Source organism: Xanthomonas sp. NCPPB 1067 (assembly GCF_020783795.1).
Taxonomy (GTDB): domain Bacteria; phylum Pseudomonadota; class Gammaproteobacteria; order Xanthomonadales; family Xanthomonadaceae; genus Xanthomonas; species Xanthomonas melonis.
Map to the genome: position 1 here is coordinate 1 of NZ_JAJGQG010000019.1, position 89640 is coordinate 89640.

Annotated in this window: 69 protein-coding genes, 2 pseudogenes and 1 riboswitch; of the genes and pseudogenes, 44 read left to right on the plus strand and 27 right to left on the minus strand. The window is 65.8% G+C overall.

The annotated features are described in order from the left end of the window. Positions 1-305: 305 nt before the first annotated feature. Positions 306-2438, minus strand: coding sequence for a glycogen debranching protein GlgX (gene glgX / locus LL962_RS14290; protein WP_228317391.1), 2133 nt, complete (start codon positions 2436-2438; stop codon positions 306-308). Between the two features lie 481 nt (positions 2439-2919). Here glgX and rimK point away from each other — a divergent pair, with 481 nt between their 5' ends. The 4 genes from rimK to LL962_RS14310 all read left to right on the plus strand — a co-directional run bounded on the left by rimK (position 2920) and on the right by LL962_RS14310 (position 6503). Next, positions 2920-3795, plus strand: a complete 876-nt coding sequence (gene rimK, locus LL962_RS14295; RefSeq protein ID WP_104586662.1) for a 30S ribosomal protein S6--L-glutamate ligase — start codon at positions 2920-2922, stop codon at positions 3793-3795. A 220-nt stretch (positions 3796-4015) separates the two neighbouring features. Further along, on the plus strand, positions 4016-4480 hold the full coding sequence (locus LL962_RS14300) for a hypothetical protein (RefSeq protein WP_228317392.1): 465 nt from the start codon (positions 4016-4018) through the stop codon (positions 4478-4480). A gap of 18 nt (positions 4481-4498) precedes the next feature. Then, the gene (locus LL962_RS14305) at positions 4499-5176 is read left to right on the plus strand and encodes a response regulator transcription factor (protein WP_003490678.1); all 678 of its coding nucleotides are present in this window, start codon (positions 4499-4501) and stop codon (positions 5174-5176) included. Next, positions 5169-6503 (plus strand): sensor histidine kinase, encoded by a 1335-nt coding sequence (locus tag LL962_RS14310; protein WP_228317393.1) that lies wholly within the window; start codon positions 5169-5171, stop codon positions 6501-6503. The genes LL962_RS14305 and LL962_RS14310 overlap by 8 nt, the downstream gene beginning before the upstream one ends. 69 nt (positions 6504-6572) lie before the next feature. On the opposite strand, the gene coaE is transcribed toward LL962_RS14310, so the two are convergent. From coaE to LL962_RS14325, 3 genes are read right to left on the minus strand one after another with little or no spacing between them, the layout of a single operon-like run. Continuing rightward, positions 6573-7178 (minus strand): dephospho-CoA kinase, encoded by a 606-nt coding sequence (gene coaE, locus LL962_RS14315; protein WP_104586661.1) that lies wholly within the window; start codon positions 7176-7178, stop codon positions 6573-6575. 13 nt (positions 7179-7191) lie between these two features. After that, positions 7192-8055, minus strand: a complete 864-nt coding sequence (locus tag LL962_RS14320; RefSeq protein WP_104586660.1) for a prepilin peptidase — start codon at positions 8053-8055, stop codon at positions 7192-7194. A gap of 6 nt (positions 8056-8061) precedes the next feature. Beyond that, positions 8062-9321, minus strand: a complete 1260-nt coding sequence (locus LL962_RS14325; protein ID WP_228317394.1) for a type II secretion system F family protein — start codon at positions 9319-9321, stop codon at positions 8062-8064. 352 nt (positions 9322-9673) lie between these two features. On the opposite strand from LL962_RS14325, the gene LL962_RS14330 reads away from it, so the two are divergent. The 7 genes from LL962_RS14330 to LL962_RS14360 all read left to right on the plus strand — a co-directional run bounded on the left by LL962_RS14330 (position 9674) and on the right by LL962_RS14360 (position 17244). Then, positions 9674-10081 carry a pilin gene (locus LL962_RS14330; protein WP_228317395.1) on the plus strand — a complete coding sequence of 136 codons (408 nt, stop codon included), beginning with the start codon at positions 9674-9676 and terminating at the stop codon, positions 10079-10081. An 83-nt stretch (positions 10082-10164) separates the two neighbouring features. Continuing rightward, entirely contained in the window at positions 10165-12066 is a 1902-nt protein-coding gene (locus LL962_RS14335; protein WP_228317396.1) for a hypothetical protein, read from the plus strand. Between the two features lie 2 nt (positions 12067-12068). Then, positions 12069-12539 carry a GtrA family protein gene (locus LL962_RS14340; protein ID WP_228317397.1) on the plus strand — a complete coding sequence of 157 codons (471 nt, stop codon included), beginning with the start codon at positions 12069-12071 and terminating at the stop codon, positions 12537-12539. Beyond that, positions 12532-14076, plus strand: a complete 1545-nt coding sequence (locus LL962_RS14345) for an NAD(P)/FAD-dependent oxidoreductase (RefSeq protein ID WP_228317398.1) — start codon at positions 12532-12534, stop codon at positions 14074-14076. The genes LL962_RS14340 and LL962_RS14345 overlap by 8 nt, the downstream gene beginning before the upstream one ends. A gap of 88 nt (positions 14077-14164) precedes the next feature. Then, a complete protein-coding gene (galE, locus tag LL962_RS14350) occupies positions 14165-15142 on the plus strand; it encodes a UDP-glucose 4-epimerase GalE (RefSeq protein WP_228317399.1) in 978 nt (325 codons plus the stop codon). Between the two features lie 116 nt (positions 15143-15258). Continuing rightward, positions 15259-16995 (plus strand): type IV-A pilus assembly ATPase PilB, encoded by a 1737-nt coding sequence (gene pilB, locus LL962_RS14355; RefSeq protein WP_228317434.1) that lies wholly within the window; start codon positions 15259-15261, stop codon positions 16993-16995. Positions 16996-17124: 129 nt separating this feature from the next. After that, positions 17125-17244 carry a hypothetical protein gene (locus LL962_RS14360; protein WP_029220459.1) on the plus strand — a complete coding sequence of 40 codons (120 nt, stop codon included), beginning with the start codon at positions 17125-17127 and terminating at the stop codon, positions 17242-17244. Positions 17245-17465: 221 nt separating this feature from the next. Here LL962_RS14360 and LL962_RS14365 read toward each other — a convergent pair whose 3' ends face one another. After that, positions 17466-18860 carry a sigma-54-dependent transcriptional regulator gene (locus tag LL962_RS14365; protein WP_228317400.1) on the minus strand — a complete coding sequence of 465 codons (1395 nt, stop codon included), beginning with the start codon at positions 18858-18860 and terminating at the stop codon, positions 17466-17468. 186 nt (positions 18861-19046) lie between these two features. Then, complete coding sequence (locus LL962_RS14370) at positions 19047-20660, minus strand: sensor histidine kinase (protein WP_104586654.1); 1614 nt, start codon at positions 20658-20660, stop codon at positions 19047-19049. Between the two features lie 230 nt (positions 20661-20890). Here LL962_RS14370 and sucC point away from each other — a divergent pair, with 230 nt between their 5' ends. Both sucC and sucD read left to right on the plus strand, forming a co-directional pair. Continuing rightward, positions 20891-22060, plus strand: coding sequence for an ADP-forming succinate--CoA ligase subunit beta (gene sucC, locus LL962_RS14375; RefSeq protein ID WP_029220456.1), 1170 nt, complete (start codon positions 20891-20893; stop codon positions 22058-22060). A 24-nt stretch (positions 22061-22084) separates the two neighbouring features. Further along, entirely contained in the window at positions 22085-22960 is an 876-nt protein-coding gene (gene sucD / locus LL962_RS14380) for a succinate--CoA ligase subunit alpha (protein ID WP_104586653.1), read from the plus strand. A gap of 61 nt (positions 22961-23021) precedes the next feature. Here the strand turns inward: sucD and LL962_RS21045 are convergent, their stop codons facing one another. Continuing rightward, entirely contained in the window at positions 23022-23210 is a 189-nt protein-coding gene (locus tag LL962_RS21045; protein ID WP_441004872.1) for a hypothetical protein, read from the minus strand. Between the two features lie 263 nt (positions 23211-23473). On the opposite strand from LL962_RS21045, the gene LL962_RS14390 reads away from it, so the two are divergent. Together LL962_RS14390 and LL962_RS14395 are read left to right on the plus strand one after the other, a co-directional pair. Further along, positions 23474-23866 carry an endonuclease domain-containing protein gene (locus tag LL962_RS14390; RefSeq protein WP_228317401.1) on the plus strand — a complete coding sequence of 131 codons (393 nt, stop codon included), beginning with the start codon at positions 23474-23476 and terminating at the stop codon, positions 23864-23866. Position 23867: 1 nt separating this feature from the next. Further along, positions 23868-25508: an NAD+ synthase gene (locus LL962_RS14395; protein ID WP_228317402.1), complete on the plus strand. Its 1641-nt coding sequence runs from the start codon at positions 23868-23870 to the stop codon at positions 25506-25508. 383 nt (positions 25509-25891) lie between these two features. On the opposite strand, the gene LL962_RS14400 is transcribed toward LL962_RS14395, so the two are convergent. Next, complete coding sequence (locus LL962_RS14400) at positions 25892-26773, minus strand: outer membrane protein assembly factor BamD (RefSeq protein WP_104586649.1); 882 nt, start codon at positions 26771-26773, stop codon at positions 25892-25894. 120 nt (positions 26774-26893) lie between these two features. Between LL962_RS14400 and rluD the strand changes: the two genes are divergently transcribed. Genes rluD through LL962_RS14420 form a run of 4 tightly spaced genes read left to right on the plus strand, consistent with a single transcriptional unit; the run spans position 26894 to position 29645 of the window. Next, positions 26894-27889, plus strand: a complete 996-nt coding sequence (rluD, locus tag LL962_RS14405; RefSeq protein WP_104586648.1) for a 23S rRNA pseudouridine(1911/1915/1917) synthase RluD — start codon at positions 26894-26896, stop codon at positions 27887-27889. 1 nt (position 27890) lies between these two features. Next, a complete protein-coding gene (gene pgeF, locus LL962_RS14410) occupies positions 27891-28697 on the plus strand; it encodes a peptidoglycan editing factor PgeF (RefSeq protein ID WP_104586647.1) in 807 nt (268 codons plus the stop codon). Further along, positions 28694-29224, plus strand: a complete 531-nt coding sequence (locus LL962_RS14415) for a DUF4166 domain-containing protein (RefSeq protein WP_228317435.1) — start codon at positions 28694-28696, stop codon at positions 29222-29224. The genes pgeF and LL962_RS14415 overlap by 4 nt, the downstream gene beginning before the upstream one ends. Then, complete coding sequence (locus tag LL962_RS14420) at positions 29211-29645, plus strand: thiol-disulfide oxidoreductase DCC family protein (RefSeq protein WP_228317403.1); 435 nt, start codon at positions 29211-29213, stop codon at positions 29643-29645. Before LL962_RS14415 ends, LL962_RS14420 begins: the two co-directional genes overlap by 14 nt. A gap of 153 nt (positions 29646-29798) precedes the next feature. Here the strand turns inward: LL962_RS14420 and LL962_RS14425 are convergent, their stop codons facing one another. From LL962_RS14425 to LL962_RS14450, 6 genes are all read right to left on the minus strand, one after another. Next, positions 29799-31658: a methyl-accepting chemotaxis protein gene (locus LL962_RS14425; protein WP_228317404.1), complete on the minus strand. Its 1860-nt coding sequence runs from the start codon at positions 31656-31658 to the stop codon at positions 29799-29801. A 560-nt stretch (positions 31659-32218) separates the two neighbouring features. After that, the gene (locus tag LL962_RS14430; RefSeq protein ID WP_228317436.1) at positions 32219-34657 is read right to left on the minus strand and encodes a membrane-bound PQQ-dependent dehydrogenase, glucose/quinate/shikimate family; all 2439 of its coding nucleotides are present in this window, start codon (positions 34655-34657) and stop codon (positions 32219-32221) included. 432 nt (positions 34658-35089) lie between these two features. Then, positions 35090-36457 carry an alpha,alpha-trehalose-phosphate synthase (UDP-forming) gene (gene otsA, locus LL962_RS14435; RefSeq protein ID WP_104586642.1) on the minus strand — a complete coding sequence of 456 codons (1368 nt, stop codon included), beginning with the start codon at positions 36455-36457 and terminating at the stop codon, positions 35090-35092. Further along, complete coding sequence (locus LL962_RS14440; protein ID WP_228317405.1) at positions 36454-38232, minus strand: glycoside hydrolase family 15 protein; 1779 nt, start codon at positions 38230-38232, stop codon at positions 36454-36456. Before LL962_RS14440 ends, otsA begins: the two co-directional genes overlap by 4 nt. 45 nt (positions 38233-38277) lie before the next feature. Then, the gene (gene otsB, locus LL962_RS14445; protein ID WP_228317406.1) at positions 38278-39036 is read right to left on the minus strand and encodes a trehalose-phosphatase; all 759 of its coding nucleotides are present in this window, start codon (positions 39034-39036) and stop codon (positions 38278-38280) included. Positions 39037-39242: 206 nt separating this feature from the next. Further along, positions 39243-41678: a TonB-dependent receptor plug domain-containing protein gene (locus tag LL962_RS14450; protein WP_228317407.1), complete on the minus strand. Its 2436-nt coding sequence runs from the start codon at positions 41676-41678 to the stop codon at positions 39243-39245. A gap of 203 nt (positions 41679-41881) precedes the next feature. Here LL962_RS14450 and LL962_RS14455 point away from each other — a divergent pair, with 203 nt between their 5' ends. The 5 genes from LL962_RS14455 to LL962_RS14475 all read left to right on the plus strand — a co-directional run bounded on the left by LL962_RS14455 (position 41882) and on the right by LL962_RS14475 (position 46621). Next, entirely contained in the window at positions 41882-42355 is a 474-nt protein-coding gene (locus tag LL962_RS14455; protein WP_228317408.1) for a DUF3574 domain-containing protein, read from the plus strand. 48 nt (positions 42356-42403) lie between these two features. After that, positions 42404-42616 carry a hypothetical protein gene (locus LL962_RS14460; RefSeq protein WP_228317409.1) on the plus strand — a complete coding sequence of 71 codons (213 nt, stop codon included), beginning with the start codon at positions 42404-42406 and terminating at the stop codon, positions 42614-42616. Positions 42617-42751: 135 nt separating this feature from the next. Beyond that, positions 42752-44353: a hypothetical protein gene (locus tag LL962_RS14465; protein WP_228317410.1), complete on the plus strand. Its 1602-nt coding sequence runs from the start codon at positions 42752-42754 to the stop codon at positions 44351-44353. After that, positions 44350-45519, plus strand: a complete 1170-nt coding sequence (locus LL962_RS14470) for a lysozyme inhibitor LprI family protein (protein ID WP_228317411.1) — start codon at positions 44350-44352, stop codon at positions 45517-45519. Before LL962_RS14465 ends, LL962_RS14470 begins: the two co-directional genes overlap by 4 nt. Positions 45520-45805: 286 nt before the next feature. After that, on the plus strand, positions 45806-46621 hold the full coding sequence (locus tag LL962_RS14475; protein WP_228317412.1) for a DUF3014 domain-containing protein: 816 nt from the start codon (positions 45806-45808) through the stop codon (positions 46619-46621). Between the two features lie 219 nt (positions 46622-46840). On the opposite strand, the gene LL962_RS14480 is transcribed toward LL962_RS14475, so the two are convergent. Then, positions 46841-47548, minus strand: a complete 708-nt coding sequence (locus LL962_RS14480) for a glutathione S-transferase (protein ID WP_228317413.1) — start codon at positions 47546-47548, stop codon at positions 46841-46843. Positions 47549-47593: 45 nt separating this feature from the next. After that, a complete protein-coding gene (locus LL962_RS14485) occupies positions 47594-47902 on the minus strand; it encodes a GIY-YIG nuclease family protein (protein ID WP_228317414.1) in 309 nt (102 codons plus the stop codon). A 265-nt stretch (positions 47903-48167) separates the two neighbouring features. On the opposite strand from LL962_RS14485, the gene LL962_RS14490 reads away from it, so the two are divergent. The 19 genes from LL962_RS14490 (at position 48168) to LL962_RS14580 (ending at position 71459) form a co-directional block, all read left to right on the plus strand. Further along, entirely contained in the window at positions 48168-50423 is a 2256-nt protein-coding gene (locus LL962_RS14490; RefSeq protein WP_228317415.1) for a TonB-dependent receptor, read from the plus strand. 67 nt (positions 50424-50490) lie between these two features. Beyond that, complete coding sequence (locus LL962_RS14495) at positions 50491-51819, plus strand: LLM class flavin-dependent oxidoreductase (RefSeq protein WP_228317416.1); 1329 nt, start codon at positions 50491-50493, stop codon at positions 51817-51819. A 19-nt stretch (positions 51820-51838) separates the two neighbouring features. Beyond that, complete coding sequence (mgrA, locus tag LL962_RS14500) at positions 51839-52879, plus strand: L-glyceraldehyde 3-phosphate reductase (protein ID WP_228317417.1); 1041 nt, start codon at positions 51839-51841, stop codon at positions 52877-52879. Between the two features lie 191 nt (positions 52880-53070). Continuing rightward, positions 53071-53988 (plus strand): aliphatic sulfonate ABC transporter substrate-binding protein, encoded by a 918-nt coding sequence (locus LL962_RS14505; RefSeq protein WP_441004873.1) that lies wholly within the window; start codon positions 53071-53073, stop codon positions 53986-53988. Between the two features lie 46 nt (positions 53989-54034). Beyond that, positions 54035-54829 carry an aliphatic sulfonate ABC transporter permease SsuC gene (gene ssuC, locus LL962_RS14510; RefSeq protein ID WP_104586839.1) on the plus strand — a complete coding sequence of 265 codons (795 nt, stop codon included), beginning with the start codon at positions 54035-54037 and terminating at the stop codon, positions 54827-54829. After that, on the plus strand, positions 54826-55659 hold the full coding sequence (locus LL962_RS14515; protein ID WP_228317419.1) for an ATP-binding cassette domain-containing protein: 834 nt from the start codon (positions 54826-54828) through the stop codon (positions 55657-55659). The genes ssuC and LL962_RS14515 overlap by 4 nt, the downstream gene beginning before the upstream one ends. Positions 55660-55852: 193 nt before the next feature. Continuing rightward, the gene (clpB, locus tag LL962_RS14520) at positions 55853-58438 is read left to right on the plus strand and encodes an ATP-dependent chaperone ClpB (RefSeq protein ID WP_228317420.1); all 2586 of its coding nucleotides are present in this window, start codon (positions 55853-55855) and stop codon (positions 58436-58438) included. A gap of 124 nt (positions 58439-58562) precedes the next feature. Next, positions 58563-59474 carry a DUF6624 domain-containing protein gene (locus LL962_RS14525; RefSeq protein WP_228317421.1) on the plus strand — a complete coding sequence of 304 codons (912 nt, stop codon included), beginning with the start codon at positions 58563-58565 and terminating at the stop codon, positions 59472-59474. A 160-nt stretch (positions 59475-59634) separates the two neighbouring features. Further along, positions 59635-60921, plus strand: coding sequence for an O-acetylhomoserine aminocarboxypropyltransferase/cysteine synthase family protein (locus LL962_RS14530; RefSeq protein ID WP_228317422.1), 1287 nt, complete (start codon positions 59635-59637; stop codon positions 60919-60921). A gap of 370 nt (positions 60922-61291) precedes the next feature. Then, positions 61292-61516, plus strand: a riboswitch (cobalamin riboswitch). A 117-nt stretch (positions 61517-61633) separates the two neighbouring features. Continuing rightward, positions 61634-63511, plus strand: coding sequence for a TonB-dependent vitamin B12 receptor (gene btuB / locus LL962_RS14535; protein ID WP_228317423.1), 1878 nt, complete (start codon positions 61634-61636; stop codon positions 63509-63511). A gap of 97 nt (positions 63512-63608) precedes the next feature. Beyond that, positions 63609-64202, plus strand: coding sequence for a hypothetical protein (locus tag LL962_RS14540; protein ID WP_104586625.1), 594 nt, complete (start codon positions 63609-63611; stop codon positions 64200-64202). A gap of 229 nt (positions 64203-64431) precedes the next feature. After that, positions 64432-65043: a cob(I)yrinic acid a,c-diamide adenosyltransferase gene (gene cobO / locus LL962_RS14545; RefSeq protein WP_104586624.1), complete on the plus strand. Its 612-nt coding sequence runs from the start codon at positions 64432-64434 to the stop codon at positions 65041-65043. Between the two features lie 64 nt (positions 65044-65107). Continuing rightward, entirely contained in the window at positions 65108-66022 is a 915-nt protein-coding gene (gene cbiB, locus LL962_RS14550) for an adenosylcobinamide-phosphate synthase CbiB (protein WP_228317424.1), read from the plus strand. A gap of 87 nt (positions 66023-66109) precedes the next feature. Continuing rightward, entirely contained in the window at positions 66110-67093 is a 984-nt protein-coding gene (gene cobD, locus LL962_RS14555) for a threonine-phosphate decarboxylase CobD (protein ID WP_228317437.1), read from the plus strand. Beyond that, on the plus strand, positions 67090-68565 hold the full coding sequence (locus LL962_RS14560; RefSeq protein WP_228317425.1) for a cobyric acid synthase: 1476 nt from the start codon (positions 67090-67092) through the stop codon (positions 68563-68565). The genes cobD and LL962_RS14560 overlap by 4 nt, the downstream gene beginning before the upstream one ends. Further along, a complete protein-coding gene (cobU, locus tag LL962_RS14565) occupies positions 68553-69074 on the plus strand; it encodes a bifunctional adenosylcobinamide kinase/adenosylcobinamide-phosphate guanylyltransferase (protein ID WP_104586621.1) in 522 nt (173 codons plus the stop codon). The genes LL962_RS14560 and cobU overlap by 13 nt, the downstream gene beginning before the upstream one ends. Then, positions 69071-70117 (plus strand): nicotinate-nucleotide--dimethylbenzimidazole phosphoribosyltransferase, encoded by a 1047-nt coding sequence (gene cobT, locus LL962_RS14570; protein WP_104586620.1) that lies wholly within the window; start codon positions 69071-69073, stop codon positions 70115-70117. The genes cobU and cobT overlap by 4 nt, the downstream gene beginning before the upstream one ends. Next, the gene (locus LL962_RS14575) at positions 70114-70728 is read left to right on the plus strand and encodes a histidine phosphatase family protein (protein ID WP_104586619.1); all 615 of its coding nucleotides are present in this window, start codon (positions 70114-70116) and stop codon (positions 70726-70728) included. Before cobT ends, LL962_RS14575 begins: the two co-directional genes overlap by 4 nt. Continuing rightward, positions 70725-71459 carry an adenosylcobinamide-GDP ribazoletransferase gene (locus tag LL962_RS14580; protein WP_228317426.1) on the plus strand — a complete coding sequence of 245 codons (735 nt, stop codon included), beginning with the start codon at positions 70725-70727 and terminating at the stop codon, positions 71457-71459. The genes LL962_RS14575 and LL962_RS14580 overlap by 4 nt, the downstream gene beginning before the upstream one ends. 20 nt (positions 71460-71479) lie before the next feature. On the opposite strand, the gene LL962_RS14585 is transcribed toward LL962_RS14580, so the two are convergent. The 10 genes from LL962_RS14585 to LL962_RS14630 form a co-directional block, all read right to left on the minus strand. After that, positions 71480-72676, minus strand: coding sequence for a type III PLP-dependent enzyme (locus LL962_RS14585; RefSeq protein ID WP_228317427.1), 1197 nt, complete (start codon positions 72674-72676; stop codon positions 71480-71482). Next, on the minus strand, positions 72673-74442 hold the full coding sequence (locus LL962_RS14590; protein WP_228317428.1) for an IucA/IucC family protein: 1770 nt from the start codon (positions 74440-74442) through the stop codon (positions 72673-72675). Before LL962_RS14590 ends, LL962_RS14585 begins: the two co-directional genes overlap by 4 nt. Further along, positions 74420-75604, minus strand: coding sequence for an MFS transporter (locus tag LL962_RS14595; protein WP_228317429.1), 1185 nt, complete (start codon positions 75602-75604; stop codon positions 74420-74422). Before LL962_RS14595 ends, LL962_RS14590 begins: the two co-directional genes overlap by 23 nt. Beyond that, positions 75601-77403, minus strand: a complete 1803-nt coding sequence (locus LL962_RS14600; RefSeq protein WP_228317430.1) for an IucA/IucC family protein — start codon at positions 77401-77403, stop codon at positions 75601-75603. The genes LL962_RS14595 and LL962_RS14600 overlap by 4 nt, the downstream gene beginning before the upstream one ends. Beyond that, positions 77400-78626: an ATP-grasp domain-containing protein gene (locus tag LL962_RS14605; protein ID WP_104586613.1), complete on the minus strand. Its 1227-nt coding sequence runs from the start codon at positions 78624-78626 to the stop codon at positions 77400-77402. Before LL962_RS14605 ends, LL962_RS14600 begins: the two co-directional genes overlap by 4 nt. A 390-nt stretch (positions 78627-79016) precedes the next feature. Beyond that, positions 79017-81149, minus strand: coding sequence for a TonB-dependent receptor family protein (locus LL962_RS14610; RefSeq protein WP_228317431.1), 2133 nt, complete (start codon positions 81147-81149; stop codon positions 79017-79019). 22 nt (positions 81150-81171) lie between these two features. After that, on the minus strand, positions 81172-81909 hold the full coding sequence (locus LL962_RS14615; protein ID WP_104586611.1) for an HpcH/HpaI aldolase family protein: 738 nt from the start codon (positions 81907-81909) through the stop codon (positions 81172-81174). Between the two features lie 213 nt (positions 81910-82122). Beyond that, a complete protein-coding gene (gene ybaL / locus LL962_RS14620) occupies positions 82123-83820 on the minus strand; it encodes a YbaL family putative K(+) efflux transporter (protein WP_104586610.1) in 1698 nt (565 codons plus the stop codon). Between the two features lie 748 nt (positions 83821-84568). After that, positions 84569-86368, minus strand: coding sequence for a UvrD-helicase domain-containing protein (locus tag LL962_RS14625; protein WP_228317432.1), 1800 nt, complete (start codon positions 86366-86368; stop codon positions 84569-84571). Then, positions 86365-88206, minus strand: coding sequence for an ATP-dependent nuclease (locus LL962_RS14630; RefSeq protein WP_228317433.1), 1842 nt, complete (start codon positions 88204-88206; stop codon positions 86365-86367). The genes LL962_RS14625 and LL962_RS14630 overlap by 4 nt, the downstream gene beginning before the upstream one ends. Positions 88207-88384: 178 nt before the next feature. Here LL962_RS14630 and LL962_RS14635 point away from each other — a divergent pair. Next, positions 88385-89424: pseudogene (locus LL962_RS14635) on the plus strand (IS3 family transposase); the annotation flags it as partial. Positions 89425-89463: 39 nt separating this feature from the next. Here the strand turns inward: LL962_RS14635 and LL962_RS14640 are convergent. Then, positions 89464-89640: pseudogene (locus LL962_RS14640) on the minus strand (IS3 family transposase); the annotation flags it as partial.

Below are 89640 nucleotides of genomic sequence, written 5' to 3' on the forward strand. Positions count from 1 at the left end.
CAGCCAACGCCTCTCACAGCCAACGCCTCTCACAGCCAACGCCTCTCACAGCCAACGCCTCTCACAGCCAACGCCTCCCGCAACACGGCCAGTCGGCCTGCAGCGGGCACCGTGTGGAGTGCGCTCTGTAGATCGAACGTCGCGATGATGCGGCTGCGGCCGGCAACGATGTCGCGTAACGATGGCGCGCCATCGCACCCTTCGACGGCCCGGATCCTTGACCGACACCTCGCCACATCGGTGCCGCGCGTGCAGCGGTCTCGCCGCTCGCCTTGTCGACGAACGGCGAGCCCCTCCGCGTCAGGTCATTGGTCGCTCTTGCATTCGAACACCGACACGCTGCGCGGCGGCGCCAGGAACTCGCTCGCGCCGGCCGGCATCATGTCCACTTCCAGCACTTCGTCGGTAGAGAGCACCAGCTTCCAATGCACCGGCTCGTCGGTCGCGGGCAGGGTGAAGCTCACACCCTCGTGGTAGGCGTTGATCACGATCAGCAGGGTGGCATCGTTGGCAAGCTCCTTGACGCCGGAAGTCTGCGCCTTGCCTTCCAGCAGCAGACCCACCGAGCGCGCACCGGCGTCGGTCCAATGCGCATCGTCCATCTCGCTGCCGCCCGGGTTGAGCCAGGTGAGGTCGCGCACTCCGGCTTCCTCGTTGTACTGACCGTTGAGGAAGCGTCCACGCGACAGGATCGGGTAGCGCTTGCGCAGGTGCGTCAGCGCCTTGACGAAGCCGGTCAGGCGTCCGTCGGTGGGGTCGTTCTCCCAGTCCAGCCAGGTGATCTCGTTGTCCTGGCAATAGGTGTTGTTGTTGCCTCCCTGCGTCTGCGCGCGCTCGTCGCCGGCCAGCAGCATCGGTGTTCCCTGCGCCAGGAACAAGGTGGCAAGCAGGTTCTTCATCTGCCGCTCGCGGATCTGCAGGATCTGGGCATCGTCGGTCTCGCCTTCGGCGCCGTAATTGCACGATCCGTCATTGGACGAGCCGTCGCGGTTGTCCTCGCCATTGTCGATGTTGTGCTTTTCGTTGTAGCTGACCAGATCGCGCAGGGTGAACCCATCGTGCGCGGTAATGAAATTCACCGACGCCCACGGCCTGCGGCCGCGTCGATCGAACAGGTCCGCAGAGCCGGTGAAACGGGTGGCGAATTCGGCGAGCTTGCCGTCCTCGCCCTTCCAGAACTCGCGCGCATTGTCGCGAAACTTGTCGTTCCACTCCGACCAGCCCGGTGGGAAGTGACCCACCTGGTAACCGCCAGGGCCGCAATCCCACGGCTCGGCGATCAGCTTCACTTCCGACAGCAACGGGTCCTGGTTGCAGGCATCCAGGAAGCCGCCGCGTTGATCGAACCCGCTCGGCTCGCGGCCGAGAATCGTCGCCAGATCGAAGCGGAAGCCGTCTACATGCATTTCGCCCGCCCAGTAGCGCAGCGAATCGTTGACGAATTGGATCACCCGCGAGTTGCTCAGGTTGAGCGTATTGCCCGTGCCGGTGTCGTTGATGTAATAGCGCTTGTCCTCGGCCAGACGATAGTAGCTGGCATTGTCGATACCCTTGAACGAGAGCGTGGGCCCAAGCTCGCTGCCTTCGGCGGTGTGGTTGTAGACCACGTCCAGGATCACCTCCAGTCCCTGCTTGTGCATGGCCTTGACCATGTCGCGGAACTCATCGCGGTGGCCGCTGGAGAGATAGCGCGACTTCAATGCGAAGAAGCCGAGGGTGTTGTAGCCCCAATAATTGCGCAGGCCCTTGTCCAGCAGGTGTTGATCGTCCAGGTACGCGTGCACCGGCAGCAACTCCACTGCGGTGACGCCCAGGTCCTTGATGTATTGCAACACCTGCGGCTGCGCCAGGCCGGCGCAGGTGCCGCGGAGCGCTTCGGGCACCTGCGGGTTGCGCATGGTGTAGCCGCGCACATGGGTTTCATACACCACCGTCTCGTTCCATGGCTTGAGCAGGCGCGCATCGTCCTCCCAGTCGTAGGTGTCTTCGACCACGACGCACTTGGGCATGAAGGGTGCGCTGTCGCGCTCGTCGAAACTCAGATCGCCGTCAGGGTGGCCCACCGTGTAGCCGTAGAGTTCGTCAGCCCAGATCAGGTCGCCTTCGAGCTCGCGTGCATAGGGATCCAGCAGCAGCTTGTTGTGATTGAAGCGGTGCCCCTCGGTCGGTGCGTAAGGACCGTGTACGCGGTAACCATAACGCTGCCCCGGTTTGACGTCCGGCAGATAGCCATGCCAGATCTCGTTGGTGTATTCGGGCAGGTCGACACGCGTTTCGTTGCCCTGTTCGTCGAACAGGCACAGCTCCACACGCGTGGCATGCGCGGAAAACAGGGCGAAATTGGTGCCCTTGCCATCGAAGACGGCGCCGCGCGGAAACGGACGCCCCTGACGGATGCGGGAGGGGTTGGCATAGGCCGCGCTTGCTGGACGTCGCATGGATGGGTCTCGGGTGGGCCGGCATGCCGGCATTGAGGGGGCTCAAGCATTGCGGTACCAGGCGTGCAAGACGCGTCACGGCGATCGCGGTGCGGCGTGAGGGCGACGGGGATGTGCAGCTCGCGTCGGCGTAGGCGTCTATGTTGCGAGCGGAGGGCCTTGCGCGCGACACGCGTTGTGGACCGTGCATGCCGGGCAGTGCCAATGGCTGGCATGCGTTAGCGGGCGACCATCGCCGGCTTGGCGCTTGAGCGCGGCGCGCACGCCCTGCTAGCATCCAGGCGGCCGTGGCTGCGCAGCGTTCGTGGTTGCAACAGGCCCTGGCGCCATCGCTTCCACATTCTCGGGGCCGTCGCACAGCAGTCCGATCGTCGCGCGCAGGGAGCTGGCCTGCATGCGATCTGGACGGCACACGTACGGGCTTGGGTCACTCCGTCACCAGACTCCGACCATGTCCAGGCCGCGCCGTACTCCCACTGCGATGAAGATCGCCATTCTTTCCCGCAACAGCAAACTGTATTCGACCCGCCGGCTGATCGAAGCCGGGCGCAAGCGTGGGCATACGGTGCGCATCCTGGATCCGCTGCGCTGCTATATGCGGATTGCCGCCGACGGTTTCAGCCTGCACTACAAGGGCAAGCCGATCACCGGCTTCGACGCGGTGATCCCGCGCATCGGTGCCTCGGTCACCCGCTATGGCACGGCAGTGTTGCGCCAGCTCGAGTTCATGGGCACCTATACGCCGAACCCTTCCGACGCCATCCTGCGTTCGCGCGACAAGTTGCGCGCACACCAGCTGCTGGCCGCGCAGGGCATCGACATGCCCGTCACCGTGTTCGGCGACAACCCCGACGACACCCAGGATCTGCTCTCCATGCTCGGCCCGCCGCCGCATGTGGTGAAGTTGAACGAGGGCGCGCAGGGTGCCGGCGTGATCCTGACCGAAAAAGCCAGCGCCTCGCGCGGGGTGGTCGAGGCGCTGCGCGGGCTGTACGCCAACTTCATCGTGCAGGAATTCATCGGCGAGGCAGAGGGGGCGGACCTGCGCTGTTTCGTGGTCGGCGACCGCGTTGTCGCCGCCATGCGCCGCCAGGCCGCCGAAGGCGACTTTCGTTCCAACCTGCATCTGGGCGGCAGCGCCGCCATGGCCGAGGCCAGCGCGCAGGAACAGGAAGTGGCGGTCCGTTCGGCGCGCGCGCTCGGCCTGGCGGTGGCGGGCGTGGACCTGATCCGCTCCAGCCGTGGACCACTGGTCCTGGAAGTCAACTCGACTCCGGGGCTGGAAGGGGTCGAGGGCGTCTGTGGCGTGGATGTCGCCACCCATATCGTGGAGCATCTGGAGCAGGCCACCCGCTGATCGGCCGGCTGCATGCTTTACCGAAAAATTAACAAAAAAATAATCTCTGGACCGCTAGCCTCTGCCGACCGTAGCTCCGCTCTCGGCAGTGACGGTGATCGGGAAGAACGTTTGGCCCGGGTGTCCCACAGGCGCCCGGGCCTTTTTGTGACGGCTTGTTGGTTGCCGTGTTCAGGTCTACATTTCAGCAATCGTCGGGTATGGAACGCAAAGGGAAATCATGAAGGGGCCTCTGCTGCTGCTGTTCCTGGCGTTGCCGGCCTTTGCCGCCACCAAGACCATGGTGGATCTCAAGGCCAAGCGGCCGTTCGCCGAGCAGGCCGAACAGGTGCGCCGCGACCTGAACTCGGGCGACACCTATGCCGAGATCGGGCCCGAGGACCGCGCCAAGGTGCTGGCTGCCCTGGAGCGCATGCAGGCCACGCTGCAGGCCAGCCCCGACCCTGCGCAACTCACGCCGGAGTCAAGCGTCGCAGTGTTCAATGATCAGGAAGTGGTCAATGCGCTGTTGACCAAGGCTGGCGAAGACAGTCGGATGGTCTGTCAACGCGTTCGCGCAGTGGGCTCGCATCTCTCCACCACGCAATGCATGACGGCTGCCGAGCGGCGCCGGCTGCGAGACGGCGACAAAGACGAATTGACGCGGCTGCAACGCCAGAACGTGCGAATGCAGTCGGGTAACTGACTCAACAACGAGGTTCCAGTGCGAATTCTAGTAATCGAAGACAATAGCGACATTGCCGCCAACCTGGGGGATTACCTCGAAGACCGCGGCCATACGGTGGATTTCGCCGCCGATGGCGTCACTGGCCTGCACCTGGCGGTGGTGCACGAGTTCGACGCCATCGTGCTCGACCTCAACCTGCCCGGCATGGACGGCATCGAAGTCTGTCGCAAGCTGCGCAACGAAGCGCGCAAGCAAACGCCGGTGCTGATGCTCACCGCGCGCGACTCGCTGGACAACAAACTGGCCGGCTTCGACTCTGGTGCCGACGACTATCTGATCAAGCCGTTCGCCCTGCAGGAAGTGGAAGTACGCCTCAACGCGCTGTCGCGTCGCGGCAAGGGCGTGCACACCCGCGTGCTGGAAACCGGCGATCTGGAGTACAATCTGGACACGCTGGAAGTGCGCCGCCGTGGCAAGCTGCTGCAACTCAATCCCACTGCGCTGAAGATCCTGCAGGCGCTGATGGAAGCCTCGCCCGCCGTGGTGACGCGCCAGGAGCTGGAAACCCGCGTGTGGGGCGAAGAGCTCCCCGATTCGGACTCGCTGCGCGTGCATATCCACGGCCTGCGCGCGGTGGTGGACAAGCCGTTCGATGTGCCGATGATCCAGACCCGCCACGGCATCGGCTACCGCATCGCTTCGCCCGATGCCTGAGAGTACCAACGGACCGCGGCCCGCCCGCCGGCGTGGCCGCTACCGGCGGCGACTGCGCAGCCGCATCATCCTGTCGTTCGTGTTGCTGGGCTTCTGCCTGACGACCCTGTTCGCCTTTGCCACCAACTGGGCGCGCTCGCGCGTGGAAAACCAGTTGGTCGAAGACGTGATGAACCGCAACATCGACGCGTTCGCGCAGCGGTTCTATTCCGATCCGATGCGCAACCCCGACCTGCCCGTGCAACAGATGCGCGGGCGCGTGGTCAAGAGCGACAAGTTCGAAGCGCTGCGCCTGGAGCAGCCGGAGTGGTACCAGTTCCCCGATGGCATCCACACCATTTCCGGCGTGGACGAAAACGGCAATGCGTACTCGTACAAACTGGCGGTGCGCAAGACGCCCAGCGAGTGGTTCTTCCTCGCCTACGACATGACCCAGACGCTCAAGGGCGAGATCCAGCTCAAGCGCACCTTGATGCTGTCGGTGCTGGTGTTCAGCGGGTTTTCACTGTTGATCGGCTGGTGGTCCGCCTCCAAGGTGATGCGCCCGGTGTCGGACCTGGCTGCGCGCCTGCGTGCCTACCGCGGCGGTACCAGCGAGCCCAAGCCGCTGGCCGCGCACTTCCCGGACGACGAGGTGGGCCAGCTCGCCGAAGCGCTGGACGACTATTCCGCGCGCCTGACCGAAGTGGTGCAGCGCGACCGCGAATTCAACGCCGACGTCAGCCACGAACTGCGCACGCCACTGGCGGTGATTCGCGGTGCCACCGAGTTGCTGCTGACCAAGCCCAATCTGGATGAGAAGGTGCTGCAACGGCTGCAGCGCATCCAGCGCGCCGAACAGCAATGCAGCGACCTGATCGGCTCGCTGCTGCTGCTCTCGCGCAACGAACGCGGGCAGGGCAGCAGCAATGTGGCCAAGGTGGCCGAACAACTGATCGACTCGCACCGCGCCCAACTCGGCGGAAAACCGCTGGAGCTGCTGCTGGAGGGCGGCCGCGACCTGGTGATCGACGCGCCCGAATCCGCCTTGTCGGTCGCGCTCGGCAACCTGATCGGCAACGCCGTCAAATACACCCAGGACGGCCAGGTGCGCGTGCGCGTGCTCGGCGATGCGGTGGAAGTCATCGACTCCGGCCCCGGCCTGAGCGAAGAAGACGCCGCCAAACTGTTCCAGCGCGGCTACCGCGGCACCCACGCCGGCCACTCGCAAGGCGGCGGCATCGGCCTGTCGATCGTGAGCCGGCTGTGCGACCTGTATGGCTGGCGCGTCAGTGTGCGCCCAGGCCAGGAGCGCGGCGTCATCGCGACACTGGCCTTTCATCGCTAGGTCGTCTTTGCGACCTGTCATGTTTTCCGCTCCCGTCGGTAGGGTGTGCGGAATTGCAGGAATGACGCGCTAATTCGTGCGCTGGCGATAACGCGCGTCGAGCTCGTGCGCCGCTCGAATCAGATGTGCCGGCTGGCCATCGTTGACCACGACGTCGTCCGCCAGCGCAAGACGCTGCTCGCGGGACGCCTGCGCAGCGATCATCTGATCCGCCAATTCCGGCGTGCTGCCATCGCGGCGCATTAGTCGTGCATGTTGCAGTTCGACTGGTGCATCGATCACCAGAACGCGATCCAACCAGGGATAGGCTGCGCGGCCACCCGCCTCGGTGAGCAAAGGGATCGCAACGATGGCATAAGGACCTTCAGCCGCCTGTGCCGCGCGCTGCAACTCTGCACGGATAGCCGGATGCGTAATTGCTTCGAGCGCTTTGCGTTGCGTCAGATCTGCGAAAACAATGTTGCGCAGGGCGGAGCGGTCCAGCGTGCCATCCGGCAGCAAGATGCCTGGTCCAAAGTAGTCGATGATGCAATCGAGAACAGGACCCGGCATGACGACGTGCCGCGCAACCGCATCGGCATCGATGACCGGTACACCCAGCTTCTCGAACTCGGCGGCAAGGGCGCTCTTGCCGGAGGCGATGCCACCCGTGAGGCCGACGATGAAGTCGCTCATCGCCGTGCCCCGGTCAGCGCAGGCCTGCGAACTGCAGGTAGCCGTTCACCAGATCGTTGCCCCAGAAGAACACCACCCAGCCGGCGATAGCCAGGTAGGGGCCGAACGGAATTGGAGTGGCGCGGTCGCGGCCCTTGGCGACCAGCCAGATCGAGCCCAGGATGGCGCCGACCAGCGAGGAGATCAGGATGATGGGCAGGATGCCTTTCAGCCCGCACCAGGCGCCGAGCGCGGCGAGCAGCTTGAAATCGCCATGGCCCATGCCTTCCTTGCCGGTGAGCTGCTTGAACAGCCACCACACCGTCCATAGCGACACATAGCCAACCGCCGCGCCGAGCAGGGCCGGCTTGGCCGGCATGTAGAGGTTGTCCATCGAGCCGACCAGGCCCAGCCACATCAGCGGCAAGGTCAACTGGTCCGGCAACAGCTTGTGGCGCAGGTCGATGCCCGACATCGCCACCAGGAAGCAGCTCAGCACGATCGCGCCAAAGCCCTGCCAGCCGAAGCCGAAACGCCAGACGCTGGCCACGCACAGGAAGGCCGTCAGCAACTCCACCAGCGGATACTGGATGGAGATCGGCTGGCCGCTGTAGCGCGACTTGCCGCGCAGCATCACCCAGCTCAGGACCGGAATGTTCTCCCACCACTTGAGCTTGTCGCCTGTCACCGGGTCGTGCGAGGGCTCCACCACGATCCCCGGCGGCGGCGGCTCATAGATGTCCGGCAGCTCCAGGATCTCGCGCGCATCGCGCCGCCACTGCCACTCCATGCGCTTGGGCAAGCGCAGGATCACCACGTTCAGGAAGCTGCCGATCAGCAGTCCCAGTCCGGCCGCGGCAGGAAAGCCGAGACCGGGATGCTGGTCAAGAAATGCCATTACGTCTTATCCAACCACTGCGCCGAGTTTGAAGATCGGAAGATACATGCCGATGACCATGCCGCCTACGATGGTGCCGATGAACACCATGATCAGCGGCTCCAGTAGGCTGCTTAGCGCGTCCACGGCGTTGTTGACTTCCTGCTCGAAGTAGTCTGCCACCTTGAAAAGCATGGTATCCAGGGCGCCTGCTTCTTCGCCGATCGCCGTCATTTGTACCACCATGTGCGGAAACAGATTCACTTGTTTCATCGCCATGTTGACCGGGTAGCCGACAGACACATCGTCCCGCATCCTGAGAACGGCCTCCTCGTACACCTTGTTGCCAGTAGCGCCAGCTACGATCCCAAGTGCCTCCACTAGTGGGACGCCTGCCTTGAATGTCACTGCAGTCGTCCGTGCAAAACGTGCAATCGCACTGTTGTGCATGATCTGTCCAATTACCGGCACCTTGAGGATCAATCGATCGAGCCCATGCTGCATGCGTGGAGAGCGCTTATAGGCAAAAATGAAGCCAACGATGGATCCAACCGCCACCACTAACATCAACCACCAATAGCTGACCATGAAGCGCGAGGCGTTGACGAGGAGCTGAGTGAATGCCGGTAATTCGGCGCCAAAGTTCTTAAATACTTCTTCGAACTGAGGCACCACGAAGATGAGTAGAATCGCACTCACGATGATTGCCACGGCAACCACCATGGCAGGGTAGAACATTGCCTTTTTGATCTTGCCTTTGAGGGCTTCAATGTTTTCTTTGTAGGTAGCGACCGTGTCGAGCACTGTCTCCAGTACGCCAGCGCCTTCACCCGCGCGGACAAGGTTGCGGTAGAGTTCGTCAAAATGAACGGGATGTTTGCTGATGGACTCGTAGAGCGAGGATCCACCCTCGATGTCTGTCCTGATCTGGCCGATCATTTTTTTCATGCGTGGGTTCTTGTGTCCCTCGCCAATGATCTCCAGAGAACTGACGATGGGCACGCCCGACTTCATCATCGTCGCCATCTGGCGGCTAAAGAACGCGATGTCTTTTGGGGTAATTTTTTTACCCGCCGCTCCGAACAGAGGCTTCGGCTTTTGCTTCACCATGCTGGGCACAATGCCCTGGCGGCGCAGCTCTGCTCGCAACATATTGGCGTTACGGGCTGTCTGCTCTCCCTTCATCTTCACGCCACGCTTGTCAGCCCCTTCCCAAACGAAGGTCTGCAGCATGCTTGTGTTCCGGTCGACCGATTGCTTCTTGATGGCGCTACGCGCGACTGACATGTTGGGCTCCCCAGATCCAGCCATCCCCAGGCCGGAGTACGCAGTGATGGTAGCGTGTTTGCCAGGCAAGGGCATCATATCGGTCGATGGACCTGCGACGTCTTGAGAAGTGACCGCTCTTAGTCGGAATCTGACCTTGCGCGTCACATGGTCACCCCGGTCGCACTTGAAGACAGAGGAGCTTTCATTTGCCGAGATGCCTGGCATCATTGCCCCGGGGAGAAGACGCGAACGGGGACTGCTGATTGGCACGTAATCTGCATGTACCGATTTGCACACGCGCCCTGCTCGGGTGCACCAAGTGCCCGGGCCGGAGATTTCGGTAAACTCACAACCTCTAGGGGATGCATCCATGAAGAAGCAGCAAGGCTTTACACTTATCGAACTGATGATCGTTGTCGCGATCATTGCCATTCTGGCGGCCATTGCTCTGCCCGCTTACCAAGATTATCTGGTCAAGTCACGCGTGTCGGAAGTGGTGCTAGCTGCTTCGTCGGCCCGTACCACTGTTTCTGAAGCCGCTGCTTCGGATACTGCGACAACCATGCCGGCGAGCGCGGCCATTGAGACCCAGTCGTCCAAATATGTGTCGAGCGTCACCTACGCCAACGGCGTGATCACCGCAACTGCCAAGGATCTGGGCGGTAGCACCCCCACAGGAACGATCACCCTCACAGGCACCAAGACCGCTAACGGTCAGGTCAATTGGGTTTGCAGCGGCACGATTGATCGGAAGTACCGCCCGTCTACCTGCCAGTAACTCGGCAGGCGTGATGCGCCGAGCTTTGTAATCGAGCCCCGCGTCTGCGGGGCTCGCTTTTTCTGAATATATGGACCCGGTACATGCTGACGTTGCGCAGGATCGCGCCCTGGTGCTTTGCGCTGGCGTTGATCCTCTACATCAGGCCCTACACCGGCATTCGCCACGACGCGACGCTCTATCTGGCGCAAGCCTTGCGCTTGATCTCGCCAGATATCTTTAACCGTGACCTGTTCTTCGTCGCGGGCAGCCAAGCCAGCTTTACCCTGTTCCCTCAGTTGCTGGCGCTAGTACTGGCTCACGTAGAGCCTGGTAAGGCCTTCTTGGCGCTGACCTTTGCCAGTCGCTTGCTTTTCTACGCGGCCAGCGCCTGGTGCGTGCATGTGCTGTTCCCGGCACGATGGCGCTGGCCCGCCCTGCTGGCGTTGATCATTGTGCCTACCGGCTATGGCGCATTCAGTATGTTTTCGTATGCGGAGCCTTTCCTGACGGCGCGACCTGTTGCCGAGGCTCTATCCCTGCTGGCCATTGCGGCGTTGGCGCGTGATCGGATGGCCTGGGCAGTAGTCTTGTTCGCTGCTGCGGGGCTGCTACATCCGTTGCAGGCCATCGTCGCTGTGCTGCTGGCTTGGTGTTGGCTCGTTTTGGGTGACCGCCGTTGGCTATGGTCATTGCTGCTGGTGGCGCCTATCTTCGTCCTTGCAGCATTGAAGGTGGGTCCCCTGGCGGGCCTGTTGCTGGTGATGGACACGCAATGGCGCCGCATGATTGATGGAGTGGGCGACCAGGTGTTTCTGGGCGCCTGGACGCCGCGTGACTGGTGCATCGTACTGGCAGATGTCTATCTTCTAAGCCTGCTGGCCCAGCGGGGTGGTCCCAGCGCGGTGTTGGGTCGGTTGGCCAAGGCAGCCCTGCTCGCCACCGTGCTCGGCCTTAGCCTGAGTTTCCTGCTGGCTGATGTCTTGAGGCTGGTCTTGCCCATCGGTCTGCAGTTGTGGCGCGTGCTGTGGATAGTGCACTGGTTGGCTGCGGCGTCGATTCCGTTCGTGATCTGGGATCAGTGGGAGCGTGGGGAGCGCTACTGGATTGCTCCCTTGCTGGTGGTCTCTATTGCGGTAATCGGCGCCAGCGTGCCGCGTAGCACTTTGCCGTGGGCGGTGCTGGGGCTGATCCCGCTGCACATGGTTTGGCCGTATGTGGCTGATCGGGTGAGTCCCCCCATTCACCGCCTGCTGCTGGCAGGATTGAGCATCGCGATGGTTATAGCCGCCGCGCGCTACCAGTTGCAGATATGGGCCGTGTACGAAATGGCCGGGCGCAATCCGGAAGTGGTTCGCCAGGACGTGATGATCTTCGCTTACCCGCTGATCAGCGGCGGGCTGGTCGCGTTGGCCGTCTGGGGTTACCGCAGCAGTAGGCCGAAGGGGCAAGCTCTGATGGGTGTGCTGTCCTTAGTTGCCTTGGCGGGCGCGCTGAGCGTCTGGGACTCACGTAGTCCGTGGACCCGCGTCCAAGAGTCAGCCGATGGCACGGCGGTGTTCAGCGAAGATATTCCGCGTGACGCCAGCGTTTTCTGGTTTGCCAGCGAAGCCTCTCCGCGTGCGGCATGGCTGGTACTCCGACGTGCCAATTACTACAGCCCGCAGCAGTTGTCCGGGCAGATGTTCAACCGGCAGACGGCACTACTGGGCAGACAGTTGAGCGCCCAAGTGGAACCAGTGACGCTGCAGTCCGAGATCTGCGAGGTGATGGCGAACGTGCAGGTGGGCGCCGAACCTTGCAGGATCAGCGAGTCGGGTCTGGAACATATGTGTACGCGCCACGGTGATCTGGTGCCGCCAAATTACTTCGTGTTGCCGTTCGACCAGGAAAAGCACGTGCGGAGCAAATGGCAGGTGCGTCATCCGCGAACAGGCGAAGTGATTACTACCGAGTATCTTTACAAGTGCTCAGACTGGGTGCGGCCGCTTACGGGGGGCGCATAGGAATGAACGAACCATCTGCAGTGGACGTCGCTGCACTCTCCACGGCCCGGCGCCGCTCGGCCCTGGAAGGTTGGGGCTATCTGCTGGCGTCGTTCGTGGCGTTGCTGCTTGATCTGGGTACTTTTAGCTTGCTCACCCGATGGGGTTGGGGCTGGTACGGTGCTGCCACCGCTGGCTTCTTGGTAGGCAGCGTCGTGGCCTACTTCATCAGCGTGCGCTGGGTGTTCGCCGCGCGCAGCCTTCATTCGCGCCCGGCAGAATTGGTAACCTTCGTGTTGATCGGTTGCGTCGGCTTGCTGGTGGTTCAGGGGATAATGTGGCTGGGCATCGAATGGCTTGGTATGCCGGGGAGCATTGCCAGGCTGATTGCGGTGGGTTTTTCATTCACCTCCAACTTTGTACTGCGGAAATTGATTCTGTTCCGGCCGCGCGCGCGTGGCTGGTCCATTGGGGAAGGGAAGCAACATGAGTAAGCATGTAGTGATCATTGGTGCCGGGCCCGCAGGGCTCACGGCAGCGCTAGAGCTGGTGGGACAGCCGGGCGTGCAGGTAACGGTGCTGGAGGCCGATGACTGTGTCGGCGGAATTTCGCGCACGGTCAACCACAACGGCAACCGCATCGACATCGGCGGACATCGTTTCTTCTCTAAATCAGACTGGGTGATGCAGTGGTGGACCAATCTGATGCCCATTGAACATTCTGGTGATGTTCCTTTGAATCTGCGTTACCAGGGGCAGGCGCGCGATGGCCTGCCGGCCGGTGCCGCCGTGACCGATGGAGCCCAGCCAGCTGCCATGCTGGTACGCAACCGCCTGTCACGGATCTACTTCAACCGAAGACTCTTCTCGTATCCGTTGAAGTTGGACGTGGACAGCTTTCGCAAGCTGGGCGTGGCCAAGTCCTTGCTGTTTGGTTTCAGCTATCTGCGTGCGCAGGTCAGCAAGATCGAGCCGGAGGTGAGCCTTGAGGATTTCCTGATCAACCGCTTTGGCCAGCGCCTGTACGGGCAGTTCTTCAAGGAGTACACCGAGAAAGTATGGGGTGTGCCTTGCAATCAGATAAGTGCCGAATGGGGCGCGCAGCGCATCAAGAGCTTGTCGGTCACCAAGGCGGTAGTGCATGCACTAAGGGGCATGCTGGGCCTGAATGAAAAGGTGGCGCAAACTTCGCTCATTGAGAATTTCCTGTACCCCAAGCATGGACCTGGTGAGATGTGGGAGACTGCGGCGCAGCTCTTCCAAGCGCGTGGTGGCACCCTGCTGATGAAGCACAAGGCTGTAGGCCTTGCTGTGGATGCAGGGCAAGTACATAACGTGACCGTACAGAACGAGGCGGGCGAGGTCTTCAAATTGGACTGCAGCCACGTGGTGTCGACGATGCCGATGCGTGACTTGGTGGCCGCCTCGCGGCAGAGCTGGGGCGAGGACATTGTGGCCATTGCCGACAACTTGCAGTACCGCGACTTCATCACCGTTGGCCTGCTTTATCGGGCCAGCGAGTTGCCACGTACGTTGGGTGATAACTGGATATATATCCAGGAGCCGGGCGTGAACGTGGGACGTGTCCAGATTTTCAACAACTGGAGCCCGCACATGGTCAAGGACGCGTCCATGGTGTGGATGGGGCTAGAATTCTTCTGTCGCGAAACCGACGAGCTCTGGACGATGTCCGATGTCGATCTGCAGGAGTTGGCGCAGCGCGAGATGCTGCAGATCGGGCTGGTTTCTGCGGCAGCTGCGCAGGACGCGGTGGTGATTCGTGTGCCTAAGGCCTACCCAGGCTATTTCGGCGAATCATATGCGCGCTTCGAGCAGTTGCGTACGGCGTTGGACGCGGTGCCCAACCTATTCCTTGTGGGACGCAATGGCATGCACCGCTATAACAATCAGGACCATTCGATGCTGACGGCCAAGGAAGCTGCCGAGCAAATTCTGACCGGTAATGTGGATAAGAACCGCCTGTGGTCAATCAATGTGGACGATGAGTACCACGAAGAAGCCAAAGCTTGAGCACAGGTCAGTTCTGGGGCGTTCCGTTTCGAGTGCTTGGTAAATAGGGGCGGTCTTTGTGATGATCATTGGGCGTGGGGTGGAATAAATGTGGAACATCCTTGTCTGTGGGGGGGCGGGATATATCGGCAGCCATATGTCGCAGTGGCTGGCGGAGCAAGGGCACGCGGTCACTGTGTTGGACAATTTGTCTACCGGCCACCGCCAAGCAGTCAAATGGGGCGAGTTCATCCAAGCCGACCTGTTGGATGAAGCGGCGCTAACGCGTGCGTTTAATATGCGTCGTTACGACGTGGTAATGCATTTTGCTGCGACCTCGCTGGTAGCCGAATCTGTGGGTAACCCGTTTCCCACTTATCAGAACAACGTCGTCGGCGCGCTGAATCTTCTGACGCAGATGCGTCGGCGCGGAGTAGAAAAAATGGTGTTTTCTTCGACTGCGGCAGTGTTCGGACAATCTCAAGTTGCGCTGATCGATGAGTACCAGCCGATGCAGCCGATCACACCCTATGGCGCTAGCAAGTTGATGGTCGAGCGTATTCTCGCTGACGCGTGGGCTGCCTATGGTCTATCTTCAGTAGTTCTTCGTTACTTTAATGCTGCAGGAGCTCTTGCTGAGCATGGCATTGGTGAGGCGCACGCAAGAGAAACCCACCTTATTCCAAATGCCCTAAGGGCTGCGTTTGGACAGGCGCCACCACTGAAGGTATTCGGGGCGGACTATCCTACTTCCGACGGAACCTGCATTCGCGATTATGTACATGTTCAGGATCTTGCTAAAGCACACGCGCTTGCGGTTTCTCTTCTTGAACGTAGTCCCGGAGCGCATGATTTCAATCTCGGGGGCGAACAGGGGTATTCGGTCATGGATATCGTGGCTTCGGCTGAACAGGTGGTAGGGCGACCCGTTCCGTTTGAATTGGTTGGGAGGCGACCCGGTGACCCGGCGCGACTGGTTGCTTCCAGTGCAAAGGCGCGGCAAATTTTGGGCTGGGAAAGAAGCTGGCAAGATATGCTCGAAATCATTGAAAGCGCTTGGCGCTGGCATCGTGCACAGCCATTCTGACAGCGTTAGAGTGTCACCAAAGTGTGGATTTACGTGGGCGGTTTGGCCAAGACTTTGCTTGTAGGCAGAAGCCGGCTGCCGCGTGTGGCGGGATGTCGGATCAACAGAGGACTCGTATGAACGCCGTCAGTACTGCCAACCTTGTCGGAATCACTGGTCTAGCGCGCCGCTTGGTCCAAGATGGAGCGCTGGACGAAGCCGTCGCTCGCGACGCGATGGAGAAAGCGGCTTCAGCCAAGCTGCCGCTCCCCATCTGGCTTGCCCAGAACAAAGTTGTAGGCGCGGCACAGTTAGCCGCAGCCAACGCGGTTGAGTTCGGTATGCCTTTGCTCGACGTATCAGCATTCGACGCCAGCCAGAGTGCCGTCAAGCTGGTCAGCGAGGAGTTGCTCCAGAAGCACCAGGTGTTGCCGCTGTTCAAGCGCGGCAACCGGTTGTTCGTGGGGGTGAGCAACCCGACCCAGACCCGGGCACTGGATGACATCAAGTTCCATACGAACCTGGTGGTCGAGCCTATCCTGGTCGACGAGGACCAGATTCGTCGTACCCTAGAGCAATGGCAGGCCAGTAATGCCTCGCTAGGCGCTTCTCTCGGGGATGATGATGAGGGCATGGGCGACCTGGACGTGTCGGCCGGGGACGAGGACATGGGCGCCGGCGGGGATGCCGGGGTCGATGCCAAGGGCGACGACACGCCTGTGGTGAAGTTCGTCAACAAGGTGCTGGTGGATGCGATCCGGCGGGGAGCCTCGGACATCCATTTCGAGCCCTATGAAGACGATTACCGGGTGCGGTTGCGGATCGATGGGCTGCTCAAGAATGTGGCCAAGGCGCCGGTGAAGCTGAATCAGCGCATCGCGGCTCGCTTGAAGGTGATGTCGCAGCTGGATATCGCGGAGAAGCGGGTGCCGCAGGACGGGCGCATCAAGCTCAACCTGTCCAAGACCAAGCAGATCGACTTCCGCGTCAGCACCTTGCCGACGCTGTTCGGCGAGAAGGTGGTGCTGCGTATCCTGGACGGCAGCGCGGCCAAGCTGGGCATCGACAAGCTGGGCTACGAGCCGGACCAGCAGAAGTTGTTCCTGGAGGCGATCCACAAGCCGTACGGGATGGTGCTGGTGACCGGGCCGACTGGTTCGGGCAAGACGGTGTCGTTGTATACGGCGCTGGGCATCCTCAACGACGAGACGCGCAACATCTCCACCGCCGAGGATCCGGTCGAAATCCGCTTGCCAGGCGTCAACCAGGTGCAGCAGAACAACAAGCGCGGCATGACCTTCGCCGCGGCCTTGCGCTCGTTCCTGCGCCAGGATCCGGACATCATCATGGTCGGCGAAATCCGCGACCTGGAGACGGCCGAGATCGCGATCAAGGCGGCGCAGACCGGCCACATGGTGCTGTCGACGCTGCATACCAACGACGCGCCGCAGACCATCGCGCGTCTGATGAACATGGGCATTGCGCCCTACAACATCACTTCGTCGGTGACGCTGGTGATCGCGCAGCGTCTGGCGCGGCGGTTGTGCAACAACTGCAAGCGCAAGTCGTCGCTGCCGGAGAATGCGTTGCTGGCCGAAGGATTTACGCCGGCGCAGATCGCCGCCGGGATCGAGCTGTACGAGGCGGTGGGCTGCGACGAGTGCACCGAGGGCTACAAGGGCCGTACCGGTATCTATCAGGTGATGCCGATGACCGACGAGATCGGTGCGATCGTGCTGGAAGGCGGCAATGCGATGCAGATCGCCGAAGCGGCGCAGAAGATCGGTATTCGCGATTTGCGCCAGTCGGCGTTGATGAAGGCTGCGCATGGGGTGACCAGCCTGGCGGAAATCAATCGGGTGACGAAGGACTAAGCGCCCTCATCCGCCCTTCGGGCACCTTCTCCCGCAGGCGGGAGAAGAAGGCGATACGCGATCTCCTGCAAGCGGGGAAAGAAAGTGGTAACGCGATCTTCTGCGGGCGGGAGAAGGTGCGGTGATGCGATGCAGATCGCCGAAGCGGCGCAGAAGATCGGTATTCGCGATTTGCGCCAGTCGGCGTTGATGAAGGCTGCGCATGGGGTGACCAGCCTGGCGGAAATCAATCGTGTGACGAAGGACTGAGCGCCCTCATCCGCCCTTCGGGCACCTTCTCCCGCAAGCGGGAGAAGAAGGCGATACGCGATCTCCCGCAAGCGGGAGAAGAAGGCGATACGCGATCTCCCGCAAGCGGGAGAGGGGAGTTCTGGCTACCTTCCAGCAGGGTCTGTGCAGCAGTGCGGTCACCCATCCCCAATGCCAAATCCCCAATCCCCAATGACGAATCCCCAATCCCGGCCTTCCAGCTACTCCATCCCCAGCTTCTTGAGCTTGTAACGCAAAGCCCGAAAGGTGATGCCGAGCTGCGCGGCGGTCTTGGTCTTGTTCCAGCGGTTTTCTTCCAGCGCCTTCTGGATCGCGGCGCGCTCCAGTTGCTCGATGTAAGAGGGCAGGGCGGCCGAGGCGGGGTCGATGTCGACCACCGCTTCGCGCGGTTCGGCCGCGGTGGCGCCGGTGGGGGCGGCCAGGCGGTGGCCGCCATGGGCGGGCAGGCGCAGGTCGCTGGCGCTGATCTGGTCGTCTTCGGCCAGGGCCAGGGCGCGTTCGAGGATGTTTTCCAGCTCGCGCACGTTGCCGGGAAAGCCGTATTGATCCAGCGCGTCCAGGGCCGAGGGGGTCAGCAGCGGAATCGGCCGGCCGTGGCTGTGGGCCAGCCGCGCGATGATCGCGGCGGCCAGTTGCGGCAGGTCGCCGCTGCGCTCGCGTAGCGGCGGTACGCGCAGTTCGATCACATTGATGCGGTAGTACAGGTCGTGGCGAAAGCGGCCATCGGAGACCAGGTCGCCCAGGTCCTTGTGGGTGGCCGAAAGAATGCGCACATCCACCAGGGTCTCGCCGGACGCGCCGACCGGGCGCACCGATTTTTCCTGGATCGCCCGCAACAGCTTGACCTGCATCTGCAGCGGGAGTTCGGCCACTTCGTCCAGGAACAGGGTGCCGCCATGGGCGGCCTGGAACAGGCCGGGCTTGTCGGCGTGCGCGCCGGTGAAGCTGCCCTTCTTGTGGCCGAAGAATTCGCTTTCCATCAGTTCGGCGGGGATGGCGCCGCAGTTGACCGGGATGAACGGCCCGGCCGTACGCGCGCCCTGTTCGTGGATGGTACGCGCGACCAGTTCCTTGCCCACGCCCGATTCGCCGACGATATAGACCGGCGCCTGGCTGCGCGCGACCTTGGCGATGGTGGCGCGCAGGCTCTCCATCGCGCTGGAATCGCCGAGCAACCGGCTGGCCTGCTCGGGCGGCGGGGCAGGCGCCGCTGCCCGGTCGCGGTTGTTCAATTCCAGGGCGTGCTTGACCAGGCCACGCAGCACACTGATGTCCACCGGCTTGCTGACGAAGTCGAACGCGCCGGCCTTGAGCGCTTCCACCGCCAGGTCCATGCTGCCGAAGGCGGTGATCATCGCCACCGGGGTCTGCGGGTAATGCTTGGCGATTTCGGTGACCAGCTCGATGCCGTTGCCGTCGGGCAGGCGCATGTCGGTCAGGCATAGGTCGTAGGGGTTGCTGGCCAACAGCTCGCGCGCTTCGGCCAGGTTGGCCGCCGTGCTGATGCGCAGGCCCATCCGCCCCAGGGTGAGAACAAGCAGTTCACGGATATCGCGCTCGTCGTCGACGACCAGGGCACTTTTCGGTTCGTTCATGTTGCCCACGATAGCCCAGCGTGATGACAGTCCACAATTGTCGGCGCTATTCGACCCGGAGCGTCATCCCCCTTGCGCGAACGGTTTACGCAGCGGGGTTGGAAGGGGTTGTCGGCCACCTGCCGCAGGGTGGAACCGCAACGGGGCGTCGGGCGCGCCGATCTGCCCGAGCGGCGACGCATCGGCTCACTTGCCCAGCAGCCCGTTGGGTCCTTGCAACAGGATCCGGAAGCAGGCACCGCCGCCGGGCACCGGTACGTAGTCCAGTTGCGCCTGATTGGCGCGGCACAGCTCCTGGGCGATGTACAGACCGAGCCCGGTGCCGTGTTCGGAGGTGGTGTAGAAGGGGCGGAACAGCTGGGCGGCCACCGTTTCCGGAATGCCCGGGCCCCGATCGACCACATCGATGATGGCCATGCGCTCCTGGTGTTCGACGCGCAGCTTCACCCGCGCCGGTTCGTCCATGATCCGGCCGTACTTGAGTGCGTTGTGTACCAGCGCGGTCAGGATCTGGTGCAGGTGCTTGGGATCGACCAGCGCATGCACCGAGCTGCCCTGGATGCTGGCCTCGAGGATGTCGGTTTCCATCGACAGCGTCTGCCGGTACTCGACCACGAAGCGGCGGACGAAGGCGGCCAGATCCAGGTTTTCGGGATTGGCGCGCTCGCGGCGGGCCAGCCCCAGGACGCTTTCGACGATGCCGTTGGTGCGCTGGCACTGCTGGTGGATGATCTGCAGCAGGCGGCGGTCGGCATCGCCGATATCCGGCGACTCTTCCAGCAGCTGCGAGGCGTAGTTGATCGCCGCCAGCGGGTTGCGGATCTCGTGCGCCAGGCTCGCCGAGAACCGGCCCATCGCCGAGAGCGTGAGCGACTCGGCGCGCCGCGACACTACGCTGGAATCGTCCAGGAACACCAGCACCAGGTCGCTGTCGGCCAGCAGGCGGACGAAGCGCGGCTGCACCTCGGGGCGGTCGGCGCCCAACTGCAGGGGCGATTCTTCCTGGCGCCAGCCGCTGCGCCAGCGTTGCAGGCGGCGCGCCAGTTCCGGGGTGAGCGTGGCCAGCGACAGCTCGGTGGTGGCCACGCGCCGATCGGCGTCGCCCAGCAGTGCCAGCGCGGCCTCGTTGGCCAGGCTGATGCGGTTGTGCGCATCGATCACCAGCACGCCGGTGCGCAGACGGCGAATGATCAGTTCGTTGATCTCGTACAGATTGGCGACCTGCGCGCCGCGTTGTTCGGCCAAGACCTGATTGCGGCGCGCGCGCGAGGCGATCTGTTCGCAGATGAAGGCCACCGCGACGTAGCTGGTGACGAACATCGCAAGTTCGGCCACCGGGCGCGCGGCGGCCCCGCCTTCGAGCAGGGTCCACAGGTATTCGAGCACGATGGCGGCGCTGGCGAGTACCGCCACGCTCATGCCGTAGCGCAGCCGCAGCAGGGTCGCGGCGGCGGCGACATTGAACAGCAGCATCATCGCGATGCCGGCGCTGGCGCCGGGCAAGGCGTGCGTGGCCAGGGCGGCGGCCAGGATGTCGGCCACCACCGCGCACAGGACGGTGGCGGTCAGGCGGCGCTCGTTGCGGCCCCAGAACAGCAGCGGGATGGCCATCGACAGGTAGCCGATGGCCACTGCCGCGGCCAGGCGCGGATAGCGCGGCCCGGGGATGGCATCGGACAGCGGGCTGAAGACCAGTGCGGCGATCAGCCCGGCCACCAGGACCCGGTACAGCGAGAAAAAGTACAGCTCGCGCTGTGGCGCCGACCGGATCCGGTCGATGAGCGATGCGCTGAATGCCACGCCGGGCCCCTTTGCTGAAACGTGACGCGAGTATAGGCAGCTGCGCGGTCGCCCATGGCCACAGGGGCTCGGGATGCCGTGCAACCGCGCAGATCCGGCCGGCAATATCGCCGAATTTTGCGCCGCACGGCGCGGTCGGCCACAATAGGCGGCCCGTTCGCGTCCCATGACGTGCCGCCCCGGCGGTCTGCGTCGCACGCAGCGGTCGTTTCCTTTTCCCACGGTGACGCATGAATTTCCACGAATACCAGTCAAAACAGCTGCTTGCCGAGTACGGCATCCCCGTTCCGGCCGGCAAGGTCGCGGCGACCCCGGACGAAGCGGTTGAAGTCGCCAATTCCCTGGGCAAGGGCCCCTGGATGGTGAAAGCGCAGATCCACGCGGGCGGCCGCGGCAAGGCTGGCGGCGTCAAGTTCTGCAAGACCACCGACGACGTGAAGGCCGCAGCGGCCAAGATGCTCGGCACCAAGATGTCCACCTACCAGACCGCCGGCGTCGAGCTGCCGGTCAACCTGGTGCTGGTGACCACCGCCGGCGAGATCGTCAAGGAGCTGTACCTGTCGATCCTGGTCGACCGCGGCACCAAGACCATCACCTACATCGCCTCCTCCGAAGGCGGCGTGGAGATCGAGCAGGTCGCTGCCGAAACGCCGGAGCTGATCCACTCGCTCAACGTCGATTTCGTCGAGGGCGTGCAGGGCTACCACGGCCGCGATTTCGGCTTCAAGCTGGGCCTGACCGCCAAGCAGGCCGGCCAGTTCGCCAGCATCATGGTGAACCTGTACCGCCTGTTCAACGAAAAGGACCTGGCGCTGGTCGAGATCAACCCGCTGGCGATCCTGGACGACGGCAACCTGTACGCGCTGGACGGCAAGTTCGACAGCGACGACAACGCCGCATTCCGTCAGAAGGCACTGGTCGCCATGCGCGACAAGACGCAGGAAGACGAGACCGAAGTGACCGCGTCGGAGTTGGACATCAACTACGTCACCATGGACGGCAACATCGGTTGCATGGTCAACGGCGCCGGCCTGGCCATGGCCACCATGGACGTCATCAAGCTCAATGGCGGCGAGCCGGCGAACTTCCTGGACGTGGGCGGCGGCGCGAACAAGCAGCGCGTCATCGAAGCGTTCAAGCTGATCCTGTCTTCGGACAAGGTCGAAGGCATCTTCGTCAACATCTTCGGCGGCATCGTCCGCTGCGACATGATCGCCGAAGGCATCATTGCCGCGGTCAAGGAAGTGGGCGTCAAGGTGCCGGTCGTGGTGCGCCTGGAAGGCACCAACGTGGAAGAAGGCAAGCAGCTGCTGCGTGACAGCGGCATGGCCATCATCCCGGCCGACAACATCAACGACGGCGCCAAGAAGGTCGTTGAAGCTGTCAAGAACGCTGCCTGATCCACGACACCGAAGGAACTATCCATGTCCGTTTTGATTAACAAGAACACCAAGGTGATCGTGCAGGGCTTCACCGGCCAGCAGGGCACCTTCCACGCCACTCAGATGATCGAGTACGGCACCCAGGTCGTCGGCGGCGTCACGCCGGGCAAGGGCGGCACCACCCATATCGATCTGCCGGTGTTCAACACCGTGGCCGACGCCGTGCAGAGCACCGGCGCCGATGCATCGGTGATCTACGTGCCGCCGCCGTTCGCGGCCGATGCGATCCTGGAAGCGGCTGCGGCCGGCATCAAGGTCATCGTGTGCATCACCGAAGGCATCCCGGTGCTGGACATGCTGCGCGTCAAGAACGTGCTGACCCGTTCGCATCCGGACACCGTGCTGATCGGGCCGAACTGCCCCGGCGTGATCACCCCGGGCGAGTGCAAGATCGGCATCATGCCGGGCCACATCCACAAGCCGGGCAAGATCGGCATCGTGTCGCGTTCGGGCACCCTGACCTATGAAGCGGTCAAGCAGACCACCGAAGTGGGCCTGGGCCAGAGCACCTGCATCGGCATCGGCGGCGATCCGATCAACGGCCTGAACTTCGTCGACTGCCTCAAGCTGTTCAACGAAGACCCGCAGACCGAAGGCATCATCATGGTTGGCGAAATCGGTGGCGACGCCGAGGAAGCCGGTGCCGAGTACATCAAGAACCACGTCAAGAAGCCGGTCGTGGGCTTCATCGCCGGTGCTTCGGCGCCAGCCGGCAAGCGCATGGGCCACGCCGGTGCGATCGCCTCGGGCGGCAAGGGCACGGCCGAAGGCAAGTTCGCGGCGATGGAAGCCGCTGGCGTCAAGACCGTCCGCTCGCCGGGCGATCTGGGTGCAGCGATCGCCGCGCTGGTGAAGTAAGCGCTCTTCACGCGTGAGCGTGAGCAGTGGAGGCCGCCTTCGGGCGGCCTTTTTTTGGCCCTCATCCGCCCTTCGGGCACCTTCTCCCGCAGGCGGGAGAAGGGAGCAACAGCAACGGCAACGGCAACGGCAACGGCAACAGCAACGGCAACGGCAACGGCAACGGCAACAGCAACGGCAACGGCAACGGCAACAGCAACAGCAACAGCGACAGCAACAGCAACAGCGACAGCAACAGCAATCGCGACATCAGGAGATGCTGCTGACTGAGATCATGTTCCAGGGAATGCTCGGCCGATCGTTACCGGCCTGATCGACGGAGCACGCCACGGTCATGCAACTTCCGCTGCCCAAGCTCCCGCCGGCTGCGACATCCCCTCTCCCGCTTGCGGGAGAGGGGTAGGGGTGAGGGCGCCTTCCCCGCGGCGATCCCCGACGCCAAAGCGCCATCAGCACCGATAGCGCCACCCGCGCGGTACAAGCCACCATGGCCCCCTCCTGCCGGGAATGCCCATGCGCCACGCCGCCAAGACCGGATTCGCCAAGCACCTGCGTCGTGAGATGACCGCAGCCGAGCGCGTACTTTGGTATCGGTTGCGCGATCGACGCCTGCTCGGCTTCAAATTCCGGCGTCAGTGTCCCATCGGGCTCTACATCGTCGATTTCGTCTGCCTCGCCCAGGCGTTGATCGTCGAAATCGACGGTAGCCAGCACCTGCTGCCCGACGCGGACGCCACGCGCGATGCCTTCCTGCGCCGCGAGGGCTTCCAGGTGCTGCGCATCTGGAATAATGCAGTTCTGGCAAGCTGCGACGACGTCTGCGAGGTGATCGCACGAGGTCTGCTTGCGGCGCATTCCTCCCTTCCCGCTTCCGTGCTTCGGAAAACTCACGCACAAGGCCGTTGACATGTCCCAGACGCTCCGCATCGCCATGGCCCAGTTCGACTTCCCGGTCGGTGCGGTGGCCCAGAACACCGACCGCATCATCGCCTTCATCGAGGAGGCGCGCGACGAATTCGGGGCCGACATCGTGCTGTTTCCCGAGTTGGCGATCAGCGGCTATCCGCCGGAAGATCTGCTGTTGCGGCCGGGTTTCCTGGCCCATTGCGAGCAGGCGTTGATGCGGATCGCCGCGGCCACGCGCGGCATCGTGGCGGTGGTGGGCTGGCCGCAGAGTGCCGGTAGCGTGGTGTACAACGCCGCCAGCGTGCTGCGCGACGGGCGCATCGAAGCCACCTACCGCAAGCGCGAGCTGCCCAATTACGCGGTGTTCGACGAGCGGCGCTACTTCGACGTGGACCCGGATGGCGAGGACTGCGTGGTCACGGTCAAGGGCGTGCCGGTGGGTGTGGTGATCTGCGAGGACCTGTGGTTCGCCGAGCCGCTGGCGCGGACGGTGCAGGCCGGTGCCGAACTGGTGCTGGTGCCCAATGCCTCGCCTTACGAGCGCGGCAAGCATGCGCAGCGCGATGCGCTGCTGGCCGAGCGCACGCGCGAAAGCGGCGCAGCGATCGCCTATCTCAATGTGGTCGGTGGTCAGGACGCGCTGGTGTTCGACGGTGCCTCGGTGGTGGCCGACGGCAACGGTACCGTGCACCCGGCGGCGGCGGCCTTCGTGGATCAATGGCTGGTGGTGGACTACGCCGCCGGTGCGCGTAGCTTCACGCCGGTGGTCTGGGTGGATGACGGCGACGAAAGCATGGACGCACTGGCCTGGCGTGCGGTGGTGCGGGGCCTGCAGGACTATTGCCGCAAGAACGGCTTCGGCAAGGTCTGGCTGGGCCTGTCCGGTGGCATCGACTCGGCGCTGGTGCTGGCGATGGCGGTGGATGCACTGGGCGCCGACAACGTCACTGCCGTGCGGCTGCCCTCGCGCTATACCGCCGGTCTGTCCAACGATCTGGCCGCCGAGCAGTGCCGCGCGCTGGGGGTGAAGATGGAAACCATCGCGATCGCGCCGGCCTTCGAGGGGCTGCTCGCCGCACTGGGGCCGCTGTTCGAAGGCACCCAGCCGGACATCACCGAGGAAAACCTGCAGTCGCGCAGCCGTGGCGTGATCCTGATGGCGTTGTCCAACAAGTTCGGCGGGCTGCTGCTGACCACCGGCAACAAGAGCGAGTACGCAGTGGGCTACGCCACCATCTATGGCGATATGTGTGGCGGTTACGCGCCGCTCAAGGATCTGTACAAGACCGAGGTGTTCGGGTTGGCCAAGTGGCGCAACACGGTGGGCGGCGCACCGGTGATTCCGCCGGCAGTGATCTCGCGCCCGCCGTCGGCCGAGCTGCGCGACAACCAGACCGATCAGGATTCGCTGCCGCCCTACGATGTGCTCGACGGCATCCTGTACCGCTATGTCGATCAGGAGCAGTCGCGCGACGACATCGTCGCGGCCGGGTACGCGGCCGACACGGTGGAGCATGTGCTGCGGCTGGTGCGGCTCAACGAATGGAAGCGCCACCAGGCCGCGCCCGGGCCGAAGGTGTCGCGCCGTGCATTCGGTCGCGAGCGGCGCTATCCGATTACCAATGGGTATCGCGGCCAGTAAGGGCGCGCTGCAGCGCATGCCGTCTGCGGGTGCGCGGTGCTGCGGGAGAGAGGGCCAGAGCGCGCAAGCCTTGCGGCAGTGTTCCGCGAGGGTACTTGCCGCATGGCCTGGGCGCTGAAGCTGGAACGATTCGCCGGAACGGGGGGTGCTGGCCTGGCGGACCTTGGCGGTTGGGCCTGCGGGGGCGCCTGCGATTTCGTCGCCGACCGCAGCCGCCCGCAATGCCTGGTCATGGGGCAGTGCACAGACGGGCGGCCGCATGCCCGTCTGCGCTCCCGAACGTCGGCGCAGGCAGAACGGCTGTCGCCATCGCGTCGGCAGGACCAGCAAAAAGCAAAGGGGCCTTCCGGCCCCTTGCTGCGTTCGTGCGACGATCGAAGATCTCAGTCGCGGTTCATTTGCGCATTGCGCTGACCGCTTGCAGCGGACTTCTCGCCGGCGAACGGATTGAGCTTGCGGATCGCCCAGGGGTACTTCGGCCACTCACCGACCAGCCATGGATGTTGCGGGCTGTTGAGTTCGAGCACGCGGCGGGCGTCGGCGGCCAGGGTCTTGTTGCCCAGATGCGTGTAGGCCTCGGCCAGCACGGCAATGGCGTCGTACTGGTAGGCACTCTGCGGATAGGTTTCCAGCAGGTAGTTGGCGCGGCCGGCCGCCGACACCCAGGCATTGCGGCGCAGGTAGTACAGCGCGTTGTCCAGCTCGTGCTGGGCGAAGATATCGCGCAGTTCGATCATCCGCAGACGCGCATCGGCGGCGTAGCGGCTGTTCGGGTAGCGATCGGTGACGGTGTTGAAGTCGTTGTAGGCCTGCTGCGGCGAGGACAAGTCGCGGCGGCTGGGGTCCAGCGACCAGACCCGGCGCAGGAACACGGTATCGCGATTGCTGTTGGCCAGCCCGCGCAGGTAGTACAGGTAGGCGATGTTGCGGTGGGTCGGATAGGTGCGGATGAAGCGGTCGACGCTGGAGACGGTGTCTTCATGCTTGCCGGCCTTGTACTGCGCATAGGCGGTTTCGATCATCGCCTGCTCGGTGTACGGGCCGTAGGGATATTGGGCGATCAGGCGCTTGTAGCTGGCTTCGGCGCCGGCCCAGTTGCCCTTCTCCATCAACTCGTGACCCTTGCCGTACAGTTGCTCGACCGGCATGCCCTCGTCGGGATTCTTGTCCTTGGCGCCGCGGTGACAGCCGGTGACGACGAACGCCATGACCAGCATGAGGGCAATCAGGCGCGCAGGCGCGGAAAACGTGGACCGTCGGATCATGGGTCTGGGCAGGACGCATCAGGAAAACGAAAGGGCGATGATAGCCTAGTGGCCTGTCCGGCGACTGACTCCTGCCGTCCGGACCCCCAAATTCCCGTTTTTGCCCGAGTATCCGTGTCCATGTCCGACCCATCTGCCGACCCCGCCGACTCCTCCATCCGTCAGGCGATCGTGCCCGACAGCGCCGCAGGGCGGCGTTTCGACGCGGTGCTGGCCGAGCTGTTCCCCGAATTCTCGCGTTCGCGCCTGTCGGAGTGGATCAAGTCCGGCGATGCGCTGCTGGACGGCGAAATGGCGCGGCCGCGCGATACCTTGCGCGGCGGCGAGAGCGTGCAGCTGCAGGTGGTGCTGGAGACCCAGACCCATGCCGCGCCGCAGGATATCCCGCTGAACGTGTTGTACGAGGACGAGCAGGTGCTGGTGATCGACAAGCCAGCTGGCCTGGTGGTCCACCCGGGCGCCGGCAACCCGGACGGCACCCTGGTCAATGCGCTGCTGTTCCGCGACCCCGCGCTGTCGGCGGTGCCGCGCGCCGGTGTGGTGCACCGCCTGGACAAGGACACCAGCGGCGTAATGGTGGTGGCGCGTACCGTGCAGGCGCAGACCGCGCTGGTGGAACAGCTGTCCGCGCGCGACGTGCACCGCCAGTACCTGGCGGTGGTGGTGGGCGCACTGGTTTCAGGCGGCACCGCCAATGCGCCGATCGACCGCCATCCGCGCGATCGCCTGAAGATGGCGGTGCGCGACGACGGCCGCGATGCGGTCACCCATTACCGTCTGCGGGAGCGCTACCGTGCACACACCGCACTGGAATGCCGGCTTGAAACCGGCCGTACCCATCAGATCCGCGTACACATGGCGCATCTGAAATCGCCGATCGTCGGCGACCCGCTGTATGGCGGCGCGCTCAAGCTGCCCAAGGGCGCCACCGACGCGTTGGTGCACGAGCTGCGCAGCTTCAAGCGTCAGGCGCTGCATGCCGAAACCCTGGAGTTCCTGCACCCGGTCAGCGGCGAGCCGGTACGCGCCACTGCGCCGGTGCCGGCCGACCTGCAGCGGCTGATGGCCGCGCTGCGCGAAGACAGCGCACGCGCCGCCGAGCTGGCGCGCCGCTGAGATGAGCATGGTTGCGCCCTTCATCCTGCCAGCCGACTGGCCGGCGCCGCCCCGTCTGCGGGCGCTGACCACGCTGCGGTATGGCCTGGGCGTGTCGCCGGCGCCGTTCGATACGCTCAACCTGGGCAACCGCAGCAGCCCCGAAGGCGATACGCCTGAACGGGTCGAGCGCAATCGGTCCCTGCTGGTGCAGGCGTTGGCGCTGCCGGGCACGCCGCACTGGTTGCGTCAAGTGCACGGGGTGGGGGTGGTGCGGGTGGGTGCAGCGCCGGTTGCATCCGTTGCCCGTTCCGAAGAGGGCGGCGCCGATGCGCCGGAGCCGGTGGCCGATGCGGCCGTGACCGAGGTGCCGGGCGTGGTGCTGGCGATCCTGACCGCCGATTGCCTGCCGGTGGTGTTCGCTGCCGTCGATGGCAGCGAGGTGGCGGCCGCGCATGCCGGGTGGCGCGGTCTGGCCGATGGCGTGCTGGAGCGCAGCGTGGCGGCGATGCGTACGCCGGCCTCGCAACTGATGGCCTGGCTGGGGCCGGCGGCCGGGCCGCAGGCCTACGAAATCGGCCAGGAGGTGTTCGATGCCTTCACCCACGCTGATCCGCAGGCACTGGCGGCCTTCGTCGTGACGCGGCCGGGTCATTGGCGGGTGGATCTGTATGCGCTCGCCCGCCAGCGCCTGCAGCGCGCCGGCGTCCGCGCCGATGCGATCCATGGCGGCGGCCTTTGCACGATTTCCGATCCGCAGCGTTTCTATTCGCATCGCCGCGACCGTCGCAGCGGACGCATGGCCACCTTGGCCTGGATCGCCCCCTGAACACGCCGCTGTTCGCGCAGGTACTGGGCCATGCGGCATTCGCGCAGTTGCCGGAGCCGGTGCGCGCGCTGCATTCGGTGCGGCAGCGGCAGACCTTTGCCGGACAGGCCCAGATCCGGCGTGGCCGGCACGTGCTGGTTCCTTTGCTGGCATTGCTGAGCCGTCTGCCGCGCAGCGGTGCGGTGGCGGTGGAGGTGGACTTCCTGGTCGATGCGCGGGGCGAGCGCTGGCACCGTCGGTTCGCCGGTCTGCCGATGTACTCGCGGTTATGGCGCGATGGAGAGCGCCTGCGCGAGCACCTGGGCGCAGTGCGCTTCGAGTTCGCATTGCGCGCCGATACGCAGGCGGTGTACTGGCAGGCCACACGCGTGTGGGCGTTCGGGTGGGTTCCGCTGCCTGCGCGTTGGTTCGAACAGGTGCGGTGCCGCGAGCATGCCGATACCGGCCGTTATGGATTCCTGGTCGACGTGCACCTGCCGCTGGTGGGGCCCTTCATTCGCTACGAGGGTTGGCTTGAACCGCGTTGATAACTCACGGACCGATCCGCGCACCGCGCCGGCCACCATCGTGTTCGACGGGGTCTGCCTGTTGTGCAACGGGTGGGTCAAATTCTTGCTGCGTCACGATCGACGCGGGCGTTATCGCTACGCCGCGATGCAGGGCCAGTCCGGGCGCGCGCTGCTGCAACGGCATGGGCTGGACCCGGACGATCCGTTGTCGTTCCTGCTCGTGGAGGGCTGCGGCGCCTGGACCGATAGCGATGCCATCGTGCGCGTGCTGGCGGGCCTGGGCGGCCCGTGGCGGCTGGCTGCGGTGTTGCGCATGATTCCGCGAGGGTTGCGCGATAGCGGCTATCGGCTGATCGCGCGCAATCGTTATCGCTGGTTCGGCCGCAGCGAGCACTGCATGCTGCCCACGCCCGAACAACGCGCACGGTTCCTGGACTGACGTACTGCGGCGTGGATGGGGGAGTTTCTATCCTGACATCGCGATCGGGCACACCGATGCGCTGTTCGTGGGAGCGCGCTAAGCGCGACCGGCATGCCGGGAAAGCGCTGTCGCGCCCGGGTGCGCTGCTACAAATCGCGCGATTTCCCGGGCCTACGCTGCGTTATGGAAGCTGGCGCGCACGACAGTGGAGGGGCGGGTGTCGGGCTGCAGACGGAAGATCGCCACCGCATCGGCCAGTTCTACCGCCTGTTCCTCCAGGCTGCGCGCGGCGGCGGTGGCTTCTTCCACCAGCGCGGCATTGCGTTGGGTGACCTCGTCCAGCTGCGCCACGGTGCGGTTGACCTGTTCGATACCGCTGGATTGTTCGGCGCTGGCCGCGGTGATCTCGCCCATGATGTCGGTGACATGCTTCACCGAGCCGACGATCTCGCGCATGGTCGCGCCGGCGCGATGCACCAGGCCCGAGCCCAGTTCCACCTTGTCGGTGGAGTCGGCGATCAGCGTCTTGATCTCCTTGGCGGCATCGGCCGAGCGCCGCGCCAGGGCGCGCACTTCCGAGGCCACCACCGCAAAGCCACGGCCCTGCTCGCCGGCGCGCGCCGCTTCCACGGCGGCATTGAGCGCCAGGATGTTGGTCTGGAATGCGATGCCGTCGATGACGCCGATGATCTCGCCGATCTTGCGCGAGGCCGTGCTGATCTGGCTCATGGTGGCGACCACGTCGTCCATCACCTGGCCGCCACTCTGCGCGACTTCGCCGGTGCCCACCACCAGGCGGTTGGCCTGCAATGCGCTGTCGGCGTTCTGCTTCACGGTGGAGGTCAATTCCTCCATCGAACTGGCGGTTTCTTCCAGGTTGGCGGCCTGTTGTTCGGTGCGCTCGGACAGGTCGGTGTTGCCGGCGGCGATTTCCACCGCGGCCTGGCGAATGGTGTCGGAGGCGGTCTGGATGCCGCCGATGATCTCGGTCAGACGCGCGACGGTCTGGTTGGTGTCGTCGCGCAGACGCGCAAAGATGCCGTGCGCATCGCCGTCCACGCGCTGGGTGAGGTCGCCCTCGGCCAGCGCGCCGATCACGCGTGCCAACGCCGCAAGGTGGGTCTCCACCGAGTCGTAGATGCGGTTGATGCCTTGCGCCAACGACAGCAGCACGCCGTCCATGCCGTCGACCTGCATGCGGCGGCTGAAGTCGCCGGCCGATGCCGCGTCGATGATCTGGATCAGCGCCTGCTCGGCGTTGACCTGCGCGGTGACATCCATCCACTGCGCGATGGTGCCCAGCTTGGTGCCGTCGGCAGCGATGATCGGGCTGTACACGAAGTCGATCTGGCGGCCGAAGAACGGGGCGCGCACGGCCTTGGATGCATTCAACGCGCGCATGCGGTCGATGGCCGCCTGGCTGTCCGGATAGATGTCGCCGATGCTGCCGCCGACGAACCCTTCGGCATTGAAGGTGGGGCGGAAGCTCTGCACATCCGGCTCGATCAGCTTGAGCATCGCCAGCAGCTTGCGGTTGGCGAACAGCACCTGGCCATCGTCGTCGGCGATGCGGATCATGGTGTCCAGGTCGTCCAGCGCCTTGATCACGAATTCGCCATGCCGCAAGCCTTGTTCCATGACGTCGATGCGGATGGCCAGCTTGTCCTGGGTCACCTGCAAGGCATGCAACAGCGGGGCGAGTTCGCCCGACGCAGTGCGCAGGTCCAGGCGCTGGAACCGCTCTTCGCCGATCGCCGTGACCACCGCGAGCGCCTGCTGCAGTTGCGCTCGCTTGGCGCGACGTGCCCACCAGGCGATGCCCGCGCTGGCAGCCACCGCGGCCAGTAGCGCCGGCAGTAGGCGGCTCAGGCCGTGCCAGACGCCACCCGGCATCAGCGCGGCGGCGTAGAGCGCCAGCAAGACCAGCAACCCTGCCGGCGCGGCGGTCGCCAGCCAGGCAGCCCAACCGGCGCGCGCACCGGTCAGGCCGGCCGACGGTCGCGAAAGGGGGGCAGTGTGTTTGGGCAACATGGGCTGAGCTCGACTGGCGTGGTCTGGGATGGGGGATGGGTATCCGGCAGTCCGTGGTCTGCAAGGGAGATATCGGCAGCCGAGCCTGAATCATGATGGGGTGAAGGCTGCCGTTGGTCGGAATGCGCTTGCCGATCAGTCGAGTGAGCGGATGTCATTGATTCCAGAGCGAATTCTGCTGCACCCAAGCGGCGTGCAGGGAAACTTCCCGGGCAAACAGGTGTCCGGAAAATGTAAATTCGATGTGAATTCGGTCCACTGGGAGCAGGCAGACCGGCACGCGAACACGGCGGCTACGCGACCTCACGTGCCGCAGGAAGCTGGCGCGTGGCACATCCGCATGCGCAGGCTGCTCCATGACCGCAGCGCAAGCTGGCGCCAACTGCGGCATCGGCGCATCGGCCAGATCGGCTTCCCCCTTGCACCGAGATGCGAACGCACGCCGTCGTTGGGCTGCGTCGGTCGTCCGGCAGCCCAACGCGCGCTGCCAGGCGCCACTGGCCCATAAAAAACCGGCCGTCTTGCGACGACCGGTCGAGTGGTGACGCCCGAAGCAGGGGTTACCTGGCCGGGGCGGGCTGTGCGTCGTCCGGCAACGTCCAGGCGATCACACTGTCGCCGGACTTGGTTTCCATACGGTCGTGTCCACCCACCGCGGCCACGATGTACTGCTTGCCATCGATGGTGTAGCTCATCGGCGCACCCTGCGGGCCGGCCGGCACGCGGGTCTCCCACACCTGCCTGCCGGTGCGGGTGTCGAAGCCGCGTATGAAATCGTCCAGGGTCGCGCCGATGAAGGTCACGCCGCCGGCGGTGGTGAGCGAGCCGCTGTTGTTGGGGGTGCCGATCTCGAACTTGGTCCTGGACGGCACGCCCATCGGGCCCTGGTCATAGCCGGTGCCCAGCGGGCGCCGCCACAGCACCTGCTGGGTGCGCAGATCGACGCCGGCGATATAGCCCCACGGCGGCGCCACGCATGGGGTGTTGAGCGGCGACATCCACGGCTCCTTGCGGGCACCGTAGGCCAGGCCCTTCTGCGCCATGTAGCCGGGCGTCCTGCTCTTGCCGTCGAACACCGACACCACGCCCAGTTCGTCCATTTTTTCGCGGGTATAGACCTGCAGGGTGTAGGGCAGGCGATTGCTGTTCATCACCATGATGCCGCGCTGCAGGTCCACCGAGACGCCGCCCCAGTTGATGCCGCCATGGTTGCCGGTGAAGGCCAGCGAGCCCTGCAGGGTCGGCGGGGTGAACATGCCTTCGTAACGCAGCTTCTTGAACTGGATGCGGCAAGCCAGCTGGTCGAACGGGGTCATGCCCCAGGCATCGGATTCGATGATGGTCTCCACCTCGCGGCTGGGCGCGCCCACGGTGTTGGGCATGCCGGGCGAGATCGGCTGGGTGGCCGCGGTCCAGTCGCCGTGATCAGTGCCCTGCGGTACCGGGATCTGCTTGACCGGCATCAACGGTTCGCCGGTGGCGCGGTCCAGCACGAACACCTGCCCGGACTTGGTGGCCTGGATCACCGCCGCACGGGTGCCGCCGCCGGCCACCGGCCAGTCGACCAGGTTCGGCTGCGGGCCGATGTCGTAGTCCCACAGGTCGTGGTTGACGGTACGGAAGTGCCAGCGCTCCTTGCCGGTGGCCGCATCCACGGCCACCAGCGCGGCAGTGTATTCCTCGTCCTGCGGAGTGCGGCCCTTGCCGAAGAAGTCGCCGGAGGCATTGCCGGTGGGCAGATAGACCAGGCCCAGCTCGTCGTCGGCGGCCATCAGCGACCACACGTTCGGCGTCGAACGGGTATAGGTCTGTCCGGCCGGCGGCTCGGCGGTGATCGCCGGATTACCCAGGTCCCAGGCCCAGCGCAGCTGGCCGGTCAGCGCATCGAAGCCGCGCACCACGCCGGACGGCGCGTCGCCCTCCTGGCCATCGCGTACCTGGCCAGTCGGCTGGATCACCACCCCGCGCATCACCACCGGCGGCGAGGTCGGGCCCACGAAGCCCGGCTTGGTGTTGCCGGTGCCGGCATTCAGATCGACATACCCGTTATTGCCGAAGCTGGTGCACAGCTTGCCGGTTTGCGCATCCAGTGCGCCCAGGCGGCCATCGACCATTGGCCAGAAGATCCGCGTCGGGCACTCGGCGGTGCCTTGCGGCGCCTGGTAGTAGGACACGCCACGGCAGGTGGTGGCAGCCACGCCGGCCATCGCCTTCGGATCGGTCTGCGGATCGAAGCGCCAGCGCTCCTTGCCGTTGGCCGCCTCCACCGCGATCACCTTCTGGGTGGGGGTGCAGATGTACAGCAGGTCGCCGACCTTGAGCGGGGTGTTCTGGAAGGCATAGCCCAGCTTGGAACCGGCCGGCTTCAGATCGCCGGTATGGAATTCCCAGGCGACCTTGAGATCTTTCACGTTGTCTGGCGTGATCTGCGCACCGGGCGTGTAGTGATTGGACAGATTGGAACCGGCATATGCGGTCCAGTTGCTGGCGTCGTGATTGGCGGCGACGTTGCCATCGGGGCTGGGTACGGTGCCGCGGCTGAAGGCCGCCGCATCGTTCGGCGGTTGCTGGGACGCATCGGCCAGCTCGACGTTGCGGGGCACGAACAACGGCCACAGGATCAGCGCTGCTCCCAGCACCGGCAGCACTCCGGCGACCACCGCGTAACCCAGGGCCGACACCGGCTGCATGCGCCGACGCGCCACGCCCCAGAACGGCAGCAGCACCAGGCCCAGTACCGAAATCCAGGCCAGCCGCGGGACCAGGCCCCAGCCGTCCAGGCCCACTTCCCACAACGCCCAGGCGATGGTGGCAGCCAGCGTGGCGCCAAACAGCCATAGGCCGGCGCGTTTGCCCAGCGCGAGCAGTGCACCGGCCGCGAACAGGGCAATACCGGCCAACAGGTAGTACCAGGAACCGCCGACGGCCACCAGGCGGCCGCCTTCGTAGGCGAGGACCGCGCCGAGCACGGCGATCACGAGCGCATAGGCCACCAGCAACCAGGTGCCTGCCCCACGTTTTGAGGATTGATCAGTCATTTTGAGATGTCAGGAAGGACCTGGGGCCGCAGCGGGCGACAGGTCGTGGAGGGAGACAGGTCGCTCGGTGGCAAGGATTGCCGGCGGCCTGGATATGAACGCGCAGCCCCTCCCAGGGTCCTCTGCGCCAATCATGCGAATATTTTAGCCCCCAAGGCGCTGCGTGTCCGTGATGGAATGGGAACCAGCGTTCCGGACTGCACGCCAGGCGTACCGGACCATGTGTTTGCGTCGGAACGCGCGTTGCGGTGGAAGGCGCGGAGAACTGCAGGTCGCCTGCGGTTTTGCCCTCATCCGCCCTTCGGGCACCTTCTCCCGCAGGGAGAAGGGATCAGATGTCGGGCTCCCGCAGGGAGACGGGATCAGATGCCGGACTTTCGCAGGGAGAAGGGATCAGATATCGGCGAGCGCCTGCAGATAGCGCTGGCGCCAGTGACCGATATTGTTCTTGCGCAGGTGGTCCATCATGGCGTGCCAGCGTTCGATGCGTGTGGCCAGCGGCATGCCGGCGGCAGTGGCGATCGCATCGGCCACGCCGTCCAGGTCGTGCGGGTTGACCAGCAGGGCTTCCTTCATCTCGTCCGCTGCGCCAGCCAGCAGGGACAGCACCAGAACGCCCGGATCCTTCGGGTCCTGTGCGGCGACGAATTCCTTGGCCACCAGATTCATGCCATCGCGCAGCGGCGTGACCAGGCCCACCGACGCGGCCCGATAGAAGCCGGTCAGCGTGGCGTGGCTGAAGTTCTGGTTGACGTAACGTAGCGGGGTCCAGTCGGGTTCGGCGTGCCCGCCATTGATATGGCCGGCGATCTGCTCCAGCTGCCCGCGCAACTGCCGGTATTCGGTGACGTCGCCACGCGAGACCGGCGCGATCTGCAGATAGGTCAGGCTGCCGGATTGATCGGGATAACGTTCCAGATAGCGCTCGAAGCCCTGGAACCGCTCTGGCAGGCCCTTGGAGTAATCCAGGCGATCCACGCCGATGGCCAACTGACGGCCGCGCAGACTTTCGCGCAGATCGCGCACCGATTGCTTGCCGACTGCCGCCTTGGCCTGGTTGGCGATCAGATCGGTATCGATGCCGATCGGAAACGACGCCGCACTGAACCGGCGTCCGCCCGGGCCTTCCACCTGGTCGCCCTCCAGCACCCGGCCGCCCCCGAACAATCGCACATAGGCCTTGAAGCGCTCGGCATCGCGCTGGGTCTGGAAGCCGACCAGATCGTACGCATAGAACGTACTGAACAAACGCGCGTGATCGGGCATGGCCTGCACCAGATCGGCCGAGGGCATCGGCACATGCAGGAAGAACCCCATCTTGCAGCCCACGCCCAGCTCGCGCAGCATCGCGCCGAGGGGAATCATGTGGTAGTCGTGGATCCACAAGGTGTCGCTGTCTTTCAGCAGCGGCGCGAGTTTTTCCGCGAACAGCCGATTGACGCGCATATAGCCTTCGCGGGTGGCGCGATCGTAGTCGACCAGATCCAGGCGGAAGTGCAGCAGCGGCCACAGCGTGCGGTTGGCGAAGCCGTTGTAGTACGAGTCGATGTCGCGCTTGTTGAGGTCCATGGTGACGAAGGTGATGTCGCCTTCGGTCTGCTCGTGCAGGCCGCCGCTATCGCCGCGCACGGTCTTGCCGCTCCACCCGAACCACATGCCGCCACGTTCCTTGAGCGCGGCCAGCAACCCCACCGCCAGACCGCCGGCCCGGTTTTCACCGGGAACCGCGACGCGATTGGACACCACCACCAAACGACTCATGACGCCTCCTGCCAGCTCCGCGACAAGCGCATCGCTGCGATGATCAAACCGACGTGCGAATAGGTCTGCGGGAAATTGCCCCAGGCTTCGCCGTCCTCGAACGATAGGTCTTCCGACAGCAAGCCGAGGTGATTGCGGCGCGAAAGAATTCGTTCGAACAATTCACGTGCTTCGTCCTTGCGGCCGATGGCAGCGAGCGCATCGATGTACCAGAAGGTGCAGATGGTGAAGCTGGTTTCCGGCTCACCGAAGTCATCCGGCGCGATGTAGCGATACAGCGCATCGCCATGCTTGAGCACGCGGCCGACCGCTTCGACCGTGCGCACGAAGCGGACGTCGTCGTTGGCGACGATGCCGATATCGGCCAGCAACAGCAGCGATGCATCCAGGCGGTGGCCGCCGAGCGTGTCGGTGAAGTGGCCGCGCTCCTCGCTCCAGGCCTCATTCAATACGCGTTCGCGGATGCTGTCGGCGCGCTCGCGCCAGTACGCCACGCGCTCGGGCAGCACCAGTCGATCGGCGATCTTGGACAGCCGGTCGCAAGCCGCCCAGCACATTGCCGCGGTGTAGGTGTGGACCTCGGCGCGGCCGCGGAATTCCCACAGGCCGGCATCGGGCACGTTGTGCAATGCGTAGGCACGCTCGCCCAATGGCTCCAGCCGGCGGAAGGTGTCGGCATCGCCCTGATCCTTCAGGCGCAGGTCGAAGAACAGCTGCGTGGAGGCCAGCACCACGCTGCCATAGACGTCGTGCTGCTGCTGGATCCAGGCCAGGTTGCCGCGGCGTACCGGGCCCATGCCGCGGTAGCCGGCCATCGTCTCGACTTCGTGCTCTTCCAGCTGCGATTCGAAGCCGATGCCATAGAGCGGCTGCATGGTGCCGTCGCTGGTGGCGATATTGAAGATGTAGCCGATGAACTGCTCCATCGTGCGGGTGGCGCCGAGCCGATTGAGCGCGCGCACCACGAACGCCGCATCGCGCAGCCAGCAGTAGCGGTAATCCCAGTTGCGCGGCGTGTTCGGCGCCTCCGGGATCGAGGTGGTCATCGCGGCAATAATCGCGCCGCTGTCCTCGTACTGGCACAGTTTGAGCGTGATCGCGCTGCGGATCACCGCTTCCTGCCAATCCAGCGGAATGGAGAGGTAGCGCACCCATTCGCGCCAGTATTCCTCGGTGCGCTCCTGCGCTTCCTGCACATAGCCGGTCAGCGAGCGGGTCAGCGATTCGTCCACGCCCAGCACCAGACTGACCGGGTGGCTGAGCACGAACGGCAGCCCATCGCGCACGAAGCGCACCGGCACGTCGGTGGTCAGGCGCAGGGTGAATTCCGGCAACACCCAACGGATGTGATTGCTGCCCCAGGTGGTCTCAGGCATGCGGCCGCCCCAGTCGGCCAGCGGGCGCGCACGCACGATGATGCGCGGGTTGCCGGCCAGCGGGCGGATCTGCCGGATGATGCTCACCGGCCGGTAGAAACGGCCGTTGTTGCGCCAGCGCGGCGCGAAGTCGATCACTTCGACTTCGCCACCCTTGCTGTCGCGCAGCACCGTGCGCAATACGGCGGTATTGGGAAGATAGTGCTGCTCGCTGCTGGCGAAATCTTCCAGCTCCACGGCGAAGTCGCCGCCCTCGGTCTTGGGCGACAGCAACGCACAGAACGCGGGGTCGCCGTCGAAGGCGGGCAGGCAACTCCAGACCACGCGTGCCTGCCGATCCACCAACGCGCCGAAGCTGCAGTTGCCGATGACGCCCAGATCCAGGTTTGGCTCGGTCATGAAGTACGAACAATCCTATGCAATGACGAAAGGGAAAGCGGGCGCTCAGGCGCCGCGTGCATTTTGTTGCAGCCACGCATGCACGGCGGCGGTGCCTGGCACGCGATAGCGCGCGCTAGTCTGGACACGGTCGCCCACCAATACGCTCCAGCCGCCCAGCCGGTTGGCGGCGTCGAAACCGAATTCGTCGGTGAGATCGTCGCCCACGAACACCGGCGTACGGCCGGCGAAGGCGCCTTGCTGCATCAGCTGTTCGACCGCCAGGCCCTTGTTGCTGCCTTCGGGTACGAACTCCACGACATGATCGCCAGGCTGCAGGCGATAACCGGTGAGCTGGGCGATTTCGTCCTGCGCGAAGGCGAGCACGTCGGGTCCCGCCAGCGGCTGCGCGCGCCAATGCAGGGCGACGCTGACGCCTTTGTCTTCGACCAGCACGCCGGGGTGACGATGCGTGAGCGCGGCAGCGCGTTGGTGCAGGCCATGCAGCCATTCGGGCGTGTCCTGCGGCATCGCTGCGCGCGCCGCAGTGTCGCTGCGCAGCTCGTGGCCGTGCAGGCCGGCGGCCGGGAGGATCAGCGGAGCGAACAGGGCGTCCAGCTGTGCCAGCGGCCGCCCGCTGACCAGGGCGATGGCGCCATTCAGACGCACGCTGAGGCGGCCGATGGCCGCACGCACCTCAGGCAATAGCCGCACCGCCTCGGGGCTGTCGGCAAAGTCGATCAGGGTGCCGTCCACATCCAGGAACAATGCGCAGGCATCGTCCAGCAATGGCGGCGACGGAAGGGGGGAATACACGTCTGCCATCCGCGCAGTGTGCGCAAGACGGTGTGAGATTCAGGTTATGGAACGGCTGGGATGTCCCTTCTCCCGCCGGGAGAAGGTGCCCCGCAGGGGCGGATGAGGGTACGGGCGAAGCCTGTCGGAGTTTGGCTGCACGAGGGCTTCGCCCCGTACCCTCACCCCAACCCCTCTCCCTGAGGGAGAGGGGCTTTAAAACATTTCGCTCTAGCTCAGAACGAGTACCGCACCCGCCCATACCAATACGCGCCATTGCTGCCGATCGGCGAGAGCACGTCGTAAGGCAGGTTGCCGAAGTAGGCGATGTCGTCGATGGAACGGTCCGAGTAGTTGTCCAGGATGTTCTGCCCACCGATGGCCAGCGTCCATTGCGTGCCCAGGCGGTATTCGGCTTCCAGGTCCAGCTGCCATTCGGCACCATAGGTCTGGCGCGGAACGAAGCCGCCGCCGAAATCGAACACCCGCGTGGCGCTGCCGTAGCGGTTGACGCGCGTCTGCAGGTTCCAGCGTTCGTTGCTCCAGTTGGCGGCAAGCGCGGCGCGGGTACGCGGTGCGGCGTCGGTGAGCGTATTGCTTTCCTCCACACCGAACAGCACGTATTCCGGGTTCAATGCGAGCAGTTGGGCCGGGGTGGCGATGATGTTTTCCAGCTCGGTCTTGGCGTAGCTGTAGGTGCCGGTCAGCAGCAGGTCGCCGCCGAAGGCGTACTGGCGCCAGTTGGCGACCAGCTCGGCACCGCGGGTGCGGGTGTCGGCGGCATTGAGGAAGTAGCTGGCGCTCTGCACACCGGTAACGCCAAAGTTCTGCTGCACGAAGTCGGTCAGCGCAGCGCCGGTGATGTCTTCGGACAGTGCGATGCGATCGTTGATGTCGATCTGGAAAAAGTCCAGCGACACATCGAAGTGATCGCCCAGCTTGCTGGTGAAACCCAGACTGTAGTTGACCGACTTCTCCGGCTTCAGATCGGTGGCGCCGAGCGCGCGCGCGATGGGGTTGTTGACCGACAGCAGACGGCCCTGGGTCAGGCGGCCAGCGGCGTCGTAGCCGGTGGAGGTTGCCTCGTAGCCGATCTGGCTGAGCGAGGGCGCACGCACGTTGTTGGAGATGGCGCCACGCAGCGCGAAGGCCGGCGCGAACGCGTAGCGCGCGGCCAGCTTGCCGGTCCACTGGCTGCCGAAATCCTGGTAATGCTCGTAGCGGCCGGCCAGGTCGGTGGAGAGCTTGTCGCCGAACTGGCTGGACACGTTGGCGTAGGCGCTGGCCACGTTGCGCGACAGGTCGGCTTCGTCCTGCGGGGTGAGCCCGCCGCCGGCCTGCGAGCCGGTGGGGCGATCGGTGAACGGGCCGGCCGCGTAGCTGGCCGGGTCGCCGGCATGGGTACGGTACTGCTCGCGGCGGAATTCGGCCCCGGTGCCGAAGGTGTGGGTGGCGCCGGCGGCGTCGAATACGCGAGTCAGATCGACGTTGCCCACGGTCTGCGCGAAGGCGAAATCGCCGGTCTTGAAGCGCGTGGTGCTGGTCGGCCCCAGCGAGGCATTGAGCGAATTGCGCAGCCGGTAGGTGAAGTCGTTGCGGCCGTGGTTGACGCTGGCGTCGTAATCCCAGTCGCCCCATTGCCCACGCGCGCCGGCGACGAGTTGCAGGTCGCGATTCTCGCCTTCGGAAATCGGCCGATAACCGTTGGGATAGAGTTCGCGCCAGTTGGCGCTGCTGTCCGGGTAACGGAAGTAGTTGGCGCCCTCGGTATCGCGCTGGTTGTAGGTACCGAAGGCGTAGAACTCGCCGGTGGCGCTGAACGGAATCTTGGTATTGAGCCAGGCGTTCAGGCCCTTGGTGGCGCCATCGCCGAGCACGTAGTTGCGCCGGCCGGCCAGTGCCAGATTGGCCGGTGTCTGTTCTTCGAACGAGGGAATCCGGTCGAAGCCGGCGCGGTTGGTGGCCTCGCGGTTCTTCAGTTCCAGGCCGACCTTGAAGAAGCCGCCGTCCTCGCCCAGCAGCGTGCCGACCTTGGCGCTGGCATAGCTGGTCTGGCCATCGGTGACGCGGCGATTAATCGGCTCAACGTCGGTGTTGTAGGCGCCGAAGCTGGCTTCCAGTTCGCCGCGCTCGGGGTTGTCGTCCAGGATCACGTTGATGACGCCGGCGATGGCATCGGAGCCGTATTGCGCGCCGGCACCGTCGCGCAGCACTTCGATGCGCTTGATCGCGTTGATCGGGATGGAATTGAAATCCACCGGCGTGGTGCCTTTGCCGATCTTGCTGTCGGTGTTGACCAGCGCCGAAGTGTGGCGGCGCTTGCCGTTGACCAGCACCAGCACCTGGTCGGGCGAGAGCCCACGCAGCTGCGCGGCGCGGATATGGTCGGCGCCTCCGGAGTTGGACTGGCGCGGGAAGTTGAACGAGGGCAGCAGCGCCTGCAGCGCGCTGCCGAGTTCACCATTGACCACGCCGGCCTTGCGGATGTCCTCGGCGGTGAGCACGTCCACCGGCACGGTCGATTCCAGCACGGTGCGATCGCTGGCGCGGGTGCCGGTCACGATCACCGTGTCCAGGGTGGTGGCGCCGGCCTCGGTCTGCTGGGCCTGCGCATTGGCGCTCAGCGCCGCGGCCACGGCCAGGCCGATCACCGAAAGGGTGGGGCGGGTCATGCTCTCTCTCCTGCAACTGCAACGCGCCGCGTGATGGCATCCGGCCGGGTGGCGCGCAAAGGGATGGAATTGTCCACATTCATCCGGATGGAGAGATATTATCGCGTTGTTCAGGCCCGTGCGAGATGTCACAGTGCGCACGCCGGCATCAGCTGATGCCGGGCGCGCATGAGCCCGCCCCCGAACCTGTTGTGGAGAAGTCGATGAAATTGCTGCCGTCCTGCCTGCTTGCTGCCATGCTGGCGCTGAGTGCCTGCGCCACCACGCCCGCCAGTGCACCGGCCTCGACCACCGCCAGCCTGCAGGGCGATGCGGCGCGGCCGGCTGCGGCGCACGGTTGGGTGCGCAGCGAGCTGTACTTCGGGGTAGGCGAGGAAACCGGCCCGGCCGACCGCCCGCAGACCCGCACCATCGGCGAGGCGCAGTGGCGCGCCTTCCTGGACAAGGAAGTGACGCCGCGCTTTCCGGACGGGCTGACCGTGTTCGACGCCTACGGCCAGTGGCTGTTCCGCGGTGCCAAACAGCCGAACCGGCTCGGCACCAAGGTGCTGGTGATCCTGCACGAAGACACCCCGCAGCGGCGCAACGACATCGAGGCGATCCGGCTGGCGTGGAAGCAGGCCACCGGGCACCAGTCGGTGCTGTGGTCGCGGCAGGCGGTAGAGGTGTCGTTCTGAGCGGCAGTGTCGGCGTGAAGACCGGCAGGCCAGCGGCGCTGCCTGAGCATGGGATGTCGTCGGCTGCGATCGGCGGATGTCGCCTGGGCCGCTTTCTGCGGGCGTTCCGCATGGGCGACCACGCGGCGCTATCTGATCAAGGGCGATCGCCTGCAGGCGCTGGACGTGAACCTGGACCAGTCGCGGGTGCAAGTGCGTTATCGCAGCGCCCGCCATGCCGTGATCGACGACCGGATAGGCGCCGATGAGGCGATACCGTGATGCCGTGCTGGCCGGTCGCCACGGCAGGCGGCCGGTGTCAGCGTGGCGGTGGCGGCATGCTCTGATCCACCGCAGCGCTGTCGCGCCTGGGAGGCAGCGGCTACCATCGCCCGACCCCCATGCCTCCCGGTTCTCATGTCGGCTCCTTCTTCGCGTCCTGCGGCTGCGCCGCGCTGGTTTGTCGCTGGCGATCTCAATGGCTTCTTCGGCCTGGTGGTCGACAATCTTTCCATCCTCGGCTTCATTGCGATGGCGCTGGTGGGAATCTATGGATTTCCCGCCGAGGTAGTGTTCGGACGGATGTTTCCCGGCACCGCGTTCGGCGTGCTGGTGGGCAACCTGCTTTACACCTTGATGGCGCGGCGGCTGGCCGCGCGCACCGGGCGCGATGACGTCACTGCGATGCCGTTGGGCCTGGACGCGCCCACCAGCATCGGCATGGCGCTGTTGGTGTTGGGGCCGGCCTTTGCCGGCTTCAAGGCGCAGGGGCTGGACGTGCAGGCGGCAGCGATCGCCACCTGGAAGCTCGGCATGGCCGCGCTGGTGGTGATGGGCCTGCTCAAGCTGGTGCTGTCATTCGTGGGCGAGGCGGTGACGCGCGCGCTGCCGCGTGCGGCCTTGCTCGGCTCGATCGCCGGCATCGCGCTGGTGCTGATGGGGCTGCTGCCGTTGCTGGAGACCCTGCGCTCGCCGGTGGCCGGTTTCGTCACCCTCGGCCTGCTGCTGTACGTGCTGTTGGCCAAGGGGCGCTTGCCGACCAAACTGCCGGGCGTGCTGGTGGCCTTTCTGATCGGAACCGCCCTCTACTACGGACTCGGACTGGCCGGGCTGGGCGCACCGGGCTTCGCGGTGCCGGCCTGGACCGCGCCGCAGATCGTGCTGCCGCTGCCGAACCTGGGCTTCATCGACGGGCTGCCGTCGACGGTGGCCTACCTGCCATTGCTGTTGCCCTTCGGGCTGCTGATGGTGGTGGGCGGCATCAATGTCAGCGAGAGCGCACGCGCGGCCGGCGACGATTACCGCACCCGCGACATCCTGCTGGTGGAGGCCCTCGCCACGCTGGTGGCCGGCGTCTGCGGCGGCGTGGCGCAGACCACGCCCTACATCGGCCAGCCTGCGTACAAGCACATGGGCGCGCGCTCGGGCTACACCCTGTTGACCGGGCTGTTCGTCGGCATCGGCGGCATGCTCGGCATCATCAGCGGTCTGGTGCAATGGCTGCCGCTGGCGGTGCTGGCGCCGATCATCGTCTACGTGTCGATCGACATCACCACCCAGGCGTTCCAGGCCACCCCCAGGCAGCATGCCGGCGCCATGGTGTTGGGTTTTCTGCCATCGGTGGCGTATCTGCTGACCATCAAGGCGCCGGGCTGGATGGCGCAGGAGCAATTGGTGGCCCTGACCACGCAGGTGGACGGCCACGGTCTGCCCGAGCTGGCAGTGATCTTCGCGCTGGGCAACGGCTTCATCATCACCGCGATGCTGTGGATCGCCACGGTGGCGGCGATGATCGATGGCCGCCTGCGGCGCGGCGCAGTGTTCCTGCTGGTGGCGGCCGGGTTGACCCTGTTCGGCCTGATCCACTCGGTGGATCCGCGTGGCGGCATCTATCTGCCATGGTCGCTGCAGGGGCTGGCGCGGGTGATCAGCTGGCAGTTCGTCGGCGCCTATGTCGCGCTGGCGGCGACCTTGCTGCTGTTGTCGCTGTTGCCGGCGCGCAAGGACGCCGTGCAGTGAGTTCCGCATCGCGCGTGGTTCGCTGGTTGGTGGGCGGTGCGGTGGGACTTGCGGCCAGCGGCGCCTGGGCGGCCTCGTTCGACTGCAAGCAGGCAGGCACGCCGGTGGAAAAGCGCCTGTGCGCGGTGAAAGCGCTCGGACTGCTGGACGAGCAACTGCATGAGACCTATCAGGCGTTGCTGCAGACCGTGCCGCGTCACGCGGTGGCCGGCGTGCGCGAGCAGCAGCGCGCCTGGCTGCAGCAGCGCAACACCTGCACGCAGCAGGCCAGGCCAGACGACTGCCTGACGCGCAGCCTCACCGCCCGTCGCGATGCACTGGACAAGGTGCTCATTGCCCAGCAACAGGCACTGGACCGCATCATCGCGCGGATTCCCGTCGCTGCTGCCGAAGCTGCGCGTCAATTGCAGGCTTACGACGCACCGCTGGCCTCGGCGTGGCTGGCATACCTGCATCGGTTCGTCCCGGCCGCCGGCGTGGAGGCGGCGCAGGCGACTGCGCGCTTCGAACGTGCGCACACGGCCTTGCGCCGTGTCGACGCGTTCGCGGCATCGCTGCTCGACGATGCCGCTGCCGGTGCCAATGCCCAGGATCCGAAAAAAGTGCTCATGCTGCTGCGCATGTGGATCGAGCAGGATCGCAGCGGAACGCGCGGCTATGTGCACTGCTTCGTCTTCGCGGCGGTGGGCGAGCCGGCGTATGAGGCATTCGGGCCGCTGTACGGCTCCACCCGGGACGCGTTCGCACCGGTGTGCGAGCCGCCGGGAGTGCTGTTCGCGCTGGCCAGCTGGGCGCAGCTGGACAAGGAATTCGAACCGCTGATCGAGGCGCTGGGCAAGCAGGCCGGGACCATTCGCTATTTCAGCTACGCCGAGTGGAGCGTCATCGCACTGCGCGCTGCGGTATCGCCGCTGCTGTATCTGCAGCCAGCCTTGCGTGAACGGTATGGGGATGATCCGGACCAGGCGATTGCAGCCTGGCACGGCGAAGAGAGCGACTGGCCTGCCGCAGATCGCAAGGCAGCGCGCGCGCTGCTGCCGCAAGTGCGTCGCGACACCGCCGCATGGCTGGTGCGCGAAAAGCGGCTGCCTGCGCGCCAGGCCGAACAGGTGGCGGCCGTCATCGTGGCGGCATGGGTGAATGCGCGGCTGAATTTCGCCAATTGAGCGTGGAGCGCAGCGCCTGTGTCTGGTTGACGGCGCTGGCGCTGCGTGGTGGCGTGAACGGCGCATTCGCGCGAGCGTCTGGCCGATGGCATGTTCGGTGGAGTGATGCTTCCGCGAGGCATGCTCCGGTGAAATGAGTTGCGCGCGATACGCGCGCTTTGACTCGGCAAAGCGACGTGTAGGGTCGCACCCTGCAAGCGACGAGTGCGCGATGGCGCCACATCGATGGAACCACCACGATCTCCCGTGGTCACACCCTGATGTTGTCGATGTCAGGAGTTCCATGATGCAAACCAAGCCTTCACGCTGGCCGTGGCTGTTGGCGGTGCCATTGATCGCCGGGGCTGCCTGGTGGCTGTTCAGCGGGCCGCGCGCGCCATCGGGCGCATCGCCTGCGCCCCTCAACCGAACCGCCGACGCGGTGGCGACTGCGGCCGCACCGCCGTCGCCAGCGCCTGCCGGGCCGCGGCATCCGGTCCAGATGCCGTCTCCCGATGCGGCCGATGCGGCGATTCCCGGCTTGGCCCAGAGCGATGACGCGGCCTGGCAGGCGCTGCTGGATCTGCTGCAGGACGATACCGCGCTGTCCCTCGTGTTGCGGCCGCATCTGATCGAACGTGTGGTCGTGATGATCGACAACCTCACCCAGCCCAGCATCAGCCGCCGTGCATCGGTACTGCAACCGGTGCCGGGTGAGCTACAGGTCGTGGCTGCTGCCGACCGTACTACCATCGACGATGCCAACGCACGTCGCTACGCACCTTATGTGGCTGCGTTCACCCGCGTGGATGCGCAGGCGTTGGTGCGCAGCTATGTGCGTTTCTATCCCCTGTTCCAGCAGGCGTACGCGAACCTGGGCGCGCCGGATCGTTACTTCAACGACCGCGTGGTGGATGTGATCGATCATCTGTTGCGGACACCCGGCCCGCAACACCCCATCGCCGTGGTACGCGACGCGCGTGGCCGCTATCGCTTCGTGGACCCGGCGCTGGAAGGATTGTCGGTGGGGCAGAAAGCCATCGTGCGGCTGGGGCCGGAGCAGGCGTCGCGCGTGAAGACGCAGCTGCGACACATCCGCAAGGCCTTGTTGCAGACGCGCTGAAGCGGCGCGCGGAGCCCGGCGCCGCGTGCCGGTGTGCGATGGGCGGCGTGCTTGCGCCGCCGTCCTCGCATGTGCCGCTGCGCGGGTCACCGTGTCGCGTGCGTTGCGCAGACCAGAGCTGTGACTTCGCATGAGCGCAGGTGCGCGAATCCGGCGCGCTGGCAGCCGCTACGGCCGGCCCGGCTCGGCCGTAGCGGCTGGCTGCATTGATGCCGTAGCCTAGGCGGCATCCAGCTCCGGGTAATGCCGGAAGATGCCATTGGTGTTGAATGCCACACGCCGTTCGGAGGCGAGGTAGGCGGCAATGCGCGGGCGCGCTGCCACACGCTGCTGCACGCCACGCAGGCCCGGCAGGTCTTTCGACAGCGTCGCCATCCTCTGCGGAAACATGTAATCCAGTCCGCTGAGCAGCTGGAACAGCGACAGATCGACATAGGAGTGCTCACCCAGCGCGGTCTGCCCGCCGGCCTGTTGCACCACCTGCTCGAAATAGCCGAGGAATTTGGGCAGCCGGTTGTCGCGCAGATCCTCGGCGCGCCTGGCCGCTTCGGCTTTCTGGTCTTCGTAGTACAGCCCCGACGCGATCGGATGGTGGGTGTCGTGCACTTCGGCCACCAGATCGGCAATGGTCATTTGCAACTGCAGCGCCTGCAGGCGCCGCGCGTCGTCGTCGGGGACCAGCTGCAGCCGGGGCCCAAGAAAATGCAGGATGGCGGCGACCTGTGCCACGACTATGTCGCCTGCGCGCAGGAAGGGTGGGGCGAACGGCTGTGCGCCGGCTTGCCGGCCTTCGAGGAAACCGCTCATGACATCGTCGCCCTCGACGCGCGCGACATCGGTGTAAACGGCACCCGCGTCTTCCAGGGCCAGGCGGACGAATTCGCCACGCCCTTGCAGACCGGTCCAGTAATAGAGCTGATAGTGCATGCGCTGCTCCGGGTTCAGTGGGGCTGCAGCGTAGGAAACGCAGGGCTAGATGGACGTGATCGAAGCGTCAGCGGGCCGTGACCCGGCAACGCCGTGCGTTTGCGACAGCAGCCAGTCCAGCTTGCGCGCACGCGGCTGCCGCTTGAGTGCGTATTCGGCACGAGAGGCACTGGCCCGATCCGGATAGGGATGGCTGGCTAGAACTTGCAGCGGCGGGTTGCAGCGCGTGTAGCGCGCACCGCTACCGTTTACGTGCGCCTGGAAGCGCCGCTCCAGGTCGTTGGTGATCCCGGCGTAATAGCTACCGTTGCGGCACAGCAGCAGATAGAGATACCAGGGTTTGGGCGAATCCATCCGGGCATTATCGCCGTTCGTTGCGGCCTGCGCAGCCCGGGCGAGGCAGCGCTCGAGGCGAGACGCATGCCGGGCGCACCGCGTCCGAGTGAATAAGCATCCAAACATTGGTTATTTGACGCTCGCGACGCCGACAAACAGCATGCCTGGGCGCCATTGCGGTCGAGATGGCTTGCTGGCCGCATGCCGCACGCTGGCCACGCACCGCCGTTGCGAGAGCGACATTGCGCATCGAACATCCATGACAGCCGGACGAAGGAACTACATGCCCGTGCGACACCGGCTCCCCGCGAGGAGCGCTTCTGCATCGAGGTTGCCAGGAAGACCACAGTTGCTGGCGTGGAGCCTTGCGCTGGCATGCGCACCGGCCCTCGCCGACGAGGTGGGCGAGGCCGCTGCCGCACCCGAGGGCGCGGCGCAGACGCTGGGCGCGGTGAAGGTGACCGCCACCCGCCGCGAAACCACCTTGCAGCAGGTGCCGGTCGCGGTATCGGTGGTCCAGGGGCAGACCCTGGAGCAAGAGAACCGCAACAGTGTGGCAGACCTGCCGGCGCTGGTGCCCAGCCTGACCTTCCGCACCGGCGCCTCCAACAAGGACACCTCGCTGTTCCTGCGTGGCGTGGGCACCATCTCCACCTCGCCAGGTGTGGAGCCCAGTGTGGCGACCGTGATCGATGGCGTGGTGCTGGGCCGTCCGGGCCAGGCCACCCTGGATCTGCTCGATGTGGAGCGCATCGAAGTCCTGCGCGGACCCCAAGGGACCTTGTTCGGCAAGAACGCGTCGGCGGGCGTGCTCAACATCGTCAGCAAACCCGCGCCCGAGGTCTTTGGCGGCAACGTCGATTACGCGCACTTCGGCGGTGGCGACGAGGACCGCGTGCGTGCCAGCGTCGGCGGCGCCCTGGTGCCGGAGGTTCTGAAAGCCAGTGTCTCGGCATTGTGGGGCGAGTACGGCGGCAACGTGCGCAACCTGGCAGACGGGCAGACCGTCAACGGCTACCGGCGCGCCGGTGCGCGGCTGCGGCTGGAGCTGACGCCGACGCCGGACTTCAGTGCCACCTTGCTCGCCGACCATCTGCGCTCGCACAGCGATGCGCCCAGCGGCGTCGTGGTGGCCGCGACACGCGCCGACTTCGCGACGGCACTTGCGCCGGTGCGTGCCAGTGCCGACAACCGACAGATCAATAGCGATTACCGCACCTGGCTGCAAGACACCAACCAGGGCGTCTCGCTGCAGCTGGATCAGCATCTCGGCGAGGCGTTGCTGACCTCGATCAGCGCGTGGCGGCAATGGGACAACACCCAGTTGCAGGACGGCGATCGCACCGCGCAACGCAGTGCGGCCTTCCCGGCCTCGCATGATCGCGGCGAGCTGGGTTACACGCAGTATTCGCAGGAACTGCGGATCGAGACACCGCGCGACCGTGCGGTCGAAGCGGTGGCCGGGCTGTACTACCTGCACGCGCGCAATGAAGAAACCTACCAGCGCACGGTGACGTCGCCGACCGCCAGCAACAGGGGCGTGGCCGATTACGACACTCGTGCCCAGACCTATGCGGTGTTCGGCGAGGCCACCTGGCATTGGCGTCCGGATCTGCGCGCCTTGCTGGGTGCGCGCGTTACCCGCGATACGCTGGATTATCGACATCAGCGGGTGTCCACCTCTGCAACCGCCGTCACCGGCATCCAGCCGGCCACCGCCAGCAGCGGCAGCACCGCGGAAAACGGCGTTTCCGGCCGTACCGGCCTGCAGTACGACATCGATGCGCGCACCACCGGCTACCTCACTTACTCGCGCGGCTACAAGGGCCCGGCCTACAACGTGTTCTTCAACATGCAGCCGCGCGATACGCCGGCATTGAAGCCGGAAACCTCCAATGCCTGGGAGCTCGGCCTGAAGGCGCGTGCGCTGGACGACCGGCTCAGCGCCAACCTGGCGCTGTTCCACACCGACTACGCCAACTATCAGGCCAATTTCTTCGACACGGTGGCCGGGCAGGTGGTGACGCGGCTGATCAATGCAGGGCAGGTGCGCACCCGGGGCATTGAGCTGGATCTGGACTATCGGGCCACCGAACGCCTGAATCTGGCGGCATCGCTGGCCTACACGCAGGCCCGCATCCAGCGCTTCGCATGCCCGGCAGCGGCAGCGGCCAACTGCAGTGTCGATGGCCGGCCGCTGCCGTTTTCGCCGGACTGGAAGGGCAATCTACGTGCCGGTTACCGGGTGCCGCTGCGCGGCAGTCTGGCGCTGGAATTGAATGGCGATGTGAGCTGGCAGGACAGCGTGCAGTACGACCTCAGCCAGACCCCGCAGACCATCCAGGGCCCGTATGCGATCTGGAATGCCAGCGTCGCGCTGGCCGACGATGCGCATGGCTGGCGGGTGGCGGTGCTCGGCCGCAATCTCGGCGACCGCTCCTACGCGCCGCTGCTGGCCAATGCCGCCGGCAATGTCTATCGCCTGGTGCCGCGCGACGACCGGCGCTATGTGGGCCTGCAGTTGCACAAGGACTTCTGACGATGCGTTCGACCCAGTTGCGATCGATGTTCGAGAACGGCCTGCCCGCGGCCTGCGGTGAGCGGCGATGAGCGCGCCGAGGCAGCTTTCGCTGGGCGCCTTCCTGATGGCCACCGGCCACCATGTGGCGGCATGGCGGCACCCGCAGGCGAGCGCGCAGACGCTGGAATTTGCGCAGTACCGCGAGATGGTGCGCATTGCCGAAGCCGCCAGGTTCGATGCGGTGTTCGTGGCCGACAGTCTGGCTGCGGCAAGCGGGCCGATCGCGCCGCGGATGGCGCGTTCCAGCCTGTTCGAGCCGCTGACCCTGCTCAGCGCGCTGTCTGCGGTGAGCGAGCGTATCGGGCTGATCGCCACCATGACCACCAGCTACAACGAGCCGTATCACGTGGCGCGCAAGTTCGCCTCGCTGGATCATCTGTCCGGCGGTCGCGCCGGCTGGAATCTGGTCACCTCCGATGCTGCCGACGAGGCGCTGAACTTCAACCGTGACGCGCATTACGTGCACGCCGAGCGCTACGCGCGGGCGCGCGAGTTCCAGCAGGTGGTGGCCGGGCTGTGGGATAGCTGGGACGATGATGCCTTCATCGCCGACACGGCCACCGGCCTGCATCACGACCCGGCGCGTGCGCATGTGCTCGACCACCGCGGCGCGCATTTCCAGGTGCGTGGCCCGCTCAACATTGCGCGTGCCCCGCAAGGGCATCCGGTGCTGGTGCAGGCCGGCTCGTCCGAGCCAGGGCGCGCGCTGGCGGCCGAGACCGCAGAGGTGGTATTCACCGCGCAATCATCCCTGGCCAAGGCGCAGGCATTCTATGCCGACATCAAGGGGCGGCTGGAACAGTTCGGGCGGCCACGCGATGCCCTGAAGGTATTGCCCGGCGTGTTCATCGTGGTGGGGCAGAGCCAGGCCGAAGCGCAGGAAAAATTCGAACAGTTCCAGGAGTTGGTGGAACCGGAGGTCGGCATCGCGCTGCTGTCGCGCATGCTGGGCAACTTCGACCTGTCTGGCTACCCGCCGGACGGCCCGCTGCCGGAGTTGCCGTTGACCGAAACCGGACAGCGCAGCCGCCAGCAGTTGTTCACCGAGCTGGCGGGACAGGAGCAGTTGAGCATCGCCCAGCTCGGCCGGCGCATTGCCGGTGGGCGCGGGCATTACAGCCTGATCGGCACGCCCACCCAGATTGCCGATGAGCTGCAAGCCTGGTTCGAGCAGGGGGCTGCCGATGGCTTCAACGTGCTGGTGCCGCACCTGCCCGCAGGCCTGGCCGATGTGGCTACGCAGGTGGTGCCGGAGCTGCAGCGGCGCGGGCTGTTCCGCCGTGAATATGCCGGGCGCACACTGCGCGATCATCTGGGGCTGCAACGCCCCGTCAATCGCTTCAGCGCACGCTGATCTACCGGATTCCATTGTCATGAGTCATCTCGCACATCCCGATCGTTACGACCGCATTGCCTATCGCCGCGTCGGCCGCAGTGGCTTGGTGCTGCCTGCCCTGTCGCTGGGCTTGTGGCATAACTTCGGCGACAGCACGCCGATCGATACCCAGCGCGCGCTGCTGCGCACGGCATTCGACCTGGGCATCACCCACTTCGATCTGGCCAATAACTATGGCCCGCCGTATGGCAGTGCGGAGATCAACTTCGGCCGCCTGCTGCGCGAGGATTTCAAGCCGTATCGCGACGAGTTGATCATCTCCACCAAAGCCGGCTGGGATATGTGGCCGGGCCCGTACGGGCAGGGCGGCAGCTCGCGCAAATACCTGTTGTCCAGCCTGGACCAGAGCCTGCAGCGCTTGGGGGTGGACTACGTGGACATCTTCTACTCGCACCGCTTCGATGCGGACACGCCGCTGGAAGAAACCGCAGGCGCCCTGGCCAGTGCGGTGCAGCAGGGCAAGGCGCTGTATGTGGGTGTGTCGTCGTATTCGTCCGCGCGCACGCGCGACATCGCCGGCCTGCTGCGCGAATGGAAGGTGCCGCTGCTGATCCACCAGCCGGCCTACAACCTGTTCAACCGCTGGCCGGAGCAGGATCTGCTGGACACCACTGCCGCGCTGGGCGCCGGCGTGATCGCCTTTACGCCGCTGGCGCAGGGCTTGCTGACCGGGAAATATCTGCAGGGCGTCCCTGCCGATGCGCGGGTCAATCGCCCCGGCGGGCAATCGCTGCGGCCGGAGCATCTATCCGACGACAACCTTGCGCGCGCGCGCGGCCTGGACGGCATTGCGCGCCAACGCGGCCAGAGCCTGGCGCAGCTTGCGCTGGCCTGGGTGTTGCGCGATGCGCGGGTGAGCTCGGCGCTGCTGGGAGCCAGCCGCCCAGAGCAGTTGGTCGAAAACGTGGCGGCATTGCAGAACCTGCAGTTCAGCCCGGAAGAGCTGGTCGAGATCGATCGTTACGCGGTCGAGGGCGGCATCAATCTCTGGGAAAAACCGTCCACCGATTGGCAATGAGGAGGCTGTCGATGCGCTATCGGGTTCCAGCGGCGAGCGAACACGGCGGTGCCTGGCCTGCACGGCATCCGGGATCGCTCCGAAACGTCGCACTGTGGCGGCTGTGCGCCGTTCGCATCCGGCGGCCCACCGCTGGCGTGATCGCCTTTGCCAGACGCCTCGCATCGGTCTTGGTGCTGAGCCTGGTCTGGATGCACGTGGCCACTGCCGCCGACCCGGCGCAGCTGCGCATCGGCTACCAGAAGGCGGTGTCCAGCCTGGTGCTGGCCAAGCAGCATCGCCTGCTGGAACAGCGCTTTCCGCGCACCAGAATCAGCTGGGTGGAGTTTCCTGCGGGTCCACAGCTGCTGGAGGCCTTGAACGTCGGCAGCATCGACATCGGAGGTGCGGGCGATATTCCGCCGTTGTTCGCACAGGTGGCCGGTGCGGATCTGCTGTATGTGGGCTGGGTGCCGCCCACGCCGAAAGCGGAAACCGTGCTGGTACCGGCAAGGAGCACCTTGCATCGCGTGGCCGACTTGAATGGTAAGCGTGTGGCCTTCCAGAAGGGCTCCAGCGCGCACAACCTGCTGCTGCGTTTGTTGGCCAAAGCCGGCCTGAGCATCCGCGACATCACGCCGCTGTATCTGTCGCCAGCCAATGCGCGCGCCGCATTCGCGGCCGGGCAGGTGGATGCATGGGCGATCTGGGACCCGTGGTATTCGGCCCTGACGCTGGATGGCAGTGCGCGTCTGCTCGCCAATGGCGAGGGGCTGGGGCTGACCGGCGGTTTCTTCCTGTCCTCGCGCCGCTATGCAACGGCTTGGGGGCCGTTCGTGCAGCAGGTGATGGGCACGCTCAACCAGGCTGATGGCCTGCTCGAGCGCGACCGCGCCGGCAGCATCAAGCTGTTGGCGCAGGTCAGCGGGCTGTCGCCTGCGGTGGTGGAACGCACCCTGGCGCACCGCCCGCCGGCCAGCGTGCAGCCGCTGAGTGCGCAGGTGATCAAGGCGCAGCAGGCCACTGCCGATCTGTTCTATGCACAGCGCCTGTTGCCCAAGCGCGTGTTGGTGGCACCGGCGGTGTGGCGTGCGCCGGCCAGCGTTGCCGCACCGGCGGGCGGGAAGTGATGCACGCGACGACATCGCCGCAGCGCTGCAACACGCCGGTGTGCGCATGAGCATCAAGGTGCGGCAGTGGAGCGGCCGGCTGGTGCCGTGGGTGCTGCCGTTGGCGGTTGTCACCGCCTGGCAGGTTGCTGCGGCTACCGGGTGGCTGCCCGAGCGCATCCTGCCCGCGCCAGACGCGGTGCTGCGCGCGGCCGCCACGCTGGTGCGCAGTGGCGAGCTCTGGCAGCACCTGGCAATCAGCAGCTGGCGTGCGGTGCTGGGCCTGGCCATCGGTGGCGGCATCGGCCTGGCGCTCGGCCTGTTGACCGGCGTGTCGCGCGTGGCCGAGCGCCTGTTCGACAGCAGCCTGCAGATGTTGCGCAACGTGCCGCATCTGGCGCTGATTCCGCTGGTGATCCTGTGGTTCGGCATCGACGAGGGTGCCAAGCTGTTCCTGGTGGCGCTGGGCACGTTCTTCCCGATCTATCTCAATACCTATCACGGCATCCGTAGCGTGGATCCGGCGCTGATCGAGATGGCACGCAACTACGGTCTGCGTGGACCGCAGCTGTTCGTAGACGTGCTGCTGCCCGGCGCGCTGCCGTCGATCCTGGTCGGGCTGCGCTTCGCGCTGGGGCTGATGTGGCTGACCTTGATCGTGGCCGAGACCATTTCGGCCAGCTCCGGCATCGGCTATCTGGCGATGAATGCGCGCGAGTTTCTGCAGACCGATGTCGTGGTGGTGGCGATCGTGTTGTATGCGCTGCTCGGCAAGTTGGCCGACCTGGCCGCGCGCGGGCTGGAAGCCTGGTGGCTGGGCTGGCACCCGGCGCAGCAACGGCGCACGCAGGTGCTGCGATGACGACCACCGAGAACGGTCTGCCGCTGCGCCTGCGCGGTATCGGCAAGCGCTATGGTCAGGCCAAGGTGTTGCGTGGGATCGATCTGGAGATCGCGCCCGGTGCCTGCGTGGCGGTGGTCGGCCGCAGTGGCTGCGGCAAGAGCACCCTGCTGCGCGTGGTTGCCGGGCTGGAGGCGCCCGATGGCGGTCGCGTGGAGATCGATGGGTCGCCGCTTGCCGCGCAGCGCGATGCGGTACGGCTGATGTTCCAGGATGCGCGGCTGCTGCCGTGGAAGCGCGTGATCGACAACGTGGCGCTCGGGCTGGGGCGTGCCGGTCGCCTGCAGGCGCAGGGTGCATTGGAGGCGGTCGGGCTGGGGGAGCGCGCAGGCGACTGGCCGGCAGCGCTGTCGGGTGGGCAGCGGCAACGCGTGGCGCTGGCGCGCGCGTTGGTGCATCGGCCGCGGCTATTGTTGCTGGACGAACCGCTGGGGGCGCTGGACGCGCTCACCCGTATCGAGATGCAACAACTGATCGTGCAGCTGTGGCGGCAGTACGGTTTCACCCTGGTGCTGGTCACCCATGACGTGGCCGAAGCCTGCGCACTGGCCGATCGCATCGTGGTGATCGAACACGGCCAGGTCGGTCTGGATGTGGCCGTGCCGGTCGCCCATCCGCGCACGTCCGGCATGCCGGCGCTGGCCGCGACCCACGCGCAGGTGCTGTCGCGCTTGCTGGGGAGCGATTCGGCGGAGGCATCGCGGGGTGCCGAAGCGTTCGACACCGGCCGCGGCGGCGTCGCGCATCCCGCCCCGGCACGGCCAGGGGGGCCGCTGCGGCGGATCGTCTAGGGCGCCTCAAGCACCCAGTTGCCGCCTGCGCGGACATCGGGCGCCGCATGCCTGGCGTCGCTGGGGGCGCGCAGGCAGGTCCGGTCGCCGTCTGCCAGCGCCTTCGTGTCGCAGCGCACCTTGAAACGCCGCGTGGCAACCGCATCTGCTCGGTATCGCCGGACTGGCCGGCCACCCGTTCAGAGGACTCCCCATGCGGATGGACAAACTCACCTCGCGGTTCCAGCAGGCACTGGCCGACGCGCAGTCGCTGGCCGTGGGCCGCGATCACAACATCATCGAACCGGTGCACGTGCTGGCCGCGTTGCTCGACCAGAGTGGCGGCAGTACGCGTCCGTTGCTGTCGCAGGCCGGCGTCAACGTGCCGCTGCTGCGCGAGCGGCTCGGCGAGGCGCTGGACACCTTGCCCAAGGTCTCGGGACAGGAAGGCAACCTGTCGATCGGCAACGATCTCAATCGCCTGCTCAACCAGACCGACAAACTGGCCCAGCAGCACGGCGATGCCTTCATCGCCAGCGAGTGGTTCGTGCTGGCCGCGGCCGACGATGCCAGCCCGCTGGGCGTGGCCCTGCGTGCGGCCGGCGGCGACAAGAAGAAGATCGAAGCGGCCATCGACAAGCTGCGCGGCGGCGAGACGGTGCAATCGGAAAACGCCGAAGAACAGCGCCAGGCGCTGGAGAAATACACCATCGACCTGACTGCGCGCGCCGAGAACGGCAAGCTCGATCCGGTAATCGGCCGCGACGAGGAGATCCGTCGCACCATCCAGGTCCTGCAGCGGCGTACCAAGAACAACCCGGTGTTGATCGGCGAGCCCGGCGTGGGCAAGACCGCCATTGTCGAGGGTCTGGCCCAGCGCATCATCAACGGCGAAGTGCCCGAGGGCCTGCGCGGCAAGCGCGTGCTGTCGCTGGACATGGGCGCGCTGATTGCCGGCGCCAAGTTCCGCGGCGAATTCGAAGAGCGCCTGAAAGCGGTGCTGAGCGACCTATCGAAGAACGAAGGCCAGATCATCCTGTTCATCGATGAGCTGCACACCATGGTCGGCGCTGGCAAGGCAGACGGTGCAATGGATGCCGGCAACATGCTCAAGCCGGCGCTGGCGCGTGGCGAGCTGCATTGCATCGGCGCCACCACGCTGGACGAGTATCGCAAGTACATCGAAAAAGACGCCGCACTGGAGCGCCGTTTCCAGAAAGTGTTCGTGGGCGAGCCGACGGTGGAGGACACCATTGCCATCCTGCGCGGCCTGAAGGAACGCTATGCGGTGCATCACGGCGTGGAGATCACCGACCCGGCGATCGTTGCCGCGGCCACGCTGTCGAACCGCTACATCACCGACCGCCAGTTGCCGGACAAGGCCATCGACCTGATGGACGAGGCCGCCTCGCGCATCCGCATGGAGATCGACTCCAAGCCGGAAGAACTCGATCGCCTGGAGCGCCGCCTGATCCAGCTCAAGATCCAGCGCGAGATGCTCAAGAAGGAAAAGGACGAAGCCTCGCGGCAGCGCTTGGCCGACCTGGACAGCGACATCGACAAGCTGGAGCGCGAATTCTCCGACCTCAACGAAGTGTGGAAGTCGGAAAAGGCCGCGCTGCAGGGCACCACCAAGATCAAGGAGCAGATCGAACACGCCAAGCTGGAGCTGGAAGCGGCGCAGCGGCGCCAGGACTACGCCAAGATGAGCGAGATCCAGTATGGCGTGCTGCCCCAGCTGGAAAAGCAGATGCTGCTGGCCAACGAAGTGGAACATCACGACTTCAAGCTGGTGCAGGACCGCGTGACCGCCGAGGAAATCGCCGAGGTGGTGTCGCGCTGGACCGGTATTCCGGTCAACAAGATGCTGGAGGGCGAGCGCGACAAACTGCTGCGGATGGAAGACGAACTGCATGATCGCGTGGTTGGGCAGAACGAAGCGATCAAGGTGGTGTCCGACGCGGTGCGCCGCTCGCGCGCCGGTCTGTCCGATCCCAATCGTCCCAGCGGTTCGTTTCTGTTCCTGGGTCCCACCGGCGTGGGCAAGACCGAGCTGTGCAAGGCCCTGGCGGATTTCCTGTTCGACAGCACCGAAGCGATGATCCGCATCGACATGAGCGAGTTCATGGAGAAGCACTCGGTGGCGCGGCTGATCGGTGCGCCTCCGGGCTATGTGGGCTATGAAGAGGGCGGTTATCTCACCGAGGCCGTGCGTCGTCGTCCGTATTCGCTGATCCTGCTGGACGAAGTGGAAAAGGCGCACGCAGATGTGTTCAACATCCTGCTGCAGGTGCTCGACGATGGCCGTCTCACCGATGGCCAGGGCCGCACCGTGGACTTCCGCAACACCGTCATCGTGATGACCTCCAACCTGGGTTCGCACCAGATCCAGGAGCTGTCCGGCGACGGCAGCGCCGAGGCCTATACGCAGATGAAGGCGGCGGTGATGGGCGTGGTGCAGGCGCACTTTCGTCCGGAGTTCATCAACCGGCTGGACGACATCGTGGTGTTCCACCCGCTGGACAAGGCGCAGATCAAGTCGATTGCGCGCATCCAGCTGCAGGGCCTGGAAAAGCGCCTGGCCGAGCGTGGCCTGAAGCTGGACCTGGACGATGCGGCGCTGGAGCTGCTGGGCAATGTCGGCTTCGACCCGGTCTACGGTGCGCGCCCGCTGAAGCGCGCAATCCAGTCGCAGGTGGAAAACCCGCTGGCGCAGCAGATTCTCTCGGGCCAGTACACCAGCGGCGAGACCGTGCGCGTGCGTGCGCAGGGTGGGCATTTGGAGTTTGGCAAGGGGTGATCGTAGGATGGGTCGTCCCGCAGAATGCGGGGTGACCCATCCTTGTCATGCCGTGGGTCTGTAGTGCGTCCACGCTGCCGCGTTTCGCCCCCCAACGCGTGATTCATCTGGCAAGGAATTTCAGATGCGCCTTGTGTATGTTCCGATCTACATCGGTGTTGCCATGGGAATGGCCGGTAGCCTCTACGCAGGCGACGCGCCGGATATCTTTGCCGCGCTCAAGGCCTATGAAGCCAAGGACTATGCGCGTTGTGCCGAGGTGATGGACGCACTGCAGCGCGCGTCCAGCGAACTTCCAGAAAACGGTGAACTTCTGCGTGCAGAATGCCTGGCCGCGGCGGGAAAGACAGACCAGGCCCTGCGGTATCTCGATGTCCAGATTCCGCGCGGGCGGATCTCCATCGATGATCTGCGCAGCAAGGACCTGCCGGGCCTGAATCGGCTGCGAAAGATGGATGGGTGGCCTGCGCTGCTGGCGAAAGCCGAGCGCGTCAATGCGCAGCAGCAGGCAACACTGAATCCACAATTGCGCCAGGAGCTGATCGCGCGCGTAGAGAAGGATCAGCATGTGCGCAATGCGGCGATCGCCGCTGGGGGCAAGCCCGCCGACTGGGCATCCATTGCGCCGGTGGATGCCGACAACACCGCATGGCTCAAGCAAGTCGTCGCGACCCAGGGTTGGCCGGGCCGGCGCCTGGTGGGGGAAGATGGCGCCAAGGCGGCATGGATCCTGGTACAGCATGCCGACGCCGATCCAGCGTTTCAGGCGCAGGTTCTGGCGTTGATGGAAGCGGCGCTGGCCACGCAGGAGGTGGCGCCTGACGATGTTGCGTTGCTCACCGATCGCGTCTTGCTTGCGCAAGGCAAGCCGCAGCGCTACGGCACCCAATTCAAGAACGATGCGGATGGCGGCATGTCATTGCAGCCTACCGAAGACAAAGCGGGGCTGGACGAACGCCGCCGTCGTATGGGGTTACCGCCCATGGATCAGTACAAAAAGATGTTGCAGGACGCTTACCGACAGCCTGCGCGCTGATCGGCGCATTGGTTGGGGGGCAGTATCGCCAGCGGCCACTGCATGCGAGTGGGCCGCCATGAAGGACGTGATCGTTGGCGATGTCGTCATGGCGCGCCGTCATAAGAGGCGATGCGGCAGCCGCGTATCGTCGGGCCCTCCATCCAGAGCGAGCCGTGCCATGACCGATCCGCAGTGGAAACCCGAAACCGTCGCCGTGCATGGTGGCTATCGTCCCGATCCCACCACCCGCGCGGTGGCGGTGCCCATTTACCAGACCGTGGCCTATGCCTTCGACGATACCCAGCATGGTGCGGATCTGTTCGATCTGAAGGTGCAGGGCAACATCTACAGCCGCATCATGAACCCCACCAACGACGTGCTGGAGCAGCGCGTGGCGGCGCTGGAAGGCGGCATCGGGGCGCTAGCGCTGGCATCCGGGCAGGCGGCGGTGACCTATGCGATCCAGACCATCGCCGAGGCCGGCGACAACATCGTGTCGTCCAGCGCGCTGTACGGCGGCACCTACAATCTGTTCGCGCATACGCTACCGCAGTTCGGCATCAGCACGCGCTTTGCCGACTATCGCGATCCGCAGGCCTTTGCCGGGCTGATCGACGAACGCACCAAGGCCGTGTTCGTCGAATCGATCGGCAACCCGCGCGGCAACATCACCGACATCGAAGCGGTGGCCGCCGTGGCGCATGCGCACGGCGTGCCGCTGATCGTGGACAACACCGTGGCCACGCCGTCGCTGCTGCGGCCGATCGACTTCGGTGCCGACATCGTGGTGCATTCGCTGACCAAGTATTTGGGCGGGCATGGCAACAGCATCGGCGGCGCGATCGTGGATAGCGGGCGCTTTCCGTGGGCCGCGCACAAGGCGCGCTTCCCGCGCCTCAACGAGCCGGATGTGAGCTACCACGGGGTGGTGTATACCGACGCGCTGGGCGAGGCTGCCTACATCGGCCGTGCGCGGGTGGTTCCGCTGCGCAATACCGGTGCGTCGTTGTCGCCGTTCAATGCGTTCCTGATCCTGCAAGGCATCGAAACGCTGGCGCTGCGCATGGAACGCATCAATGCCAACGCGCTGGCGGTCGCCCGTTATCTGCAGCAGCATGCGCGCGTTGCCTGGGTCAATTACGCCGCGTTGCCGGATCATCCCGAGCATGCATTGGCGCAGAAGTATCTGGGCGGCCATGGCTCGGGCGTGCTGACCTTCGGCTTGCCCGGCGGGCGCGCGGCCGGTGCCCGCTTCCTGGATGCGCTGCAGCTGTTCACACGGCTGGTGAATATCGGCGATGCCAAGTCGCTGGCGACGCATCCGGCCTCCACCACGCACCGCCAGCTCGGCCCGGCCGAACTGGAACATGCCGGTGTGAGCGAGGACACCGTGCGCTTGTCGATCGGCATCGAGCATATCGATGATCTGTTGGCGGATCTGGAGCAGGCGCTGCAGGGGGCGTGAGATGCACACAAGGCTGCGCTCGCACCCTCATCCGGCGCTGCGCGCCACCTTCTCCCGAAGGGAGAAGGGAACAAGCCCCTCTCCGGATGGGAGAAAGGAACAGGCCCCTCTCCCTTTGGGAGAGGGGTTGGGGTGAGGGTACGTAGGCGAAGCCCACTCGTATGTGAGAGATGAAGCTCGGTGGCGGACATGCGTGCAACCCAGCATGCTGCTTCCATGCATCGCATGAGGCTTTGCTCCATAGCCTCATCCGGCGCCGCGCGCCACCTTCTCCCGGCGGGAGAAGGAATTGGCAATTCCCTCGTTAGGCGCTTGGCGACGCGCTGCGCCTGGTCGGCCGCCACCCCCGGAGCGGCCCCGCCAATCCTGTTACCATGCGCGCCCCTGAGGTGACTGCCGGCTGGCCGGTGGTTTAAACGGGAATCCGGTGCGCGCATCGCCTTGGCGGGACGCAATTCCGGAGCTGCCCCCGCAACGGTGGGCGAGACAAGGGTCTGCACGACACGCCACTGTGCATCGCATGGGAAGGCGCAGATCCGGGAAGCGACCGCTTCCGCTCGCAAGCCCGGAGACCGGCCTGAAGGGATTGACCCGGCACGCGGTGGGCGTGGCCCTGTGCATCCGGTGCTCGCGCGCCGGACGCCTGGCCCGTTGCTGCCTGTCGACCCCATTGCCTCCGCGCGGGTAGGCGCGGTTCCAGGAGCAGCAGTCGATGTCCGTTTCTTCCGTTTTGCCGCGTCGCACCGTGCTGGCCGCGGCGCTGTCGCTATGCGCGACCAACCTGGCGCAGGCCGAGGCTGCCATCGATCTCGACGAGGTGGTGGTGACCGCCTCGCGTACCGCACAGACCCAGGACCAGACGCTGGCGCCGGTCACCGTGATCGACCGCGCGCAGATCGAGCGCCGCCAGGTCAACTCGCTGCAGGATCTGCTGCGCGGCGAAGCGGGCGTATCGCTGGCCAACAACGGTGGTCCCGGCAAGGCGACCTCGCTGTTCCTGCGCGGCACGGAGTCGGACCATCTGGTGGTATTGATCGACGGGGTACGCATCGGTTCGGCCACCGCCGGCGGTGCGGCGTTGCAGGATCTGCCGATCGAGCAGATCGAACGCGTCGAGATCGTGCGCGGGCCGTTTTCCAGCCTGTACGGCTCCGAAGCGCTGGGCGGGGTGATCCAGATCTTCACCCGTCGTCCGCAAGGCCGTTTCGTGCCCACACTCAGCGTGGCGACCGGCAGCGACAACGCGCGCCGCTACGGCGCGGGCATTGCGGGGCGCAGCCCCGGCGATCCGAGCGAAGCCGGTGGTTGGTATGCGGTGAACGCGGTGCACGACGAAACCGACGGCATCAACGCCTATCTGGACACCGGCTCCAGTGCCTACGATCCCGATCGCGACGGCTATCGCAACGATTCGTTGAGCGCGCAGGGCGGCTGGCGCTTCAACCGTCAGTGGGATGTCGATGCGCATGCCCTGCGCACGCAGAGTCGCAACGAATACGACGGCTCGGCCTTCGGCGGTAATCTCGGCAAGGGCGTGCAGCAGGCCATCGGCGGGCGCGTGCGTTATGCGCCGTCGGATGCGCTCACGGTCACTGCCAGCCTCGGTAGCAGCGCCGATCTGAGCGATGCGTATTACGATGGCGCCTATCTGTCCACGTACGACACGCGCCGCAAGCTGGGCGCCTTGCAGGCCGACATCGCCACCGCGCCGGGTCTGCTCACGGTCGGCTTCGATTGGCAGCGCGATGCCATCGCCAGCAGCGACAGCTACGATGCCGACAGCCGGATCGACCGCGCCGCGTTCGCGCAGTGGCAGCAGAGGTTCGGCAGCCAGTCGTTGCAGGCCAGCCTGCGGCGCAACGACAACAGCCAGTTCGGCGGCAAGACCACCGGCAGCCTGCTGTGGGGCTGGGATGTCGCCGAGCACCTGCGCCTGACCGCCAGCTACGGCACCGCGTTCAAGGCGCCCACCTTCAACGAGCTGTACTACCCGGGTTATGGCAACCCGCTGCTGGGGCCGGAGACTTCCAGAAGTGCGGAGGTGGGCCTGCGCGGCAGCTACGACTGGGGCGTGTGGACGCTTCGCGCTTTCCAGACCCGCATCGACGATCTCATCGCCTACGACGCGTCGCTGGTGGATGCGGCGCATCCGTTCGGGCAGCCGAACAACATCGACAAGGCGCGCATCCGCGGCGTGGAAGCGGGCTACGACACCGAACTGGCCGGCTGGATCCTGCGCAGCGCGCTCACCTGGCTGCAGCCGCAGGCCGACGGCGAGGTCGATCATGGCAACTGGTTGCCGCGTCGCGCACGGCAGAGCGGGCGCATCGATGCCGATCGCAGCGTCGGCGCGTTCGGCGTGGGTGCCAGCCTGTTCGGTTCGGGGCGGCGCTACGACGACCTGGCCAACACCGAGCAGCTGGCCGGCTACGGCTTGCTGGATCTGCGCGTGAGCTATGCAGTGAACGCGGACTGGAAGGTGCAGTTCACCGCCAACAACGTGTTCGACCGCCGATACGAGACTGCGCGCTGGTACGCGCAGCCGGGGCGCAACTACCTGCTGACCTTCCGCTATCAGCCGACCCGGTGAAACGCGCTTGGCACTGCGCGGAGCGCCGGTGCAGACAGGCGGCCGGTGTCGACCGGCCGCAGCGAGGAGCCCGCTCCGTCGTTCTTTAGGACTACCGATGACACCACTGTCCCGCACTGCCGAACGCAACCTGTTCATCGCCCTGATGCTGGCGATGACGGCCACCCGCTTTCATCACGTCGGCGATTGGCTGCACCTGCCGGATGCCTCGATGGCGGTGTTCTTCCTCGGTGGCCTGGCGCTGCGTCGTCATGCCTGTTTTGCGCTGTTGCTCGGGCTATCGGTGTTGATCGATTGGGCGGCGGTGTCCCTGGCTGGCGTCAGCGATTTCTGCATCACGGCCGCCTATGCTGCGCTACCGCTGGCCTATGGCGTGCTGTGGTACGCAGGCCGCGGCTATCAGGCGCATCTTCGCCCACGCGCAATGTCGCTGTGTGCAGCCTGGGTGCTCGGGGTGGCGGCTGCGGCGGTGTCGTTCCTGATCTCCAATGGCGCGTTCTACTGGTTGGGTGGGCGCTATGCCGACCCGCACTGGGTGCAGTACCTGCAGCGCGCATGGCAGTGGGGCCCGCTGTTCGTGCGTACCACCGCGCTGTATCTGGCGGTGGCGCTGGTCGGTGCATGGTGCCTGCTGCGTTGGCATGCGCGGCGCAGTGCCGCCGAACCGGCCACACCGCTGGAACTGTCATGACGGCGACCACCCAGGCCATCGCACTGGCAGCTGCGATCTTGCACGGCGGTGCGGCATGGGCCTGCGGCATCGCCCTGGCGTTGCCGATGGTCGGTAACCCGCGGCAAGCTGACGCAGGCGCTGACATCCTGCCCAGCGCATCGTGGGCGGTGTTCTTTCCGGGCATCGCCTTCGCAGTGATCGCAACATGGTGCAGCCTCGCTGCGCCTCCAATGATGGGAGAACACGCATGAGTTCCCGCGAACACGACGATGCGCATTACCGCGAACGTGCGCAACGCAAGAAGGAGCTGGTGGACCGGCGCATTGCGCGGGCGGTGATCGATCGCGGTGTGCTGCTGGTCAATACCGGCAACGGCAAGGGCAAGAGCTCGTCCGGATTCGGCATGCTGGCGCGCTCGCTCGGGCATGGTCTGCACTGCGGCGTGGTGCAGTTCATCAAGGGCACCTTCTCCACCGGGGAAGAGGCGTTCTTCCGGCGCTTTCCGGATCTGCTCGACTACCACGTGATGGGCGAGGGGTTCACCTGGGAAACCCAGGATCGCAGCGTGGACATCGCCGCTGCGCAGGCGGCCTGGCAGTTGGCCCGCAGCATGCTGGCCGACGCGCGCTACGACTTCGTGCTGCTGGACGAGCTCAACATCGCCCTGGTGAAGGAGTATGTGGCGCTGGACGAGGTGCTGGCCGCAGTGGCCGCACGTCCGCCTGGCCAGCATGTGGTGATCACCGGGCGTGGCGCGCCGGATCGGTTGATCGAAGCGGCAGATACCGTCACCGAGATGCGGCTGGTCAAACATGCCTTCAACGCCGGCATCAAGGCGCAGCTCGGGATCGAGCTGTAGGCATGGGCGCACGCGCGATGCTCGCCGGCGGCCCGGTGCCCTGCGTGGCGACGGATTGCGCCTGATGCTGTTGGCGATCGCCGCTGCGGCCGTATTGCTGGATCTGCTGCTGGGCGAGCCGCGGCGTGCGCACCCGCTGCTGGTGTTCGGCAGGTGGGCGCAGCGCATCGAAGCGCGCCTGCATCGGAATCGCCGCAGCGCGGGCGTGCTGGCATGGTGCGTGGCGGTGCTGCCGTGGACCGGAGCGGCGGCTGCGCTGCAGGCGCTGCTGTGGTGGTGGTCGGCCTGGGCAGCGGCGGGGTTTGCCGCGGTGATGCTGTATCTGGCACTGGGATTGCGCAGCCTGGGCGAACACGCGCAACCGGTGATCGCTGCATTGCAGGCCGACGACCTGCCTTCAGCCCGCGCAGCGGTGGGCCGCATCGTCAGCCGCGATACTGCGGCGCTGGATGCCACCCAGGTGGCCGCCGCGGCCACCGAGTCGGTGCTGGAAAACGGCAGCGATGCCGTGTTCGCCGCGCTGTTCTGGGGGGTGTTGCTGGGCGCGCCGGGTGCGGTGCTGTACCGGCTCTCCAATACGCTGGACGCGATGTGGGGCTATCGCACCTCGCGCTATGCCAACTTCGGGTGGGCGGCGGCACGCAGCGACGATGCGCTCAACTGGCTGCCGGCACGCCTGACCGCGGCGACCTACGCCGCGCTCGGTGCCACCCGCAGCGGCCTGCGCTGCGCCTGGCGTCAGGGACGTGGCTGGAAAAGCCCGAACGCGGGGCCGGTGATGGCCGCCGGTGCCGGCGCGCTGCGTGTGCAACTGGGGGGCGCTGCGCCGTATCACGGCCAGTGGCAGCCACGTCCCTGCCTGGGCGAGGGCGCTCGGGCCAGCGCCGACAGCGTGCGTCGGGCCTTGCTGCTGGTGCGCGCCGGCGTGTTGCTCTGGCTGCTGCTCGGTGCCCTGCTGGCGGCCATGGTGATGCAATGATCGCGTGGCATGCCCACCGTTGCGCCGCGTGCGCAATGCGCAGCGATGGTCGAACCCGGCGCCATGTCGCCCATTCCGGAGCAGCGCATGCTTGAACATGGGGGGCGGTTGCGCCGCGCCGCGCAGACCTACGCCATTCCACTGGCGCACTGGCTGGATCTGTCCACCGGCGTGAGCCCGTTCGCCTGGCCGGTGCCTGCGATTCCAGAGCAGGCGTGGCAGCGCCTGCCCGAAGACGACGATGGCCTGGCCGCCACCGCGGCGGCGTATTACGGCGCGCCGCAGGTGCTGCCGGTGGCCGGCTCGCAGGTGGCGATCCAGGCACTGCCGCTGTTGCGTCCCCGCGGCCGTGTCGGCGTTCTCGCGCCCGGCTACGCCGAGCATGCGCATGCCTGGCGGCGCGCCGGGCACACCGTGGTCCCGCTGCCGGCGGCGCCCTTGCTGCAGGCGGCGGAGGCCTTCGATGTGGTGGTGTTGATCCATCCCAATAATCCCTGTGCGGACAGCTTCGATCGCGATGTGCTGCTGCAGCTGCACGCGCGGCTGGCCGCGCGCGGCGGCTGGCTGGTGATCGACGAGGCCTTCATGGACGCGACTCCGCACCAGAGCGTGTGCGCGCAGACGCAGCAGCCGGGTCTGGTGGTGCTGCGCTCGGTCGGCAAGTTCTTCGGCATGGCCGGCGCGCGGGCCGGCTTCGTGTGCGCGCATCCGTCGCTGCTGGACGCCTTGCGCGAACAGCTGGGGCCATGGACCGTGAGCGGGCCCACCCGCTGGGCCGTGCAGCAGGCCCTGGCCGATACCGGCTGGCAGGTGCAGGCACGCGCGCAACTGCACGCCGCATCGCGGCGGCTGGCGCAGGGATTGCGTCGCCACGGCCTCGTGCCGACGGCCGGCACCGCGTTCTTCCAATGGTGCCAGCGCGCCGATGCGGCTGAACTGCACGTGGCATTGGCACGGCGCGGCATCCTTACCCGCCTGTTCGAGGCACCGGCCAGCCTGCGCTTCGGCCTGCCGCCCGATGCGGCCGGGCAAGCGCGCCTGGATGCGGCGCTAGGCGAGCTGCTGGCATGAGCGCGCGCGTGCTGATGGTGCAGGGCTGCACCTCCGATGCCGGCAAGAGCACGCTGGTGGCTGCGCTGTGCCGCTGGCTGCACCGCCAGGGCGTTGCGGTGGCGCCATTCAAGCCGCAGAACATGGCGCTCAATTCGGCAGTCACCATCGATGGCGGCGAGATCGGGCGTGCGCAGGCGGTGCAGGCGCAGGCCTGCGGGCTCGCTCCGCACACCGACTTCAACCCGGTGCTGCTCAAGCCCAACAGCGACACCGGTGCGCAGGTGATCGTGCACGGGCATCCGGTCGCCACGCTGGATGCGGTGGACTATCACGCCTACAAGTCCACCGCGCTGAGCGCCGTGCTGGCCTCGCATGCACGGCTGGTCGAGCGTTTCGAGGTCGTGCTGGTGGAAGGTGCCGGCAGCCCGGCCGAGATCAATCTACGCGCCAACGACATTGCCAACATGGGCTACGCCGAGGCGGTGGATTGCCCGGTACTGCTGATCGCCGACATCGACCGCGGCGGCGTGTTCGCGCACCTGGTCGGCACCCTGGCATTGCTGTCGGACAGCGAGCGCGCACGCGTGGCGGGATTTGTCATCAATCGTTTTCGTGGCGATCTGGCGCTGTTGCAGCCTGGCCTGGACTGGCTGGAGCGCGAAACCGGCAAGCCGGTGCTGGGCGTGTTGCCGTATCTGCACGGCCTGCAACTGGACGCCGAGGACGCACTGCCGCGGCATGCCGTGCGCAAGCCGCAGGCGCAGTTGCGCGTGGTGGTGCCGGTGTTGCCGCGGATCAGCAATCACACCGATGTCGATGCCTTGCTGGCGCATCCGCAGGTCGAGGTGCAGCTGATCGGCCCGGGTCAGCTGCCGCCGCCCTGCGATCTGATCGTGCTGCCGGGCAGCAAGTCCACGCGCCAGGACCTGCAGTGGCTGCGCGCGCAGGGCTGGGAGGGTGCCATCGCGCGGCACCTGCGTTACGGCGGCAAGGTGCTCGGCATCTGTGGCGGGTTGCAGATGCTGGGTGAACGGATCCACGACCCCGACGGCATCGAAGGTGTGCCCGGCAGCAGCGCGGGGCTGGGCTGGCTGGCGCTGGAAACATGCCTGCATGCGCACAAGCAACTGCATCGCGTGCAGGGGCGTCTGATGCTGGGCGATGCGCCCGTTCATGGCTACGAGATCCACTGCGGCATCAGCACCGGCGCAGCGCTGGCGCGCCCGCTGCTGCGGCTGGACGATGGCCGCAGCGACGGCGCGATCTCCGACGACGGCCAGGTGCTGGGCACGTATCTGCACGGATTCTTCGACCACCCGCAGGCGTTGCATGCCTTGCTGGCCTGGGCCGGGCTGCAACAGGCGGCGCCGCTGGATCTTGCCGCGCTGCGCGAAGCCACGCTCGAGCGTCTGGCAGATGCGGTGCACACCCACCTGGATACTGCCGCCCTGACGCGGCTCACCTGCAAGGAACCGCCATGCGGCAGTTGATCCTGGGGGGCGCCCGCTCCGGCAAGAGCGCCTTCGCCGAACGCCTCGCCGTCGACGCTGCGGCCGAGGTGGCCTATGTCGCCACCGCACAGGCCCTGGATGCGGAAATGCAGCAGCGCATCGCGCATCACCGCCGCCAGCGCCCGCCGCAGTGGCAGTGCGTGGAAGAGCCCATCCACCTGGCAGCCACCCTGCAGGCAGTGGCGGCGCCGCAGTGTTGCGTGCTGGTGGATTGCCTGACCCTGTGGTTGAGCAACCTGCTGGGCCACCCGGATGCGGATGCCTTCGGGCGCGAACGCGCGGCGCTGCTGGACGTGCTGCCGCGGTTGCCGGGGCAGATCGTGCTGGTCAGCAACGAGGTGGGGCAGGGCATCGTGCCGCTGGGCGAACTGACGCGGCGTTTCGTCGACGAGGCGGGCAGGCTGCACCAGGCATTGGCGCTACAGTGCGAGCGTGTGGTGTTCGTTGTGGCGGGCTTGCCGATGGTGCTGAAGGGAGATGCGCAATGAGCAGCGACTGGATCTTTGCCGCCTGCGCGGTGCCGGATGCGCGGGTGCGCGCAGCCGCGCTGGCGCGGCAGGAACAGCTGACCAAACCGCATGGCGCGCTGGGCCGGCTCGAGCGGCTCGCGGTGCAGCTGGCGGCCTGGCAGCGCAACGAACGGCCGACGGTGCAACGGATCTGGATCGCGGTGTATGCCGCCGACCATGGCGTTGCCGCCGAGGGTGTGTCGGCATTTCCGCAGGCGGTCACCGGCGAGATGGTGCGCAACTTCGCCCGTGGCGGCGCGGCCATTTCGGTGCTGGCGCGCGAGCTGGGTGCGCGGCTGGAGGTGGTGAACCTGGGCGTGGTCAACGATCCGGGCGAACTGCCGCGCGTGCGCCGTGCCTGGCTCGCGCCCTGCAGCGCCAATATCTGCGAACAACCGGCGATGACGCCCGGCCAGCTGCGCGACGCGCTCGCCGCAGGCGCAGACAGCATCGCGCAGGCGAGGAGTTGCCAGACGCAGCTGTTCGTCGGCGGTGAGATGGGCATCGGCAACACCACCGCGGCCGCCGCGCTGGGGTGCGCGCTGTTGTCGCAGTTTCCGCAGGCCATGGCCGGCGCCGGTACCGGCCTGGATGCCGAAGGCATCGCGCACAAGGCGGTGGTGATCACCCGCGCGCTGGCACTGCATGCCGATGCCACCACGCCGCTGGAGCGTCTGCGCCGGCTCGGCGGTTTCGAGATCGCCGCCCTGGTCGGCGCCTACATCGCCGCGGCGCAGGCGGGCATTCCGGTGCTGGTGGACGGGTTCATCACCACTGCCGCGGCGCTGGTGGCCACGCATCTCAATCCCGGCGTCCGCGACTGGCTGCTGTTCGGGCACCGCTCGCAGGAGCGTGGCCATGCGGCCCTGCTGCGTGCGCTGGATGCCGAGCCGCTGCTGCAACTGGACCTGCGCCTGGGCGAAGCCAGCGGAGCGGCAGTGGCGATCCCGTTGCTGCGCAGCGCCTGCGCCCTCCACAACGGCATGGCGACCTTCTCCGAAGCGGGAGTCTCCGACGCATGAGCGCGCAGATCACCCTGCTGCGCCACGGTGATACCGGCCAGCGCAGCTATCGCGGCCAGCTCGACGACCCGCTCACCGAGCTGGGCTGGCAGCAGTTGCGTGCAGCCACCGCCGATGGGGTGTGGGATGTGGTGGTGGCTTCCACGTTGCAGCGCTGCGCCTTGTTCGCCAGCGAACTCGCCGCCGCGCGCGGCGTGCCGCTGCAGCTGGACCCGCGGCTGCGCGAGTATCACTTCGGTTGCTGGCAGGGCGTGCCGGTGGCCGACATCGATCGCGACGAAGGCGCGGCGCTGGGCCGGTTCTGGGCCGACCCGCTGCAGCACCCACCGCCGCAGGCCGAGCCGTTCGGCGAATTTTGCGCGCGGCTGTCGGCCGCGCTCGATGCCGTCGTCGCCCGTTACCCGGCGCAGCGCGTGCTGGTGATCACCCATGGCGGTGCCATCCGCGCGCTGCGTTGCCTGGTCGCCGGAGGCGGCTTCGGCGCGATGACCGAACTGGCGGTGCCGCACGCCTCCCTGCATCCGCTGGCCTGGCCACCGGCCGACGTCGCTGCCAGCGCGATCCCGGCGTTTCCGCCTGCCGCCTCGCCGTCGACGCCCGACGCAGCATGATCGACGAGCTGCTGGCGGCGATCGGGTTTCTGACCCGCATTCCGGTGCCCGCCAGGGTGTTCCTGCGCCCCGGCGCGCAGGCGTATTCGCTGCGCTGGTACCCGGTGGTCGGGCTGTTGCTCGGTGCGTTGCTGTGCGCGCTGGCCTGGTGCCTGCGCGATGTCGCGCCGCTGCTGGGCGCCGCGCTGGTGTTGAGCCTCTGGGTGTGGCTGACCGGCGCGCTGCATCTGGACGGGTTGGCCGACATGACCGACGCCTGGGTCGGTGGCATGGGCGAGCGGGCACGCACGCTGGCGATCATGAAGGACCCCACCAGCGGCCCCATGGCGGTCACCGCGGTGGTTCTGGTACTCCTGCTCAAATGCACCGCGCTGGCCAGCCTGCTGATGCAGGCGCCGACCGCGCTGTGGCTGGCGCCGCTACTGGCGCGCACGGCCCTGGTGGCTGCCTTTCTGAGTACGCCGTATGTCCGCGCCAATGGTCTGGGCAGCGCGCTGTCACAGGCGCCACGCGCAGGCCTGTGGCTGGCGTTGCTGGCGGGTGTGGCGGCGTGCACCGCTGCCGGGTTGTCGCGTGCAGCGGTGTGCATCGGGATCGCCACGTTGGTGTTCGCGCTCTGGCGCCGGGCCTGCATGCGGCGCCTGGGCGGCATGACCGGCGATACCTGCGGTGCCCTGGTGGAACTGACCGAAACTGCTGTGCTGGTGGTGTTGGCGGTGTGGCTGGGCTGAACCGCCTGCGCCGGCCGGCGTCAGCCATCGGCCGGCAGGAACACCATCTGCGGCGGCGGATGCATCAGGAACCGCTGATGCGAGATGTTCCATGCATACGCGCCCGCCAGGGCGAAGGCCAGGCAATCGCCGGGGGCCAGCGCGGCCACCGATTGCTGGCGCGCCAGTACGTCCTTGGGTGTGCATAGCTGGCCGACCAGCGTGACCGGCGTATCGGCAATCACCGGTGCGCGGGTACCGCGCAAGACGCGGAACGGATGGTCGTGCGCCTGCGCCGCCGGGGTGCGGAAGTGGTGGGTGCCCCCGCGCGCGATCGCGAACCATTCGCCGTGGCTGCGCTTGAGATCCAGTACTTCCATCAGGTACCAGCCGCAGCTGGCGCTGACATAGCGGCCCGGTTCCAGCCGCAGGCGCAGGTCGGCACCATCGGCGCGCAGCAATGCCGGCAGCCCGGCGCAGAAGCCGGCCCAGTCGAACGAGGCTTCCGGCGTCAGATAGTCCACGCCGAAGCCACCGCCGGCGTTCACCCGCAACGGCCCCAGCGCATAACTCTGCCGCCACTGCTGCACGATGCGCAGATAGGCAGCGATCAGATGCAGCTGGGCGCGGGCATCGCGCTGGTGCGACATCAGGTGGAAGTGGAAGCCCACCAGCCGCAGCGACGGGCTGACCCGCAGCAGGTGCATGGCTGCATCCAGATCCTGCGGATCCAGGCCGAACGGCGAGGGCTGCCCACCCATCATCAAGCGGGTGCTCTGCGCACCGGGCACGGCGATGTTCATCCGCAGGAACACCGGCACGCAGCGGCCGGCCTGCGCGGCGATGGCGGCCAGACGCTGCAGCTCGCCCAGGCTTTCCACGTGCACGCTGCAGTCGGGCAGGGCGGCGGCCTGCGCCAGTTCGCTGTCCAGTTTGCCCGGCCCGCCGAACAGCAGGGCCGCGTGCGGCTGTTGCGCATGCAGCCAGGCCAGTTCGCCGCCGGAGGCGGCTTCGAAACCGTCCACATGCGGCGCCAGCGTGCGCAGAATCGGGGCCTCGGCATTGGCCTTGGCGGCGTAGAACAGCTCGCACTGCGCCGGCAGCTGGGCGCGCATCCAGGCCGCGTGCGCATCCAGTGCCGCCAGTTCATAGACATATGCGCACAGTGGGCCATCGCTGGCGGCGCGCAGCTGCGGCAATGCCCGGGCGAGGGCGGCCGTATCGATCCGCAGGCTCACGCCGCCACCTGGCGTGCCGCGGCGATCGGCGCGATCGGATTGGCCAACGCGGTGTAGTCGGATTGCCGATCGGCGCGCTGGTACAGGCGCGTGCCCAGATTGTTCTTGCCCGGCAACGGCGCGCCTTCGACCAGGCCCTGCAGCGCGGGCTGCGCGCCATGACGTTGCTGCCAGCGCACGGCGAGCTCGCCCACGCAGCGCCATAGCCGCGCCTCCAGCACGTCATCGCCTTCGCTCAGGTGGAAGATGGCCTCGGCCAGGTTGTTGACCAGCGCGCAGTACGCCACCCGGTTCCAGCCCTGTTCGGGCGTGTAGTACAGCGATTGCCGCGCGCGCTCGCCCACACCATGCAAGCGTGCTTCCGGCCAATGGTGGGCGAGCAGCTTGGTGCCTTCCAGATCGCGGACCCACACGCGTGTGGGCCAGCCGTCGGCGAAACCGATCACGGTGTTCTGCAGGTGCGGCTCCAGCGCAATGCCGTGCTGAAACAGCGCGCTCCATACGCCGTCCAGCAACAGACCGGCGTAGGCGCGGAACCACAGCAGCGTGCAGCTGGGCCGATCCAGCTGTGCGCCGGCCAGCGTCTGCAGGCGAGCCGCGCACACGCTGCTGCCTCGTGCATCGCAGGTGAACAGGGCGGCGGCCACCTGTGGCTGCCAGCGGGCGCGCTGCGCGGCGGGGATGGTCTTGCGGTACAGGATGCCGAAACTCTCGGTCAGCGCGCGTGCCGCCAGCGGATCGGCGTCGTGCAGGGCGCGATCGACCTGCGCCACATCCAGCGAGGTGGCGGCCGGCTCCAGCATCACGTCGAAGCCCGGCACCTGCGCCGCCAGTGCGCACCAGCTCGGCGCCAGCAGTTCGGTGAGCGCCACGGCGCTTTCCAGCTCGTACCAGGCGTTCTTGCGAACGCAGTTGGTCAGCCGCACATGCACCGAGCATTTGAGGAAGTAGTCCAGCTGCGGGTGGTACAGCGTGCGCACCGACGACGTCGGCCGCAGCGTCTGGCCGCATGCGCCCACCGGCTCGATCAAGCCGCGCGTTTGCAGGGTGCGCAGCAACGGATCGTCGAGCAGGCGTTGCGCCTCCCACGGGTGGCAGGGGTAGAGCGTGTCGCTGCCGCTGAGCTGGCGCAGGCTGGCGCGCACGTCGATGCCCTGGGTCCGCACCAGGCGCGGGTCGATGCGGAACCAGAACAGCTGGAAGGCCGTGCGCGCTTCCGGCGCGCATGCCAGCACCTGATCGAGCGCGACGCCCTCGCGGCTTTTCGGGGTGGGGTGCAGGGCATGCCCCCATAGCAGCGACTGTTCGGCATCGATCATCGCCTCGCCGGTCGGTACGCTGGCATGCGCCTGCCGCAATGCTGCGGCGGTGACCGCCACGCTGTTGGCGCTTTGCGCGAGCAGCTCTGGATTGACCGCCTGCGTGCTGCCCAGCGATTGCAGCAGCGTGCGCGCAAGCGCATGCGCATCCAGGCCATGCCAGGGCTGGCCGCCACCCTTGAGAAATGGGGTGGAGACGAAACGGCAGCGGCCCAGCCGGTCGGCGTGGGCGATGCGGACGCACAGCGTGCCGGTTTCGCCCAGGTCGATGCGCAGCCAGCGCTGCTCGGCCATGCGCGGGCCAGGACGATCCAGCCCGCGATAGTCGAAGTCGGCCGCCCGCCGCGGAATGGCGAACTCGCGCAGGTAGCAATTCAGCCAGCAGGCGCAGGCCTGCGCATCGGCCATGCTGGCGTACCAGGGGTCATGCATCGTGTGCGGGGACATCGGCAGGTCTCCTCGAGGGAAAGCGCACCAGAACGGTGAGCGCAGCGATGGCCGCCGCCACTGCGGCGGCCAGGAAGGGGGCAGCAGGGCCGGTGGCTTGCGTCAGCGCACCGGCAGCGGCACCGGCAAGCACGCCGGCCCACTTGCCGCAGGCGTCGAAGCGGCCGAACAGGTGCCCGGCGCCATGGCCGTTGGCCACCAGCGCCAGGCTGCGATTGAGTCCACGCAGTCCAGCCAGCATGCCGAGGCCGAACAGCAGGCGTGCGCCGGCCAGCGCCACCGGATCGCGCAACATCGCCTGCCAGACGCAGGCCAGTGCGAACATCGCCAGGCCGGGCACCAGCCACGCGTCGCCATCGCCGCGCCGCCACCAAGGCAGCACCACCAGGTAGACCAGGTGCGGCAGGCTGTAGAGCAGCCCGGCCCAGGCGTCGTGCCCGGCGCCGCGTGCCAGCGCGTACGGGATGAAGTACGGGAAGGTCACCACCATCGCGAAGCAGAACAGGAACTGCGCCAGCAGCAGGGCCGGCCAGAGCGACGCGGCTGCCGCCGACGCGGGTGCCGGCGGTTTGCCGTTGCCCGGGCTCGGTGCCGCGACAGCCGGGCGTGCGGCCGGCCGGTCTGCCGGCAGCCGCCAGGTCAGTGCGAAGGCGATCAGCGGCAACAGCGCCAGCGCGCGGTACAGCGACTGCGCCGGCCCCAATGCCAGTGCGAGCCCGAGCAACGCGGGTGCGCTGACCATCGCCAGCCGCGCCGAGTACTGCGTCCAGTCCAGTGCACGCGCCAGCGGCCCGGCCTGCGGCTGGCTGGCCAGGTAGGCGTTGGCGGCCGCCAGCGAGCCGCCACAGGCGCCTTGCACGATCAGGCCGATCACCAGCCAGGTCAGGGTGGGCGCGAAGCCGGCGATCGCAAAGCCCAGCGCCAGCCCCAGTTGTGCGCGCAGCAACGAGCGCTTGCGGCCATAGCGATCGGCCAGTCGCCCCCAACTGCTGGCGGTCAGCGCCGTACACAGCGTCGGCAGCACATACAGCACGCCGCTCCAGCCCACCGCGGCGCCCGGCGCCAGTTCGGCCAGTACCTGCGGCAGGAACAGCGGCATGCCCAGGGCGGTGAAGGCCGCCAGGTAGTGCGCCGCCAGCACCGGGCCCAGGATGCGCTTCATCGCTGGGCTCCGGCCTGCCGCGGCGGTGCCGGCTGCGCCTCGGCGAACGCGCTGCCGAACGGATTGGGTGCGCTGTCGCCGTAGAACTTGTTGATGTCGGCCGCGCCGGTGAGCTGCTTGCTGAGCAGGCTGCCTGCGCTGAGCAGGTACTTCACCGGCAGGCGTGGTGCGGCCAGCAGGCGGTACGCCGGTGCAGTGTCGATGCCTTCGGCGTGCAGCTGCTCCAGTGTCTGCAGCAGTTGCCGTTGCAGCTGCGCCTGCAGGGCTGCGCGCAGGGATGGCTGCCATTCGGCCAGGCCGTCCAGTACCGCCTGCAGATCCAGCTGCAGCACGATGGTGCAGAACATCCGCGCCAATGCCTGCGTATCGTCCACCGCGATGCGTGCATCGTGCAGCGGCCCCAGCGCGGCGAGGTCGTGCAACTGCGCGCGCAGCCACGGCATGGCGATACGCGCGGCGTCGTTGTCCTTCATCAGCAGACGTACCGGCTGTCCTGCGGCATAGACCAGCACGCTGTTCTGCTGGTTGGCTTCCAGCGCAATGCCGTAACGCAGCCACAACCGCAGATGCACCGCGAGCAGCAGTTCGGTGTAGTCGCGCCACCAGGCGTGCAGGTCGCCTTGCGCGAACCGTTCGGCCAGATGGAGCGCCATCGGCCGGCCATCGGGCAGCAGCGCACACAATGTGGCCACCGGTACCAGCGTGGTGTCCTGCAGGGGTGGATAGCGCCGCAGCAGATAGGCCAGATGCCGGGCCTGGCCGACGTGTCCGCCATGCGATTCGTCCACGAATACGCAGCGTCCGCGCAGCGCCGGATCCAGCGCATCGATACGCCGCAGCGCGCGTTCCAGCCAGTGCCCGTCGTACAGGGTCGAGGGCTTGATCAGGCGCAGGTTCAACGCGCCGAGCGTGCGCATCGGGATCGGCAGTTTGAGATGCAGATGCGGGTGCTGCAGCGGCACCAGCGTGCGCACCGACAAGGTGGGGCGCACCTCCAGCCAGGGCTGCGCTGCGCGCAGGGTGCCGGAAGGCAGTTCGAAGTCCGGCTGGTCCAGCCGTTCCCACACCAGCGGATGCACCGGCCACAGCGCATGCGAGTCCGCAAGCGCTGGCGACAGTCCCACGTCGGCGAAGTCCGGCCACAGCTCGGCCGGCGCTGGGCTGGTGCAGCTGAGCAGCGCCTGCGGCACCGCCAGCCAGCGCAGCTTGAAGCTGGGCGCGAACTCCGGCGCGTAATCGCGCAGCTCGCCGGGGTCCAGCCCGGCCTTGGCGCGTGCGGTCGGGTAGAACGGGTGGTCGCGGTAGCTGGCCAGCTGATCGCAGCGATACGCGCGCTCGGCCGCATCGGCGTGCTGCAATGCATTGGCCAGCGCCGGCGCCTGCGCGGCATAGGCCTGCCGCGCCAGACCGCGGTGGGTCGCCGCGCAGTCGGCTTCGTCGGCGTAGGCGCGGTGCAGGCGCCGGGTTTCCGGATCGAGCCCGTTGCCCATGCGCTGCAGCCATGCCTGCGCGCCCTGTTCCAGCCGGGCACCGGCGGCGTCCTGCACGATCCAGCGGTCGTCGCAGGCGCTGATCGCCTGCAACAGACCCTGACGACGCACCGGCAGCCACAGTGTGCCGTCGGGCAGGTGCGCGATCTTCCACCAGCCATCACCGGGCACGGCGCCAGGCCACTGCGCAAGCAGTTGCGCATCCGGGCTCGCCATGCCACCACGGCTGACGATCGCGCGCACATCCTCGCGGAGACAGGCATCGATGATGCGAATGGCGATATAGCGTTGGTCATCGGCATGGTTCATGCGCGCAGCTCCGCCTGGTCGATCCGCCACTGCAGGCCCGCTTCGGCCTGCACCACCGCCTGTTGCAGCGCCTGTGCATCGCTGGCCAGCGCGCTCAGGACGCCCAGGTAGTCCTTGTTGGAGTGGCTCAGCCGGATCTGCTCGCCGGGGGCGCGCATGCGCCGGTATTGCACGTCGCTGTGCGCGTCGTGAAGCCGACGGTCTTCGCTGGCAACCACCAGCTCGCCATCGTGCTCAGCCACGTAATAGCGCAGCAAGGCGTGCGCATGCGCGCTGCGCAGCTGCGGCAAGGGCTGGCCCAGGTGCGGCGCCAGCGCGGCGGCGAACCATTGCTGGCCGAACATCGCATCGAGCAGGAATTCGCGTCGGTCGCCGATGCTGCGGTAGTTGATCTCCACCAACACCGGGCCGTCGGCGGTGAGGATGAATTCGCTGTGGCACAGGCCGAAGTTGACCCCGAACACGCGCAGTTGCCGCAATGCCTGTGCGATCACCGGCGTGTCTACCTGGCCATCCCAGTGCGCTTCGCATTCGACGAAATGCGGCGGCGGCGACAAGCGCACCTTGAATCCGCCGATGGCCTGCAGCGTGTGTCCGTCGCCCAGCGTTTCCAGCGTGAACAGTGGCCCTTCCAACATGCCTTCCAGCAGCACCGTGCGCTGCGGGTGACGTTGCCAGAGATCGTCCAGGTAGGCCTGCAACTGTCCGATGTCGGCGCAGTGGCGAACGTCCAGGCTGGCCACGCCTTCGCGCGGCTTGGCCACCACCGGCCACGGAATCTGCGCCGGCAGTGCGGCGCCGGGCGCCAGCGTGCAGAACCACGGCGACGGCAATCCGTGCGTGCGCAGGCGCTGCCGCATGGCGGCCTTGTTCTTGGCTGCATAACACACCTGCCAGTCCTTGCCAGGCAGGCCCAGCCCGGCCGCCACCAACGCAGCGCTGGTCTGCAGATGGTCGCTATTGCTGAAGACTGCGCGCGGTGTCACACCGGCGTCGTGCAGCAGATCCAGCACGCCCAGCGGATTGAACACGTCGCACTCGATCACCCGTTGTGGTGCGAGCGAGGCGTGGTCGCGGAAATAGGCGAGGTGATCGAGCAGGTGATCGGTCAGCAGCCAGACCGGGATGCCTTGCGCGTGCGCGGCAGGCACAAAGCCATCGGTGATGGCCGGGTGGCAGACATGGCTCAGGATCACCAATGGTGCGTGGGGAACAGCGTTCATGGCAGTTCTCGTTCGACAGGGACGGTGGAGTGACCGGTATTCAAACGGGCTGCCTGGCGCCGCAAGCGGCGTTGGGTGGCCTGCGATCCAACGATCGCAATGCCGCGTGCTGCGGCGCTGATGCGTGCCTCGTGCACGCCGTGTGTTCTGCGGCAATCGCGGGCGACCGCCATTGCCGTCAGGCGCGACCGAAGCCCCTGATCATCGGTCGCGTGTTGCTGTTGCTCTGCTGGTGCAGCGCCGGCCTTACCTCACGTGCAGTCGTGCTTCCAGTAGACATCACGCGTGTCGATCGGACCGGTGCGCAGCCGGAAGCGATCGCAGCGTCCGCGAAGCGGGCCGTGGCGCGGCGCATTCCCTCGCATCGCCCTGCTGCTAGCTGTGCAGCTGCTAGAACGTGTACTCCAGGCCGGCGGTCACGGTGCGTCCGGGTGCGGCCTGGCGGCCCCATGGGCTGGTGTCCACGCCACGGAACCAGTACTGCCGGTCGAACAGGTTGTTGATCGCCAGCGATGCGCTGAATCGCTGTCCATCGCGTTCGAACAGGGTATGGCTGACCTGCGTGTTCCAGACCATGTACGCGGGCAACCGGCCGACCGACGCGATGGCGTTCTCCTGCACGGTATTGGCCGCATCGCTGAAGGCCTTGCTGAAGTAATAGCCCGACAGCGCGACAGTGGTATGACCGAGCGCGTAGTTGCCGCCCAGGGTGATCTGGTTGCGCGAGGTGAAGGGCACGCGGAAGCCGCGGAACGCGCCCGATTCCTGGCTGGCATCCAGATACGCGTAGCCGGCGTTGAGGGTGAGCGCGCGCAGCTGTTCCGGGCTCCATTGCAGCTCCACCTCGCCACCCTGGTGGCGGGTCTTGCCCAGGTTGCGGAACACGCGGGTGGTGTTGTCCAGCTGGATCTGCTGATCGAAATCGATCAGGTAGGCACCGACCTGGATGCGGGTGCGGTCGTTGGGTTGGTAGCGCGTGCCGGCTTCGTAGTTCCACGCCAGCTCGGCGTCCAGATTGTTGCCGAAGATGATCTGGGTGACCTGCGGCGCACGCAGCGAGCGTTGTCCGTCGGCGTAGAAGAACCACTGCGCGTTGGCCTGGAAGCCGACGGTCAGGCCGGGCAGCACGTCGCGGGTCTGGTTGAGCGTGCGCAGGCCGTTGGCACGGTTGAAGTAGCGCGAGTCCAGGCGCTCGTAACGCAGGCCGGGGGTGATGGTCAGGCGCTCATCCGGCAGGGTGATGGCGTTGCTGACGTAGGCAGCCAGCGCGCGGTCCTCGAACTGCCAGTCGCGTACCGTGGTGAACAGCCCGTCGCGCAGCCGCAGGTTGCCCACCAGGAAATCGATGTCCTCGCGCACCGCACGCACGCCGGCGGTCCATTGCTGGCGCACGCCACCGGCCTCTCCCATGGTCCAGGTCAGGCGCGGTTCGCTGCCGACCACCCGGAAATCGCGCGGCGCGGTCTGGCGCAACTGCGGCGGCAGATCCGAACGCCAGGTCTCGGTTGCTGCCTGCCGCATGCCGACGATGAAGTTGCGGCTGCTGCGCGCGCTGAAGTTGGTCCAGGACAACCGGACATCCGTCAGCGGCCCCCAGTCGCCAAGCAGTTGCTCATAGACCAACGATGCCCTGGTCGTACGGCCATTGAAGCTGTCCAGCGGTCGCGTGGACTGGCGCGGGTCGCGCCGGTAGTCGGCCGGGCTCAGTGCCCCGGCCAGATCCATGTCCGCCAGATAGCGCTGCACGCTGGCCTTGATCAGTTTGGTGTCGTCCAGCCACCACTCCGCGCGCACGCGCAGGTTGCTGATGTCGGTATCGCTGTGCGCCCGCCAATACTCGCCCCAGCTGCGGTTGGCATCGACCTGCATGCCGAAGTTGTCGGTGAGATAGCCGCCACTGCTGAGTGTGCTGTCCTGCAGGAACTGTCCCTGGCCGCCCGCAGTGACCTTGTGTGCCAGCGTGGTGCTCCACTGGCTGGGAATGTCCTTGCTCACCAGATTGATCACCCCGCCCACATTGTTCGGCCCGTATTGCACGGCTGCGCCGCCGCGCACGATGTCGATGCGGTCGATCTGGTGCAGGCCGACCGGGAACAGCGACAGGCTGGTCTGCCCATACGGCGCCAGCGCCAGCGGAATGCCGTCTTCCAGCACCTGCACCCGGCCGCTGCGGCTTTCGTACAGACCACGCAGCATGATCTGCGGCAATGCCCCGGTGCCGGTTTCGTCGAAGATCTTGATGCCCGGCACGCGTTGCAGCGCGTCGTCCAGCGAGCGGTTGCCGCCGTTGCGCAACTGCGTGCGATCGATCACCTGCCTGCTGCCGGCATAGCGTTGCACGTCATCGGGTCTGGAACGCCCGAGCAGACTGCCCTGCACCTGGATCGCATCCAGTGCACGGATGGGCGTCTGGCCCTCGGCGGCATCGGACGCCGGCGTGTCGGCGGCCGCGGCGTGCAGCGGCAGGCTCAGACTGACCACCGCGATGGCAAGGCTGAGGGCGTGGAAACGGAACGTCGACATTGCAGCGTGCTCCTGCGGGCAGTTAGGGGGCTGGCGCGGCGAACGTGGCCAGATGGCCGCGCAGCGCGCGTTGAATCAGGGCGCGATCTTCGCCGGCCAGCAGCCAGCGCAGCTCCGGCTGCTGCAGCCAGTGTTCGCGTTGCGCGTCGGTGCGCGGATTGGGACAGAACGGCACACCGGCGGCGCGGCATTGCGCGTGCAGCTGCAACAGCAGCTCCCACACCTGCGCATGCGTGGGCTGCGGGCCCAGGCCCAGATCCAGCGCGAGATCCAGTGCGCCTTCCATCACCAGCGTCACACCCGGCACGGCCGCGATCTGCGGCAGCGCGGCGATGCCGGCTGCGCTTTCGATCATCGGTACGATGCGGATTTGTGTGTTGGCCTGTGCGATATAGGTAGGAAGATCGATGGTGCCGAAGCCGGTCACGCGGCCACCGGTGATGCCGCGCCGGCCCAGCGGCGGAAAACGCGCCGCGGCCACTGCCTGCGCCACCTGCGCGGCAGATTCGGCGCGCGGTATCACGATGCCGCGCGCGCCGGCATCGAGTACGCGACCGATCAATTTCTCGTCCACCTCCGGCACCCGCACCCAGGCCTCGCAGCCGGACAGCTCGCAGGCACGGATCGCATGTTCCAGTTCGTCGGGCGCGCGCAGCACGTGCTCCAGATCGAGCACCACGAAGCCGTAGCCGATGCGACCCAGCAGCTCGCACAGCTGCACACCAGGCAATGCATTGAGAATGCCAACCGCCAACGCCATGGAAGAGGTCGCCAGTGAAACGGGCGCTCATCCTGCTCCGGATGGGAATGATTATCAAGTGGATTTGTTGGGCAGTTTTCGGTGTCCTGGTCGCAGTTTGATCAATGAATGATGGCGAGCCGTTCCGCACTGAACCACCTGCAGGAACGAAAAACCCGCGGGCGCTGCCGGCGGGTTGCGTTTGGTCCAGCGCTGCGTCATCCCGTCTTGCGGTTACGACGCCGGCACGTTCAACGCACGGTACGGCGGGGTGGACATCACCATTTCGGCCAGCGAATACGCCAGCTCGCGCTCGGCCAGGACGGCACCGTCGGCGCCGTGTTCGAGCAGGTGCTTCACTTCCGCGTCGCTGTGCGCCCGCGCCAGCAGGGTCAGCGACGGATTGATCGCGCGTAGTTTGGCCAGCGCTTCGCCGGCTTCCAATGGTTGCGGGATGGCCAGGATCGCGATCTTGGCGTGCTCGGGGCTGGCCTCGGCCAGCACCCGGTCGGCGGCCGCGCTGCCGCGGATGCCGGGAATGCCGGCGGCGTGCGCCTTGGCGACGTGCTCGCCGTTGTCGTCGATCACCAGTACTGGCACGCCACGGCTGTGCAGCAACTGCGTCAGCGCGCTGCCGACCCGGCCATAGCCGATCACGATGGCGTGGCCGCCCGTGGGCAGCGGCGGACCGGGCGGCAGCTCCGGTTCCACAGCCGCAGGCGCGTCCTGCGCCTGCCTGGCCTGCCAGCGGTCCAGCCACGAGAACAGGAACGGATTGGCCACGATCGACAACAGCGCGCCGGCCAGGATCAGATCGCGCCCGGTCTCGGGCAGGATCGCCAACTGCACGCCCAGGCCCGCCAGGATGAAGGAGAACTCGCCGATCTGCGCCAGACTGGTGGAAATGGTCAATGCAGTGCCGGTCGGGTGCCCGAATGCCCGCACGATCACGAATGCCGCCAGCGATTTGCCGACCGTCACGGTCAGGAATGTGGCCAGGACCTGCCAGGGGTGCTCGACCAGGATCATCGGGTCGAACAACATGCCTACCGAGACGAAAAACAGCACGGCGAACGCGTCGCGCAGCGGCAGGGAATCGTTGGCCGCCTTGTGGCTCAGTTCCGACTCCTTGAGCAGCATGCCGGCGAAGAAGGCGCCGAGCGCGAACGACACGCCGAACAACGTGGCCGACAGGAAGGCCACACCCAGCGCAATGCCGAGCACTGCCAGGGTGAACAGCTCGCGCGATCCGGTGGCGGCGACCTTTTCCAGCGACCACGGAATCACCCGGCGCCCGACCACCAGCATCGCCGCAACGAAGGCCACCAGCTTCAGCACGGTTACACCCAATGCGGCCAGCAGTGAATGGGATTCGCCGGCATGCGCAGCAGCCGGTGCGCCATTCCCCACTACCTCGGCCAGCGCCGGCAGCATCACCAGCGCGATCACCATCACCAGGTCTTCGACGATCAGCCAGCCCACCGCGATGCGGCCGCGCTGGGTGTCCAGCAGCCGGCGCTCTTCCAAGGCGCGCAGCAGGACCACGGTGCTGGCCACCGACAGCGCCAGCCCGAATACCAGGCCGTGCATCAGCGGCCAGCCCATGCTCCAGGCCAACGCCCAGCCGAGCAGGGTGGCCACCACGATCTGCGCCAGCGCACCGGGCACTGCGATCCACTTCACCTCCATCAGATCGTCGAGCGAGAAATGCAGGCCCACGCCGAACATCAGCAGCATCACGCCCAACTCGGACAGCTGGTTGGCGATGTCCTGGTTGGCGACGAAGCCGGGCGTGAACGGTCCGACACAGACGCCGGCCAGCAGATAGCCGACCAGCGGCGAGAGTTTCATCTTCTGCGCGAGCGTGCCCAGCACGAAAGCGACCGCGAGGCCGACGGCGATGATGTCGATGAGGCTGGTGTCGTGATGCATTCCAATCCGTTGTGAAGTATCCGGGACGATGGCGACGTGAGGCCTGGCAGCGACGCTGCGCCTGGCGTCGCCGGCGGGCATGACGTTGCTGATGGCGGGTGTTTCGGCGCGAAGGAGACGGGACCGCAGACGCTGGTCCGGTTGGCCGGCCCTCATAGTACACAGTGCTTGATTAACGCGATGCGACACGCAACCCATGCGCAAACGGGCGCGCGCAAGGGCGCACGCGCCGTGGCTGCGCTGCGGCGACATTCCTCTTCGGCGTTCCTCGTGACGGAGATGCGGCTTGCGGTCGCGCGATCACGGCACGCCTTCGCAACGCTGCCTGGCAGTCATCGAAGCGCGGCCTGCAGGCGATGCGTTACGGCGATCTGCACCTGAGCTCGCGTGCGCGCCCGTGGTCGGCCAGTTGCAGGCGGCTGTTCGAGCCGGCGCGCACCTGCAACGCGGCGGTCGCGGTCGGTTGCGCGCATGCCGCCGATCGCCCCGCATGCGCGTCTAGACGGGCAACCAAAGGTTTGTCGCCATCCGCAACCATAGGTTGAGCCAATTTCCTGCTTCCATTGGCGCAACTATGGTTGCCAAGCACTCATAGTCTCCCCCGCTGACCGGCAGGAACCCAATTCCATCGAGGGAAGCGTATTCAGGTCCGATCCAGCGGAAAACCTATGCTTGCTCCCATTCAGCTTCATCTCCTGCGTTGACGTTGATGCCAGTGCCGCGTTGGGTTGCTGTCCAATACGCCCATTCAGGGGGAACCGCTGCCATGTCCGGCCGTTGGGGCTGCAGCCGTAGCGGTTGCGTCCTTGAAGCCCTTTGCTTGGAGATCGGCACGAAGGCTCTTCAAAGCTGTTGCAGGGACAGCCAACCACAGCAGATCCCTTGCCCGGGTCACAGCCACGTACCCGATTCGCCCGTCCTCGGTGGAACCTCCGCCTAGCAGTGCAGATACATGCGGTTTCGTTGCCATGTAGAGGACGGCATCCAGGCTTTCGCCCTTGACCTGGTGCACGGTACTGATTTTGACCCGCAAGGGCTGATCGGCACCTAGGTCAGGCGGGCTCATTAGCGGTGAGCCGGGCAAACTCCTCTTCGAGAGCCGAGCACCGAGCGTGGACGATGTGTGGTTGAGACCGTGGGCTGTGCTCAGATTGGTCATCATGACCCTTACACGTTGCAACAGTGCCGGCTGCCAATCGCTAACAGCGGGCAGCGCCGCGCTGGGCAAGCCCGAGACCGGATCTCGCGTAAAAGCCCAAATGACACGACGAAGTGCTCGTTCCTCTGGGTACCTAGCAGGCTGAGTCAGGCGAGCAACGATGCCCTTGGGCGCGTTGTCGATCAAACCCATGATGGCAGTTGCCACGAGTCTGAATGCTGTTGAGTAGTCGGAGTGGATATCGCGCACCATCGCTGCCTGGGCAAGGATCTTGGTCGTTCCCACGCCAGGCGCACCCTCATGCCCAGCCAGCTCGTTGGCCCACTTGCGTGCGCGGCAGAGCACGGCGGAGCGTGTTGGGTCCAACCCAGCGGAGACCACTGTTGCCTGGAAGGCCGCCACGACCTTCTTCGTATCGGCAGTCGTGTACGGAACGAAGTAGGCCCCGTGGAGCGTAGGTGGCACGGTCCTATCCGGATCGTCCGTGCGCGCCGAGATTGCGTTGGCGAGATCGAGTACGGCCGGTACGGACCGATAGTTCCGCGTCAGGGCGGCCGCAGAAACACCGGGTTTGCTGTGGTAGCTGGACAGGAACGAGCCGGTCGCACCCATGAACTCGTAGATGCCTTGATTGGGATCCCCAATAAGGGAAATCTGAGAGCCTGCTTGGCTGAGCCTCTCAATGATCACCTGGTGCAGGATGCCGATATCCTGGGCTTCATCAATGAGGATGTGGGGATAGCGACGCGCAAGGACTCGGAGGATCTCGGGTTGTTCGCGGAGGGTAAGGTCGACCCAGTAGCGCGCCAGCTCGTGGGTGTAAGCCCCCAGTTTTCCCAAGGCTGCGGCAACCTTTGGGCCATTGTTGATCCTCGCCAGCATGCCGGAGTTCTGATAGAAGAAGCCCGTTGCAGCCCCAGAAGGGCCTATGACAACGCGATGGATATGCCCTTGGGGCACTGGGTAGCTATCGGTTCTTGGCGATTCCACCCAGAAGCGATAGTCCTTTCCTAAAAGGAATGACTCGCTCCCTGATAGCAAGAACGGGGTCGTGGTACACCCCATCGTCCGATGGGCGTGGGGTCGCAGAATATTTGTCGTAATGAACCCGTCCAATGTGTCGATCTCGACACGCTGGTGGGACGGGATCTTGAGCAATCCCATTGCGAGTGCCTGGTACTCGCGCCTGAAGGTCTCCACGGCGATGTTCGAGAAGGACAGGAGCGCAACCCGGCCCCGGTGATCACCGAGGCATTGACGTATGTGGACCAGCCTGCGTACAGCCGTGAAGGTCTTCCCACTTCCCGCGCAAGCGATGACCGACATCGGATGCAATGGTGCCGTGATGATCTCACCCTGTTCAACTGAAGGAGCAGTATCCGTGCTCATTCGTCTTCAGCCTTCTTCGGGTCAGGCTGACAAGCGTGCTCGACTGCAGACTGGATGTACTCCGGAACAGTGAATTCTTCCTTTTTCGCCTTGGCGATCAGGTACGCCAAAGCTTGTGCAAAGCGCCCCTTCTGGACGTTTCCGTTCTTCCTCTCGAACATTCCGCTGAACAGTACGCGAGCCTTCTCTGCATCTCCCGTAGCGGCGTCTACCTTCTTCTCCAGGTTCGCAGAGATCTTCGGGTGTAGCTCCTTAAGCGCCGCAAGCATGATCTTGCGATTGCCGGCGTACAAGGCCAAGTCATACTCAAGCGTCTTCAGCCCATGGAAGATCTTGAGATATGAATCCTCGAACTTGAGCATACTCAAGGTATTGGCGGACACCTGCACCTTGTCGCCGATCGAAGGGTAGACAGGAGCCGCCTTCTTCTTTCTACTAGAGGTCCCATCTTCCGGCGCATGGTCGTTCGCTTCTGCGCTGCCATCGCCCTTTTCCTCTTCCTCTTCATCCTCTTCACTCGGACCTGTTGGGTCTGCATCAGTAAGCACGGAGACAGGAATCTTCAGCGCCTTCTCGCCGAACAGTGGAATGAATGAGTCGAAGTTGAGGCCTTCAACGCTGATGAGGCTTACCCCATGCTTACGTAGATCGTGACCGCACTTCTCCGCGAGCACACTGACAAGGACCAATTCCGCAGCCCCCTCGACCAGGATTGCGCGGCGTGCAAAGAAAAGCTCAGCCCGAGTGACGTCCAAATAGCGCTCAAGCTTCTCACGCTTTCCGACAGAAAACTTGATGTCTCGGGGAAAGAAAGTCTCCACCTTGATTCCGGTGTCAACAAGACAGGTGAGACTGTCGAGGTTGGCGATGCTGGCAAAGTTGGGTGAGTGGCTGGTAACGAACAGCTGGACAGGCTTCTCTTTGTCCACTGCCTTGATGGTCTCAAAGTATCCTAGGAGCACAGCCTGCAATTGGGGATGCAGATGTGCCTCGGGCTCCTCAATGATCAGGCCTCGATAGCTGGCTTGCGGGTTCTTGGTCAGCTCGCTGAGAACGACCGCCATGAAGATCAGATTGTTGAATCCGAGCCCATTTTGCTCAAGCTCGAACAGATCTACGGTAAGGGAGAGGCGCGAAGCCAGGCGTTGGAAATCGCTGACGCTAACCCCCAGCTCGAGCAGCTGGGACAGCTGTGGCCCCAACATCTCGGAGTGGCGAGTGGTTATCGCCTTATGGGTGCTCACAATCGGCGCTTTCGTCTTGAGCTCATCATCCAGCAGCTTCAGTGCCTTATTGATCTCGATCTTGCCATCGTCATCAACGAGCAGCTGAAACAGTCGGGACAGCTGGCTTGTGCGGCCGGGCCTAAGAGCCTGAGAAGCATCGCGCAGGGGCTGTAGATAGACGCCACGAAGGTTTTCCATCATGTCCGCTGTCAAGCCGACATCATCATGGTCTCCGCACCAGCGCTTCGCTCTAAGTCGCCCCGTCTTATCCGCCTCGGAGAAGCTGATGGTGATATGCGCCTCCATCTGCCCGTCCTTGGCAGGCTTCAGGGCAGTCATGAAGTCAGCTTCATCATCGGGGCTCAACCCTCGGAAGATGTACTTGAACACGATGTTGCCGCTAGGCGATCCTGTCTTCGGCCGATGAATATCGTCCGAGTCCAACCGCGGGTAAGGTTCATCGTGCCCGGCAAGGAGAGACCTCAACGCATCGACAATGGCGGTCTTGCCCGCGTTATTCGCACCAACCAGGACGTTCAGTCCACTTTGGAAGTGCAGTACTGCGTTGTTGATCTTGCGGAAGTTCGAGATAGACAGCTCTGCCAAATACACCCTGATGTCTCCTTGTGCTCATGGCGGCGTAGCCGCCTCCTGTCCCTAGCTGCAGCACGACGATGGCCGGCTGACAGCTCCTATCTACCTGGGCAGATTCTACTCAGTTCAGGGGTGATACGCCCAGTGTTTCCAAGACATCTCACGGTCGTAGAAAATGACTGATTGGGAGGTGTCCATGAGCAGCAAGCGGTATACGGATGAGTTCAAGATCGAAGCGGTCCGGCAAGTGACCGATCGTGGGTTCAAGGTGGCAGAGATCGCACAGCGGCTGGGGATCACCACGCACAGCCTGTACGCGTGGCTGCGCAAGTTCGGCAAGCCCGGCGTGGTGCAGCGTGCCGAGGTGGACCAGAGCGCCGAGGTTCGGCGGCTGAAGACCGAGTTGCGCCGGGTGACGGAGGAGCGCGACATCCTAAAAAAGGCCGCCGCGTACTTTGCCAAGGGGTAAAGGCAAAGTACGTCTTCATGCAAGCCCACCGCGAAGAGTTCAGGGTGTGCGCGATGTGCCGAGTGTTGCGGGTGAACCGGGCTGGATACTACGCGTGGCTGAAGTCACCCGACAGTGAGCGCGCCAAGGAAGACGAGCGCCTGCTGGGGCTGATCAAGCACCACTGGCTGGCTAGCGGCAGTGTGTATGGGCATCGCAAGATCGCGAAGGATCTACGCGATCTGGGTGAGCGTTGCAGTCGCCATCGGGTGCATCGATTGATGCGCGCCGATGGGCTGCGTGCCCAGGTGGGTTATGGTCGCAAACCGCGCTTCCATGGCGGAACGCCGTGCAAGGCAGCAGCCAACCTGCTGGATCGGCAGTTCGACGTGACCGAGCCGGACACGGCCTGGGCGAGCGACTTCACCTTCATCCGTACGCAGGAAGGCTGGATGTACCTGGCTGTGGTGATCGATCTGTTTTCCAGGCAGGTCGTCGGCTGGGCGATGCGCGATCGAGCCGATACCGAGTTAGTCGTCCAAGCGCTGTTGTTGGCGGTGTGGCGGCGCAAACCCAGTGCTGGTTGCCTGGTCCACTCGGACCAAGGGTCGGTCTACACCAGCGATGACTGGCAGAGCTTCCTGGTGTCCCACGGCTTGGTGTGCAGCATGAGTCGGCGTGGCAACTGCCACGACAACGCGCCCGTGGAGAGCTTCTTCGGTCTGCTCAAACGCGAGCGGATCAGGCGGCGCATCTACCCGACCAAGGACGCCGCACGCGCCGAGGTGTGAACCGCCCCGGCTTTCCCGGAGGCCCCTTGGTTTGAGTCACGCCGACATGGCGGACTCGTTGGGTTGTTTGTGTTTGGAATAATAGTTGGCTTCGGCCTCGGCCGGTGGGATGCTGCCGATCGGCTCAAGCAAGCGGCGATTGTTGAACCAGTCGACCCAGGTGAGCGTGGCCCACTCGACCTCTTCGCGCGTGCGCCAGGACGACTTGCGGTG

Coding starts and splice junctions, on each gene's coding strand:
- glgX (WP_228317391.1), bottom strand. CDS start 2,438: ATGCGACGTCCAGCAAGCGCGGCCTATGCCAACCCCTCCCGCATCCGT.
- rimK (WP_104586662.1), top strand. CDS start 2,920: ATGAAGATCGCCATTCTTTCCCGCAACAGCAAACTGTATTCGACCCGC.
- LL962_RS14300 (WP_228317392.1), top strand. CDS start 4,016: ATGAAGGGGCCTCTGCTGCTGCTGTTCCTGGCGTTGCCGGCCTTTGCC.
- LL962_RS14310 (WP_228317393.1), top strand. CDS start 5,169: ATGCCTGAGAGTACCAACGGACCGCGGCCCGCCCGCCGGCGTGGCCGC.
- coaE (WP_104586661.1), bottom strand. CDS start 7,178: ATGAGCGACTTCATCGTCGGCCTCACGGGTGGCATCGCCTCCGGCAAG.
- LL962_RS14320 (WP_104586660.1), bottom strand. CDS start 8,055: ATGGCATTTCTTGACCAGCATCCCGGTCTCGGCTTTCCTGCCGCGGCC.
- LL962_RS14325 (WP_228317394.1), bottom strand. CDS start 9,321: ATGTCAGTCGCGCGTAGCGCCATCAAGAAGCAATCGGTCGACCGGAAC.
- LL962_RS14330 (WP_228317395.1), top strand. CDS start 9,674: ATGAAGAAGCAGCAAGGCTTTACACTTATCGAACTGATGATCGTTGTC.
- LL962_RS14335 (WP_228317396.1), top strand. CDS start 10,165: ATGCTGACGTTGCGCAGGATCGCGCCCTGGTGCTTTGCGCTGGCGTTG.
- LL962_RS14340 (WP_228317397.1), top strand. CDS start 12,069: ATGAACGAACCATCTGCAGTGGACGTCGCTGCACTCTCCACGGCCCGG.
- LL962_RS14345 (WP_228317398.1), top strand. CDS start 12,532: ATGAGTAAGCATGTAGTGATCATTGGTGCCGGGCCCGCAGGGCTCACG.
- galE (WP_228317399.1), top strand. CDS start 14,165: ATGTGGAACATCCTTGTCTGTGGGGGGGCGGGATATATCGGCAGCCAT.
- pilB (WP_228317434.1), top strand. CDS start 15,259: ATGAACGCCGTCAGTACTGCCAACCTTGTCGGAATCACTGGTCTAGCG.
- LL962_RS14360 (WP_029220459.1), top strand. CDS start 17,125: ATGCAGATCGCCGAAGCGGCGCAGAAGATCGGTATTCGCGATTTGCGC.
- LL962_RS14365 (WP_228317400.1), bottom strand. CDS start 18,860: ATGAACGAACCGAAAAGTGCCCTGGTCGTCGACGACGAGCGCGATATC.
- sucC (WP_029220456.1), top strand. CDS start 20,891: ATGAATTTCCACGAATACCAGTCAAAACAGCTGCTTGCCGAGTACGGC.
- sucD (WP_104586653.1), top strand. CDS start 22,085: ATGTCCGTTTTGATTAACAAGAACACCAAGGTGATCGTGCAGGGCTTC.
- LL962_RS21045 (WP_441004872.1), bottom strand. CDS start 23,210: ATGTCGCGATTGCTGTTGCTGTCGCTGTTGCTGTTGCTGTCGCTGTTG.
- LL962_RS14390 (WP_228317401.1), top strand. CDS start 23,474: ATGCGCCACGCCGCCAAGACCGGATTCGCCAAGCACCTGCGTCGTGAG.
- LL962_RS14395 (WP_228317402.1), top strand. CDS start 23,868: ATGTCCCAGACGCTCCGCATCGCCATGGCCCAGTTCGACTTCCCGGTC.
- LL962_RS14400 (WP_104586649.1), bottom strand. CDS start 26,773: ATGATCCGACGGTCCACGTTTTCCGCGCCTGCGCGCCTGATTGCCCTC.
- rluD (WP_104586648.1), top strand. CDS start 26,894: ATGTCCGACCCATCTGCCGACCCCGCCGACTCCTCCATCCGTCAGGCG.
- pgeF (WP_104586647.1), top strand. CDS start 27,891: ATGAGCATGGTTGCGCCCTTCATCCTGCCAGCCGACTGGCCGGCGCCG.
- LL962_RS14425 (WP_228317404.1), bottom strand. CDS start 31,658: ATGTTGCCCAAACACACTGCCCCCCTTTCGCGACCGTCGGCCGGCCTG.
- otsA (WP_104586642.1), bottom strand. CDS start 36,457: ATGAGTCGTTTGGTGGTGGTGTCCAATCGCGTCGCGGTTCCCGGTGAA.
- LL962_RS14440 (WP_228317405.1), bottom strand. CDS start 38,232: ATGACCGAGCCAAACCTGGATCTGGGCGTCATCGGCAACTGCAGCTTC.
- otsB (WP_228317406.1), bottom strand. CDS start 39,036: ATGGCAGACGTGTATTCCCCCCTTCCGTCGCCGCCATTGCTGGACGAT.
- LL962_RS14450 (WP_228317407.1), bottom strand. CDS start 41,678: ATGACCCGCCCCACCCTTTCGGTGATCGGCCTGGCCGTGGCCGCGGCG.
- LL962_RS14455 (WP_228317408.1), top strand. CDS start 41,882: ATGAAATTGCTGCCGTCCTGCCTGCTTGCTGCCATGCTGGCGCTGAGT.
- LL962_RS14460 (WP_228317409.1), top strand. CDS start 42,404: ATGGGATGTCGTCGGCTGCGATCGGCGGATGTCGCCTGGGCCGCTTTC.
- LL962_RS14465 (WP_228317410.1), top strand. CDS start 42,752: ATGTCGGCTCCTTCTTCGCGTCCTGCGGCTGCGCCGCGCTGGTTTGTC.
- LL962_RS14475 (WP_228317412.1), top strand. CDS start 45,806: ATGCAAACCAAGCCTTCACGCTGGCCGTGGCTGTTGGCGGTGCCATTG.
- LL962_RS14480 (WP_228317413.1), bottom strand. CDS start 47,548: ATGCACTATCAGCTCTATTACTGGACCGGTCTGCAAGGGCGTGGCGAA.
- LL962_RS14485 (WP_228317414.1), bottom strand. CDS start 47,902: ATGGATTCGCCCAAACCCTGGTATCTCTATCTGCTGCTGTGCCGCAAC.
- LL962_RS14490 (WP_228317415.1), top strand. CDS start 48,168: ATGCCCGTGCGACACCGGCTCCCCGCGAGGAGCGCTTCTGCATCGAGG.
- LL962_RS14495 (WP_228317416.1), top strand. CDS start 50,491: ATGAGCGCGCCGAGGCAGCTTTCGCTGGGCGCCTTCCTGATGGCCACC.
- mgrA (WP_228317417.1), top strand. CDS start 51,839: ATGAGTCATCTCGCACATCCCGATCGTTACGACCGCATTGCCTATCGC.
- LL962_RS14505 (WP_441004873.1), top strand. CDS start 53,071: ATGCACGTGGCCACTGCCGCCGACCCGGCGCAGCTGCGCATCGGCTAC.
- ssuC (WP_104586839.1), top strand. CDS start 54,035: ATGAGCATCAAGGTGCGGCAGTGGAGCGGCCGGCTGGTGCCGTGGGTG.
- LL962_RS14515 (WP_228317419.1), top strand. CDS start 54,826: ATGACGACCACCGAGAACGGTCTGCCGCTGCGCCTGCGCGGTATCGGC.
- clpB (WP_228317420.1), top strand. CDS start 55,853: ATGCGGATGGACAAACTCACCTCGCGGTTCCAGCAGGCACTGGCCGAC.
- LL962_RS14525 (WP_228317421.1), top strand. CDS start 58,563: ATGCGCCTTGTGTATGTTCCGATCTACATCGGTGTTGCCATGGGAATG.
- LL962_RS14530 (WP_228317422.1), top strand. CDS start 59,635: ATGACCGATCCGCAGTGGAAACCCGAAACCGTCGCCGTGCATGGTGGC.
- btuB (WP_228317423.1), top strand. CDS start 61,634: ATGTCCGTTTCTTCCGTTTTGCCGCGTCGCACCGTGCTGGCCGCGGCG.
- LL962_RS14540 (WP_104586625.1), top strand. CDS start 63,609: ATGACACCACTGTCCCGCACTGCCGAACGCAACCTGTTCATCGCCCTG.
- cobO (WP_104586624.1), top strand. CDS start 64,432: ATGAGTTCCCGCGAACACGACGATGCGCATTACCGCGAACGTGCGCAA.
- cbiB (WP_228317424.1), top strand. CDS start 65,108: ATGCTGTTGGCGATCGCCGCTGCGGCCGTATTGCTGGATCTGCTGCTG.
- cobD (WP_228317437.1), top strand. CDS start 66,110: ATGCTTGAACATGGGGGGCGGTTGCGCCGCGCCGCGCAGACCTACGCC.
- LL962_RS14560 (WP_228317425.1), top strand. CDS start 67,090: ATGAGCGCGCGCGTGCTGATGGTGCAGGGCTGCACCTCCGATGCCGGC.
- cobU (WP_104586621.1), top strand. CDS start 68,553: ATGCGGCAGTTGATCCTGGGGGGCGCCCGCTCCGGCAAGAGCGCCTTC.
- cobT (WP_104586620.1), top strand. CDS start 69,071: ATGAGCAGCGACTGGATCTTTGCCGCCTGCGCGGTGCCGGATGCGCGG.
- LL962_RS14575 (WP_104586619.1), top strand. CDS start 70,114: ATGAGCGCGCAGATCACCCTGCTGCGCCACGGTGATACCGGCCAGCGC.
- LL962_RS14580 (WP_228317426.1), top strand. CDS start 70,725: ATGATCGACGAGCTGCTGGCGGCGATCGGGTTTCTGACCCGCATTCCG.
- LL962_RS14590 (WP_228317428.1), bottom strand. CDS start 74,442: ATGTCCCCGCACACGATGCATGACCCCTGGTACGCCAGCATGGCCGAT.
- LL962_RS14595 (WP_228317429.1), bottom strand. CDS start 75,604: ATGAAGCGCATCCTGGGCCCGGTGCTGGCGGCGCACTACCTGGCGGCC.
- LL962_RS14600 (WP_228317430.1), bottom strand. CDS start 77,403: ATGAACCATGCCGATGACCAACGCTATATCGCCATTCGCATCATCGAT.
- LL962_RS14605 (WP_104586613.1), bottom strand. CDS start 78,626: ATGAACGCTGTTCCCCACGCACCATTGGTGATCCTGAGCCATGTCTGC.
- LL962_RS14610 (WP_228317431.1), bottom strand. CDS start 81,149: ATGTCGACGTTCCGTTTCCACGCCCTCAGCCTTGCCATCGCGGTGGTC.
- LL962_RS14615 (WP_104586611.1), bottom strand. CDS start 81,909: ATGGCGTTGGCGGTTGGCATTCTCAATGCATTGCCTGGTGTGCAGCTG.
- ybaL (WP_104586610.1), bottom strand. CDS start 83,820: ATGCATCACGACACCAGCCTCATCGACATCATCGCCGTCGGCCTCGCG.
- LL962_RS14625 (WP_228317432.1), bottom strand. CDS start 86,368: ATGAGCACGGATACTGCTCCTTCAGTTGAACAGGGTGAGATCATCACG.